Raw genomic sequence first — 114,077 nt, 5'->3', positions numbered from 1 at the left:
GAGGGTCCCGCCGTCGGCGTCCACCTGGTGATGGTCGCGGATCGCGAGGACGCCGAGGCCTATGGCCCGTTGCTCGACCCGCTGTGGCGTTCGCTCATGCGACTCACCCCCGTGCCCGACGATCACCTCGCCGACCCCTGGGTCGGCCATGCCTGGACATACGAGCCCTCGCTGGTGCCGCCCGGCAGCAGCATCCTCCAGCAAGTGCTCGCCGAGGTGACGGCAGCCCGCACCAAGCGCAGGTAAAGCACTCCCGACCAGGGAGTTTGGAACTTTCTTTGCCTACCACTTTACCTTTCCTTGGTCTTTCGGTAACGTCTTCCGTACGGAGGGGAGTACTCCCTGACTGCGACGCACCCGTCAGTACGGATCGATGAGGATCCCGGGACGTCGGCCCATCCTGGGTGGAAGAGACCTCCGGCAGCGACAACGCTGATGTTTGCCGTTACGTAATGCCGGAGGTGCAGTGGAAGTCTCCATGACCCTGTGGGTCCTGACCATCGTGGGGCTGGCCGCCCTGATCGCGGTCGACTTCTTCATCGGTCGTAAGCCCCATGACGTGTCGATCAAGGAAGCCGGAATCTGGACGGTCGTCTGGATCGCCCTGGCCGGGCTCTTCGGCCTCGGCCTGCTCGTCTTCGGCGGCGGGCAGCCGGCCGGCGAGTTCTTCGCGGGCTTCATCACCGAGAAGTCCCTGAGCGTCGACAACCTTTTCGTCTTCGTCCTGATCATGGCGAAGTTCGCGGTGCCCTCGCAGTACCAGCAGCGGGTCCTGCTCGTCGGTGTCCTCATAGCCCTGGTCCTGCGGGCCGTCTTCATCGCGGCCGGAGCCGCGATCATCGCCAGCTTCTCCTGGGTGTTCTACCTCTTCGGTGCCTTCCTGATCTGGACCGCCTGGAAGCTCATCCAGGAGGCCCGCGCCGACGAGGAGGATGAGGAGTACGAGGAGAACAAGCTGCTGAAGGCCGCGGAGCGCAGGTTCGGCGTGGCCGACCGGTACCACGGCACCAAGCTGTGGATCCAGCAGAACGGCAAGCGGGTCATGACCCCGATGCTGGTCGTGATGCTCGCCATCGGCACCACGGACGTGCTGTTCGCGCTGGACTCCATCCCTGCGATCTTCGGCCTGACCCAGGACCCGTACATCGTCTTCACCGCCAACGCCTTCGCCCTGATGGGGCTGCGGCAGCTGTACTTCCTCATCGGCGGCCTGCTGAGGAAGCTGGTCCACCTGTCGTACGGCCTGTCGATCATCCTCGGCTTCATCGGCGTCAAGCTGGTGCTGCACGCGCTGCACGAGTCCGGGGTCCACGTCCCCGAGATCAGCATCCCGGTCTCGCTCGGCGTGATCTGCGCCGTCCTGGTGGCCACCACGATCACCAGCCTGATGGCCTCCAAGAAGCAGGCGGCCGCCGAGGCTGCGCCCAGCGGGAGTGGCGACGCCGCCGCGAAGGACAGCGTCGACGCCCGGCCGTAGGGGGCGCGGGCACGGTCACCCGACCCTGCGAGGTCCCGGTCGCACCTGTGCCGGGGCCTCGCACCGAAAGGATGAGAAGGGATCCGAAAAGGGTGTAATGCGAACTCCGTATGTGTCTGTAACCATCGCTGCATGATCACTCGGCTCAGGTCGCTCATCGCACAGTGGACGCTCCTCGTGCCGGTGCTCGCGGTCGTCCTGCTGATCTTCACCTGGAGCCGGGATCTGCCCGGCGCAGTGGTCGCGCTGGTGACCTTGGTTCTCGCCGGGGCCGTCCTGGCCGCGGTGCATCACGCCGAGGTGGTCGCCCACCGCGTCGGCGAGCCCTTCGGCTCGCTGGTGCTCGCCCTCGCCGTCACGATCATCGAGGTGGCCCTGATCGTCACCCTGATGGCCGACGGCGGTGACAAGAGTTCCACCCTGGCCCGCGACACGGTCTTCGCCGCCGTGATGATCACTTGCAACGGCATCGTCGGGCTCTGCCTCCTCGTCGCCTCCCTGCGCCACGGCACCGCCGTCTTCAACCCCGAGGGCACCGGCGCCGCCCTGGCGACGGTGGCGACCCTGGCCACGCTCAGCCTGGTGCTGCCGACCTTCACCACCAGTAAGCCCGGGCCTGAGTTCTCCACCGTGCAGCTGACGTTCGCGGCACTGTCCTCGCTCATCCTCTACGGCCTGTTCGTGGCCACCCAGACCGTGCGGCACCGCGACTACTTCCTGCCGATCACCCGGCAGGGCGAGGTCATCACCGCGGACGACCACGCCGAGCCTCCCTCCGCGCGTGCCGCCTGGACCAGCCTCGGTCTGCTCGGCCTCGCCCTGGTCGGCGTGGTCGGTCTGGCCAAGGGCGTGTCGCCCACCATCGAGTCCGCAGTGGAGGCGGCCGGGCTGCACCAGGCGGTCGTCGGTGTCGTCATCGCCCTGCTCGTGCTGCTGCCCGAGACGATCGCTGCGCTGCGCTCCGCCCGCCGCGACCGGGTGCAGACGAGCCTCAACCTCGCGCTCGGCTCGGCCATGGCCAGCATCGGCCTGACCATCCCCGCCGTCGCGCTCGCCTCCGTCTGGCTGTCCGGACCGCTCGTCCTCGGCCTCGGCGCGACCCACATGTTGCTGCTCGCGCTGACCGTGGTGGTCAGCTCCCTGACGGTGGTCCCGGGCCGGGCCACACCCCTGCAGGGCGGTGTGCACCTCGTGCTGTTCGCGGCCTACCTGGAGCTGGCGATCAACCCATAGCGTGGCCTGCCCGGTCAGCCCGTGGCCGGCTCCATCGCCGGTACGGGGACCGGCCGCGTCTCCGGCAGCAGCGCGAAACAGCCGAGACTCAGCAGCGCCATGCCGGTCAGATAGGCGCCCACCCCCCACGGAACACGCCCGCCGTGCTCCGCGAGGGCGGTGGCCACGATCGGCGTGAGCGCGCCCCCGAGGACCCCGCCGAGGTTGTAGCCGACCGCTGCACCCGTGCAGCGCACCCGGGCCTCGTACAGCTCCGGCAGATATGCGGCGATCACCGCGAACATGGTGATGAAGGCGATCAGCGCGCCCAGGATGCCGAGGAACATCAGCAGCGGCTCGCCCGTCGCCAGCAGCGCGACCATCGGCAGCATCCACAGGGCGCATGCCGTGCACCCCGCCAGGCACATCGGGCGGCGCCCGTAGCGGTCGCCGAGCAGCGCCATCAGGGGCGTGAGCGCGCCCTCCACCACCACGGCGGCCATGACGCAGGTCAGCATGACGGTGCGGCTCACTCCGAGCCGTTCGGTGGCATATGCCAGCGACCACGTCGTCACCGCGTAGAACACCGCGTATCCGACGGCCAGCGCCCCCGCCGTAAGCAGCACCAGCCGCCAGTCGTGCCGCACGACCTCGACGAGCGGCACGCGCGCGTGGTCGTCGATTTCCAGGAACCGGGGGCTCTCGGCGAGCGACGAGCGCAGCCACAGCCCGGCCAGCGCCAGCACACCGGCCGCCCAGAACGGCACCCGCCAGCCCCACTGCGCGAACTGTGCGTCGGACAGGGCAGCCGACAGCGCCAGCATCACCCCGTTGGCGAGCACGAACCCGAACACGGGCCCCACTTGAGGGAAGCTCGACCACAGGGCGCGCCGCCCCGGCGGGGCGTGCTCGGCGGTCAGCAGCACTGCTCCGCCCCACTCCCCGCCGAGCCCCAGCCCCTGCAGGAAGCGCAGGACGAGCAGCAGCACAGGGGCCGCCGTGCCGATGGACCCGTACGTCGGTACGCACCCGACCGCGACCGTCGAGGCGCCGGTCAGCAGCAGCGAGATGACCAGCACCGGCCGTCGCCCGCGCCGGTCGCCGAGGTGCCCGAACAGCACCGAACCCAGAGGCCGGGCCACGAACCCGATCCCGAACGTCCCGAACGCCGCCAGCGTCCCCGCCACCGGTGAGAACGTCGGGAAGAACAGCGGACCCAGGACCAGGGCCGCGGCAGTCCCGTAGACGAAGAAGTCGTAGAACTCGATCGCGGTCCCGGCGAGCGAGGCGGCGGCAAGCCGAGGCATGGAGGGAGCCCTTACGGCGCGTACATCGTGCATGTCGCGTCAACTACCCACAGTGATCAGGGGTTACGGGGGCGCGCGGAGGTGATCACCGAGACCGCGGCGCGCGCCGCGGCGGCCGGCGCGCACGGCCGGTCGCCCGCTCCGGGCACCGTGATAGACCGGGTCCGAGCGGCGGTCACCGACGCACCGCCCCGAACGGACCGGAGGAACCGTGCCCCGCACCCTGGCCAACGCCCCGATCATGATCCTCAACGGGCCCAACCTGAACCTCCTCGGCCAGCGCCAGCCCGAGATCTACGGCAAGGACACGCTGGCCGACGTCGAGGCGATGTGCGCGAAGGCGGCGGCCGCGCACGGCGGCACGGTGGACTTCCGGCAGTCCAACCACGAGGGCGAGCTGGTCGACTGGATCCACGAGGCGCGGCTCCACCACTGCGGGATCGTCATCAACCCCGGCGCCTACTCCCACACGTCGGTTGCGATTCTGGACGCACTCAACACCTGCGACGGCATGCCCGTGCTGGAGGTGCACATCTCCAACATCCACCAGCGCGAGTCGTTCCGGCACCACTCGTACGTCTCGCTGCGCGCCGACGGTGTGATCGCGGGCTGCGGGGTGCAGGGCTACGTGTTCGGCGTGGAGCGGGTCGCTGCCCTGGTGGGGGCGGCACCGGCCGACGCGTAGCCCCCGCGGGACTACAGGCGGCCGGCCTCCACGATCCGCCGCAGGAAGCGCCGCGTGCGCTCCTGCTGCGGGTCGCCGAACACCTGGTCCGCGGTGCCGCGCTCCAGCACGACCCCTCCGTCCAGAAAACAAACCTGGTCGGCGACGTCCCGGGCGAAGCCCATCTCGTGCGTCGCCAGCACCATGGTCATGCCCTCGTCCTTCAGGCCGCGGACCACTTCCAGTACCTCGCCCACGAGTTCAGGGTCGAGCGCGGCGGTGATCTCGTCGAGCAGCAGCAGCCGGGGCCGTACGGCGAGGGCCCGCACGATCGCCACACGCTGCTGCTGGCCGCCGCTCAGCCGGTCCGGGTAGGCATCGGCCTTGCCACTCAGTCCGAGGCGCTCCAGCAGCTCCCTGGCCCGTTCCTCGGCCTGCGCACGGGAGGCGCCGTGCACCCGGCGCGGGGCGAGCGTGATGTTGTCCAGCACGGTCATGTGCGGGAAGAGGTTGTACGCCTGGAAGACCACACCGATGCGACGCCGTACCGCGTCCTGGTCGGCGCGCGGGTCGGTGATCTCCTCACCGTCCAGCCAGATCGCGCCGTCGTCGATCTCCTCCAGGAGGTTCGCACAGCGCAGCAGCGTGGACTTGCCCGAGCCGGAAGCACCGATCAGCGCGGTCACGGTGTGTGGGGCGACCTCCAGGTCGACGTCCCGCAGCACGACCGAGCCTCCGAAGGTCTTGCGGACGGACTCCATCCGCAGCACGGGGGAGCCGTCCTGGGGTGCCGTACTCATATCGATCCTCCCTGGGCCCGCTGCCGGTCCATCCTGGCCGTCACCCAGTCCGTGAAGCGGGTCATCGGGATGGTCAGCGCGACGAACACCAGCCCCGCGACGATGTACGGCGTGTAGTTGAGACTGCGGCCGACGATGATGTCGGCCGCCCGTACGGCGTCCACCGCGCCGCCGATCGATACCAGGCCGGTGTCCTTCTGCAGCGACACCAGGTCGTTGAGCAGCGGCGGCACCTGACGGCGCACCGCCTGGGGCAGTACGACGTAGCGCAGGGCCTGCCGATTGGTGAGGCCCAGCGAGCGGGCCGCGGCGCGCTGCGAGGGGTGGATGGACTCGATGCCCGCCCGGAACACCTCGGCCACGTACGCCGAGTACGTCAGCGTCAGTGCCGTACCACCCAGCAGCACCGGATCCACCGTCACGCCCTGCAGCCGCAGTGCCGGCACGCCCAGCACCACGATCATCAGGTTGATGATGAGCGGAAGGCCGCGGAAGAAGTCGGTGTACGCCGCCGCCAGCACGCGCAGCGGGAAGAACACCGGGCCGCGCAGGGTGCGGGCGACGGCGATCAGAATGCCGAGGACCAGCACGGCGACACCGCAGATGAGCAGGAGGCGGACGTTCAGCCACAGCCCTTCGAGGACTTTCGGGAACGCCTCGCGCGCGTACTGCGCGCTGAAGAACGTCTCCTCGGTGCGCGGCCAGCCCGGCGCGTTGACGACGACCAGGTAGAGCACGACGGCCGTGACCAGGGTCGAGAGCGCCGCGACGGCCGTGGCGCGGCGTGCGCGTGCCCTCTTGTAGCGCTCGCGTTCCAGCCGCCGCTCGGAGGGCGCGTACCCGTCACCGGCGCCGGGCACCGCGTGCCCGGCGCCGCCGGTCATGTCACCCTTGTCGTCCGCCCCCTCCCGAGCGGACTCGCCCTTGGTGACGGTCACTTGAGCACCGGAGCATCGACGGCGTCGGAGAGCCACTGCTTCTCGATCTTCGCGAGCGTGCCGTCCTTGCGCAGGGCGTCGACGGCACCGGTCACGCACGAGGTCAGGGCGCTGCCCTTGTCGAGCACAAGCCCGAACTGCTCGGGCGTGCCGCCCTGGTTCTCGAACTGGCCGACGATCTTCGCGTCCGTCACCTCGGCCGCGGTGATGTAGAACGCGGTCGGCAGGTCGGTGACGATGGCGTCGACCTGACCGTTCTTCAGCGCCGACTTGGCCTGGTCGTTCTTGGCGTACACGGCGGCCTGCTGCTTCGGCTTCACCACATCGGTGATGTAGTCGAGGCTCGTGGTGCCCACCTGGGCGCCCAGTTTGAGGTCCTTCAAGTCCGCGATGCTCGTCGCCTTGGCGGCCTTGCTGCCCTTCAGCGCGATGACGGCTTGGCGCACGTCGTAGTAACCGGAGGAGAAGTCCACGGCCTTCTTGCGCTCGGTGCTGATCGACACCTGGTTGATGTCGAAGTCGAACGTCTTCACGCCGGGCGCGAACGCCTTGTTGAACGGCACGCTCTGCCAGACGACCGCGCTCTTGTCGTAGCCCAGTTGCTTCGCCACCGCGTAGGCGACCGCGGACTCGAAGCCCTTGCCGTTCGCGGGCTTGTCGTCCTTGAACCACGGCTCGTACGCGGGCTCGTCCGTCGCGATCGTCAGCTTCCCGGACGTCCGGGTGGCCAACTTGCCCTTGGCGCAGCTCTTCGCGGCGGACCCGGACGGGGCGGCCGACGCCTTGTCCTCGGGCTGCGGAGCACAGCCGACGGCGGTGGCGAGCAGGGCTATCGTGGCGGCGGCTACCGCGCGGCGCAGTGCGCGAGGGGCAAGGTACATGGCGGGAGATTGGCAGTGAACCCCCTGTTTGTCCAGGTCACGACGTTCATTGTCCGCATAGTGGGAACCGGTGTTGCAGTCGTGTGAACACTGCCCCCGAGGTGGCCCTGGCCTGGGCCGCCGGCCGAGGGCGGGGTTGGAAGACCGGCGGCCCATACCGCGCAGGAGCCGTCATCCTGTGCGGGGCTGCTACCAGTTGACTGCGTGACACGGCGCCAGGGGAGCGCGCATGCACCCCCGGCGCGTGCGAACAGTTCACACGGGGCGCGCGTGGCGAGATGTGCGCCGGGTGCACATGCGGGGCGTGCGCCCAGCGCAGAAACGCCAACTTCTCGAGCCGCCTGCGCTGCAAAAGGGGCGCGGGGAACTGCGCGACAAGCCCCCACGCACCCGCAGCCGCACACGGACCACGAGCCATGAGGCGCTCGCCACTCACCACCCGCGCGCGTGCCACTCCGGCAGTTGCGGCCGCTCCGCACCCAGCGTGGTGTCGTTGCCGTGCCCGGGGTACACCCAGGTCTCGTCCGGCAGTACTTCGAAGATCTTCGTCTCGACGTCGTGGATCAGGCTGGCGAAGGCCTTCGGGTCCTTGCGTGTGTTTCCGACACCGCCCGGGAAGAGACAGTCCCCGGTGAAGACGTGCGGGTGGCCGTGCGGGTCGTCGTAGACCAGCGCGATGGAGCCCGGGGTGTGCCCGACGAGGTGGCGCGCGGTGAGTTCCACGCGCCCCACCCTGATGACGTCACCGTCGTCGACCAGGACGTCGGTGGGCACCGGGATGCCCGGAGCGTCGTCCCGTCCGGCATACGTACGGGCACCGGTGGCGGAGACGACCTCGGCCAGCGCCTGCCAGTGGTCGCCGTGCTGATGCGTGGTGACGACGGACGCGATGCCGTCGTCACCGATCATGGCGATCAGCGTGTGTGCCTCGTTGGCGGCATCGATGAGGAGCTGCTCGTCGGTGGCCCGGCAGCGCAGCAGATAGGCGTTGTTGTCCATCGGGCCGACCGCGATCTTGGTGATCATCAGGTCTTTCAGCTCGTGCACGTCTGCCGGTCCGCCGACCTTGACATCTCCGGTGTACGTCATGGTGATCAGCCTATAGCGGGGGAGTGCTCGAAGGGCTGTCGTCGGCCTACAACGGAGGCAGCTGCGGCAGTGCGCCGCCCGCCGCCTTCAGCGCGGCCCCCTCACGGCGTCCGGCGAGCCAGCCCAGCAGGTCCGCCGGAGCGCCGCTGACCGTGACCTCGGGCTCGGACGCCTCGCGTCCCGTGGTCCACGCGTGCCTGCCGTCCGTGACGCGGGTCGCCGCGACGTCGGGGTGCCCGGAGAACCGCCGCGTCAGGAAGTCGATCTCCCGCTCCGTGAACTCGGCCGGAAGATCCTCCAGCTCGTACCCGATCCCGAGGTCGACATGGTGCAGCTCCACCTCGCCCCAGCGCCGGAACGGCACCCGGGACGCGGAGTCGGTGACCCCGTTGCGCAGCTCGACCGTGCGCGTCCAGTCCGCCGGCGCGGCCCCCGCCTCCCGGAAGCGGCCGGCGCTCTCGCGCACGTCGGCGAGCTGGACGTCCAGGGGGCGCGGGGCGTCCCGCTCGATGTCGGCGTCGCGCACCTCGGCGCTCGCGTACATGGGACGGCCCTCCAGGACGTTCACGAGCGCGTCCGCGTTGCGGGCGAGGTGAGCGAGGACGTGCCCGCGGGTCCATCCCGGAAGCCGTGACGGCTCGGCGAGCGAAGCGTTGTCCAGTGCGGCGGCAGCGGTGAGGAGCCGCTCGGTCGCGTCCCGTACACAGACCAGGTCATGAGCGTGATCAGTCATGGGCCTGACCCTAGCCCCGCCACACCTTTGGGTGAAGGTGGTGAACCCCGACCGCAAATCGAAAGCACGTGCTATATCGTCGAAGGCGACGTCGGGCATGCTGGATGTCCGGGGGTTGTTATGCAACCGGGAAATCCGACCGGCGTTGTCAGTGGCTCCCCCTAGTCTCGAAGAAGCACGGGGGCCCCGCCCCTGTCACTTCTCTCAAGAAAGGTGCGGACCGGCGTGGCCGACCGTCTCATCGTCCGTGGCGCGCGCGAGCACAACCTGAAGAATGTCTCGCTCGACCTGCCTCGTGACTCGCTCATCGTCTTCACGGGCCTGTCCGGGTCGGGCAAGTCCTCCCTGGCCTTCGACACGATCTTCGCCGAGGGCCAGCGCCGGTACGTGGAGTCGCTCTCCTCGTACGCCCGGCAGTTCCTCGGCCAGATGGACAAGCCGGACGTCGACTTCATCGAGGGCCTGTCCCCGGCGGTCTCCATCGACCAGAAGTCGACCTCGCGCAACCCGCGCTCGACGGTCGGCACCATCACCGAGGTCTACGACTACCTGCGTCTGCTCTTCGCGCGCATCGGCAAGCCGCACTGTCCCGAGTGCGGCCGCCCCATCTCGCGCCAGTCGCCGCAGGCCATCGTCGACAAGGTCCTGGAGCTGCCGGAGGGGAGCCGCTTCCAGGTGCTGTCGCCGCTCGTGCGCGAGCGCAAGGGCGAGTTCGTCGACCTCTTCGCCGACCTCCAGACCAAGGGCTACTCCCGCGCGCGCGTGGACGGCGAGACGATCCAGCTCTCCGACCCGCCGACGCTGAAGAAGCAGGAGAAGCACACCATCGAGGTGGTCGTGGACCGCCTCACGGTGAAGGACTCCGCCAAGCGCCGGCTCACCGACTCCGTGGAGACCGCCCTCGGCCTGTCCGGCGGCATGGTCGTGCTCGACTTCGTGGACCTCCCCGAGGACGACCCCGAGCGCGAGCGCATGTACTCGGAGCACCTGTACTGCCCGTACGACGACCTGTCCTTCGAAGAGCTGGAGCCCCGCTCCTTCTCCTTCAACTCGCCCTTCGGCGCCTGCCCCGAGTGCACCGGCATCGGCACGCGCATGGAGGTCGACCCGGAGCTGATCGTCCCGGACCCGGACAAGTCCCTGGACGAGGGCGCCATCCACCCCTGGTCGCACGGGCACACCAAGGACTACTTCGGCCGCCTGATCGGCGCCCTCGCGGACGCCCTGGGATTCCGGACGGACATCCCCTTCGCCGGTCTGCCGCAGCGAGCCAAGAAAGCCCTGCTCCACGGCCACAAGACCCAGATCGAGGTCCGGTACCGCAACCGGTACGGCCGCGAGCGCGTGTACACCACGCCCTTCGAGGGTGCGGTGCCGTTCGTCAAGCGCCGGCACAGCGAGGCCGAGAGCGACGCCAGCCGCGAGCGCTTCGAGGGGTACATGCGCGAGGTGCCCTGCCCCTCCTGCGAGGGCACGCGCCTGAAGCCGATCGTCCTCGCCGTCACGATCATGGAGAAGTCGATCGCCGAGGTCTCCGGGATGTCGATCAGTGACTGTGCGGACTTCCTGGGCGAGCTCAAGCTCAACGCCCGCGACAAGAAGATCGCCGAGCGGGTCCTGAAGGAGGTCAACGAGCGGCTGCGGTTCCTGGTCGACGTCGGCCTCGACTACCTCTCCCTCAACCGCGCGGCCGGCACCCTCTCCGGCGGCGAGGCCCAGCGCATCCGCCTGGCCACCCAGATCGGCTCGGGCCTGGTCGGCGTCCTGTACGTCCTGGACGAGCCCTCCATCGGTCTGCACCAGCGGGACAACCACCGGCTGATCGAGACCCTGGTCCGGCTTCGCGACATGGGCAACACACTCATCGTCGTGGAGCACGACGAGGACACCATCAAAGTCGCCGACTGGATCGTCGACATCGGCCCCGGCGCCGGTGAGCACGGCGGCAAGGTCGTGCACAGCGGTTCCCTGAAGGAGTTGCTCGGCAACGACGAGTCGCAGACGGGTCAGTACCTGTCCGGCAAGAAGTCCATCCCGTTGCCGGACATCCGCCGCCCGCAGGACCCGTCCCGCCGGCTCACGGTGCACGGCGCCCGTGAGAACAACCTCCAGGACATCGACGTGTCCTTCCCGCTGGGCGTGTTCACGGCCGTCACGGGCGTGTCCGGCTCCGGCAAGTCGACGCTGGTCAACGACATCCTCTACACGCACCTGGCCCGCGAGCTGAACGGCGCGCGCAGCGTCCCCGGACGGCACACGCGCGTGGACGGCGACGACCTCGTCGACAAGGTCGTCCACGTCGACCAGTCGCCCATCGGCCGCACCCCGCGGTCCAACCCGGCGACCTACACCGGCGTCTTCGACCACATCCGCAAGCTGTTCGCCGAGACCACCGAGGCGAAGGTCCGCGGCTACCTGCCCGGCCGCTTCTCCTTCAACGTCAAGGGCGGTCGCTGCGAGAACTGCGCGGGCGACGGCACGATCAAGATCGAGATGAACTTCCTCCCGGACGTCTACGTTCCGTGCGAGGTCTGCCACGGCGCCCGGTACAACCGGGAGACCCTGGAGGTCCACTACAAGGGCAAGTCCGTCTCCGACGTGCTGAACATGCCGATCGAGGAGGCGACCGACTTCTTCGAGGCCGTTCCGGCCATCTCCCGGCACCTGAGGACCCTGAAGGACGTCGGCCTCGGTTACGTTCGGCTCGGCCAGTCCGCCACCACCCTGTCCGGCGGTGAGGCGCAGCGCGTCAAGCTCGCCAGCGAACTGCAGAAGCGCTCCACCGGGCGTACGGTCTACGTCCTGGACGAGCCGACCACCGGTCTGCACTTCGAGGACATCAGCAAGCTGCTCAAGGTCCTGTCCGGCCTGGTCGACAAGGGCAACACGGTCATCGTCATCGAACACAACCTCGACGTGATCAAGACCGCCGACTGGATCGTCGACATGGGTCCGGAGGGCGGCGCCGGCGGTGGCCTCGTGGTCGCCGAGGGCACGCCCGAGGAGGTCGCTGGGGTCCCCACCAGTCACACGGGCAAGTTCCTGCGCGAGATCCTCGGCGCCGACCGCATCAGCGACGCGGAACCGGTGAAGGCGCCGCGCGGCACGGCGGTCAGGAAGACCGCGGCGGCCAAGTCGACGGCGAAGAAGACGGTGACGGCCAAGGCCAACAACACGGCGACCAAGAAGGCCGCCGCGGCCACGAAGAAGGCGGCACCCGCGAAGAAGACGACGCGGGCCCGCAAGGCCTGAATCCGATACCGGCGCGACACGGGCCTTGCGCTGACGCATCATCAAAAAAGCGGCGCCCCGCGGGAACTCCCCGCGGGGCGCCGCTCGTTCAACCATCAGCCACCCTGACTCTGCGGTTCGGCAGACTCGACCGGTTCCGCGAACTGCATGTCCGGCCGCACCTTGACAACTACACCGAGATCACAGTTGGCCCAGCTCGGCCGCATACGGCGGCTCCGCCCCCGCTCGTGAGCAGGTGATCGCCGCCGCACGTGCCGCGAACCGCAGCAGCCGCCGCCAGCCGTCCGCGCCCAGGGCGGCGAGCGCTTCCGACGACAGCGCCTCCTGGGCGGACAGACCGTGCAACAGGGCCGCGTTCACCGTGTCACCGGCGCCGATGGTGTCCACGACCTCGACCTTCTCGCCCGGTACGGAGTACTCCGCGCCCTCCCGGGTGTGGACGGTGAGGCCGTCGCCGCCCCGGGTGATCACGACGGCCGACGGTCCCGCGGCCAGCCACTCGCGCGGGGTGCCGCCCAGCCACTCGGCGTCCTCCGCGGACAGCTTCAGCAGCGTCACCGAGGGCAGCCAGCTCTTGAAACGCGCCCGGTAGGCGTCCGCGTCCGGGATCAGGCCGGCCCGGATATTGGGGTCGAGCGCGGTGAACAGGCCCTGCCCGGCGGCGGTCCGCATCAGCTCCTCATAGGCGCTCGCCCCCGGCTCCAGGACGAGCGAGCAGGTGCCGAAGGACACCGCGCGCGTGCCGATGGGCAGGCCGGCCGCTGCGGTGAACAGGCGGTCGGCGGTGCCGTCGACGTAGAAGGAGTACGCGGCCGAGCCGCCGGCGTCGATGGCGGCGACCGCGAGGGTGGTCGGCTCGGGGCCGCGCTGTACGCCCGACACGTCCACCCCCGCCTGCCGCAGCCCGTCGAGCAGGGCCTCGCCGAAGGCGTCGTACGACGTGCGGGAGCAGAAGGCGGTCGGGGAGCCCAGGCGGCCGAGGGCCACGGCGGTGTTGTACGGGCCGCCGCCGAGCGCCGGCTTCAGGTCCGCCAGGGCACCCGGGCCGTGCGGAACCAGGTCGATCAGTGCCTCACCGGCGACGACGATCACGAAGCGGTTCCCTTCTCGGACAGCGCGGATGGTTCGGTTCTCCCGCCGGGACCGTCCGGCCGGGGGCCTTGGGCCTCGTCCCGGTCCTCCGGGCACCCGCAGGAGGTGCGGTGGACGAAGGTACAGGGCAGTCGTACGGTCCGGGCGGGCCGGTCCGGTGCGGCCAGCCGGTCCAGGAGCACCCGGACGGCCTGGGCGCCGATTTCCCTGCTGGGCTGGGCGATGGCGGTGAGCCGGGGCGAGAACAGGTCGGCCCAGACGAAGTCGTCGAAGCAGCACAGGGCCATGTCGTCCGGCACGGCCAGGCCCAGCCTGCGCAGGGCGCGCAGGGCGCCGATGGTCATGGCGTTGTTGGCGGTGACCAGGGCCGTCGGCGGAGCGGGGAGGGAGAGCAGGGCGGCCGTGGCCCGCTCGGCGGCGGCTGACTCGGAGTTGCCGGAGACGACGAGGGCCTCGTCGTGGCCGAGGCCGGCGGCGGCGAGTGCCTGCCGGTAGCCGGTGATCCGCTCGCTCGTGGTGCTGAGCCCCGCCAGCCCGGCGACCAGACCGATCCGGCGATGGCCGAGCCCGGCGAGGTGGGTGACGAGACGGGCCGTCGGTCCGGTGTTCTCGGCACAGACCTGATCGAAACAGGGTTGGTCGGGAGAGGGCTGATCGAGGTGCGGTGCGCTTGTGGGGCGGTCACCCGTCGGGAGCACCCGGTCCAGGAGCACCGTCGGCACGGCGTGGCGGCCGAGGTAGGCCACGAGGTCCTGCGGGTTCGCGGAGGGGGCGACGATCATGCCGTCCACTCGGCGCTCGTGGAGGAGCTGGACGACCTTGCGTTCGTGCGCGGGGTCGTCGTGTGGGTCGGCGATGAGCAGGCTGTAGCCCGCGTCCAGGGCGGTGGCCTCGACGCCCTGGAGGATCTCCGTGAAGTACGGGTTGCTGATCGCCGACACCGCGAGGCCGATCGAGCGGGTGCGGGAGGTCACCAGGGAGCGGGCGAGGGTGTTGGGCGTGTAGCCCAGGGCGTCGACGGCTTCCAGCACGGCCTGGCGGGTGTGGGGCAGCACCGGACGCGTGTCGTTGAGCACGTGGGAGACGGTCGCCACGGAAACTCCCGCGCTCCGGGCGACGTCCGCCATGGTGGGCATCGCGTTTCCTCCTGAGCCGCTGAGCCGCTGAGCCGCTGAGCCGCTGAGCCGCTGAGCCGCTGAGCCGCTGAGCCGCTGAGCCGCTGAGCCGCTGAGCTGGGACTGGCTGGACGCCGGGAAGGTACCCCATCCACCACCCTCGCGTAAACGCTTACGCAAACGTTTGCGTGCCGGGAACCACCCCGTCCCCGCTCATCGCCCCTGCTCAGGGCCCGGCCGTTGTGCCCAGGTATCGTCGGCCTGCACACCCCCTGACCAGTGGAGACGGAGTCCCTGATGCCCGCCCGACCGTCGCATCCGTCCACGAGTCGCCGTACCGTCCTGCGAGGAGCCGCCGTGGTCCCGGTCACCGGGCTCGGGCTGGCCGCCTGCTCGGCCCCCGGCGGTGCCTCGGCCGACGCGGCTCCGACCGCGCCGGTCGACCTCGGTGCCGAGAGCGAGGTCTCCAAGGGCGGCGCCAAGCTCTACCGGGACCACAACGTGGTGGTGAGCCGGGACGGGAGCGGGGCCCTCAAGGCGTACAGCACCATCTGCACGCACGCGGGGTGCCCCATCAACAAGCTCCAGGGGACGACCCTGATCTGCCCCTGCCACGGCAGCCAGTTCGACGCCGTGACCGGCAAGGTGGTCCAGGCGCCGGCCACCGAGCCGTTGAACGAGCTGCCGGTGAAGACCGCGAACGGCAGGATCGTCGCCGGCCCGGGTGCCTGACCGGCCCTTACGGCCGAGTCAAGGGCCGGGCGCTCACTCCCAGTCCCAGGAGATGCCGACCAGACCCGGCCGGATCCGGGGCTCGACCACGTGGACGCTGTGATGTGGTCCGCTGAGGGGCAGCTCGTGCCGACCGCTGCGCGGGGCCGCGGGCGAGTGCTGGGTGAAGCGGTGGCACCGCGCCGGCAGAGCGGCCCCGTCGAAGCGCACCTGGAGCGCGTACTGGCCGCCCGGAAAGCCGAAACCGTGGACGTACTCGCGTGAGACCCCGGCCGTGCCGTCCTCGATGCCGTACCGGAAGAGGAAGGTGTCGCCGGAGCGCAGCCGGGTGCCGAAGAGGAGTTCGGCCACCAGCACACCGGTGTCCTGGTCCAGGCGGACGCGTCCGGTGCGGCAGTTCTCCAGGGCGTGCACCGTCATCGCGCGCGGGCTGCAGCCGGGGTCGCCGTGGTGGACGGCGACGAAGCGGTCGACGCCGTCGCGGTGGGCCCGCACGATGTGGTGGGACTCGCGGCCCGCCAGTTGGCGGTGGGCGCCGATCCGGACCCGTTCGTGGTGGCCCAGGGTGTGCAGTCCGCCGTCGAGGGACCAGCCCAGGTCGGCCTGGAGCCGGTTGAGGACGTCGGAGGCCTCGACCAGGGAGCGGTACGAGCGGCCTGAGGCACGGCCGGTGGCGGTGCGTTCGCCGGACTCCGTGAGCAGCCGGATCAGGGACTCGTCCGGCAGCTGGAGGATCTCCTCCAGGGCCCGTACGGCGCGCAGCGACTCCGGGCGCTGCGGGCGGCGGGCACCCTGCTGCCAGTAACTCAGGCTGGTCACCCCGACCTTGACCCCGTGGCGCGACAGGTGGTGCTGCACACGCTGGAGCGGCAGGCCGCGGGCGGCGATCGCGGCGCGCAGCGCCACGTGGAAGGGGCCGCCCCGCAGGGCCGTGTGCAGTTCCGCGGTGGGGATGTCCGCGTGTTCTGTGGCGTGCCGCATGCACAGGGCCTTTCTATGAGATGTCACGACGGCTGGTCGGACCGCTGGAGCAGGTGTGCGGGGCCACCCCCGTGGGCGCCGGAGCGCCCGTACATGCGTCGCCGTGTGCGTACGCCGGCGTGCATGGCCCCGAGTTCCCCCGCATTGAAGCGTGTTGACCAGACCCCGACAACACCCCGGACCCGGTCACGGCCTACTCCTGGCCGAGCCGCGACCCCCACGCGCGGGCCGGGGCCGCCCCTGTCCGCAGGAGCGCCCGCCGGGGTGCGCCGCCGGACCGGTCCGGAGAGGTCCGGCATGGCCGGAAGGCTGCCCCAGGGGTTGCGAGGCGAGGGGACCACGCCGACGGGCGCCGGACGGGCAGCCGCGCTGGTGGGCGTTGTCCACAGGCCCGACGCGGTGTCGGTGCTCGCCAGTAGGGTGTGAGACATGGCCGACCCCTCCAGCTACCGCCCCAGGCCGGGTGAGATCCCGGACACCCCGGGGGTGTACAGGTTCCGTGACGAGCACCGCCGGGTGATCTACGTCGGAAAGGCGAAAAGCCTGCGCCAGCGCCTGGCGAACTACTTCCAGGACCTGGCGAACCTGCACCCGCGCACCCGGACGATGGTGACCACCGCCGCATCCGTGGAGTGGACCGTGGTGTCCACGGAGGTCGAGGCACTTCAGCTGGAGTACTCCTGGATCAAGGAGTACGACCCCCGGTTCAACGTCAAGTACCGCGACGACAAGAGCTACCCGTACCTCGCGGTGACGATGAACGAGGAGTTCCCGCGCGTGCAGGTGATGCGCGGTCACAAGAAGAAGGGCGTCAGGTACTTCGGGCCGTACGGCCACGCATGGGCCATCCGGGACACCGTCGACCTGCTGCTGCGGGTCTTCCCGGTGCGCACCTGCTCGGCCGGTGTCTTCAAGAACGCCGCCCGCACCGGCCGCCCCTGCCTGCTCGGCTACATCGGCAAGTGCTCCGCCCCCTGCGTCGGCCGGATCACCCCCGAGGACCACCGTGAGCTGGCCGAGGAGTTCTGCGAGTTCATGGCGGGCCGCACCGGCACCTACCTCCGCCGTCTGGAGAAGCAGATGATGGAGGCGGCCGAGGAGATGGAGTACGAGCGGGCAGCCCGCCTGCGCGACGACATCGAGGCCCTGAAGAAGGCCATGGAGAAGAACGCGGTCGTGCTCGCCGACGCGACCGACGCCGACCTCATCGCCGTCGCGGAGGACGAGCTGGAGGCGGCCGTGCAGATCTTCCATGTGCGCGGCGGCCGGGTGCGCGGCCAGCGCGGCTGGGTGACCGACAAGGTCGAGGAGGTCACCACCGGCGCCCTCGTCGAGCACGCCCTGCAACAGCTGTACGGCGAGGAGACCGGGGACGCCGTCCCCAAGGAGGTCCTGGTCCCGGCGCTGCCCGAGCCGGTCGAGCCGGTCCAGGAGTGGCTGACCGTCCGCCGCGGGGCGAACGTGTCGCTGCGCATCCCGCAGCGCGGCGACAAGAAGGCGCTCATGGAGACCGTGGAGCGCAACGCCCAGCAGGCCCTCGCCCTGCACAAGACCAAGCGTGCCTCCGACCTGACCACGCGTTCGCGGGCCCTGGAGGAGGTCGCCGAGGCCCTCGACCTGGACAGCGCCCCCCTCAGGATCGAGTGCTACGACATCTCGCACCTCCAGGGCGACGACGTGGTGGCCTCCATGGTCGTCTTCGAGGACGGGCTGCAGCGCAAGAGCGAGTACCGCCGCTTCCAGATCAAGGGCTTCGCCGGCCAGGACGACGTGCGCTCCATGCACGAGGTGATCACCCGCCGCTTCAGGCGCTACCTCGCCGAGAAGGAGAGGACGGGGGAGTGGGCCGACGGCGAGAACACTCTCACCGACCCGGACGCCCCTCTCACGGGCACCGAGGTGATCAACGGCTCCCTCAAGGACGACGACGGCCGCCCCAGGAAGTTCGCCTATCCGCCCCAGCTCGTCGTGGTCGACGGCGGTCAGCCGCAGGTCGCGGCGGCCCGGCGGGCACTGGACGAGCTGGGCATCGACGACATCGCCGTCTGCGGTCTCGCCAAGCGCCTGGAGGAGGTCTGGGTGCCCGGCGAGGACGACCCGGTGGTCCTGCCCCGCACCAGCGAGGGCCTCTACCTGCTCCAGCGCGTCCGCGACGAGGCCCACCGCTTCGCGATCACCTACCAGCGCACCAAACGCGCCAAGCGTTTCCGTTCTGGCCCCCTGGACGACGTGCCCGGTCTCGGCGAGACCCGCAAACAGGCGCTCATCAAGCATTTCGGCTCGGTGAAGAAGCTGCGGTCCGCCACAATCGAGCAGATCCAGGAGGTGCCGGGCATAGGCCGGAAGACGGCTGAGACGATCGCCGCGGCCCTCGCCCAGGCGGCCCCGGCCGCACCCGCCGTGAACACGGCGACCGGAGAGATCATTGAGGACGAGGAACCCGATACGACGGGGGGTTCCTCGGGGGAGCCCGTAACCGCGGGCCTCCCGGACGAACGACGGGGGCAGGAGACATGACCGAGCACGACGCACAACCCACACCGGACCGAGAACAGGCGGCCGCGGGGGAACCGCAGCAGGCGGTCCAGGACAACGGAGCACAGGTGAGTACGGACGTCACACCGGCCGCGGCCGCCGAAGCGGCCATCCCCGAGCTGGTGATCATCTCCGGCATGTCCGGAGCGGGCCGGTCCACGGCCGCGAAGTGTCTGGAGGACCTCGGCTGGTTCGTCGTGGACAACCTCCCGCCCGCCCTGATCCCCACCATGGTGGAGCTGGGCGCCCGCTCTCAGGGCAACGTGGCGCGGATCGCGGTGGTTGTCGACGTACGCGGCCGGCGCTTCTTCGACAACCTGCGTGAATCCCTCGCCGACCTCGACACCCGGAACGTGACCCGGCGGATCGTCTTCCTGGAGTCCTCCGACGAGGCCCTGGTGCGCCGCTTCGAGTCGGTGCGCCGTCCGCACCCCCTCCAGGGCGACGGCCGGATCGTGGACGGCATCGCCGCCGAGCGCGAGCTGCTGCGCGAGCTGCGCGGCGACGCCGACCTGGTGATCGACACCTCCAGCCTCAACGTGCACGAGCTGCGCGCCAAGATGGACGCCCAGTTCGCCGGCGAGGAGGAGCCCGAGCTGCGGGCCACCGTGATGTCGTTCGGCTTCAAGTACGGCCTCCCGGTCGACGCCGACCTGGTCGCGGACATGCGGTTCCTGCCCAACCCGCACTGGGTACCGGAGCTGCGCCCGTTCACCGGCCTGAACGAGGAGGTCGCCGCCTATGTCTTCAACCAGCCGGGCGCCAAGGAGTTCCTCGACCGGTACGCCGAACTGCTGCGGCTCATCGCGGCCGGCTACCGGCGCGAGGGCAAGCGGTATGTGACCATCGCCATCGGCTGTACCGGCGGCAAGCACCGCTCGGTCGCGATGTCGGAGAAGCTCGCCGCACGCCTCGCGGCCGAGGGCGTGGAGACGGTGGTCGTACACCGGGACATGGGACGGGAATGACGGAACGTACACCGCGGCTGGGCAGGCTGCGCCGCGTGGTGCCGGAGAGCCGCTCCGGCCGCACCGCGGCAGAGGCCCGGGCGGGCCGCATCGCCGAGGCGCGTGGCGGCCGGCCCCGCCGGCGCGGCGCCCAGCCCAAGGTCGTCGCCCTCGGCGGCGGCATGGGCCTGTCCGCCTCCCTCGCTGCGCTGCGCCGGATCACCGGCGACCTCACCGCCGTCGTCACCGTGGCCGACGACGGCGGCTCCAGCGGGCGCCTGCGCGACGAGCTGGGCGTGCTGCCGCCCGGCGACCTGCGCAAGGCGCTGGCCGCGCTGTGCGGCGACGACGACTGGGGCCAGACCTGGGCCCGGGTCATCCAGCACCGCTTCACCTCCCAGGGCGACCTGCACGACCACGCGGTCGGCAACCTGCTCATCGTCGCCCTGTGGGAGCAACTCGGCGACCATGTCCAGGCCCTGGACCTGGTCGGCAAGCTGCTCGGCGCGCACGGGCGCGTGCTACCCATGTCCGCCGTACCGCTGGAGCTGCAGGCCCTGGTCAAGGGGCACGACCCACAGCGCCCCGACGACGTGGACACCGTGCGCGGGCAGGCGACCGTCGCCCTCACGCCCGGCGAAGTGCAGTCCGTGCATCTCGTGCCGCACGACCCGCCCGCCGTCCCGGAGGCCGTCGCGGCGGTCCTGGACGCGGACTGGGTGGTGCTCGGCCCCGGCTCCTGGTTCTCCTCGGTCATCCCGCACCTGCTCGTGCCCGAGCTGCTGGACGCCCTCACCGAGACCAAGGCGCGCCGCGTGCTCTCCTTGAACCTCGCCCCGCAGCCCGGAGAAACCGAGGGCTTCTCCCCGCAGCGTCATTTGGAGGTTTTGGGCCGACACGCCCCTAAACTCGCCCTGGACGTGGTGCTGGCCGACGAGGCCGCGGTGCCCGACCGCGACTCGCTCACCGAGGCCGCCAAGCGGCTGGGAGCCGCGGTCGAGCTGGCGCAGGTGGCCCGGACCGACGGAAGCCCCCGGCACGACCCGGAGCTGCTGGCCGCCGCGTACGACCGTATTTTTCGGATGCATGGAAGGATCGGCCCATGGCGATGACGGCAGCGGTGAAGGACGAGATCTCCCGGCTCCCCGTCACCCGGACCTGCTGCAGGAAGGCGGAGGTCTCCGCCATTCTGCGGTTCGCCGGCGGCCTTCACCTGGTGAGCGGGCGCATCGTGATCGAGGCGGAGCTGGACACCGCGATGGCGGCCCGCCGGCTCAAGCGGGACATCCTGGAGATCTTCGGCCACAGTTCGGAGCTGATCGTGATGGCGCCCGGCGGGCTGCGCCGTGGCTCGCGGTACGTGGTGCGGGTGGTCGCGGGCGGTGACCAGCTGGCTCGCCAGACGGGTCTGGTCGACGGCCGGGGCCGTCCGATCCGCGGTCTGCCCCCGCAGGTGGTCTCGGGGGCCACCTGTGATGCGGAGGCTGCCTGGCGCGGGGCCTTCCTGGCGCACGGCTCGCTGACCGAGCCCGGCCGCTCCTCCTCCCTGGAGGTGACCTGCCCGGGTCCGGAGGCCGCGCTCGCGCTGGTCGGTGCCGCCCGCAGGCTCTCCATCGCCGCGAAGGCCCGCGAGGTGCGCGGGGTGGACCGGGTGGTCGTCCGCGACGGTGACGCGATCGGCGCCCTGCTCACCCGCCTCGGTGCGCACGAGTCCGTGCTGGCCTGGGAGGAGCGCCGGATGCGCCGCGAGGTGCGGGCCACCGCCAACCGCCTCGCCAACTTCGACGACGCCAACCTGCGCCGCTCGGCCCGCGCCGCCGTGGCCGCCGGTGCCCGGGTCCAGCGGGCCCTGGAGATCCTCGCCGACGAGGTGCCCGAGCACCTCGCGGCCGCCGGGCGGCTGCGCATGGAGCACAAGCAGGCCTCCCTGGAGGAGCTGGGCGCGCTGGCCGACCCGCCGCTCACCAAGGACGCCGTCGCGGGCCGGATCCGCCGTCTGCTGGCGATGGCCGACAAGCGCGCCTCCGACCTCGGCATTCCGGGCACGGAGGCCAACCTCACGGAGGAGCTGGCGGACAACCTGGCAGGCTGACCCAGGCTCACTGATTGCGCCGGTGCCGACGGCCCATTCGGGTGGCCGGCACCGGCGTTTGCGTGTCCATGTGGCGCCCTTGACTCGATCATGAAGTGACATGAGCCTGGCAACCTGTTCGCCGCTGTGGCGGACCACCGCTAGGGGGGTTCATGAGACACAGAGCGAGATCGATCCTCGCTGTCGGCGCGCTCCTGCTCGGGGGAGCGAGCCTTGCACCCATCGCCCAGGCGCAGAGCGGAAGTTCACCCCACACCGACCCGGACGAGGTCAAGGTCTTCCGCGCCGAAGTCACCCAGAAGCAGATTCCCCTGCTCCTCAAGGCCGGACAGGACGGCCACGAACTCGGCGAGCACGTGGCTGGGAAGGGGAAGACCGCCGTCGAGGTCTACCTCACCGAGAAGCAGGCCAGGAAGCTGGAGAAGCAGGGCGTCGACCTCACCGAGCACACCCTCTCGGCCAAGGCCGAGGCGCGCGTCGAGGACGCCTCCCAGGGCGTGTTCCGGCCCTACGGCACAAGCGGCGGCCTCAAGGAGGAGATCCTCCGGACCGCGCAGACCAACCCCGGCCTCACCAAGGTCGAATCCATCGGGAAAACCATCAACGGCCAGGACATCCTCGCGCTCAAACTGACCAGGAACGCGAAGAGGTCGAAGGACGGCGCCAAGCCCGCCGTGCTGTACGTGTCCAACCAGCACGCGCGCGAGTGGATCACGCCGGAGATGACCCGGCGTCTGATGCACTACTACCTGGACAACTACAAGACGGACCGGCGCATCAAGAAGATCGTCGACTCCACCGAGCTGTGGTTCGTCCTGTCGGCCAACCCCGACGGCTACGACTACACCTTCAAGGACTCCACCACTCGCCTGTGGCGCAAGAACCTCCGTGACGTCAACGGCGACGGCGTCATCAGCACGGGTGACGGCGTCGACCTCAACCGCAACTTCGCCTACAAGTGGGGCTACGACGACGAGGGTTCGTCCCCCAACCCGACCAGCCAGACCTACCGCGGCGCGAGCCCCGAGTCCGAGCCCGAGACCAAGGCCCTGGACACCTTCGAGAAGCGCATCGGGTTCACGTACGGCATCAACTACCACTCCGCCGCCGAACTCCTCCTCTACGGCGTCGGCTGGCAGGTCGCCACCCCCACCCCGGACGACGTCCTCTACAAGGCGCTCGCCGGTACCCCCGACAAGCCGGCCATCCCCGGCTACCGGTCGCAGGTCTCCTCGGAGCTGTACACCACCAACGGCGAGGCCGACGGGCACGCCTCGAACGTCAACGGCATGGCGATGTTCACCCCCGAGATGTCGACCTGCGAGACCGCGTCGAACATCGACCCGAACGACGCCTGGAACCCCGCCGACTGCCAGTCGGTCTTCAACTTCCCCGACGACGAGAAGCTGATCCAGCAGGAGTTCGAGAAGAACATCCCGTTCGCGCTCTCCGTCGCCGAGACCGCCGCCCACCCCGACCGGCCGGTCTCCTCGGTCGGCATGAGCGCCGCCGACTTCACCCCGGCTGCGTTCTCCACCTCGTACTCCCGCGGCGCCGACCAGGAAGTGTCCGTGGTCGTCCGCAAGGCGGTGCGCGACAAGGAACTCAAGTACCGCGTCAACGGCGGCCCTACGCTCGACCAGGCCCTGCGGCCCTGGAAGGGCGGCGAGACCTACGGCGGTACGGACAACCTCTACTTCGACGAGTACCGGGCCAAGGTGCAGGACGGCGGACCGGGCGACAAGGTCGAGGTGTGGTTCACCGGCGAGACCAAGAGCGGCAAGAAGGTCTCCAGCTCCCCCTTCACCTACACCGTCGCCGAGCGGCCGAAGGCGGACACCCTTGTCGTCGCCGAGGAGGGCACCGCCGCCACGCAGGCGCAGACGTACGTGGACGCGCTGAAGGCGGCCGGGCACAGGGCGATCGTGTGGGACGTCGCCACCCAGGGCGCCCCGGACGCGCTCGGCGTGCTCGGGCACTTCAGGACCGTCGTGCACTACTCGGGCACGAGCGGCCCGGGCAACGCCACCCAGCTCCAGCTGCGCGCCTACCTCAACGAGGGCGGCCGGCTGATCGAGGCCGGCGAGCTGGCCGGCGGCAGTGTCGACCTCGGCGACGGCACCCTGTCGGACGACTTCAGCCAGTACTACCTGGGCGCCTACTCGCGTACGTCGACCAAGGGAGCCACCGGCTTCACCGGCTCCGGCGCGCTCGGCGGCTACACCGGAGCCCTCGGTGACGCGCCCGGCAACCCGCTCGACAAGGCCGGCACCTACGGCGTCACCTCGGACGAACTGCCCGCGGCCACCCACCCGCAGTTCAAGAGCGCGGGCGCGGGAGGGTTCGCCGGGACCGTCAGCCCCTACGGCCCGTACGCCGGCACCTCCATGGCCGCCGCCGTGCACACCGACGACGCCTACAAGCGCCTCACCCGCACCATCGACCTCACCGGTGTCAGCGCCGCCGACAAGCCCGCCCTGCGCACCAGGCTGCTGTGGGACACCGAGCCCGGCTACGACCACGCGGTCGTCGAGATACACACCGTGGGCGCCGATGACTGGACGACCCTCCCGGAGGCCGGCGGGGCCACCAGGACCGCCGTACCGTCCGACTGCGGAGCCGGGTTCCTGATCGGCGAGCACCCCTGGCTCAAGCACTACCTCACGCTCTCCGGCAACGCCTGCACCGCGACCGGCACCACCGGCTCGTGGAACAGCCTCACCGGCAGCTCGAGCGGCTGGCAGCAGCTGAGCTTCGATCTGAGCGCGTACGCGGGGAAGTCCGTCGAGGTCTCGATCAGCTACATCACCGACCCCGGCACCGGCGGACACGGCGTCCTCGCCGACGACGCCTCGCTCGTCGTCGGCGGCACGGTCAAGGAGGCCGAGGGCTTCGAGACGTCCCTGGGCGCCTGGCGTGTCCCCGGCCCGCCCGCGGGCAGCCCCGCGGTCCTGAAGGACTGGACGCGCACCGGAACGCTCTTCCAGACGTACGCAGCGGTCACCACCGAGGACACCGTGCTGCTCGGCTTCGGCCTGGAGCAGGTGCCGGCGGCGGCCGACCGGGCGGCCCTGCTGAAGAAGGCGTTCGCCTCGTTCGACAGGTGAGACGGTCCTATTCGACATGTGAGCGGGACCCTCTCTCATCGGTGCGCGAAAGAGTCCCTCATCAGGTGAGCCGACCCGCTCACGAACGAGTGAAAAGAGCGTCAACGGCCATCGGCATTACATAGCAAAGAGTGGCAAAACGACTCCCGATCCGAGGTGGTCCGTACCCTACTGGCCGGTACGGACCGCCTGCCCGTGTATGCGGCATCTCGATGCCACTCCGGGGGCCTCAGAGAGGTAGGGTCGGGGGTGGTCGGGGACATCCCAAATACAGCTCGCCGGCACCGCATGGCCGGCGTACCAACGAGGAGATCGGTTCGTGACGATCCGCGTAGGCATCAACGGCTTCGGCCGTATCGGGCGTAACTACTTCCGCGCACTGCTGGAGCAGGGTGCCGACATCGAGATCGTGGCTGTCAACGACCTGGGTGACACCGCGACCACCGCTCACCTGCTGAAGTACGACACCATCCTGGGCCGCCTCAAGCAGGAGGTCTCCCACACCGCCGACACGATCACCGTCGACGGCCACACCATCAAGGTGCTCTCCGAGCGCAACCCGGCCGACATCCCCTGGGGCGAGCTGGGCGTCGACATCGTCATCGAGTCGACCGGCATCTTCACCAAGCGCGAGGATGCCGCCAAGCACCTCGCCGGCGGCGCCAAGAAGGTCCTCATCTCGGCTCCGGCCAAGGACGAGGACATCACCATCGTGATGGGCGTCAACCAGGACAAGTACGACGCGGCCAACCACCACGTCATCTCCAACGCCTCCTGCACCACCAACTGTGTGGCGCCGATGGCGAAGGTCCTGGACGAGAACTTCGGCATCGTCAAGGGTCTGATGACCACGGTGCACGCGTACACGAACGACCAGCGCATCCTGGACTTCCCGCACAAGGACCTGCGCCGCGCCCGTGCCGCCGCCGAGAACATCATCCCGACCACCACGGGTGCCGCCAAGGCCACCGCGCTGGTCCTGCCGCAGCTCAAGGGCAAGCTGGACGGCATCGCCATGCGCGTCCCGGTCCCGACCGGCTCGGTCACCGACCTGGTTGTCGAGCTCGGCCGCGAGGTCACCAAGGAAGAGGTCAACGCCGCCTTCCAGAAGGCCGCCGAGGGCGAGCTGAAGGGCCTGCTCGAGTACACCGAGGACGCGATTGTCTCCTCCGACATCGTCAACGAGCCGGCCTCCTGCACCTTCGACTCCTCCCTGACCATGGTCCAGGAGGGTAAGAACGTGAAGGTCATCGGCTGGTACGACAACGAGTGGGGCTACTCCAACCGCCTCGTGGACCTGACGGTCTTCGTCGGCAACCAGCTCTGATCGGCCGTAGCAGGCAGCTGATGCGTCACGCAGGGCTCGGACAGCGCACCGTCGCGCTGCCCGGGCCCTGATGCGCGTGCAGGTCGACCTGGCCGACCTGCGAAGATCAGGCCTCGTAGAAGCAAGAGCCCTCAGGAGTCCCCTCTCATGAAGACCATCGACGAACTTCTCTCCGCGGGCGTGGACGGCAAGCGGGTCTTCGTCCGTGCCGACCTCAACGTCCCGCTCGCCGACGGCGTCATCACCGACGACGGCCGCATCCGCGCCGTCCTGCCCACCGTCAAGGCCCTCGCCGGCGCGGGCGCCAAGGTGGTCGTCGCCTCGCACCTGGGCCGTCCCAAGGGCGTCCCGGACCCCGCCTTCTCGCTGCTGCCCGCCGCCGAGCGGCTCGGTGAACTCCTCGGCGCGCCGGTCGCGTTCGCCCAGGACACCGTCGGCCCCGCCGCCCACGACGCCGTGAACGGCCTCCAGCCCGGCCAGGTCGCGGTCATCGAGAACCTGCGCTTCAACGCCGGCGAGACCTCGAAGGACGACGCCGAGCGCGGCGCGTTCGCCGACCGGCTGGCCGCCCTGGCCGACGTCTACGTCAGTGACGGCTTCGGCGCGGTGCACCGGGGGCACGCCTCCGTGTACGACCTGCCGGCCCGCCTGCCGCACTACGCCGGCTACCTCATCGCCACCGAGGTCGGCGTCCTGAAGAAGCTCACCGAGGACGTCAAGCGCCCCTACGTGGTCGCGCTCGGCGGCGCCAAGGTCTCCGACAAGCTCGCCGTCATCGACCAGCTGCTCGGCAAGGCCGACCGGCTGCTCATCGGCGGCGGCATGGCCTACACCTTCCTCAAGGCCAAGGGCTACGAGGTCGGCATCTCCCTCCTCCAGGAGGACCAGATCCCGGCCGTCACCGAGTACATGGAGCGCGCCGAGAAGAACGGCGTGGAGCTGGTGCTCCCCGTCGACGTCCTGGTCTCCCGGGAGTTCCCGGACCTGAAGACCAAGGCGCCGGCCGACTACACCGTGGTCGACGCGGACAAGATCCCCGCCGACCAGGAGGGCCTGGACATCGGCCCGAAGACCCGAGAGCTGTACGCCTCGAAGCTCGCCGACGCCGAGACCGTCTTCTGGAACGGTCCGATGGGCGTCTTCGAGCACCCCGACTACGCGGGCGGCACCAAGGCGGTCGCCCAGGCCCTCGTGCAGTCGGACGGCTTCACCGTCGTCGGCGGTGGTGACTCCGCCGCGGCCGTGCGCACGCTCGGCTTCGACGAGAACGCATTCGGCCACATCTCGACCGGTGGCGGCGCCTCCCTCGAATACCTCGAGGGCAAGACGCTCCCCGGCCTCGCCGCACTGGAGGACTGACCTAGATGAGCACGCGCACGCCGCTGATGGCGGGCAACTGGAAGATGAACCTCAACCACCTCGAGGCCATCGCGCACGTCCAGAAGCTCGCCTTCGCCCTGGCCGACAAGGACTACGAGGCCGTCGAGGTCGCCGTCCTGCCGCCCTTCACCGACCTGCGCTCCGTGCAGACCCTGGTCGACGGCGACAAGCTCAAGATCAAGTACGGCGCCCAGGACATCTCGCAGCACGACTCCGGTGCCTACACCGGCGAGATCTCCGGCCCGATGCTGGCCAAGCTGAAGTGCACGTACGCGGTGATCGGCCACTCCGAGCGCCGCCAGTACCACAACGAGACCGACGAGCTGGTCAACGCCAAGGTCAAGGCCGCCTACAAGCACGGCCTGACCCCGATCCTGTGCGTCGGCGAGGAGCTGGACGTCCGTGAGGCGGGCAACCACGTCACCCACACCCTCACCCAGGTCGAGGGTGGTCTGAAGGACCTGCCGGCCGAGCAGGCCGAGACCGTCGTGATCGCCTACGAGCCCGTGTGGGCCATCGGCACCGGCAAGGTCTGCGGCGCCGAGGACGCCCAGGAGGTCTGCGCCGCCATCCGCGGCAAGATCGCCGAGCTGTACACCCAGGAGCTGGCCGACCAGGTCCGCATCCAGTACGGCGGCTCCGTGAAGTCCGGCAACGTCGCCGAGATCATGGCCCAGGCCGACATCGACGGCGCCCTGGTCGGCGGTGCCTCGCTGGACGCCGACGAGTTCGTCAAGATCGTGCGATTCCGCGATCAGTAGGACGAGCTGTGAGTAGGCGGTAGCGACGATCCGTCGTACTCTTGCGGGGGCATGGCCACAGGCCGTGCCCCCGCAGTCCATCCGAATCCGAGGAAGTTGGTCCAGCCGTGGTTTTGGGGTTCTCGATCGCCCTGATCGTCTTCAGCCTGCTGATGATGCTGCTGGTGCTGATGCACAAGGGGAAGGGCGGCGGCCTCTCCGACATGTTCGGCGGCGGCATGCAGTCGTCCGTCGGCGGCTCCTCGGTCGCCGAGCGCAACCTCGACCGCATCACCATCGTGATCGGTCTGCTCTGGTTCGCGTGCATCATCGTCCTCGGCCTTCTGATGAAGTCGAACGGCTGACACCGGGCAACCGGTTGACAGCGCACGAACCGCCGATCAGCGTCTCACAAGCACATACATTCCGTACGTAAGGCCCCATGTTCGGTACGCGCTTCTGAGCGCGGCCTATCATGGGGCTTGCGTCTGGATATGGGGGTTGTAACTCCAATCACTGGACGCGCGTTGGGCCTTACGTAGACTGAGGCGCTCGCAGCGGAGCGAAACGCCGACTCGCTTCGCGGCACCATCACGCAGGGAGTTACGACCGTGGCAAGTGGCAACGCGATCCGAGGAAGCCGGGTCGGGGCGGGGCCGATGGGCGAGGCCGAGCGCGGCGAGTCCGCGCCGCGTCTGCGCATCTCCTTCTGGTGCTCCAACGGGCATGAGACCCAGCCGAGCTTCGCCAGCGACGCACAGGTGCCCGAGACCTGGGACTGCCCGCGTTGCGGCTTCCCGGCCGGTCAGGACCGGGACAACCCGCCGGACCCGCCGCGCACCGAGCCGTACAAGACGCACCTCGCGTACGTACGGGAGCGGCGCAGCGACGCGGACGGCGAGGCGATCCTCGCCGAGGCGCTCGCCAAACTGCGCGGCGAGATCTAGGAGTTACGGTCCGGCCGGGCACCCGAGGGTGGCCGACCGGGGCCGTCCTGCTCCGCTCGCGTCCGGTCGATTGTCAGTGGCACCCTCTACGGTTTTCGTGAAGGCGAGAACTGCGAGGGGGAGTTGTGACGGGGGTCGAGACAGCGGTCGGGGCAGAGGAGACGGGCAGGGTGCCTGCGCCCGCCTGGCGTGGCGGATTCGGGCGGCTGTGGAGCGCCGCCGTGCTCTCCTCGTCCGGTGACGCGCTGCGTACGGCCGCGCTGCCCCTGCTCGCCGCCTCGCTGACCGACCGTCCTGTCCTCATCGCCTCGGTCACCGCCTGCGGCTATCTGCCCTGGATCGTTTTCGGGCTGCTCGGCGGGGCTGTCGCCGACCGCGTGGACCAGCGGCGCGCGATGTGGGCCGTGGACGCGGTACGGGGGCTGCTGGTCGCCGGTTTCGCGGTGGCCGTCGGGCTGGGACACGCCTCGATCGCCCTGCTCGTCGCGCTGGCCTTCGCGCTGACCACTCTGCAGACCCTCTTCGACAACGCGGCCACGGCTCTGCTGCCCTCCCTGGTGGACCAGCAGACCCTGGGGAGCGCGAACGCCCGCCTGATGACCGGCCAGCGCATCGCGGGCGGCCTGCTCGGGGCGCCCCTCGTGCCGCTGCTGCTCACCGCCGGGTTCGGCGCCCCCTTCGCGGCCGACGCCGTCACCTTCCTGCTGGCGGCCGCCCTGGTCGCCTCCCTGCGCAGCGGAGCGCCCGAGCGGGAGCCGAGAGCCGCGGGCAGCACCCTGCGGCGCGAGATCGCCGGCGGCCTGCGCGTCCTGTGGCGCGACGGCGCCCTGCGCGGCCTGTGCACCGCCACCGCCCTGTGCAACATCGGCATGGGCGCGCTCATCGCCACCCTGGTGGTCCTGGTCACCGGCTGGCTGGACGCCGGCACCACGGGATACGCGGCGGCGACCACCGCGTACACCGTCGGCAACCTCGCCGCAGGTGTGGCAGGCGGCCGCCTCGTCGCCCGCCTCGGGCGGATACGGGCGGTGCTGTGCGCCGGCGTGGTGCAGACGGGGGCGCTCGTCGTCATGGGCACGGTGCGCAGCCTGGTCGCCCTGGTGTCCGCCATGGCCGTCTTCGGGTTCATGGGCATGGTGTGGAACGTCAACACGACGACGCTGATGCAGCAGCGTGCACCCGCCGGCATGCTGGGCCGGGTCGCGTCCGCCTTCCGCACCCTCGCGGTCGCCGGGGCACCCCTGGGCGCGCTGCTGGGCGGGGCCGTCGCCACCGCGTGGGGCCGCAACGCCCCTGCCCTGCTCGCCGCCGGTTTCTTCGTCCTTTCGGTCACCGCGCTGATACCTGTGCGCAAGCCGGACGTACCCGTTGTTGCGCCGGACGACGACGCCACGACAGCTCACGTCACACGCTGATCAATTAGGTTGGGACCGGCAGCGGGGCAAGGGACGCAGCAGGACAGATGCAGGAAGAAGGCTGAAGCCGGAAATGAACGCAGACGGCCGTACCAGGCTCAACCAGACGCCCGAGTGGACCGCTCTGGCCAAGCACCGGGAGGAGCTGGCCGACACCCATCTGCGGGACCTGTTCGCCGCCGATCCGCAGCGCGGCACCGGGTACACCCTCCAGGTCGGTGACCTGTACATCGACTACTCGAAGCACCTGGTCACCGACGAGACGCTGCGGCTGCTGCGCGAGCTGGCCGACGCGACGGACGTCTTCGGCCTGCGGGACGCCATGTTCCGCGGCGAGAAGATCAACGTCACCGAGGACCGGGCGGTGCTGCACACCGCGCTGCGCGCCCCCCGGGACGCGGTGATCGAGGTCGACGGGGAGAACGTCGTCCCGGCCGTGCACACCGTGCTGGACAAGAAGGGCGCCTTCGCCGAGCGGGTCCGCTCCGGCGCCTGGACAGGCCACACCGGCAAGCGCATCAAGAACGTGATCAACGTCGGCATCGGCGGCTCCGACCTGGGCCCCGCGATGGCCTACGAGGTGCTGCGCAGCTTCACCGACCGCGACCTCACGGTCCGCTTCGTCTCCAACGTGGACGGCGCCGACCTGCACGAGGCCACCCGCGACCTGGACCCGGCCGAGACGCTGTTCATCATCGCCTCCAAGACCTTCACCACCATCGAGACGATCACCAACGCGACCTCCGCCCGGAAGTGGCTGCTGGACGCGCTCGGTGACGAGTCCGCGGTGGCGAAGCACTTCGTGGCCCTGTCGACCAACGCCGAGAAGGTCGCCGGGTTCGGTATCGACCCGGACAACATGTTCGAGTTCTGGGACTGGGTCGGCGGCCGGTACTCCTACGAGTCCGCGATCGGCCTGTCCCTGATGATCGCCATCGGCCCGGACCGCTTCCGGGAGATGCTGGACGGCTTCCGCCTGGTCGACGAGCACTTCCGCACCGCGCCCGCCGAGTCCAACGTCCCGCTGCTGCTGGGCCTGTTGGGCATCTGGTACGACAACTTCCACGACGCCCAGTCGCATGCGGTGCTGCCGTACAGCCACTACCTCTCCAAGTTCACCGCCTACCTCCAGCAGCTGGACATGGAGTCCAACGGCAAGTACGTGGCGCGGGACGGCCGGCAGGTCGAGTGGCAGACCGGACCGGTCGTGTGGGGCACGCCCGGCACCAACGGACAGCACGCCTACTACCAGTTGATCCACCAGGGCACCAAGCTCATCCCGGCGGACTTCATCGGCTTCGCCGAGCCGGTCGCCGAGCTGAGCGGTGAACTCAGGGCGCAGCACGATCTGTTGATGGCCAACTTCTTCGCCCAGACCCAGGCCCTCGCCTTCGGCAAGACCGCCGAGGAGGTCCGGGCGGAGGGCGTCCAGGAGGAGCTGGTCCCGCACAAGACCTTCCAGGGCAACCGGCCGACGACGACGATCCTCGCGCGTGAGCTGACCCCGTCCGTGCTCGGCCAGCTCGTCGCCCTCTACGAGCACAAGGTGTTCGTCCAGGGCGCCGTCTGGAACATCGACTCCTTCGACCAGTGGGGCGTGGAGCTGGGCAAGGTCCTCGCCAAGCGCGTGGAACCGGCCCTGACCGAGGGCGCCGAGGTCCCCGGCCTGGACGCGTCGACCAAGGCGCTCGTCGCCAAGTACCGGGAGCTGCGCGGCCGGCACTGACCCACGCGGTCGCGGTGGCCGTACAGCGGACGGCGGACGTACCGGAGCGGCTGGAGGCGAAGCCCGGTCAGGCCACCGCGCTCAGCGTGTCCGCCAGCCGTCGGCGGGCCGCCCGGGCCGCGGGCAGGGCGGCGAGGGTGGCGGCCCCCAGCACGGCGCTCGCGCCCAGCAGGAGCAGCAGACCGGGCGAGGGCGACCGGGCGATGCCGGCGCCGATGCCGTTGGAGCTGCCCTGGGCGTCGATCAGCCGGTGGGCCAGCGGCAGCCCCATCGCCGTACCGGCAACCGCCGCCGCCAGGGCCGTACAGCTCGTCGACGTGACGGTGATCATGGTGATCTGCCGGGGGGACATGCCGATCGCCCTGAGTGCCAGCACGTCCCGCTCGCCCTCCCGGACGCTCCCGCCGATCGTGGTGAGCAGCTCGACGAGCCCGATGAGGGCGAGCACGGCGATCAGCCCGGTGACCACCGCGCGCAGCGGGGACAGCCCGTCGGCCGGGTTCGGCACGGCGTGCACGTCCAGGTGCCCGTGGCCGGCCGTGGTGAGAGCGGCCGCGACCCGCTGGGGGTCGGCGCCCGGGCGGAGGCGGAGCTGGTAGAAGGCCGGGGACACCCGGGGGTCGTTCTCGCGGAGGGTGTCGAGGGAGGTCGTCACCACCCGGCCCGCGTTCTGCGGTTCGATGCTGCGGCCGACGATGTGCAGGATCTGCGGCTGCTCGCCCACCGTCATCCGCACCCAGTCGCCGACCCGCACATGCAGCAGGTCCAGCAGGCCCTGACCGGCCACCGCCTCGTCCGGGCCGCGTGCGGCCCGGCCCTCGGCGAGGGTGTAGGGGTAGGGCCGGGTGCGGGTGCCGAGGCCGCGCAGGGCGATCGTCCCGGTCTGGCCGGGGACGAGTGCGGCCACCTCGACGCCCGGATAGGCGTCGGCGACCCGGGAGTCCGCCGCCAGCAGGGCCCGTACGTCCGGATCGCTCATGCCGCCGTCCGAGCGGACCGTGAGCGCCGCGGGCAGGCCCACCTGTTCCGGGCTGCTGTGGAACCGGTCGATGGTGGTCCACGCGCTGAGCGCCACCACGATCAGCAGCAGCGGGAGCGCCAGCCGGGCCACCCCGGCCAGCGACCGGCCGCGGCCCGCGAACGCCTTGTGGCAGCCGAGTACCAGCGCGGCCGGCAGGCGCAGTCCCAGAGCCCCCCGGGCCAGGCCGGTCAGCCGCCCGCCCGCCGCGGCCGAGGGGCGCGGCACCGGAACCGGCGGCACCCGGCCGGCCCGCCAGGCGGCGAGTCCCGTCGTCAGGCCGATGAACAGCACCGCGCCCACGGACACGGCGACCAGCGTCACACTGTGCCCGGGCAGCCCCTGCCACACGTCCACCGCGTCGCCGATCCGCCCCGGGACCCGGCCGCCCAGAGCCTCGGTGAGCGCGGCCGCGGCCACCGCACCGAGCGCCGCGTAGGCGAGGTGCTGGAGCAGGAAGATGCGTACGACCTGGCCGGGGGTGAAGCCGATCGCCTTCAGTACCGAGATGTCCCGCAGATGGCCCCGGATACGGGTGCCGATCGCCCCGTGCACGGCGAAGCCCGCGGCGGCCAGGGCACCGAGGCCGAACAGGCCGAGCACCTGCCCGAGCAGCCGGTTCTCGCCCTGCGCCTCGGCCCGCGCCTGCTGCCAGGTGGAGACCTCGCCGACCGCGCCCGCGCCCAGCACGGTGACGGCACGCTGCACCGCGTAGTCCGTGTCGGCCGGATCGGCGAGGCGCAGCCCCGTCACCTGGCCGCCGGGGGCGCGCACGGCGGACGGCAGCGCCCAGACGAGCCCCGGCTGCTCACCGGGGCTGTAACGCGGCTCGGCGCTGTCGGCGATGCCCTCGACCGTGAGGCTGCGGGCCGTGCCGGGCAGTGTCAGGGTGTCCCCGGGCTCGGCCAGCAGGGCCCGGGCCAGGCTGCTCTCCAGGACCACACCGTCCGGCTCGGCCGGGTCCAGCCAGTGGCCCGCGGTGAGCAGCGGGCGGTCGACGGAGGGCAGCCGGGGCGTGCCGCGCAGCTCCACCGAGGCGCGGGTACCGTGGGCGGACACGGTGGCCGACTCGGTGCGGTAGGGGCCGGCCACGGAGTCGACGCCGTCCAGCCGGGCGAGCCGGCCGGCGTCGGCGGAGGCGGCCGTGTGGATCCACACGTGGGCCCCGTGGGCCTGCGTGAAGACCCGCTGCCAGGGGTTGGTGGCGTAGCCGAAGAGGGCGGCGGCCAGCAGCAGCGAGGCGACGATGCCCGCGGTGGCGAGCGTGATGAACAGCGCCTCGCCGCGGTGCGTGCGCAGATCGGAATGGGCCCAGCGCAGGGTGGCTCGCACGGCTCAGTCCCCGCCCCCGGCCGCGGGCGGTCGGTGCGCCATCAGTCCCTCAGCTCCAGCACACCCGAGGTCCCGGGCTTGCGGGACGGCGTGCCGTCCAGTGCGGCGTCGTCGGCTATGCGGCCGTCGAAGAAGCTGATCACCCGGTCGGCGGCGCTCGCCAGCCGGGCGTCATGGGTGACCAGCACGATGGTCTGGCCGCGCCCGTGGAAGCGGGACAGCAGCCGCATCACCTCGCGGGTGCCCTTGCTGTCGAGGCTGCCGGCGGGCTCGTCCGCCAGCAGCAGCGGCGGATGGTTGACCAGGGCCCGGGCGAGCGCGACCCGCTGCTGTTCGCCACCGGACAGCTCACCCGGCATGCTGCGCTCCTTGCCCGTGAGACCCAGTTCGGCCAGGAGCGCCTCGCGCTCGGCACGGGCCCGCTTGGGCGGGACGCCGGCGAGCAGGGCGGGCAGCTCGACGTTGTCGGCGACCGACAGGTTCGACACCAGGTTGAAGAACTGGAAGACGATCCCGATCGCCTTCCTGCGCTCCACCGCCCAGCGTGCCTCGCTGTAGGAGTCGGTGCGCTCGCCGTCCAGCCAGATGCTGCCCTCGTCCGGTCGCTGCAGCCCGCCGAGCAGGTGCAGCAGCGTCGACTTCCCGGCGCCGGACGGGCCGGTGATCGCCACGAACTCGCCCCGCGCGACGCTCAGGTCGACGCCGCGCACGGCATGCGCGGGCGCCCCCTCGCCGTAGTGGGTCTTCACCAGACCCTCGGCCCGCAGCACAGGAGGGTGGTCCTGCGCACGAGGGTGGTCCTGCACAGGAGGGTGGCCGTCACTCACTCCAACTCCTCCAGTTCCTCCTGGCACCGCTCCAGCCAGTCGAGGTCGGCCTGCAGGTGCAGCATCGCGCCCTCTATGAGCAGATGGGCGATTCGGTTGTCCCGGTTCTCGGCCGCGGCCAGTTTCGACAGGTTGCGCATGGTGTTGAGGTACTGGCGCCGCTGCTTGTTGATGAGGGCGATCTGCTCGGCGAGACCGGTCTGCGGGGCGAGCGCGAGCTTCATGAAGAACTCGTCCCGTACCCGCGGCTCGTCCTCGGTCTCCTCGAACCAGGCGTGCAGCGCCTCTCGCCCGGCGTCGGTGAGGTGGTAGACCTTCTTGTTGGGTCGGCTGGACTGCTCGACGTCCTCGCCCTCGATCAGTCCCGACTTCTCGAGGCGGCCGAGGGTCACGTAGATCTGGCCGACGTTCGGCTGAGGGTACGCGGAGCCCAGCAGGAGCTCAAGGTCCTGCTTCAGCTCGTAGCCGTGGGCCGGGCCGCGCGCGAGGAGTGCCAGGAGGGGCAGGCGCACTCGTGCTGTCCTCCTAGTCTGCGTAATGTGCTCCAGGCCCTAGTATCCCGCATACCTAACAGGTATACATGGCCCCTGACGCCGGGCGAAGGTGCCAGTGTGCAAGGAGGAACCTATGCGGTGGATACGCGCCGCGGGTAGGGGTCTCCTGGTACTCGCCGTGGTCATGACCGGTTACGTCGCCTCGGGCGCCCAGGCCGGCGACCGCGCCGCCGGCGGTCGCGGTCCGCTCACCCTGGCCACCGCCGGCGACCTCACCGGCTATCTCGGTCCGCTTCTTCAGGGCTGGAACCGCACCCACCCCGGCGAGCGGGTCACCCTCGTCGAGCTGCCGGACTCCGCCGACGAGACCCACGCGCAGATGACCACCGACCTGCGCGGCGGCGACCGGGGCCGGTTCGACGTCCTGAACATCGACGTCAACTGGACCTCGGAGTTCGCGGCGGCCGGCTGGATCCGCCCGCTGCCCCGCGATTGCTTCCCGCTGAAGAGCTTCCTGCCGCCGGTCGTGGACACGGCCACGTACGACGGGCGGCTGTACGCCGTCCCGTACGTCACCAACGCCGGACTGCTGCTGTACCGCAAGGACGTCCTCGCCAAGGAGGGCGTGCCACCGCCGCGCACCTGGGCCGAGCTGGAGCACGACGCGAAGACGATCGCGCCCAGGTACGGCCTCGACGGCTATGCGGGCCAGTTCCTGCCCTACGAGGGGCTCACCGTCAACGCGGCCGAGGCCGTGTACTCGGCGGGCGGCACGATCCTCGGGGACGAGGGCGCCCGCGTCACCGTCGACTCGGACGCCGCCCGTGAGGGCATCGGCTTCCTCGCCCGCGGCCTCAGTGAGGGCTGGATCCCGCACAAGGCGCTGACGTACAAGGAAGAAGAGTCCAAGCAGGCCTTCCAGGACGGCCACCTGCTCTTCCTGCGCAACTGGCCCTACGCCTACGCCGTGGCCTCGGCCAGGGGCTCCAAGGTCGCCGGCCGGATCGGCGCCGTACCGCTGCCCGGGCCCCACGGACCGGGGACGAGTGTCCTCGGCGGTTCCGACCTGGCCGTCAACACGCACGCCCGGCACCCCGATTCCGCCGCGCGGCTGATCGCGTACCTGACGAGCGAGAGCGTGCAGCGGCAGGTGCTCACCCGGGGCGCGCTGCCGCCCGTACGCGCCGGCCTGTACAAAGACCCCGCGCTGGTACGGCAATTCCCCTACCTGCCGACGCTGCGCTCCGCCGTCCTCACGGCCGCGCCGCGCCCCAAGAGCCCGCACTACGACCAGGTCAGCCTGGTGGTGCAGGCGGTCGTACACGACGCGCTCACCGGGCACGAGACGCCCGCGGCTGCGGTCCGGCGACTGGCTCGGGAGCTGGCGGCCGTCTCCAGCCGCTAGTTACTTGTTAAGTAACGCGGACATCTCATCTGTCGTGCGAGTGCCCGGATAAGTCCGTATTTGTTACCCCAACTCGGCAGTAGCCTATGTTCTTTTCATTGACACCTTCGCGATACGCCTACCTAACATGCATGCATGTTGAGTAAGTACCACTGGTGGCGTGACGCGGTGATCTACCAGGTGTACGTCCGCAGCTTCCTGGACAGCACCGGTGACGGCATCGGAGATCTCGCCGGGGTCCGCGCCGGACTGCCGTACCTGAAGAAGCTCGGCGTCGACGGGATCTGGCTGAGCCCGTTCTATCCCTCGCCGCAGCACGACCACGGCTACGACGTGGCCGACTACTGCGACGTCGATCCGGTCTTCGGCGACCTCGCCGAGTTCGACCTGCTGGTGACGGCCGCCCGGCGCCTCGGGATCAAGGTCCTCCTGGACATCGTCCCCAACCACTGCTCCAGCGCGCACCCGTGGTTCCGCGAGGCACTGGCCGCCGGGCCGGGCAGCGCGGCCCGCGCCCGCTTCCACTTCGCCGACGGCCGCGGCCCGGACGGCAGCGAGCCGCCCAACAACTGGCACGCCATGTTCGGCGGCCCGGCCTGGACCAGAGTCGGCGACGGCCAGTGGTACCTGCACATGTTCACGCCCGAACAGCCCGACTGGAACTGGCGCACCCCCGAGGTCGGCGCCGAGTTCGACCGCATCCTGCGCTTCTGGCTCGACCGCGGCGTGGACGGCTTCCGCATCGACGTCGCCGCCGGCCTCTACAAGCACCCCGAACTGCCCGACTCGGACGACCCGGAGGCCGACGCCCGCACCCGCGACTCGGTCAACCCGCTCGCCTGGAACCAGCCCGAGGTGCACGAGGTGTGGCGCCGCTGGCGCTCCATGTGCGAGGAGTACACCGACCGCGACGGCCGCGAACGCCTCCTCGTCGGCGAGGTCTCCGTCCCCACCGCCCGTGAACACGCCCGGTACGTCCGCCCGGACGAACTCCACCAGGCCTTCTTCTTCGACCTGCTCGGTGCCCCCTGGGGCGCCGACGCCTTCCGCAAGGTCATCTCCGAGGCCATGCAGGACATCGCGGGCACGGGCTCCACGGTCACCTGGGTCCTCAACAACCACGACCAGGTCCGCACCGTCACCCGCTACGGCGAACCCGCCACCGAAGGCAGCGGCCTCGGCGCCGCCCGCGCCCGCGCCGCCGCGCTGCTGATGCTGGCGCTGCCCGGAGCCGCGTACATCTACCAGGGCGAGGAGCTGGGCCTGCCCGAGGTCGTCGACCTGCCCGACGACGTGCTCACCGACCCGATCTTCCGCCGCACCGGAAGCCGCGCCCGCATACGCGACGGCTGCCGGGTGCCCCTGCCGTGGTCCGGACAGGCCTCCCCGTTCGGCTTCACCTCCGGGGCCGAGAGCGCCAAGCCGTGGCTGCCGCAGCCCGCGTACTTCGCCGAGCACGCCACCGACCGAGCCCTCGCCGACACCCGCTCCTTCTGGCACCTGTACCGCGACGGCCTCCAACTGCGCTCCTCGCTGCCCCAGTTGGGCGAGGGCACGCTCCGCTGGCTGGACACCCCGCCCGGCGTCCTCGCCTTCGTCCGCGGCGACGGCCTCGTCTGCGCCGTCAACTTCGGTACGTCCCCCACGCCCGCGCCGGTCTCCGGCACCCCCCTGTTGTCCAGCGGTCCGTGTCCGGCCGGGGTGCTGCCCGGTTCGACGGCGGCCTGGTGGCTGAGCGACACCAACCTCTGATTCTCCGTCAACTCTCATTCCCTGAAGGGACATCAACGATGATGCGACGACGTACGACCCTGCTCACGAGCTGCACCGCCCTCGCCCTGGCCCTCGGCGCGACCGCCTGCGGAGGCGGCCCCGTCACGGCCGGCGGCGGCGACAAGGCGCTCAGCGGCCAGACGGTCACCGTGGCCGGTGTCTGGTCCGGCAGCGAACAGAAGAACTTCCAGAAGGTGCTGGACGCGTTCACCGCGAAGACCGGTGCCAAGACGCAGTTCGTGTCCACCGGCGACAACGTCTCCACCGTCGTCGGCAGCAAGATCGAGGGCGGCAACGCACCCGACGTCGTGATGGTCCCGCAGGTCGGCGTGCTCCAGCAGTTCGCGAAGAAGGGCTGGCTCAAGCCGCTGTCCCCGACCGCCGAGCAGACGGTCGACGCCGACTTCGCCCCCGTGTGGAAGAAGTACGGCAGCGTCGGCGGCACTCTCTACGGCCTCTACTTCAAGGCCGCCCACAAGTCGACCGTCTGGTACAGCCCCGGCGCCCTCGCCCAGGCCGGGGTCAAGCCGCCGAAGACGTACGACGAGATGCTCAAGGCCGGGCACACCGTCTCCGACTCCGGGCTCGCCGCCTTCGCCGTCGCCGGACAGGACGGCTGGACGCTCACCGACTGGTTCGAGAACATCTACCTCTCCCAGGCCGGACCCGAGAAGTACGACGCCCTCGCCGCCCACAAGCTGAAGTGGACGGACGCTTCAGTCGTCCGGGCGCTCACCACGCTCGGCAAGCTCTTCAAGGACAAGCAGCTGATCGCGGGCGGCCAGAAGGAAGCCCTCAACACCGACTTCCCGAGCTCCGTGGAGAAGGTCTTCGGGCCCAAGCCCGAGGCCGGCATGGTCTACGAGGGGGACTTCGTCGCCGGCGTCGCCCACGACCAGTTCCAGAAGACCATCGGCAAGGACGCGAACTTCTTCCCGTTCCCCGCGGTCGGCGGCGGCACCGCACCGGTGGTCAGCGGCGGTGACGCGGCCGTGGTCCTGAAGGACGGCAAGAACGCCAAGGCCGGCATGAAGCTCCTGGAGTACCTGACCACCCCCGAGGCCGCGGCCGTGTGGGCGAAGGCGGGCGGCTTCCTGTCCCCGAACAAGAAGCTCGACCTCGCGGCCTACGGCGACGACGTCACCCGGGCCACCGCCAAGTCCCTGGTCGGCGCGGGCGACTCGGTCCGCTTCGACATGTCCGACCAGGCACCGGCGGCCTTCGGCGGCACCAAGGGCGCGGGCGAGTGGAAGCTGCTCCAGGACTTCCTGCGCGACCCCTCCGACCCGAAGGGCACCGCGGCCGAGCTGGAAGCCGCGGCGGCCAAGGCCTACCAGGACTGAGCGGAAAAATGACCGCCACCACGCTCGTATCCGAGAAGGCGAGCCCGCGGGCCGCCGGCGCGGCCCGTGGGCGCCGCAGCCGGCGGCGCGCCCGGACCGTCGCCCTGCTCTTCGTCTTCCCCGCCCTGCTCCTGCTCGGCGCGCTGGTCGTCTACCCGGTGCTGTTCTCCGTCGGCCGCAGCTTCTTCGACGCCTCCGGCACCCGCTTCGTCGGCGGCGACAACTACACCGAGATGTTCCGCGACCCAGCGACCCTGAAGGCCATCCGGAACACCACGATCTGGGTGGTCGTGGCCCCGGCCCTGCTCACCGGCCTCGGCCTGATCCTGGCCGTCCTGGTGGAGAAGGTCCGCTGGGCCACCGCCTTCAAGCTGCTGCTGTTCATGCCGATGGCGGTGTCCTTCCTCGCCGCCGGCATCATCTTCCGCCTCGCCTACGACGAGGACCCGGACAAGGGCGTCCTCGACGCCGCCGTGGTCTCCGTCCACGACGCCTTCGCGGGGACCTCGTCGTATCCGACGGCCCGGGCGCGCGACGGGCAGGGGCTCACCCCCGGCCGGGACGGCTCGTACCTGACCGGGGCGGACCTGTCCCCGGGCCACACGGTGACCCTCGGACTGGTGGGCGTGCTGCCCAAGGACCTGCCCAAGGGCGCCTCGCCCGCCTACCCGGCCGCGGCACGGAAGGCCGGCGCCGACGAAGTACGCGGTGTCGTCTACCTGGACTTCACACCCGGCGGGGGAGGGAAGCAGGGCAGGGTCGACCCGAAGGAGAGCGGCCTGCCCGGCATGAAGGTCCAGGCGCTGCGCGACGGGAAGCCGGTCGCGAGCACCACGACCGGGTCCGACGGCTCCTTCCGCTTCTCCGGGCTCGACCGGGGCTCGTACACGGTGAAGCTGCCCGCGTCGAACTTCGCGCCGCCCTACCAGGGCATCTCCTGGCTCGGCCCGACCCTGGTCACCCCGGCGATCATCGGCGCGTACCTGTGGATCTGGACGGGCTTCGCGATGGTGCTGATCGGCGCGGGACTCGCGGCCCTGCCCCGGGACGCGCTGGAGGCCGCGCGGATGGACGGCGCGAACGAGTGGCAGATCTTCCGCCGCATCACCGTCCCGCTGCTCGCCCCCGTCCTCACCGTGGTCTTCGTGACCCTCGTGATCAATGTGATGAAGGTCTTCGACCTCGTCTACATCATCGCGCCGGGACCGGTGCAGGAGGACGCCACCGTGCTGGCGACCCAGATGTGGCTGGTGTCCTTCGGCGGCGGCAACAACCAGGGCCTGGGCAGCGCGCTCGGTGTGCTGCTCCTGCTCCTGGTGATCCCGGCGATGGTCCTCAACGTCCGCCGCTTCCGAAGGAGCCAGCGATGAACTCGGCCATGAACGCGGTCAGGCGCGGCCTGGGCAACGGTCTGGTGCAGGCCTTCCTCGTGGTGATCGGCCTGGTCTGGCTGACTCCGCTGGCGGGGCTGTTCGTGTCCTCGCTGCGGTCCGCCCAGGACACGGCCAAGGGCGGCTGGTGGACCGCGCTGGCCAGTCCCGGCCAGCTGTCCTTCGACAACTACTCGGCGCTGCTGAAGAACTCCGGCATGACGCAGGCGTTCTGGAACACGGTGCTGATCTCGGTACCGGCGACCACCCTGGTCGTCGTCATCGCGGCGCTCGCCGGATACGCCTTCGCCTGGCTGGACTTCCCCGGCCGCGAGCCGCTCTTCCTGCTGGTGGTGGCGCTGTTGGTGGTGCCGGTGCAGATCGGTCTGCTGCCGGTGGCCAAACTCTTCGGACAGCTCGGCCTGTTCGGCACGATCCCCGGCGTCGTCCTCTTCCACGTCGCCTACGGCCTCCCCTTCGCGGTGTTCCTGCTGCGGAACTACTTCGCGGAGATGCCCAAGGAGATGCTGGAGGCGGCACGGATGGACGGCGGCAGTGAGTGGCGTATCTTCACGCGGCTGGTGCTGCCGGTGGGCCGGCCCGCGATCGCTTCGCTCGCCATCTTCCAGTTCCTGTGGGTCTGGAACGACATGCTGGTCGCCCTGCTCTTCGCCGACAGCTCGTCCCAGCCCCTGACGGTGGAACTCCAGTCCCAGATAAGGCAGTTCGGCAGCAACATCGACGTGCTGGCGCCCGGGGCGTTCCTGTCGCTCATCGTGCCGGTGGTGGTGTTCTTCGCGTTCCAGCGGCACTTTGTGCAGGGGGTGATGGCTGGATCGGTCAAGTGAACCGCGACCGCCGCAACCGCCGAAACCGGCGGCGAGCCGGCCACGGCACCGGCTCCTTGTGCGCCGGAACTGCGAGAGGTGGAGTACGAGCGGGTGCCCGTCGACACCGGGACGGAACGCGCGTGGAGCGCCCCCTACCGGACCGGCTCCGTCCTGGTCAGCCCGCGCCACGAACTCCACACACCGGAGGCACGACCCGCGCTGCGCAAGGTGCTGACGCAGGTGCCACGCAAGGTCCTCCCCATCGCACCGGCCGAGCGGCACGTGGCCCTGTACGAGCTGGCCGTCGAATGTCCCGGGATGTCCGAGGACGAGCTGATCAAGCAGGCCTGTGAGTTCTTCGGGTGGCGCCGGATGGGCAAGGACATCCGTGATTGCCTCGCGGCGGATCTCGCGGAACTGCGGCGGCAACGCAGGCTGGAGCGGGATGTCGACCGTGTGGGCGTGGTGCGCTGAGAACGGGGCCTGATCACGGGCGGAAGGGGAAGGGGCGGCGGGGCCGAAGCCCCTGCCGCCCCTGAGCCCATGTGCTCACGGCGAAGCCGGCGGATACAGCGATCGGGGCAGCTGCGAGGCAGCCGCCGCGTCCAGCAGCCACAGCGTGCGCTGCCGGCCGTACGCACCCGCCGCCGGGGCCTGCACCTCACCCGCGCCCGACAGGGCGATGGCCACGGCCTGCGCCTTGTCCTCGCCGGCCGCGAGGAGCCACACCTCGCGGGCCGAGCGGATCGCCGGGAGGGTGAGGCTGACCCGGGTCGGCGGCGGCTTCGGGGCACCGTGGACGCCGACCACCGTGCGCTCCGTCTCGCGGACCGCGGGCAGCTCCGGGAAGAGCGAGGCCACGTGGGTGTCCGGGCCGACGCCCAGCATCAGGACGTCGAAGGAGGGAACCGTGCCGTGGTTCTCCGGCCCGGCCGTCTTGGCCAGTTCCGCCGCGTAGGCCTCCGCCGCCGCCTCCACGTCCGCACCGTACGGCCCGTCGGAGGCGGGCATGGCGTGCACGCGCTCCGGGTCCACCGGTACGGCGTCCAGCAGGGCCGCGCGAGCCTGCGTGACATTGCGCTCCGGGTCGCCCTCGGGCAGGTAGCGCTCGTCGCCCCACCACAGGTCGAGCCGGCTCCAGTCGATGGCGTCCCGGGCGGGCGCCGCCGCCAGCGCGGCCAGCAGGCCGTTGCCGTTGCGGCCGCCCGTGAGGACCACGGACGCGTGGCCCCGGGAGGCCTGCGCATCCACGATCTTCGTGATCAGACGGGCCGCGGCGGCCTGGGCCATCAGGTCCTTGTCGCGGTGCACGACCAGCTGCGGAGTGCTCACTTCGCCGCCGCCTTCTTCGCCGGGGCCTTCTTGACGGCCGCCTTCTTGGCAGGAGCCGGGACGGCCTCCTCCACCGGTTCCGGCGCGGCGGGCTCGGCGCCCGTGTTCAGCCGCTCCACGCCGTAGCGCAGCGCCGAGGCGTAGGTGTCGTCCGGGTCGAGCCGGCGCAACTCCTCCGCGATCAGCTCGGCGGTCTCCCGCCGCTTGAGCGCCACCGCGCGGGCCGGCTGGCCCTCGATGGCCAGGGTGGCCAACGAGCCGTCGGCACGGTCCAGGACGATCGGGCCGCAGCTGGTGTCCATGCGGACGGCGGTCAGGCCCGGGCCCGAGGACAGCGAGCGCTTGACGGGGACGTCCAGCCGGTTCGCGAGCCACATCGCCAGCAGCTCGCAGCTCGGGTTGAACTCCTCGCCCTCCACCTCGACGGCCTGCACCTCGCAGATCACCTGGTCCAGGGCCGCCGCCAGCATCGAGCGCCACGGCGTGATCCGGGTCCAGGACAGGTCCGTGTCGCCGGGCGTGTAGGCCTTGGCACGGGTGGACAGCTCCCGCACCGGCTGCTCGGCGGCATAGGTGTCGGTGACCCGGCGCTGGGCGAGCGCGCCCAGCGGGTCCTTCGCCGGGTCCAGCGGGGCGTTCACCGGCCACCACACGACGACGGGGGCGTCCGGCAGCAGCAGCGGCAGGACGACCGAGTCGGCGTGGTCGGACACCTCGCCGTACAGCCGCAGCACGACCGTCTCACCGGTGCCCGCGTCCGCGCCCACCCGCACCTCGGCGTCCAGACGGGACGACGTGCGGTCGCGCGGGGAGCGGGAGACCCGCTTGATGACCACCAGCGTGCGCGAGGGGTGCTCGCGCGAGGCGTCGTTGGCGGCCTTCAGGGCGTCGTAGGCGTTCTCCTCGTCGGTGACGATGACGAGGGTGAGGACCATGCCGACGGCGGGGGTGCCGATGGCGCGGCGGCCCTGCACCAGCGCCTTGTTGATCTCGCCGGCGGTGGTGCCGGTCAGGTCTATCTTCATGGCCGGCGCCAGCTCCGTCCGTCTCGTGCGAGCATCTCGTCCGCCTCGGCGGGGCCCCAGGTGCCCGACGGGTACTGCGCCGGCTTGCCGTGCTTGTCCCAGTACTCCTCGATCGGGTCGAGGATCTTCCAGGACAGCTCGACCTCCTCCGTGCGCGGGAAGAGGTTGGCGTCGCCCAGCAGCACGTCAAGGATCAGGCGTTCGTAGGCCTCCGGGCTGGATTCCGTGAAGGACTCGCCGTAGGCGAAGTCCATCGACACGTCCCGGATCTCCATCGAGGTGCCCGGCACCTTCGAGCCGAAGCGGACCGTGATGCCCTCGTCCGGCTGGACCCGGATGACGACCGCGTTCGAGCCCAGTTCCTCCGTCGCCGTGTGGTCGAAGGGGGAGTGGGGCGCCCGCTGGAAGACGACGGCGATCTCGGTGACGCGGCGGCCGAGGCGCTTGCCGGTGCGCAGATAGAAGGGGACGCCCGCCCAGCGGCGGTTGTCGATCTCCAGCTTCACGGCCGCGTAGGTGTCGGTCTTCGACTTCGGGTCGATGCCGTCCTCTTCGAGGTAGCCGATGACCTTCTCGCCGCCCTGCCAGCCGCCCGCGTACTGCCCGCGGACGGTGCTGCGGCCCAGGTCCTTCGGCAGCCGGACGGCGCCGAGCACCTTGGTCTTCTCCGCGGCCAGCGCGTCCGCGTCGAAGGAGGCGGGCTCCTCCATCGCGGTGAGCGCGAGCAGCTGGAGCAGGTGGTTCTGGATGACGTCACGGGCGGCGCCGATGCCGTCGTAGTAGCCGGCGCGGCCGCCGATGCCGATGTCCTCGGCCATGGTGATCTGGATGTGGTCCACGAAGGACCGGTTCCAGATCGGCTCGAACATCGTGTTGGCGAAGCGCAGCGCCAGGATGTTCTGGACGGTCTCCTTGCCGAGGTAGTGGTCGATCCGGAAGACCTGGTCCGGCTCGAACACCTCGTGCACGACCTTGTTCAGCTCTTCGGCCGACTTCAGGTCGTGGCCGAACGGCTTCTCGATGACCGCGCGCCGCCAGGAACCGCCGGTCTGGTCGGCCAGCCCGTGCTTCTTCAGCTGCTGGATGACCACCGGGAAGGAGCGCGGCGGCACGGACAGGTAGAAGGCGAAGTTGCCGCCCGTGCCCTGTGCCTTGTCCAGCTCCTCGATGGTGGCGCGCAGCCGCTCGAACGCATCGTCGTCGTCGAAGGTGCCCTGGACGAAGCGCATCCCCTGGATGAGCTGCTGCCAGACCTCCTCACGGAACGGCGTACGGGCGTGCGCCTTGACGGCGTCGTGGACCTCGGCGGCGAAGTCCTCGTGCTCCCACTCACGGCGGGCGAAGCCCACCAGGGAGAAGCCCGGCGGCAGCAGACCACGGTTCGCGAGGTCGTACACCGCGGGCATCAGCTTCTTGCGGGACAGGTCGCCCGTGACGCCGAAGATCACCAGGCCCGACGGCCCCGCGATACGCGGGAGCCGTCGGTCGGCGGGGTCACGAAGCGGGTTCGCTCCGGAACCAGCAAGGGGTGACAACTCAGCCCTCCGAGGGGGCGAGGCGCTGCAGCTCCGCCTCGGTCGACTTCAGCAGGTCGTTCCAGGACGCCTCGAACTTCTCGACGCCCTCGTCCTCCAGCACCTGTACGACGTCGTCGTAGGAGATGCCGAGCTTCTCCAGCGCGTCGAGGTCGGCGCGGGCCTGTTCGTAGGTGCCGGTGACGGTGTCGCCGGTGATCTCGCCGTGGTCCTCGGTGGCCTCCAGGGTGGCCTCCGGCATGGTGTTGACCGTGTTCGGCGCGACCAGCTCGGTGACGTACAGCGTGTCCGGGTAGGCCGGGTCCTTCACACCCGTCGACGCCCACAGCGGACGCTGCTTGTTGGCGCCCGCGTTCTCCAGCGCGTTCCAGCGGTCGGAGGAGAAGACCTCCTCGTACGCCTGGTAGGCGAGCCGCGCGTTGGCGACGGCGGCCTTGCCGCGCAGCGCCTTGGCCTCGTCGGTGCCGAGACCTTCCAGCCGCTTGTCGATCTCGCTGTCCACGCGGGACACGAAGAAGGACGCCACGGAGTGGACCAGCGAGAGGTCAAGGCCCTTCTCGCGCGCCTTCTCCAGGCCCGTGAGGTAGGCGTCCATGACCGCCCGGTAGCGCTCCAGGGAGAAGATCAGCGTGACGTTGACGCTGATCCCGTGGCCGATCGTCTCGGCGATCGCCGGGAGGCCCGCCTTGGTGGCCGGGATCTTGATCAGCGTGTTGGGGCGGTCGACCAGCCAGGCCAGCTGCTTGGCCTCGGCGACGGTCGCCCGGGTGTTGTGCGCGAGACGCGGGTCCACCTCGATGGAGACCCGGCCGTCCTTGCCGTCGGTGGCGTCGAAGACCGGGCGCAGGATGTCGGCGGCGTCGCGGACGTCCGCCGTGGTGATCATCCGGATGGCCTCTTCGACGGTGACCTTGCGGGCGGCGAGGTCCGCGAGCTGCTGCTCGTAGCCGTCACCGCTGCTGATCGCCTTCTGGAAGATCGTCGGGTTGGTGGTGACGCCCACGACGTGCTGCTGGTCGATCAGCTCGGCGAGGTTGCCGGACGTGATCCGCTTGCGCGACAGGTCGTCCAGCCAGATCGCGACGCCTTCCTCGGAGAGGCGCTTGAGTGCGTCTGTCATGGAATTACATCTCCTACGTGTCGTATATGAGCGTCAGCGCTGGGCGGCGGCGAGGGATTCCCGGGCCTCGGCAGCCACGTTCTCGGCAGTGAAGCCGAACTCGCGGAAGAGCACCTTGCCGTCGGCGGAAGCACCGAAGTGCTCCAGGGAAACGATGCGGCCGGCGTCCCCGACGTACTTGTGCCAGGTGAGGCCGATACCCGCCTCCACCGCGACCCGCGCCTTCACGTTCGGCGGCAGGACGCTGTCCCGGTACCCCTGGTCCTGCTCCTCGAACCATTCCACGGACGGCATCGACACGACCCGCGTCGGCACCCCGTCGGCCTGCAGCTGCTCGCGCGCCTCGACGGCCACGTGCACCTCGGAACCGGTGGCGATCAGGATGACCTGGGCGTCGCCGCCTTCGGCCTCGAACAGCACGTAGCCGCCCTTGGCCGCGTCGTCGTTGGGCTCGTAGACCGGCACGCCCTGGCGGGTCAGCGCGAGGCCGTGCGGGGCGCCCTTGCCGAACTCCTTCGTGTAGCGCGACAGGATCTCGCGCCAGGCGATCGCGGTCTCGTTGGCGTCCGCCGGACGGACGATGTTCAGACCCGGGATGGCACGCAGCGAGGCCAGGTGCTCGACCGGCTGGTGGGTCGGGCCGTCCTCGCCGAGACCGATGGAGTCGTGCGTCCACACGTACGTCACCGGCAGGTGCATCAGGGCCGACAGCCGCACCGCGTTGCGCATGTAGTCGGAGAACACCAGGAAGGTGCCGCCGTAGATGCGGGTGTTGCCGTGCAGCGCGATGCCGTTCATCTCCGCGGCCATGGAGTGCTCACGGATGCCGAAGTGGATCGTGCGGCCGTACGGGTCCGCCTCCGGCAGCGGGTTGTCCGCCGGCAGGAACGAGCTGTCCTTGTCGATGGTCGTGTTGTTCGAACCGGCGAGGTCGGCGGAGCCGCCCCACAGCTCGGGGATGACCGCGCCGAGCGCCTGCAGCACCTTGCCGGAGGCGGCACGCGTCGCGATGCCCTTGCCCGCCTCGAAGACCGGGAGCTTCTCCTCCCAGCCGGTGGGCAGCTCGCCCTTGCTGACGCGGTCGAACTCGGTGGCCCGCTCGACGTTGTTGTCGCGCCACTCCTGGAACGACTTCTCCCACTCCGCCTTGGCCTGGCGGCCGCGGTCGAGGGCCTCGCGGGTGTGGTTCAGCACCGCGTCGGAGACCTCGAAGGCCTGCTCCGGGTCGAAGCCGAGGACGCGCTTGGTGGCCGCGACCTCCTCGTCACCGAGGGCCGAGCCGTGCGCGGCCTCGGTGTTCTGGGCGTTCGGGGCCGGCCAGGCGATGATCGAGCGCATCGCGATGAAGGACGGCTTGTCCGTGACCTTCTTCGCGGCCTCGATGGCGTTGTAGAGGGCGTGCGGGTCGAGATCGCCGTCCGGCTTCGGGGCGATCCGCTGCACGTGCCAGCCGTAGGCCTCGTACCGCTTGACGGTGTCCTCGGAGACGGCCGTCTCGGTGTCGCCCTCGATCGAGATGTGGTTGTCGTCCCAGAGCAGGACCAGGTTGCCGAGTTCCTGGTGACCGGCGAGCGAGGACGCCTCGGCGGAGATGCCCTCCTGGAGGCAGCCGTCACCGGCGATGACGTAGACGAAGTGGTCGAAGGGGGACTCGCCCTGCGCAGCGTCCGGGTCGAACAGACCGCGCTCGTAGCGGGCGGCCATCGCCATGCCCACCGCGTTGGCGACACCCTGGCCGAGCGGGCCGGTCGTCGTCTCGACGCCCTTGGTGTGCCCGTACTCCGGGTGGCCAGGGGTCTTCGAACCCCACGTCCTGAAGGCCTTCAGGTCGTCCAGCTCCAGGCCGAATCCGGCCAGGTAGAGCTGCGTGTAGAGGGTCAGGGACGAGTGGCCGGCGGACAGCACGAAGCGGTCGCGCCCGACCCACTCCGGGTCGGCCGGGTCGTGCCTCATCACCTTCTGGAAGAGGGTGTAGGCGGCCGGTGCCAGGCTCATCGCCGTACCGGGATGGCCGTTGCCGACCTTCTGTACGGCGTCGGCGGCCAGGACACGGGCGGTGTCCACGGCCCGCTGGTCCAGCTCGGTCCACTCAAGGTCTGTGGTGGTCGGCTTGGTGCTCACCCTGGGTCAGGGCTCCTCTCCACATGTCGGTCGCCGGTCTTCGGGGCATGCGCCCACCCGGCCCGCCGGTGCACGTCGTGCCCACCGGCCGGTGCCGAGCCTACCCCCGTAAAGACGTGCGTTTTTTCGAGTCATTCCAGACTGCCGGGAGTCCGCACGATCCGCCTCCCGACTGGCCGAGGACGCATTCGGCACATGAATACGGAGCCGCTCATCTGACTGCTCAATCGAGCCCTACGGCACCTCGAATGGGACGCCCGCCAACACGACCCCACCCCCGCGAAGGCCGAGGTATGGGCAACGTCTAAAGTGGCGTGGTACGCGCGAGCCTTTACCGGTACTTCACACGGGGAGGCTTGCTGGGATGTCTCTGTCAGGGGTGTGCGTGACGGCCGTCGAATCCCGTCCAGCGGGTGCGCTCGGGACGAGCCAAAGCCCGGTTCACCGGCCGTTCGGGGCCCGTGTCAAGGCGTTCGTGGCGCTGACCAAGCCGCGGATCATCGAGCTGCTGCTCATCACCACCGTGCCGGTGATGTTCCTGGCACAGCAGGGTGTGCCCGACCTGAAGCTGGTCCTGCTCACCTGCGTCGGCGGCTACCTCTCCGCGGGCGGCGCCAACGCGCTGAACATGTACATCGACCGGGACATCGACGCCCTGATGGACCGCACCTCGCAGCGGCCGCTGGTGACCGGCATGGTCAGCCCGCGCGAGTGCATGGCCTTCGGCATCACCCTGGCGGTCGTCTCGACGCTGCTGTTCGGACTGACCGTCAACTGGCTGTCGGCCTGGCTGTCCCTCGGAGCGCTCCTTTTCTACGTCGTCGTCTACACGATGATCCTCAAGCGGCGCACGTCCCAGAACATCGTGTGGGGCGGCATCGCCGGCTGCCTCCCGGTGCTGATCGGCTGGTCCTCCGTCACGAACTCCATGTCGTGGGCGCCGGTCATCCTCTTCCTCGTGATGTTCTTCTGGACGCCGCCGCACTACTGGCCGCTGTCCATGAAGGTCAAGGAGGACTACGCGCGCGTGGGCGTGCCGATGCTCCCGGTCGTCGCCTCCAACAAGGTGGTCGCCAAGCAGATCGTGATCTACAGCTGGGTGATGGTCGCCGTCTCCCTGCTGCTGACCCCGCTCGGCTACACCGGCTGGTTCTACACGGTGGTGGCGCTCGCGGCCGGCGGCTTCTGGCTGTGGGAGGCGCACGGCCTGCAGAACCGGGCGAAGGCCGAGGTGACGGGCGCCAAGCTCAAGGAGATGCGCCTCTTCCACTGGTCGATCACGTACGTGTCGATCCTCTTCGTCGCGGTCGCGGTGGACCCCTTCCTGCGCTGACACACGTCACACGGACCTGCTCTCGCCAGCTGATCTACTCGTGAGTAGCATCCGGGGTATGGCAGACACGCAGCAGGTTGACCCGAAGGCCGAGCGCAAGGTGACCCGGCTCGCCCACCAGATCAGCGCCTTCGCGAAGGCGCACGGCGGCGCCGAGGGCCAGGTGGCCCACATCGGCGAACGCGGCGCCCGCATCGTGCTCGTCGGCGAGGACGGCGGCTGGGGCGACCTGGTGGCCCCCAGCACCGAGATCGCCCGGCAGGCCGTGGAGAAGGCCGGCATCACGGTCCACGAGTCCTTCGACGGCGAGTTCGCGGCAAAGGTCCAGACGGGCCCGTACGAGTGGAAGCGCATGGCCGGCATTCAGATCGGCGGCTGAGCAGCGCGCCCCGCAGGGGCGCGGGGCTGTACCGATATACGGCTCCGCCGCGTGGGCGCGATCAGCCACCTGAGGCGTGTATCCGCCGAACAGCCCGTACCCCCGAGCTGAACCGCGACCTCACACCCGGTTCACCCGTTAGGACCTGTAAGGCACAGCGTCCCACGGGAGCCGGAATGATCGAAACGCCGTCCCTCGTGGACCAGTACTGCCACGGAGTGCTCCGCACGGAACTGGGCCTCGGCACCTTCGAGGCCCAGCTGGCCCGCACCGAGGGCCCACCCGCAGCGGGCACCACCCTCTTCGACACGCAGACGGGCTTCGCCGTGAGGCGCTGGTGCCCACCCCTCCTCGGCCTGGAACCGCACTGCCCGCCCGCCCGCTATCTCGCTCGCCGCCGCGAACTCGGCGTCCTGGAGGCGGGCCGCCGGCTCTTGCGGGGCAGCGGCATCACCACGTACCTGGTCGACACGGGCCTGCCCGGCGACCTCACCGGCCCCACCGAGATGGCCTCTGCGGGAGGCGCCGAGGCACGCGAGATCGTCCGGCTGGAGCTGCTCGCCGAGCAGGTCGCCGACACCTCCGGCACCGTCGAGTCCTTCCTCGCCAACCTCGCCGAATCGGTGCACGGAGCCGCCGCGGAGGCCGTCGCCTTCACCTCCGTCGCGGGTCTGCGACACGGCCTGGCCCTCGCGCCCGAACCGCCCGGGCCGGGGGAGGTACGGGGTGCGGCGGCCCGCTGGCTGGCCGGGCGGCGGGTCGGCGGCGAGCTGACCGACCCGGTCCTGCTGCGCCACCTGCTGTGGAACGCGGTCGCCTCGGGGCTGCCGCTCCAGCTGCACGCGGGCCTCGGGGAACCGGGCTCGCGCATCGACCGTACGGACCCGGTCCTGCTCACCGACTTCGTCCGGGCCACCGCGGGCCTCGGCACCGACCTGATCCTGCTGCACGGCTACCCGTACCACCGCCACGCCGCCCACCTGGCCGGTGTCTTCCCGCACGTGTACGCCGACTCGGGCGCCGCCCTCGTCCGTACCGGCGCCCGGGCGGCCACGGTCCTCGCCGAGATCCTGGAGCTGGCCCCCTTCGGCAAGATCCTCTTCTCCAGCGGCGCCCACGGCCTGCCCGAGCTGCACGTCGTCGGCGCCAGCCTGTTCCGCGAGGCCCTGGCCCAGGTGCTGGGCACCTGGGTCGCCGAGGGCGCGTGGAGCCTGGGAGACGCGCAGCGGGTGGCCCGGATGGTCGCGGCGGACACCGCGCGGCGGGTGTACGGGCTGGGCTGAGGACTGTACGGCGGTGTGCGCGCTGTACAGACTGGTGCGATGCCGACCGACGCGCTGCTCGACCGTTTCCTGCACGGACTGTCGCACCTGAGCCCCCTCGCCGTCTGGGCGCACGGCTCACTGGCCGGCGGGGACTACCAGGAGGGCCGCAGCGACCTGGATCTGATCGCGGTCCTGCCCGGTCCGCCACGCCTGAGCACCGTACGGCGGGTGGTGACGCTGCACCGCAGGCTGCGCGCCGAACCGCTCGCCGCCCAGCTGCACTGCAGCTACCTCACCCCGGCCACGCTGGACGACCCGGACCGCTCGCACCTGACCTGGGCGCACGGACATGTCATGCGCCGCCCGGTCACCCCCGTCACACGGCGTGAGCTGCACGACTTCGGCCGGGTGCTGTACGGCACGCCACCGCGCGGACTGCTCCCTGCGGTACCGGACCGGCAGCTGGACGACTTCGTCGTCGAGGACCAGCGCCGCTTCTGGCGGCCCGCGGTCGACAAGGCCCGGCTGTGGCGGCAGGACATCTGGGTCGACCTGGGGCTGCTGACCTTCGCCCGGGCCACCGTGACCCTGCGCGACGGGCGGCTGATCTCCAAGCGGGAGGCGCTCACCGAACTGCCCGCTCTCGGCGCTCCCGCGGAGGTCGTCGAGGACATCGCGCGCCGGCGCTACGCGGAGCCGGCCCCGGCGGATGCCGGCCGGCTCGACCGCCGTGCCGAGCTGACCCGCGCCTACCTCGGGCCGGCGATCGACGCGCTGGTGACCACGTACGGGTGACTCACGCGCGCGTGCCCACCGTCACCTCGGCCGAGGGACCGGGCAGGTCCAGGGCGGCCTGCGGGCGCTCCCGCAGCGACAGCAGGACGCGCAGCACACCGATCCACACCAGGCACGAGCCGAACATGTGGAGGCCGACGAGGGCCTCGGGCAGGTGCGTGAAGTACTGGACGTAGCCGATGACACCCTGCCCGAGCAGGATCAGGAACAGGTCGCGGGTGCGGTCCAGGGGCCCCTTGGGGGCGTCGACGGCCTTGAGGACGAACCACAGGGCGAAGGTGAGGGTCACCACGATCCAGGCGAGCACGGCGTGCAGCTTGCTGACCGTCTCCCAGTCGATGTGGATCCGGTCGACCTCGCTGGAGTCACCCGCGTGCGGCCCGGCCCCGGTCACCACCGTGCCGACCGCGATCAGCAGCACGGACGCGGCCACCAGGAACCAGACCAGCTGCTGCACGGCCTTGCCGACCAGCGGCCGCGGCGCCCCGTCGCCCTCGCGGGTGCGCTGCCACATCACCGTGGCGATGGCGATGAGCCCCGTGGAGAGCAGGAAGTGGGCGGCGACCGTGTACGGGTTCAGGCCCACCAGGACCACGATGCCGCCGAGCACCGCGTTGCCCATGACCACCCAGAACTGCGTCCAGCCGAGCCGGGTGAGGCTCGGCCGGTACGGCTTCTCGGAGCGCACTGCGATGATCGCCCAGCCGATGGCGGCGCACAGCACGTACGTCAGCATGCGGTTGCCGAACTCGATGGCACCGTGGAAGCCCATCGCGCTGGTGGTGGTCAGCGAGTCGTCCGTGCAGGTGGGCCAGGTCGGGCAGCCCAGGCCCGAGCCGGTCAGGCGGACGGCACCGCCGGTGACCACGATCACCACCGACATGACGAGCGCGGCGAGCGCCGCCCGGCGGACCGTCCGGGGGTCCGGGGTCCAGCGTTCGGCGATGAAGGCGAGCGGGTTGCGCAGGGCCGCCTGGGCGTCGGCGCGGTTCAGCTTTGGCACGCGCACCATCGTAGGCCGCCGCTTGTGCACGCTTTCACGAGGGGGCACCTGAACGGGTCACTCCCACCGGAAGAACCTCCCGGCCGCGGCCAGCCCCACGACCGCCCACCCGGCGAGGATGCCCAGGTCGCCCCAGGGCATCCCGGCCCCGTGCTGGAGCACGTCCCGCAGGCCGTCCGAGAGGGCGGAGATGGGGAGCAGGCCGAGGATGTGCGCTCCGGCCGAGCCGAACTTGTCGAGCGGCACGATCACGCCGCCGCCGACGAGCAGCAGCAGGAAGACCAGGTTGGCGGCGGCCAGCGTCGCCTCCGCCTTCAGCGTGCCCGCCATCAGCAGGCCGAGCCCGGAGAAGGCGGCCGTGCCGAGGATCAGCAGCAGCAGGACGGCGAGGGGGTTGCCGTGCGGGGACCAGCCCAGCGCGAAGGCGATCACCGTCAGCAGGATCACCTGGAGGATCTCCGTGACCAGGACGGACGCCGTCTTCGCGGCCATCAGGCCCCAGCGCGGCAGCGGGGAGGAGGCGAGCCGCTTGAGCACGCCGTAGCGGCGCTCGAAGCCGGTCGCGATGGCCTGCCCGGTGAACGCCGTCGACATCACGGCGAGAGCCAGGATGCCCGGGGCGAGGAAGTCGACCGCCCTGCCCTTGCCGGTGTCCACGATGTCCACGGAGCTGAAGAGCACCAGCAGCAGGGTCGGGATCACGACCGTCAGCAGCAGCTGCTCGCCGTTGCGCAGCAGCATCCTGGTCTCCAGCGCCGCCTGGGCTCCGATCATGCGGGGGAGCGGGGCGGCACCGGGCTTCGGTGTGTACGTACCCACAGTCACGAGCGCAGCTCCTTGCCGGTCAGCTCCAGGAAGACGTCTTCCAGGGTGTGCCGCTCCACCGAGATCCGGTCCGGCATCACCCCGTGCTGGGCGCACCACGAGGTCACCGTGGCCAGCAGCTGCGGGTCGACGTTGCCGACGACCCGGTAGCTGCCCGGGGTCAGCTCGGCGGCCGTGCAGTCGGCCGGGAGCGCCTTGAGCAGCGAGGCCACGTCGAGGCCGGGGCGGCCGGTGAAGCGCAGGGTGTTCTCGGCACCGCCCTTGCACAGCTCCTCGGGGGAGCCCTGGGCGATGACCCGGCCGCCGTCGATGATCGCCACGTCGTCGGCGAGCTGCTCGGCCTCTTCCATGTGGTGCGTGGTGAGGATCACCGAGACGCCGTCGGCGCGCAGGTCCCCGACCAGGTCCCAGGTGGCCCGGCGGGCCTGGGGGTCCAGGCCGGCGGTCGGCTCGTCCAGGAACACCAGCTCGGGACGGCCCACCACGGCCATGGCGAGCGCGAGCCGCTGCTGCTGGCCGCCGGAGAGCCGCCGGTAGCCGGTGCGTCCGCAGGAGCCGAGCCCGAGGCGTTCGATCAGCGCGTCCACGTCCAGCGGATGCGCGTGCAGCCTGGCCACGTGCCGCAGCATCTCGTCCGCCCGGGCGCCGGAGTACACACCCCCGGACTGGAGCATCACGCCGATACGGGGACGCAGCTCGGCGGACTGCCGTACCGGGTCGAGGCCCAGGACGCGCACCGTGCCGGAATCCGGCTTCCGGTACCCCTCGCAGGTCTCGACCGTGGTCGTCTTCCCCGCCCCGTTGGGACCGAGTACGGCGGTCACACCCGCCTGGGCCGCCAGGTCGAGGCCGTCCACCGCGGTCTTCGTGCCGTACCGCTTCACCAGGGCCTGGACCTGGACCACGGGCTCACTTCGCATGGCTCAAGAGTCTAGGGAGATGTCGGACCGCTCAGGCGGCCGGGTGCGGGAACTCCTCCGCACGGGGCCGGTGCACCGCCAGCCACCGCTCGGCGTAGGCCACCGCGTCCGCCACCGGGAACAGCCGTACGTCGGCCGAGCCGACCTTTCCCCGTACGACCGGCCGGTCCCGTTCGAAGTCGTGGCCCAGCTCGTCGAAGCGGTCCGAGGTGATCGACACCTCGGTGACCGACTCCCAGCCGCCGCCCGGTGCCGGCCGGCCCACCCGTACCAGCGGGGACGGTATGCGGTACTCGGCGAGGTGGAAGCTGGTACAGGCGTCGTAGCCCGCGCCCAGCAGCAGGACCCGGGCGGCCAGCTTCTCCAGCCGGGCGAGCGGGCTGCGCTCGCCCAGCCGGCAGTCGGGGGCGTGGCCCTCGGTGATCTCCGCGGCGCGCGGCCCGAGCGCCGCGAACGAGGTCTGCGGGTGCGCGCTGCGCCGGGCGCCCGGCCAGGTGCGCACGGTCTCCGGGAGCACGCCGACCCCGCGCGAGGGGGTGATCAGCGGGTCGTAGTCGGGCATCGTGGCGCGGATCCTGTCCCACCACTCCTCGGGCACGGGGGGATTGCCCCACACGGCCGGGTCGGACAGGTCCGCGGACTGGGTCGGGACGACGAGCGTGCCGGACGGGCCGAGGGCGTCGAGGAGCCCCTGCACGACGGCGACGGCCCCTCCGTTGACCCAGCCGAGGGAGCTGAGCGAGGTGTGCACGAGGAGAATCTCGCCGGTCTCGACACCCAGCAGGCGCAGCTGTGCGGCGACGGTGTCGCGAGTGACAAGAGGGCCGGTCGGAGGGGGTATGGGCATGGTTCGGGAGTCTTCCCGACGGGCCTGTCCGGCGCCACCGAAATCGCCGGAAGGCCATCACCGAATGATCGGCGAATGATCGATCAGAAGATCATTTCCGCAGGTCAGATTAGGTATGCCTAAGTGATGCAGGGCACCGTTCGGTGATCCGGACACGGCTTGTCAGGCCCTGAGGAATTACGCAACAATGGCGTTGTGAAAAACGTCGGCGAGACTCGGGAGGCCTTGGTGGCCCCCCATGAGGAGCTCGCGACCGGGGAGCGATCGACGCGCAACCGGGTCGCGCGGTCCATCCTGGACCACGGCCCGTCGACCGTCACCGAACTCGCCGGACGCCTGGGACTGACCCCGGCGGCCGTACGGCGGCACCTGGACGCCCTGGTCGCCGACGACGTCGTGGAGGCGCGCGAGCAGCGGGTGTACGGCGCCCGGACCCGTGGCCGCCCCGCCAAGGTCTTCGCGCTGACGGACTGCGGCCGCGACGCCTTCGACCAGTCGTACGACAAGCTCGCCGTGGACGCCCTGCGCTGGATCGCCGAGCAGGAGGGCGGCGCCGAGGCGGTCGCCGCCTTCGCCCGCGCCCGGATCGCCGCCCAGGCGGGCGCGTACCGCAAGGCGGTCGAGGGCGTCGGCCCCGACAAACGCGCCGAAGCGCTGGCCAAGGCCCTGAGTGTCGACGGGTACGCTGCTACGGCGCGCAGCGCACCGGTCGGCGAGCAGCTGTGCCAGCACCACTGCCCGGTCGCCCACGTGGCGGAACAGTTCCCGCAGCTGTGCGAGGCGGAGACGGAGATCTTCGCCGAGCTGCTGGGAACCCACGTCCAGCGACTGGCGACCATCGCCCACGGCGACGGCGTCTGCACGACGTTCATCCCCAAGATTTCCACTGACGCATCTGCTAGCACGGCCGGGAGGAACCCCGCATGACTCTCCCCACGGAGACTGCCCACCCCGAACTCGAGGGTCTGGGCAAGTACGAATACGGCTGGGCCGACTCCGACGAGGCCGGTGCCTCCGCGAAGCGTGGCCTGAACGAGGACGTGGTCCGGGACATCTCGGCGAAGAAGAGCGAGCCGGAGTGGATGACCAAGCTCCGCCTCAAGGGCCTGCGCCTGTTCGAGAAGAAGCCCATGCCGAACTGGGGCTCGGACCTCTCGGGCATCGACTTCGACAACATCAAGTACTTCGTGCGCTCCACGGAGAAGCAGGCGGAGTCCTGGGAGGACCTGCCCGAGGACATCAAGAACACCTACGACAAGCTGGGCATCCCGGAGGCCGAGAAGCAGCGCCTCGTCGCCGGTGTCGCCGCCCAGTACGAGTCGGAGGTCGTCTACCACCAGATCCGCGAGGACCTGGAGGAGCAGGGCGTCATCTTCCTGGACACCGACACCGCGCTGAAGGAGCACCCCGAGCTCTTCAAGGAGTACTTCGGGACCGTCATCCCGGTCGGCGACAACAAGTTCGCGTCGCTGAACAGCGCCGTGTGGTCCGGCGGCTCGTTCATCTACGTGCCGAAGGGTGTGCAGGTCGAGATCCCGCTCCAGGCCTACTTCCGTATCAACACGGAGAACATGGGCCAGTTCGAGCGGACCCTGATCATCGTGGACGAGGGTGCCTACGTGCACTACGTCGAGGGCTGTACGGCCCCGATCTACAAGAGCGACTCCCTCCACTCCGCCGTGGTCGAGATCATCGTCAAGAAGAACGCCCGCTGCCGCTACACGACCATCCAGAACTGGTCGAACAACGTCTACAACCTGGTCACCAAGCGCGCCGTCGCCTACGAGGGCGCGACCATGGAGTGGATCGACGGCAACATCGGCTCCAAGGTGACGATGAAGTACCCGGCCGTCTACCTGATGGGCGAGCACGCCAAGGGCGAGACCCTCTCCATCGCCTTCGCCGGCGAGGGCCAGCACCAGGACGCCGGCTCCAAGATGGTCCACATGGCGCCGAACACCTCGTCCAACATCGTCTCGAAGTCCGTGGCGCGCGGTGGCGGCCGTACGTCCTACCGCGGTCTGGTCGAGATCGGCGAGGGCGCCCACGGCTCGAAGTCGAACGTGCTGTGCGACGCGCTGCTGGTCGACACCATCTCCCGCTCCGACACGTACCCGTACGTCGACGTCCGCGAGGACGACGTGTCCATGGGCCACGAGGCGACCGTCTCCAAGGTCAGCGACGACCAGCTCTTCTACCTGATGAGCCGGGGCATGACCGAGTTCGAGGCGATGGCGATGATCGTGCGCGGCTTCGTCGAGCCGATCGCCAAGGAGCTGCCGATGGAGTACGCCCTTGAGCTCAACCGGCTGATCGAGCTCCAGATGGAAGGCGCGGTGGGCTAGCCCCCGACCGCTGTCCCATCAAGCCAATCACGCAAGAAAGCGAGCACTACGACAGCCATGGCTGAGGCCCAGAACATCCCGGTGGGTTCCACCACCGCCGGCTCGATCGCGGTCGCCGCCGAGTCGACCGTCGCCACGCGCATGAGCGCGCCCCCGTCCTTCGACGTGGCGGACTTCCCGGTCCCGCACGGCCGCGAGGAGGAGTGGCGGTTCACCCCGCTGGAGCGACTGCGCGGTCTGCACGACGGCACCGCCGTCGCGAGCGGCGAGGGCGTGAAGGTCGCCGTCGAGGCCCCCGAGGGCGTCACCGTCGAGACCGTCGGCCGCGACGACGCGCGGCTCGGCAGGGCGGGCACCCCGGTGGACCGCGTCGCCGCCCAGGCGTACTCCGCCTTCGAGCAGGCCGGCGTGGTCACCGTCCCCAAGGAGACGGTGCTCACCGAGCCGATCCGCATCGCCGTGCACGGTGAGGGCGGGGTCGCCTACGGCCACCAGGTGATCGAGCTGGGCGCCTTCGCCGAAGCCGTCGTCGTCATCGACCACACCGGCGACGCGGTGCTCGCCGCCAACGTCGACTACATCCTGGGCGACGGCGCCAAGCTGACCGTCGTCTGCGTCCAGGACTGGGACGACAAGGCCGTGCACGTGGGCCAGCACAACGCGCTGATCGGCCGGGACGCCTCCTTCAAGTCGTTCGTGGTCACCTTCGGCGGCGACCTCGTCCGGCTGCACCCGCGCGTCGCCTACGCCGGCACCGGCGGCGAGGCCGAGCTCTTCGGCCTGTACTTCACCGACGCGGGCCAGCACCAGGAGCACCGCCTCCTGGTCACCCACAACACCCCGCACTGCAAGTCGAACGTCGTCTACAAGGGCGCGCTCCAGGGCGACGACGCGCACGCCGTGTGGATCGGTGACGTGCTGATCGAGGCCAGCGCCGAGGGCACCGACACCTACGAGATGAACCGCAACCTGGTGCTGACCGACGGCGCGCGGGTCGACTCGGTGCCGAACCTGGAGATCGAGACCGGCGAGATCGTCGGCGCCGGTCACGCCTCCGCCACCGGCCGCTTCGACGACGAGCAGCTCTTCTACCTGATGGCGCGGGGCATCCCGGAGCACGAGGCCCGCCGCCTCGTCGTCCGCGGCTTCTTCGCCGGGCTGGTCCAGCAGATCGGCGTCGCGGACATCGAGGAGCGCCTCATCGCCAAGATCGAAGAGGAGCTGGAGGCGTCGGTCGCATGACTGCCTCGTCGACGTTCCTACGCGCCTGTGGGCTGAGCGAGCTGGAGGAGGACACCCCGAAGCGGGTGGAACTCGACGGCACGCCGGTCTCGGTCGTGAAGACCGAGGGGGAGGTGTTCGCGATCCACGACATCTGCTCGCACGCGAACGTCTCGCTCTCCGAGGGCGAGGTGGAGGACTGCCAGATCGAGTGCTGGCTGCACGGCTCCGCCTTCGACCTGCGCACCGGCAAGCCGTCCGGCCTCCCCGCGACGCGCCCCGTCCCCGTATACCCCGTAAAGATCGAAGGGGACGACGTTCTCGTCTCCCTCACCCAGGAGTCCTGAGGCACCCATGGCAACGCTTGAAATCCGAGACCTGCACGTCACCGTCGAGGCCGACAACGCCACGAAGGAGATCCTCAAGGGCGTCGACCTCACCGTGAAGCAGGGCGAGACGCACGCCATCATGGGCCCCAACGGCTCCGGCAAGTCCACCCTCGCCTACTCGCTCGCGGGTCACCCGAAGTACACGATCACCAGCGGCACCGTGCTGCTCGACGGCGAGGACGTCCTGGAGATGTCCGTCGACGAGCGCGCCCGCGCGGGCCTGTTCCTGGCGATGCAGTACCCGGTCGAGGTCCCCGGCGTCTCGGTCTCCAACTTCCTGCGCACCTCCGCCACCGCCATCCGCGGCGAGGCCCCCAAGCTGCGCACCTGGGTGAAGGAGGTCAAGGAGGCCATGGAGCGCCTCAACATGGACCCGTCCTTCGCCGAGCGCAACGTCAACGAGGGCTTCTCCGGCGGTGAGAAGAAGCGCCACGAGATCCTCCAGCTCGAACTGCTCAAGCCGAAGGTCGCGATCCTCGACGAGACCGACTCCGGCCTGGACGTCGACGCCCTGCGCATCGTCTCCGAGGGCGTCAACCGCGTCCGCGAGACCGGCGAGGTCGGCACCCTGCTGATCACGCACTACACGCGCATCCTGCGCTACATCAAGCCCGACTACGTCCACGTCTTCTCCGGCGGCCGCATCGTCGAGTCCGGCGGCGCCGAGCTCGCCGACAAGCTGGAGGACGAGGGCTACGAGGCATACACGAAGGGTGGCGCATCCGCGTGACACAGCTGCCGGGCCTCCTCGACACCGAGGCGATCCGCAAGGACTTCCCCGTGCTGGACCGGCTGGTCCACGACGGCAAGAAGCTCGTGTACCTGGACAACGCGGCGACCTCGCAGAAGCCGCGCCAGGTGCTGGACGCCCTGAGCGAGTACTACGAGCGCTACAACGCCAACGTCCACCGCGGTGTGCATGTGCTCGCCGAGGAGGCCACGGCGCTGTACGAGGGCGCGCGCGACAAGGTCGCCGAGTTCGTCAACGCGCCGAGCCGCGACGAGGTGATCTTCACCAAGAACGCCTCCGAGTCGCTGAACCTCGTGGCCAACATGCTGGGCTGGGCCGACGAGCCCTACCGGGTGGACCACGAGACCGAGATCGTCATCACGGAGATGGAGCACCACTCCAACATCGTGCCGTGGCAGCTGCTCGCGCAGCGCACCGGCGCCAAGCTGAAGTGGTTCGGCCTCACCGACGACGGCCGCCTGGACCTGTCCAACATCGACGAGATCATCACGGAGAAGACGAAGATCGTCTCCTTCGTGCTGGTGTCGAACATCCTGGGCACGGTCAACCCGGTCGAGGCGATAGTCCGCCGCGCCCAGGAGGTCGGTGCCCTCGTCTGCATCGACGCCTCCCAGGCGGCCCCCCACATGCCGCTGGACGTCCAGGCCCTCCAGGCCGACTTCGTGGCCTTCACCGGCCACAAGATGTGCGGCCCGACCGGCATCGGCGTCCTGTGGGGCCGCCAGGAGCTGCTGGAGGACCTGCCTCCGTTCCTCGGCGGCGGCGAGATGATCGAGACGGTGTCGATGCACTCCTCGACCTACGCCCCGGCGCCGCACAAGTTCGAGGCGGGCACCCCGCCGATCGCCCAGGCGGTCGGTCTCGGTGCCGCGATCGACTACCTGAACTCGATCGGCATGGACAAGATCCTCGCCCACGAGCACGCGCTGACCGAGTACGCGGTGAAGCGCCTCGCAGAGGTCCCCGACCTCAGGATCATCGGCCCGACCACGGCCGAGGACCGGGGCGCGGCGATCTCCTTCACGCTGGGCGACATCCACCCGCACGACGTGGGCCAGGTCCTCGACGAGCAGGGCATCGCGGTCCGCGTCGGCCACCACTGCGCCCGTCCCGTCTGCCTGCGCTACGGAATTCCTGCGACCACGCGAGCGTCGTTCTATCTGTACTCCACGCCGGCCGAGATCGACGCTCTGGTCGACGGACTGGAGCACGTACGGAACTTCTTCGGCTGAGGGGCGTGCTGAAACCGTGAAGCTGGACTCCATGTACCAGGAAGTCATCCTGGACCACTACAAGAACCCGCACGGGCGTGGTCTGAGGGATGGCGACGCCGAGGTGCACCATGTGAACCCGACGTGCGGCGACGAGATCACCCTCCGCGTGAAGTACGCCGGCACGACGATCGAGGACGTCTCGTACGAGGGCCAGGGCTGCTCCATCAGCCAGGCCTCGGCGTCCGTCCTGAACGAACTCCTCGTCGGCAAGGAACTGGCCGACGCGCAGAAGATCCAGGAGACCTTCCTGGAGCTGATGCAGTCCAAGGGCCGGATCGAGCCGGACGACGCGATGGAGGAGGTGCTGGAGGACGCGGTCGCGTTCGCCGGTGTCTCCAAGTACCCCGCCCGGGTCAAGTGCGCCCTCCTGAGCTGGATGGCGTGGAAGGACGCGACGGCCCAGGCGCTGGGTGGCGCCGACGCCGAAAGGAAGACGGCATGACCGACACCGCTGAGATGAAGCCGGCCTCGGAAGACGAACTCCGTGAGGCCCTGTACGACGTCGTCGACCCCGAGCTGGGCATCGACGTCGTCAACCTCGGCCTGATCTACGGCATCCACATCGACGACGCGAACATCGCGACGATCGACATGACGCTGACCTCGGCGGCCTGCCCGCTGACGGACGTCATCGAGGACCAGGCCAAGTCCGCCACCGACGGCCTGGTCAACGAGCTGCGCATCAACTGGGTCTGGATGCCGCCGTGGGGCCCCGACAAGATCACGGACGACGGCCGCGAGCAGCTGAGGGCGCTCGGGTTCAACGTCTGAGACATCCGCGCGTGAAGCGGCGGCACCTGACGGGTGCCGCCGCTTTCGTGTGTTCAGGCGAGCCCGTCCACCAGCGAGAACGCCGAGTCCGCCCGGTACAGGCCGGTGTTCTGGTACGGGTCCAGCTTCAGCTGGAAGTTCTGGTGGCGCAGGAAGCGGCCGGGGTAGTTGACGGACTCCAGCATGGTCGCGCCGCTGAAGGAGGACGTGCGGGGGCAGAACGTGGCGTCCCGGCCGAAGAGCGGCGAGCCGTCGTCGTGCTCGGCGCGCAGGAGGAAGTTGCGGTGACGCAGGTAGGCGCCGTCGGCGGTGGCGAAGGAGTAACAGCGGGCGTCGGACAGGCCCTTGACGAGCTTGAAGGTGGCGGCGAGGCGGTCCGAGGGTGAGGCGACCGGCTCCAGCTTCACGTAGTCGCCGGTGATGTGCCAGTAACGGTCCGGGTAGTTGAGGGAGCGGACGGAGCGCCACTCGGCCGAGGGCTTCGAGGAACTCCTGTGCGGTGCCGGGGACTTGGCGGGCCCGGACTGCTGCGCGTGGGCCGTGGCCGTGGTCGTGGGCGTGGGGGAGGCGGGGGCGGAGGGCGTCCCCGAGGTCATGGCGCTCTCGCCCTTGGGGTGAGGTGCCGTACTCGCCGGCGGGGAGGCGAAGGAGAGCAGGCCGGGGCCGTTGTCCGTGGCCGCTGCGGTCGTGGCCGGGGAGGCCTTCTCCTGCGGGGTCCGGCTGCTGACGGCTATCGCGGTCACGCCGGTGGCGACGGTGGCCAGCGCCAGTGCGCCGGCCAGCCACAGTCTTCGGGTGCCGGGAGCCCGCGAGGTGTCCGGGGCCCAGCCGTTCTCCCAGGGCCGGTGCTGCGGGGGGTGGGGGGTGTTTTCAGGCATGCGTGGGTCTCCACCGCCGCCCAGGGCGACGGCCGGGGTGTGTGGGTGAGGTGGGTGAACTGTGAAGCAGTGGTGGTGCCGAGGGCTGCACAGTAGTGGAGCCGAGGGGCCGGTGTGGGGCGTTTCAGCGAGCGGTTTCTATGAAAATGAAACTTGTTATGTGTACGGGCGTACGCAAACGTTGTGTACGCTTGTACACATGGGATACCTGTTGCTCGCCGGCGCCATCGCCGCCGAGGTCGCCGCGACGACGGCGATGAAGTACAGCGAGGGGTTCAGCCGGCTCTGGCCCTCCCTCGTGACGGCCCTGGGCTACCTTGTCGCCTTCGCACTGCTCGCCCGGACCCTGAAGACCGTGCAGATCGGCACGGCGTACGCGATCTGGTCCGGGGTGGGCACCGCGGCCATCGCGCTGCTCGGCCTGCTGCTGTTCGGGGAGGGGCTGAGCGCGACCAAGGTCGCGGGGATCCTGCTGATCGTCGGGGGAGTGGTGGTGCTGAACATGGGAGGCGCTCACTGATGCCCCGCCGACACGACCCCGAGCGGCGGCAGCGGATCATCGACGCGGCGATCCGGGTGGTCGGGAGCAAGGGCATCGCGGGGCTGAGTCACCGCACGGTCGCCGCCGAGGCGGATGTGCCGCTGGGCTCCACGACGTACCACTTCGCCACCCTGGAGGAGCTGATGGTGGCCGCCCTGCGGCAGGCGAACGAGGGGTACGCCAAGGTGCTGGCCGAGCGGCTGCCCGAGGACAAGGACGGCCGGGGCGACCTCGCGACGGACCTCGCCCGGGTGCTGGGGGAGTGGCTGAGCGGCGACCGTACGGGCGTGGAGCTGGAGTACGAGCTGTATCTGGCCGCACTGCGGCGGCCCGCGCTGCGCCCGGTCGCGGCCGAGTGGACCGAGGAGGCGGCGGTGAGGATCGCCCGGCGCACGGACGCGGTCACGGCGCGTGCCCTGCTCGCGCTGATGGACGGCATCTGTCTTCAGGTACTGCTGACGGGCGGTTCGTACGACGAGGGGTACGCGCGCGCCGTGCTGGCTCGGGTGATCCCCTGAACCCGCGCCCGGCACCTGAGACGCCGCCCGTACGGGTTCGCCCCCACGACCTTCCCCACGTTAGGTTTCCTGCATGACCGACACTGCTTCTCGTACCACCGGCGCCGTCGCCGCCGGCCTTGCCACCCTCGCCTCCGACGGCACCGTTCTCGACACCTGGTTCCCGGCCCCCGAACTCGTCGCGGAGCCCGGCCCCGCCGGCACCGAGCGCCTGTCCGCCGAGCGGGCCGCCGAGCTGCTCGGCACCGGCGCGACCGCGGCGATCGGCCCGGACGCCCGCCGGGGCGTCGAGGTGGTCGCGGTCCGTACGGTCATCGCCTCGCTCGACGAGAAGCCGATCGACGCGCACGACGCCTACCTGCGGCTGCACCTGCTCTCGCACCGCCTGGTCAAGCCGCACGGCCAGAGCCTGGACGGCATCTTCGGGCACCTCGCCAACGTCGCCTGGACCTCGCTCGGCCCGGTCGCCGTGGACGACGTCGAGAAGGTGCGGCTGAACGCCCGCGCCGAGGGCCTGCACCTCCAGGTCACCTCGATCGACAAGTTCCCGCGCATGACCGACTACGTCGCCCCGAAGGGCGTGCGGATCGCCGACGCCGACCGGGTCCGCCTGGGCGCGCACCTCGCCGAGGGCACCACGGTCATGCACGAGGGCTTCGTCAACTTCAACGCCGGCACGCTCGGCACCTCCATGGTCGAGGGCCGGATCTCCGCGGGTGTCGTGGTCGGCGACGGCTCGGACATCGGCGGCGGCGCCTCCACCATGGGCACGCTGTCCGGCGGCGGCAACGTGATCATCTCCATCGGCGAGCGCTGCCTGATCGGCGCCGAGGCGGGCGTCGGCATCGCGCTCGGCGACGAGTGCGTGGTCGAGGCCGGCCTGTACGTCACCGCGGGCACCCGGGTCACGATGCCCGACGGCCAGATCGTCAAGGCCCGTGAGCTCAACGGCGCCTCCAACATCCTCTTCCGCCGCAACTCGGTCACCGGCGCCGTCGAGGCCCGTCCGAACAACGCGGTGTGGGGCGGCCTGAACGACATCCTGCACAGCCACAACTGACGCGGACGGCACAGACGACCGACGGCGGCCGCCCCGAGCGCGGCCGCCGTCGGTCGTCCGGCTCCGGGTCACAGGCCCAGGGCGATGGCCAGCCGGGTCAGTTCGGCCGTGCTGTTGATGTTGAGCTTGGCCCGGATGCGGCGGAGGTAGGCGTCGACCGTGTGCTGGGAGAGCCCCATGTGGCGGGCCGTCTGGAGGTAGGTGCGCCCGGCGGCGATGTGGTGGAGGGTCTCCCGCTCGCGCGGAGCCAGTGCGGAGGCTTCGGTCTGGGCGGTGGTGACGGTGACGCTCATGGGATTTCCTTCGGCGGGTCGGCGGTGTCGCTGCTCGCATCGTCGGAAGCAGGGGCTAAATGTCCGAATATCGGCTTTTCGCCCTGTTTCTTAGAGTTTGCTTAGGTGACGTCATGGCGGCGTCCGCCGACTGTCACAGCCGTGTCACGAGCCCGGACGCGGCCTTCGCCAGCGCCGTGAAGTCCTCCGCCCGCAGGCCGGTCCTCGGATCGACGTGGTACAGCAGCGCGGGCCCGCAGTGATGCGCCGCCACGTAGGCGCTGTCCGCCGGGCTCTGCTCGTCGTCCACCCACGCGAACGGGCGGCCCCCGGCGTACCGCACGATCGCCACCGTCTTCCAGTGGACCCCGTCCGGCCGCTCGGCGAACAACTGGCCGCCGAAGTCGACGTACGGCAGCTCGGGCAGCCCCAGCACCGGGGCGATCCAGCGGTTGGCCTCGGCCATCCACGTCGTCGCCCAGCACAGGTCGTAGCCGAGCGACAGCAGCGCCGGGCCGTGGGACGGGTTCAGCCACAGCCGCAGGGGCCGGCCGGGACGTAGGGACGCCCTGATCGTCGTACAGCCCTCGGGGCGGCGCTCCGGCTGGGCCGCGTACGGGTTGAGCGGACCGTCGACGTCCAGGAACAACAGAGGGCGGCTCACGCGATCACCGTACGGCGCCGCGGCGGGCGGGGCGCGGGATTTTCTTCCGCCGGGCAGGCATAGTGGCGCCCTCGCCCCCGCGTCACCAGGGATGCAGGGCCCCGACAGCAGGTCGGCCCGGGGGACGGAGAAGGTGACGATGGATGCCGAGGCACACGAGAGTTTCCGGGAGTTCGTGGCCGGCCGGTCGTCGGCGCTGCTGAGGACGGCCGTCCTGCTGACCGGCGGGGACCGGCACGCCGCCGAGGACATGCTGCAGAACGCGCTGGTCAAGGCGGCCGGGCGCTGGCAGCGGATCGACGAGCCGAAGGCCTATGTCCGGCGGATCCTCTACCGGCAGCAGATCAGCCGCTGGCGGCTGAAGTGGCCGCGGCGCGAGGTCACGGTCGCCGACCGCCGGAGACCCCCGCGGCCCCGGACGCATCCGGCGCCGCCGAGCTGCGGCTCGTGCTGCGCGCGGCCCTGTCCCGGCTCACCGCCCGCCAGCGCACCGTGCTGGTCCTCCTCCCCCACTCTCGGCTTCGCTCGAGCGGGGGGACCTCCACCTTCGAGGACCTGCCCGAGGCCGAAGTGGCCCGGCTGCTGGGCTGCTCGGTGGGCACCGTACGGTCCACCACCCACCGCTCCCTGGCCAGACTCCGTGAACTGGCCCCCGAGTTGGCGGCACGGGAACCCCGGCGGCACCAGCCGTCCCGTGGCTTCTCGCCCGTGGAGGTGCGTCCGTGAACGTCGAGGACCTCGTGCGCGACGCGCTGCGGGAGCAGGCCGCGCAGCAGCCGCCGGTGCCGCCGGGATTCGCCGACCGGGTGCTGGGCGCCCGTCGGCGCCGCCGTACCCGCCGGCTGGCGTCCGTCGCCGCTGCCGCCGCCGCGGTGATCGCCATCGGTGCCGGGGTGCCGCTGCTGGACTCCGGCGGCACCAAGGACGTACGGCCGTCCGGCGTGCCGGACTCCCGTGCCGTCCACGCCCACCCCGACCAGTCGCCGCCGCGCGAGCTGATCGCGGCCGGGCGGTCGGCACTGGCCGCGTACTACACGACCCGTACCGTGCCGCACAGCGCCGGCCTCGCGCTCGGTGAGCGCACGTACTGGCTGCTGAACCCCAGGACCGGCCGGTACCGGAAGGACGCCCGCTGGTCGTTCGTGGCCGTCGCCCCGGGCCTGCGGACCGCCGCCGTGCTGGAGCGGAAGCTGCCCGCCGCCCGCATCGGCCTGCTCGACCTCGCGACGGGGGAGGTCGAGCGGTGGATCCCGGTGGCCCACGGCGTCGGAGGGCTCGCCTTCTCGCCGGACGGCCACAGGCTGGTCGCCACGACGTACAGCGAGAATCCCGACGGGTTCGGCAAGGTCACCGACGCGCAGACCGGCCGCAGCACTTGGGGGCCGCGGTTCGGATCCATGCCCCGGACCGGCTTCGAGATCCTGGACGTGGCCTCCGGCAGGGGAACCTGGGCCCGCGTCGCGCCGAACCGTGCCGCCCAGGGCCGCGAGGACTTCGCCTTCAGCCGCACCGGTGACCTGCTGTACGCGCGGATCGTGGGGTCCCGGGACGGCATGCAGCAGTTCTACGACCTCACGGGCCGGGAGGCCGCCGCGCCCGCGAACGAGCGCCGGCTGAGGTCGGACGTGAGCGCCCGGCTGTCCCCGGACGGACGGCTCGCCGCCTGGGGGCCGGTGGCGGAGCCGCACGGCACGTCGTACTCCTCGATCCGTGATCCGCGAAGCGGCAAGGAGATCACCCGGGTGCGCGGCGCGCAGCTGCTCGCCTGGGTGGACGACAAGCGGCTCATCGCCTGGGAGCGGGACCCCGGCATGGAGCTGTACCGGCTCCGGCTGGTGCTGGTCACGATCGGCAGGACGGACATCGTCCCGCTGAGCGGCTACGAGACTCCGGACCCCGAGTCGACCCCCACGTACTGGCAACCGGTGTTCGCCGACCGCTGATCAGGGCGCGGCCAGCGTCTCGTACCGCGCCAGCAGCCCGTCGGCCGCCTCCCGGCCGGCGGGAAGCAGCGGTGCGCGCACCGGGCCCGCGGGCAGGCCCAGGCGGGCCAGCAGGGCCTTGGCGGTGACCGTGCCCGGCAGCCCCGCGCCCATCATCGCCTCGATCAACGGCGTTGCCCGCAACTGGAGTTCGGTCGCCCGGGCGGTGTCGCCGGCGTCGAAGGCGTCGAGGATCGCGGCGATCGGGCCGGGGGCGGCGTTCGCGACCGTGCTCACACAGCCCGCCGCGCCGACCGCGTACAGCGCCAGCACATGCTCGTCACAGCCCGCGTAGTACGCCAGGTCCGTGTGCGCCAGCACCTTCTGGGTGCCGAGGAAATCGTAGGAGCAGTCCTTGACCGCCACGATCCGCGGGTGTTCGGCGAGGCGGATCATCGTCTCGGGCTCGATCCGGGTGCCGGTGCGGCCCGGGATGTCGTAGAGCATCACCGGCAGGCCGCTCGCGTCGGCGACCTGCCGGAAGTGCGCCTCCACGGCTTCCTGCGGCGGCCTGCTGTAGTACGGCGTCACCACCAGCACGGCGTCGGCGCCCGCCTTCTCGGCCGCGAGGGCCCCCTCGATCGTGTGCCGCGTGGCGGCGCTGCCGACGCCTGCCACCAGCGTGACGTCCTCGCCGACCGCCTCCCGGACGGCCGCGACCAGTTCCGCCTTCTCCGTGTCCGTGGTGGTCGGCGACTCGCCCGTGGTGCCGTTCAGCACCAGACCGTCGCAGCCCTGTGCCACCAGGCGGCCGGCCAGCTGCCGGGCACCTTCCAGGTCGAGCGTGCCCGCCTCGGTGAACGGGGTGATCATCGCGCACAGGGTCCGGCCGAAGGGCTGGCGTCGATTCGTCATGGGAGTAGTCTCGGCGGGACGATGCTGAAGCTCTACTTAATTCTTCTGCGAGATATTGGTAAGTGTTGCTAAGTTGTTGAGCAAGGGTGGCCGACGGCCCGGTGTCCAACTCGGCCCTTCATGGGTCACCATGGGGCCCGGACGGTCATCGACGTCGGTCATGGGAGGCACCATGAAGCTCGGCAAGGCACTGGCCACCGGAGTCGCCGAGGAGCGGCCGCTCGTCCACGAGGAGGAGCCGCAGCTCCCCGAGGGGATCACCCTCGGTGCACCGGCCGAACCGGCCCGCGAAGAGGTACCGGCGGCCCGATGAGGCTGCGGCTCCCGGCGGAACGCCCGACGGAGCCGCCGACCGGTTACAAGATCGCCCACCCGGTGCTGTCCCAGGACGGCACCCGGGCCGGGTTCACCGGTGTGTCACTGGGCGGCGCGCTGCCGTACGGCGTGCTCGACGACGCCTCCTGCGTCTACGGGCGCAGGCACCGCCCGCCCGCGCGCCGGTGCGACTGCGGCTTCCACTGCGTGCACGACCGTACGGCCGCCGAGGCCCTGCTGTGCACCGCGGAACACCGGGCCGCCATGCTGCTCGAAGTCCTGGTGCTCGGCGCCTACATCCGCTTCGAGCGCGGTTTCCGCTACGCACGGCAGCGCGTGCGCACGGCGACCGCCGGCCCGTGCGCCTGCGGCGCCACCGCGGCCGCGCTCGCCGACGCCGGCTGGGGCAGACCCGGCTGGCGGGCCCTCGCGCCCGCATGCGCGGGCTGTGTGCGCGCTCGTCCGTCCGTCTCGCTCGCCGGATTCGCCCGGCTGGCCGGTCAGGGGCTGCGGGTGGTCGCGGGCAGCGGCGCTGCGGCGGTTCCGTCCGCCAGCTTGCCGGCCGACGGGGAGCCGGGCGTGCCCGAACTCGTTGCCGAAGCGGCCCTGTTGCAGGCGCGCCTCGACTGGTTCCAGACCCAACTCGCCCGCCTCGGCGAACGCGGCGCCGGGGGAGCGGAGAAGGGCTGACGGCCGCCGGCGGGGGTACCCGGATATTCCGTAGGGAGGGGGCAGCGCACCGCGATCGGACGCGTCCGGCCGTCCGGCCGGACGTGATCAGGGAAAGGGCACACCGATGACGCACAGGACTCCGCACGGCTCGGGCGCCAAGGGCCCCGACGAACTGCGGCACCAGATCGAGCAGGCCAGGAACCGGCTCGCCAGGGCCGATGTGAAGGGCCGGGCGCTGACCCGGGCCGCCGACCTCAGGGACAAGGCCGGCGCCATGACCGTGCAGCTGCGCTCGAGCGCCACCCAGACCGCACTCCGCCATCCGCGCCCCCTGATCGTCGCGGGCGCGGCGGGCGCCGCCCTCGCCACGGTGGGCGTGCTGCGCCGCCGGCACCACTGACCTCACCCGGTCCTCCGGGCGGCCAGGGGGCGCGTGCACCCTCTCACCGACAACTTGGTCCGTCTGGACAAAAAAAGTTTTCGGTGAGAGGGTGGACGCATGCTGGACGTGACCGTGATCGAGGACCCCGAGGCCGCAGCCGTATCGCTCGACCCGATACGGGCCCGGCTGCTCGCCGAGCTGGCCGCCGGGCCGGCCTCCGCCGCGATGCTGGCCGGCCAGGTCGGGCTGCCCCGGCAGAAGGTGAACTACCACCTCAAGGCGCTGGAGCGGCACGGCCTGGTCGAGCTGGCCGGGGAGCGCCGCAAGGGCAATGTCACCGAGCGGCTGATGCGCGCGACCGCCGCGTCGTACGTCATCTCGCCGGCCGCCCTCGCCGCCGTGCAGCCGGACCCGGACCGCTTCCGTGACCAGCTCTCCGCACGCTGGCTGCTCGCGCTCGGCGCCCGCCTGGTGCGGGACGTCGGCGCGCTGATCACCGGCGCCGCCAAGGCCCGCAGACAACTGGCGACCTACGCCCTGGACGGCGAGGTCCGCTTCGCCTCCGCCGCCGACCGCGCGGCCTTCGTGCAGGAGCTGACGGCGGGCGTGAGCGCCCTGATCCGCAAGTACGAGGCCCCCGACGCCGAGGGCGGCCGCGACCACCGGATCGTCGTGGCCCTCCACCCCACGGTCAAGGACCAGCCCACCCTCGAAAGCTGAGCAGGAGCCCCACCATGTCCAAGGAATTCGAGATCGTCCGCGAGTTCGAGGTCGACGTCCCGCCCGAGAAGGTGTGGGAGGCCATCACCACCGGTACCGGTGGCTATCTGTGGCCGATGGACCCGCCCGAGCCCCGGGTGGGCGGCACGGGACCCTTCGGGTCCACCGTCACCGCCTGGGACCCGCCCCATCGCTACACCAACCGCAGCGAGGACGTCGGCTTCCCGGTCCAGTCCCTCAACCAGCTCGACTACACCATCGAGCCGCGCGACGAGGGCCGCCGGGCCTGGGTGCGCTACGTCCACAGCGGCATCTTCACCGACGACTGGAACAACCAGTACGACGGCGCGAGCAAGCACACCAACTTCTACCTGCACACCCTGTGCGAGTACCTCACGCACTTCGCGCCCCGCCCGGTCACCTTCGCCCAGCTGGAGGGGCCCGCGGCCTCGCAGACCCCGCGGGCGCTCGCCGCCGTCGCCCGGGCGCTCGACCTGGCGGACGACACGGCCGCGGGCACGAAGGTCAGCGCCCGAGGGCCCGGCGGGCGGACCCTGGACGCCGTACTCGACTACCGCAACCCGTACTTCATCGGGCTGCGCACCGACAGCGCCCTCGTCCGCTTCTTCGGACGCGGCCACTGGGGCGCGCCGCTCGGCATCAGCGTGCACGACTTCGCACCGGACGCCGACGCCAAGGCGGACGAGAGAGCCTGGCAGGACTGGCTGAACGGCGTGTTCAGCCAGTCCTGACCGGGAGTTACGGACGGAACCGCAGCACCTGCGGGTCGTGGTCGCTGATCTGGTCGTTGAACTCCGAGTTGACGTGCACGCTGTCATACGCGAAGTCGCAGCCGCGCCGGATCGCCGGGCTGATCAGGATCTGGTCCAGGACCTGCTGGTTGCCTTGGTAGTCGTAGGTGTAACGCTCGCTCTTCGGCAGCGACTTGATCGCCGACCACAGCTCGCCGTCGCCCTCGAGGATCTTCGCGGTCCCGGAGAACTCGAAGTCGTTCATGTCGCCGAGCGCGATGACGTTCGCGTTCTTCTGCACGGACAGGATGTCCTTGACGAACGCGTTCACCTCGGTCGCCTGGGCGTGGCGCTGGATCTCCGAGCTGCGCACCGGCGGCTGGTACTGCGAGGTCAGACCCTGGTCGCCGCCCTTGGAGTTGAGGTGGTTGGCGATCACGAAGACGGTCTTGCCACGGAAGACGAACTCGCCCGCCAGCGGCTTGCGGCTGCTCTTCCAGGCCGCGTTCGCCGGGTCGATCCGGCCCGGCGAGACCGTCAGCTGCGCCTTGCCGTTCACCTTGGTGACGCCGACCGCGGTGGTGGAGTCACCGCCCGCGCGGTCCACGAAGGACACCCGCTCCGGGTTGAACAGGAGCACCTGGCGGATGTTGCCGCCCGGCTCGCCGCCGTCCTGGTCGTTGACCGGGTTGATCGAGCGCCAGTCGTACTTCGGGCCGCCCGCCGCGACGATCGCGTCGATCAGCTTGGTGACGGTCCGGCTCGCGTCGACCGTGCCGTCGTCGGTGGCACCGTTGTTGTCCTGGATCTCCTCCAGGGACACGATGTCCGGCGACTGCAGGTTGTTCACGATCGCGGCCGCGTGCTTGTCGAAGGTGGCGTCCGACGGGTCGAGGTTCTCGACGTTGTAGGTCGCCACCGCCAGCTCGCCGCGCGCCTGCTTGCGCGTGGTCTCCCGCTGCAGACCGCCGCTCTTCAGCGTGCCGAGCTTACTCGCGGCCAGGGTGTAGCCGCCGAACTGGTTGAAGTCCAGCGGGCCCGTGGTGGTGCCCTCCAGAGTGTCGCCGACGTTCGCCTTCGGGAAGTCGGCGGTGGCACCCAGCGACTGGATCTGCAGACGGCCGGTGTTCTGGGAGTCGTAGGAGCCGTAGATGGTGCCGCCGCGGTGCGTGCGGTGCTCGTGCGGCTTCACCGTCACCCACAGCTCGCTGTACGGGTCGGTGGCGGTGACCACGCGGGTGTCCTCGACCTGGACGTTCATGCCCTCCAGGGACTCGTAGTAGTCCAGGGCGTACTTCGAGGGGTCCAGGGCCAGGCCGTTGACGGAGCCGCTCGCGGCGGTGTCGCCGGCGGGGGCGTACGCGTCCGGCACCGTGTCCTCGTCGATGACGACCGGGGCCGGGACCGCGTTGCCGGTGGAGACGGCGGTGACGGTCGGCTTGGTGATCTCGGTGACCGACTGGTTGCCGGAGGACGTGCCGCCCGGGACGTACTCGGAGACCGTGCCGGTCACCGTGACCGAGTCGCCGACCGCGGCCTTCGGCGCGGAGCCGGTGAAGACGAACACGCCCTCGCTGGTGGCCGGATTGTCGTCCGGGGTCGGATCCTGGAGCCAGAAGCCCTTGGAGGAGCCGTACGTGCGCGTGGCCGTGACGATGCCCGGCACGTCCGTGACCTTCTGGCCCGCGTACGGCGATATTCGGGTCGTGCCCTGGATGTCGTGGATGCGCACCGAGTCGGCGTGCGCGGGGGAGGTCAGGGCGACGGCAGAGGCCGCGCTGCAGACGGCGGCGACGGTGAGCGCGGCGAGGCGCGCGGAAGACCTGCTCGGCAAGGGATCCCTCCGGGGACGTGCGTGAGCGCCGGGACGAGGGTGGAACGGGAGTGTGCAGGGCCCGTAGCCCTGCGTGACACGCGTAGAACAGAGTGAACAGTTGTCCCCCCAACTTCTACGCGCGTCAATCTCCTGCCTGTTCCCGGGAGTTGTCAAGGTTTCGGCCATGTACGGCCGTCGGCGAAGAGATGAACCGGGCGGCATGGGTGGAAATCCGTCTAGGCTGAGCGGCTGAGTCCGTTCACGGTCCGAGGAGAACCAGCCGATGTCAGACAGCTCCCCCCTGCCGCCCGTACGGCTGCGCCCCGAAGCGGAGCTGGCGCGCGCCGCGCTGTCCACGCCGTTGCTCTCCCGCGCCGCCCGCCTCGCCCGCTGGGCCGGGCCCGACACCCGCGTGGACGCCGGCGGCGGCCTGGTCGAGGAACAGCTTCCGGCCGCCGCCGAACTGCTCGGCCTCGACGGGGACGACGCCGCCGCCTACGCCAGTGAGGCCTGGCGGGTGGCCGTGGACGCCGGACTGGTCGAGATCGTGGACGAAGAGGCCGGGACCGTCGCCGCCGCGGACGAACTGGCGCTGCTCACCGGCGGCTCCCCGCACGATGTGCTGACGGTGTGGCTGGCCGCCCTGGAGACCGTCGTCGCGGACGCCGGCGTGCCCGATCTGGACGGTCTGGTCGACGCGATGGACGAGGGCGGCGAGGTCGATTTCTCGTCACTCGACTGGGACCCGGAGGCCGAGGCGGACTTCCTCGACGGCGTCCTCGGCAACCTCTACCTGCTGACCGTCAGTGAGGACGGCCCCGGCGAGAGTCCGGTGCCGCTGCCCGCCCTCGCCGCCTCGATGATCGTCCCCAGCGACATGGGCGAGCCCACCAACGACGTCCTGGAACAGGTCTCCGACGCGATGATGCGCCTCGACGACCAGTTCCGGATGCTGGAGCCGGTCGGTCTGGTGGAGTACCAGCCGGTGGACGAGGCGCTGATGGCCGATGCGGAGGAAGAGCCCTCGGCCCCGGTGGACGACACCGACGTCTCCCGCTACGGCATGGTCCGGCTCACCCCGCTGGGCGCGTACGGGCTGCGGGCGCGGCTGCTGGAGGCCGGGTTCGAGGCGCCCGCGGTCGGTGAACTCGCCGACAAGGGCGCGGACGTGCTCCTCGACGGCACCGCGCACTTCGGGCAGTCCGCCGCACGCGCCGAGACCGAGCAGTGGCTGACCTGCCGCGAACCGCTCGACGCGGCCCGGGAGTTGCTGGCGGCGGCGCGAGGTGCCGACGCCGGGGCGCCGCTGCGCAGGCTGCGCTGCCAGCAGGCGCTGTCCCTGGTCGGCGCCGAGGCCGAGCCCGCGCTGCGGGACGTTCTCGGCGATCCCGAGCTGGGCGGGCTCGCCCGGGTGTGGCTCAGTGAGCGGGGCGCCTCCGGTGTACCCGCGCCCTCGCAGGAGCTGGTGTTCTGGCTGACCATCGACACGGTGGCCGCACAGCTGGCCGCCGAGGGCAACTCGGAGGAGCTGCAGGCACTGGTGGAGGGGCTGGCCGAGCAGCACAGCGGGTTCTTCGCGGCTGCCTGGCGGGTGGAGCATCCCGCCACCGCGGATGTGCTGGAGGCGATGGGGCGGCTGCATCCGGACAAGAAGGTGGCGAAGGAGGCGCGGAAGGCTGCCTTCAAGGCCCGTTCCCAGCAAGGGGGCTGAGCAGCGGCCCGGACATGGAGCGGACATGGCCGGTGTTTTGGCCGGCCATGGGGCGGTGCATACGGATTCATGGAACAGGGGTCTTCGACGTAGCCCGGTGTTCAACTCCCGTTCAAAAGGTGGCGGGAGCGTGTGCGCCGAACCGAAGCCCCGCCACCCTCCACGGCACGCCCACCGTCACAGGAGACACCATGTCGCTCACCCGCAGGGACTTCGCCAGAAAATCCGCGATCACCGGTGCCGGGGTCGCGCTGGCGGGCAGCGTCGACGCCCTCGCCACCGCCCCGGGAGCCCTCGCCGCCACGGACGACATCGAGAGCGCGGACGGCGAGTCGGCGCACGGCCACCACGGCGTCGGCTACGGCCCGCTGATCCCCGACCCGGACGGCATCCTCGCGCTGCCCGCCGGTTTCAAGTACCGGATCATCACCTACAGCGGGAAGACCACGCTGGAGTCCGGTGAGTTCACCCCGTCCAACCACGACGGCACCTCCACCTTCGACGGTCCTCGCGGCGCCACCCTCCTCGTCAACAACCACGAGCTCAAGGGCCCGCGCGCCAACTGGACGTACCCGGTGCCGCTCACCGAGGGCCTCGTCTACGACCCCGCCGCCTCCGGTGGCTGCACGGTGGTCGAGGTGCGCCGCGACCAGGTCGCCGAGTGGGTGGGCATCGCCGGCACCTCCACCAACTGCGCGGGCGGTAACACCCCGTGGGGCACCTGGCTGACCTGCGAGGAGACCGAGGACAAGGCCGGCCAGAACGGCATGACCAAGGACCACGGCTACGTCTTCGAGGTCGACCCCGCCGACCGCCGGGCCAACCGCGACCCCCAGCCCGTCAAGGCGCTCGGCCGCTACGCCCACGAGGCCGTCGTGGTGGACCCCAAGCGCGGCCACCTGTACCTCACCGAGGACGCGGCAGGACCCAACGGCCTGTTCTACCGCTGGACCCCGCCGGAGGGCTTCCGCCACGGCCGCGGCAGGCTGCGCACCCTCGCCGACGACGCGGGCGTCCTCCAGGCCTTCAAGTGCTTCGACTCCGGCGGCAGGTTCGTGGACGACCTGTCCCGGGCCACGAAGACCGGCACCGTGTACGGCGTCGACTGGGTGGACGTCCCCGACCGTGACGCCAGGACGGTCTCGGTCCGCAAGCAGTTCACCGACGGCCAGGTCACCCGCGCCCGCAAGCTGGAGGGCATGTGGTGGGGCGACGGCGGCGCCTACATCGTCTCCTCCTTCGCCCGCGCGGAGAGCCCCGTCCAGCACGACGGCCAGGTCTGGTTCTACGACCCCAGGCGCCGCACCCTGACCCTCAAGGTCCTCCTCGGCGTCAACCCGGACCCGTCCGCCGACGGCGACTTCGACGGCCCGGACAACATCACCGTCTCCCCCTACGGCGGCCTGGTCATCGCCGAGGACGGCGAGGGCGTCCAGCACCTGTTCGGTGCCACCGACAGCGGCCGCACCTACCCGATCGCCCGCAACGAACTCAACATCGGCACCGCGGACAAGCCCGAGTACAGCGAGTTCACCGGCGTCACCTTCTCACCCGACGGCCGCACCCTGTTCGCCAACATCCAGGAGCCGGGCATCATGCTGGCCGTCACGGGGCCCTGGAAGCGGCAGAAGTGCGACTGACTTCGGCGTCGTAATTAATTCGCTCGCTCGTCCCGCGGTTCCCCTCCTAGAGTGATCCACGTCCAGGTGCGACAGGCAGGACCTACTTCCACTCTTCATGGGGAGGCCGCGGGTTCGAGTCCCGCCACCGGCTCGACGGGCCGGTGTAGCTCAGGGGTTAGAGCACCAACCGTCGGTTCCGCCGACCTCGATCTCTGGACACCGAAAACTTCATGCACCTCCCGGTGCGCAGGCTGCGGTTACTTCTTTTCCAAAGAGAACCCATGACCGCCGCCGAATTGATCTCGGGAGGCGCAGCACATGGTGGGTGTCCGGTGCGCAGGCAGCGGTTACTTCAATGGGATCAGAAGGTTGCGGGTTCGACTCCCGTCATCGACTTCGGGTCGGTGTAGCTCAATGGATAGAGCATCTGACTAAGTCCGCCGCCGACTCCCGATCTCGGACACCCTCCATTTGCTGTGCCTCCCTCCGAAACGCAAACGAATTCGGGGGAATTCACCATGGCGCGATTCAACACGCGTACCGCCAAGGCGCAGCTGAAGTCGGCGGTGACGTCGACGGGCCGCATCCTGCGGACCTACGAGGGCGGCCGGGGCCAGGAGCGCGATCCCCGCTCCGAACTTTTCCTCCTCGCGGTCTCCAACTTCGTCTCGCAGAACACCTTCTACGAGAGCGGCGACGACCGCGACGACCGCTTCACCCGCCTCGTCCGCGACCTCGCCGTCAGCGACCCGGACTGGACGGCCGGCCTGCTCGGCTGGCTGCGCGGCGAGGGCAACATGCGGACGGCCTCGATCGTGGGCGCCGCCGAGTACGTGCACGCTCGGCTGATGGCGGGCGCCACCGACGGCCCGTCCAACCGGCAGGTCGTGGACTCCGTACTCCAGCGCCCGGACGAGCCCGGCGAGCTGCTCGCCTACTGGACGGCGACGTACGGCCGCGCGATCCCCAAGCCGGTCAAGCGCGGAGTCGCCGACGCCGTACGACGCCTGTACCACGCCAAGTCGCTGCTCAAGTACGACACCGCGTCCAAGGGCTACCGCTTCGGCGACATCCTCAACCTGGTGCACGCGGCGCCGGATGCGGACAAGCCGTGGCAGGGCGAGCTGTTCCGGTACGCCCTCGACCGGCGGCACAACCCGGACACCGCCGTGCCGCCCGCGTCCCTCCCGGTGCTCACCGCGCAGCGCGAGCTGATGTCGCTGCCCATCGACCAGCGGCGGGCGGTCGTCACCGCGCCCGGCGGTGCCGAGCGGCTCGCGGCGGCCGGCATCACCTGGGAGGCGCTGGCCGGGTGGCTCCAGGGCCCGATGGACAAGGCGGCCTGGGAGGCCGTGATCCCGTCCATGGGGGCGATGGCGCTGGTCCGTAACCTGCGGAACTTCGACGAGGCGGGTGTCTCGGACGAGGTCGCAGCCCGGGTCGCGGCGAGGATCGGCGACCCGGAGCAGGTGGCGCGCTCGCGGCAGTTCCCGTTCCGCTACCTGGCCGCGTACCGGCACGCACCCTCGCTGCGCTGGGCGTACCCGCTGGAGCAGGCGCTCGGCCACTCGCTGGCCAACGTGCCCGCGCTGACGGGCCGCACGCTGGTGCTGGTCGACCGGTCGGGCTCGATGTTCTGGTCGCAGGTGTCCGAGCGCGCGCAGCTCACCCGGGCCGACGCGGCGGCGATCTTCGGCTCCGCGCTCGCGCTGCGGGCGGCGGACGCCGACCTGGTCGAGTTCGGCTCGACCAGCGCGAAGGTGGACTTCCGCAAGGGCGAGTCGGTGCTGAAGCTCCTGGAGCGCTTCGGCAACCTGGGCGGCACCGACACCACCGAGGCGGTGCGCCGACACTACAAGAAGCACGACCGGGTGCTGATCGTCACCGACGAGCAGTACACCCCGCACCAGCACGGCGACCCGACCGCCCAGATCCCGGCCCATGTCCCGGTCTACACCTGGAACCTGGAGGGTTACCGGGCGGGCCACGGACCGTCGGGCACGGGGAACCGGCACACGTTCGGCGGTCTTTCGGACTCGGCTTTCCGGATGGTGCCGCTGCTCGAATCCGCTCGTGACGCCGACTGGCCGTGGGCGGCCTGACCCGCGTCCGGCCCTGATCGTGGCCCGCACTTCTACGGGGGGTGCGGGCCACACCCTTGCCTGCCCTCGATCTGATATCTAACATTTCAGTTCGTGGAGACTCTACGCCCCGTCCCCCGCACCCTGCTCCGGGACCGTGCCTACGCGGCGATCCGGGACGCCATCGTGGCCGGGGAGATCGAGCCCGGCGCGGTGGTGCGCGACGCCGACCTCGCCGAGCGGCTGGGGCTGTCCCGTGCCCCCGTGCGCGAGGCCTTCGCGCGGCTCGTGGACGAGGGGCTGCTGGAGAGCAAGCCGCAGAGCTACACCCGGGTCACCCCGCTCGTTGCCGCCGACGTACGGGACGCGGCGGCCGTGGTCGGCGCCATGCACGAGCTGGTCACCCGGGGCGCCGTCCCCCGGCTGCGAGACGCGGACCTGGCCGGGATGCGCGCCGCCAATGACCGCTTCGCCGCCGCCGTACGGGCGGGTGACGTGGACGAGGCCCTGCGTGCCGACGACGAACTGCACGACGTCCTGGTCCGGGCGAGCGGCAACCGCGCCGCCGCCGCGACCGTCGCCCGCTACACCCCGCTCATCCGACGCCTGGAACGGCAGCGCTTCGGGGAGGGCGGCTCGTGCCGCTCGGCGGGGCTGCACGAGCGGCTGATCGAGGCCTGTGCCGACGGTGACGTGGACGGTGCCGTCCGGGTCACGGCCGACATCTGGCGCACGCTCGCGGACCTGGCCGACCCCGACTGACTCCGCCCGACCCAGGAGGTCCCGTGTCCCTGTCTTCCTCGTCTTTCTTGTCCTCCTTGTCCTCCTTGTCCTCCTTCGAGCGTTACCCGCTGCTCTTCGGTCCCTCCCCGGTCCACCCCCTGGAGCGCCTGACCGCCCATCTCGGCGGTGCCGCCCTGTGGGCCAAGCGGGAGGACTGCAACTCCGGGATCGCCTACGGCGGGAACAAGACCCGCAAGCTGGAGTACCTGGTCGCCGACGCGCTCGCGCAGGGTTGCGACACGCTGGTGTCGATCGGCGGGGTGCAGTCCAACCACACCCGCCAGGTCGCCGCCGTCGCGGCTCGTGCCGGGCTCAAGTGCGTGCTGGTGCAGGAGAGCTGGGTGGAGTGGCGGGACTCCGTGTACGACAAGGTCGGCAACATCCTGATCAGCCGGCTCGCCGGGGCCGAGGTACGGCTGGTGCGGGCCGGGTTCGGAATCGGGTTCAAGGAGAGCTGGGAGCAGGCGCTGCGGGATGTCGAGGACGCGGGCGGGAAGCCGTACCCCATCCCGGCCGGCGCCTCCGACCACCCGCTCGGCGGCCTCGGCTTCGCCCGCTGGGCCTGTGAAGTCGCCGAGCAGGAGCAGGAGTTGGGCGTCTTCTTCGACACGGTGATCGTGTGCTCGGTGACCGGTTCCACCCAGGCGGGCATGGTCGCCGGGTTCCGCTCTCTGGAGGAGGCGGGCGGGCGGCCGCGCCGGGTGCTCGGCATCGACGCCTCGGCCGAGCCCGCCCGCACCCGCGAGCAGATCGCCCGGATCGCCCACGCCACCGGTCAACTCATCGGAGTGAAGGGAGAGATGACCGTCGAGCTGGACGAGCGGTACCACGCGGGGACCTACGGCATCCCCGATGCGGCCACCCTGGAGGCCATGCGGCTCGCCGCGCGGACGGAGGGCATGGTCACCGACCCCGTCTACGAGGGGAAGTCCATGGCCGGGCTGGTCGACCTCGTCCGGCGCGGCGAGATCGGCGCGGACGCGACGGTGCTCTACGCCCACCTCGGCGGACAGCCCGCACTCAATGCCTACAGCGCACTGTTCTAGACGTTCCGGGCGCCGCAGCGGGCCGAACAGTCGATAAAATGCGGAGAGAGGCCCCGGTCTGCAAGGAGTAACTGGATGACGCAGGTCAGGCCCATGCGCGCGGACGCTCGGCGCAACTACGAGCGATTGCTGAAGGTCGCGGCGGAGGCCTTCGCCGAGCATGGGGAGAACGCGTCACTCGACGACATCGCCAAGCGGGCGGGCGTCGGCTCGGGCACGCTCTACCGGCACTTCCCCACGCGGCAGGCGCTGCTGGAGGCGGCATACGTGGACCGGCTCGAGGCGCTCGGGACGCGGGCCGACGAGCTGGCGGCGGAGCTGCCGCCGGGCGAGGCGCTGATGGAGTGGCTGAACGAGGTGTGCGTCGCCACGATCCAGGTGCGGGGGATGAAGTCCCTGCTGGGCTCGGCGGTCACGGACGGCAGCTCGGCCGCGAGCACGGCGTGCGGCACGTCGGTGCAGGGCGCGGCGACGCGGCTGGTGGAGGCGGCCCAGGCGGAGGGGGCCCTGCGGGCCGACGTGGAGCCGATCGAGGTGCTGCGGCTGGCGCACGGGGTGGCCACGGCTTCGGAGCTGGCGCATGGGCAGGGGCGGGAGATCCGGCGGTTCCTGTCGCTGCTGACGGAGGGGCTGCGACCCTAGCAGCCGCGTAGCTGCGGGCAGTCGTGCCGTCCGGGGGTCCCCCCAGGCCCTTAAGGCACTGGGAGAGGCACGACTGCCCGCAGCTCAGTGGGTTACAGCGCCCGTGCCCCCGGATCCACCATGTTCCGAACCGTCCGCGCCTTCACGAACTCGCCCATCGCCGTCATGTCCCACTCGCCGGAGAACTGCCGGACGAGCTTGGCCATCATCACGCCCGTCTGCGGCTCGGCGGTGGTGAGGTCGAAGCGGACCAGTTCCTCTCCCGTGGCCGCGTCCACCAGGCGGCAGTAGGCCTTGGCGACCTCCGTGAACTTCTGGCCGGAGAAGGAGTTGACCGTGAAGACCAGGCCGGTGACCTCCTGGGGGAGGCGGCCGAGGTCGACCGTGATCACCTCGTCGTCGCCCCCGCCCTCACCGGTGAGGTTGTCACCCGAGTGCTTGATCGCGCCGTTCAGGATCGTCAGCTTGCCGAAGTAGCAGCTGTCGATGACGTTGCGCTGCGGGCCGTAGGCGATGACCGAGGCGTCCAGGTCGATGTCCTTGCCGCGGAACGCGGGCTCCCAGCCCAGGCCCATCTGCACCACGGAGAGCAGCGGGCGGCCGCCCTTGACCAGGGACACGGTCTGGTTCTTCTTGAGGCTGACCCGGCCCTTGTCCAGGTTGATCTTCCCGGCGCCGGGCGCCGGGGCGGGCGGAGCAGCCGGGGCGGGCGGTGTGACCGGTGCCTGTGCGGCGGGCGCCGGCGGGGCCGCCGGTGCGGCGGCCGGCTCCTCCACCGTCACGCCGAAGTCCGTCGCGATGCCGGCCAGTCCGTCGGCGTACCCCTGGCCGACGGCGCGGGCCTTCCATGCGCCGCCTCGCCGGTAGATCTCCACGATCACCAGTGCCGTCTCCGTGCCGAGCTGCGGCGGTGTGAACGTGGACAGGACCGAGCCGCCGTCCGCGTCCCGGATCGTGGCCGTCGGCTCGATGCCCTGGAAGGTCTGGCCGGCCGCGTCCGGGCTGGCCGTGACCACGATCTTCTCGATGTCCGGCGGCACCGCGGCGGTGTCGACCGTGATCGCGTCGGGCGCCGCACCGCCGCCGGACGTGTACGTCACGCCCGGTCCGGCGGGCTGGTTGTAGAAGATGAAGTCGTCGTCGGAGCGCACCTTGCCGTCGGCGGTGAGCAACAGGCCCGACACGTCGAGCCGCACCGGCGCGGAGACGTCCACCGTCACACGGGCGGTCGCCAGAGGGATGTTCGAGCCTGGGGTCATAGCGGTCATGGCGGGTGAACGAACGACACCGCTTTACCGTTCCCTTACCGACGAGGCGACCCCCGATCGGCTCAGGGCACCACCACGATCTTCCGCCCCACCCCCGACGCGAACTGCTCCAGCGCCTCGGGGTACCGCTCCAGCGGGATCCGGTCGCTGATGAACACCTCCGGGTCCAGCACCCCGTTCGCGAACAGCTCGGCCGCCCGCTCGAAGCTGTGCAGCACCGCCATCGAACCGGTGATGGTGATCTCCTGGTTGTAGATGCGGTACGGGTCGATCGTCACGCGGGTCGCGTAGTCGGCCACCCCGAACTGGAGGAACGTGCCCGCCTTCGCCACCCGGTCCAGGCCGTCCTGGATCGCCGCCGCGTTGCCCGTCGCGTCCACGACCACGTCCCAGCCCTGCGGGCGGTCCAGTTCGTCCGCGCCGGCCGCCGCGCGTGAGACGCCGAGGCGGCGGGTCGTCTGCAGGCGCGCGGGGTTGACGTCGACCACGTCCACGCTCGCGGCGCCCGTGCGCTTGGCCAGCTCCAGCATCATCAGGCCCATGGTCCCGGAGCCGTAGATCAGGACGTGGGAGCCGAGCCGGGAGCGCAGGACGTCGTAGCCGCGTACCGCGCAGGACAGCGGCTCCACCAGGGCCGCGTCCTGGGTGCGCACGTGCTCGGGCAGCTTCACGCAGTTCGCCACGGGGGCCACCGCGTACCGGGCCGCCCCGCCCGCCGTCGTCACGCCGATCGCGGCCCACCGCTCGCACAGGTTGTTGTGGCCGGTACGGCAGTGACGGCACTCGTAGCAGTACAGGGAGGGGTCCACGGCCACCCGGTCGCCGACCGCGAGCTCCGTGACCTGGGTGCCGACCCCGACCACCTCGCCCGCGAACTCGTGCCCGGGGACGATCGGCAGCTTGGGTGCGAACTCGCCCTGCAGGATGTGCAGATCGGTGCCGCACAGGCCGCAGGCGGCCACCTCCACGACGACCTCGCGGGGCCCCGGTGTCGGGTCCGGGACCTCGGTGACGACGGCGCGGCCCACGGACTCGATGACGGCGGCCTTCATTTCACAGCTCCCAACGACAGGCCCTGGACCAGCTTGTCCTGGGCGGCGAACCCCGCGGCGAGCACCGGCAGGGAGATGACGAGCGACGCGGCGCACACCTTGGCCAGGAACAGGCCCTGGCTGGTGATGAAGCCGGTCAGGAACACGGGGGCGGTCTCGGCGACCACGCCCGTCAGCACTCGGGCGAACAGCAGTTCGTTCCAGCTGAAGATGAAACAGATCAGGGCCGTGGCGGCGATGCCGGGCAGGGCGATCGGGGCCACCACGCGCGCGAGGATCGTCGGCAGCCGGGCTCCGTCCACCCGCGCCGCCTCGATGACGGCGATCGGCACCTCGGCGAGGAAGGACTGCATCATCCACACCGCGATCGGCAGGTTCATGGAGGTGTAGAGGATGACGAGCAGCCAGATGTTGTCGAGCATTCCGGCGTTCTTGGCGAACAGGTAGATCGGCAGCAGGCCCGCCACGACCGGCAGCATCTTCGTGGACAGGAAGAAGAACAGGACGTCCGTCCATTTCTTCACCGGGCGGATGGACAGCGCGTACGCCGCCGGGAGGGCGAGGAGCAGCACGCAGACCGTCGAGACCACCGAGGCCACCGTGGAGTTGATCAGCGCGGGCCACGGGCTCGCCCCGCCGCCCGTGCCGAAGAACTCGCGGTAGCCGTCCAGGGTGAGGGAGGCGGTGAAGGAGGGCGGGTTGGTCCCCGCGTCCGTCTCGGAGTGGAAGGAGGTCAGGGCCATCCATGCGAGGGGCAGGAAGAAGACGATCCCGGCCAGCCAGGCCACCAGGCCCAGGCCGGTGCCTCTGCGTATCCGCAGGATTGTTGTGCTCATGCGCGGGACACCTCCTCGCGGAACAGGGACGACACCACGCGCAGGGCGAAGGTCGCGATGACGATGGAACCGATGACCACCAGGACGCCGGCGGCCGAGGCGAGGCCGTTCTCGTGGGCCTGGTAGAAGCTCTGGTAGACGGTGTAGGGCAGGTTGGCGGTGCCGAGGCCGCCGGAGGTGATCGTGAACACCGCGTCGAAGTTCTGCACGATGTAGATCGAGCCCAGCAGGGCGCCGAGTTCGAGGTAGCGGCGCAGGTGGGGCAGGGTGAGGTAGCGGAAGATCTGCCAGCCGCTCGCGCCGTCGACCCGCGCGGCCTCCATCTGCTGCTGGTCGCGGCTCTGCAGCCCGGCCAGCAGGATCAGCATCATGAACGGCGTCCACTGCCACACCAGGGAGGCCTCGACCGCGAGCAGCGGGGTGTGCGAGATCCAGTCCGGCTGTGGGCCGCCCACATAGTGCAACAACCCATTGAACAGGCCGTATTCGGGGTTGTAGAGCACATGCTTCCAGAGCAGGGCCGCGGCCACGGGCACCACCAGGAACGGGGCGATGAGCAGGGTGCGCACGACACCCCGGCCGCGGAACCTGCGGTCCAGCAGCAGGGCCAGCGCCAGGCCGAGGACCAGGCTGGCCAGCACCACCGCCACCGTGAGCAGCACGGTCGTCCACACCGAGTGGCGCAGGTCCGCGTCGGTCAGCACCTGGCGGTAGTTGTCGAGGCCGGTGAAGCGGCGGGCCTTGGGGTAGAGGGCGTTCCAGTCGAAGAAGGAGATCACCAGCGTGGCCACGAACGGCAGCTGGGTCACCACGATCATGAAGACGAGGGCCGGGAGGAGCGGGCCCCGGGTGGCCCAGGCGCGCAGCCGGGCCGAGGGTTGTTTCATGGTTCTTACGGGGGTGGCCGTGAGGGGAGCCGTTGTCGTCGCTGTCATCGTCCCTCGTACTCCTTGGAGATCTTCTCGGCGAGCTGCTGGGACTTCTTGAGGGCCGAGCCGGCGGACTGGCGTCCGGCGATGGCCGCGCTGATCTCCTGGGAGACCTTGGTGCCGAGGTCGGTGAACTCGGGGATGCCGACGAACTGGATGCCGGGCGCGGGGCGCGGCTGCACGCCGGGGTCGTCCGGGCGGGCGCTCTCGATGGCCTCCTTGGTCATCTCCTGGAAGGCGGCGGCCGACTTGCGGTAGTCGGCGTTCGTGTACGTCGAGGCCCGCTTGCCCGCCGGGACGTCGGGCCAGCCGCTGGTCTCGCCGACCAGTTGCTCATAGCCCTTGCCGGACGCCCAGGAGACGAACTTCCAGGCCTTGTCGGGGTTGCGGGAGGCCTTCTGGATGCCCCAGGCCCAGGTGTAGAGCCAGCCGGAGGAGTTCGTCTTCTCGACGGGGGCGGGCGCGTAGCCGAGCTTGCCCTTGACCGGGGAGCCGGCCGCCTCCAGCAGACCGGCCGCGGAGGTGGCGTCGTACCACATGGCGACCTTGCTCTGCGTCATGTCGTTGAGGCACTCGGCGAAGCCGGACTGGGCCGCGCCCGACTCGCCGTGGCCGCGGACGAGATCGACATAGAACTTTGTCGCCTTCTCGAACTCGGGGGAGTCCAGGCGGGCCTTCCAGTCCTTGTCGAACCAGGTGCCGCCGAAGGTGTTCACGACGGTGGTGAGCGGTGCCATCAGCTCGCCCCAGCCGGGCAGTCCGCGCAGGCAGATGCCCTTCATGCCAGGCTGTGCGCCGTCCGCCTTCGCGGCGAGGCCGGCGACCTGCTGCCAGGTGGGGTGCGCCGGCATCGTCAGGCCCTTCGCGGCGAACACGTCCTTGCGGTACATCAGGAAGGACGACTCGCCGTAGAAGGGCTGCCCGTAGAGCTTGCCGTCGTCGCCGGTGAGGGACTGGCGCATGGGCCTGAGGACGTCCTGCTCGTCGTAGGCCGGGTCCCTGGCGGTGTACGAGTTCATCTCGTGCAGCCAGCCGTTGCGGGCGTAGATCGGTATCTCGTAGTTGGACAGCGTGGCGACGTCGTACTGGCCCGCCTGGTTGGCGAAGTCCTGGCTGATCTTGTCGCGGACGTCGTTCTCGGGCAGGACGGTGAAGTTGACGTTGATGCCGGTCTCCTTCGTGAAGTGCGCGGCGGTCAGCTTCTGCAACTCGGCCATCTGGGGGTTGTTGACCATCAGCACATTGATGGAGTCGCCGCCGGAACCGGTCCCGCCCGCACCGACCCAGCAGCCGGAGAGCAGCGGGGCGAGCAGCGTCCCTGCGGCGGCCATGGCGAGCGTGGCTCGCGGCCTCCGTCGGCTCGGGATGCGCATGGATCGCTCCTGGATGTATCGGGATACTGGATGTATCGGGAGATATGGGGCACTGCACGGTGTGAAGAGCTACTAGGGGAGTGAGTTTGGTTTTCAGACCCGGATGACCTGTGGGCCCAGCAGGGAGTAGCGATGGGCCTCGGCCGCCGGAAGCTGTGCGCTCGTGACGATCGCCTCCAGCGCGCCGACCTCCGCGAACCGGCAGAAGCTGACCGCTCCGAACTTGGTGTGCACACCCGCGAACACGGTGCGCCGTGCGGCACGGATGGCCTGGGCCTTCACCTCGCTGACCGCGGGGTCGGGGGTGGTGAGGCCGTGTTCGCGGGAGATGCCGTTGGCCCCGATGTAGGCGAGGTCGACGACGAATCCGGCCAGCATCTTCGTCGTCCAGTGGTCGACGGTGGCCAGCGTGCCGGCCCGGACCCGCCCGCCGAGGAGCAGGACCGTGATGTTCTCGGCCTCGGCGAGCGCGCCCGCGACCGGGAGCGACGCCGTGACCACGGTCAGCGGCCGGTCCGTCGGCAGGGCCTCGGCGATGAGCTGCGGGGTGAAGCCCTCGTCCACGAAGACCGACTCCGCGTCGCCGAGCAGCTCGGCCGCGGCGGCCGCGATCCGGCGCTTCTCCGGGACGTGGCTGGTGGCGCGGAAGGCGAGCGTCGTTTCAAAACCGGCGCTCTCGACCGGACAGGCGCCGCCGTGCGTACGGCGGACCAGTCCGTGGTCCTCCAGGGCGCGCAGATCGCGCCGGATGGTCTCCTTGGCCACGCCCAGCTCGACGGCGAGCGCGGTGACGTCGACCGAGCCGGTGGCCCGTGCGGCCCGCACGATCTCGCGCTGGCGTTCTTCCGCCGTCCTGCTCATCTCGTCACCCACTTCCCTGTGGAGCTGCCCGTTCGGGCCCATGGGGGAAGTTCTACAGCGGGTGCGCGGCGCTGACCAGGTCTGTTGGGCGCCCGATACTGCCCGTGTGGGCCCGTTTGCCGAGCGGTGTGCCCGCCTCGGACCTGCACGGCTGCCGGGTGAGGGGGTGGGAGCGGGCGGCCCGGATGCCCGAATGCGGCGCGGGCGGGCCCGTTCGGTGCCCGCCCGCCGCCGTGAGCGATCGTTTTCCGCCGCCGAGCGGATGGTCAGTACGGCCAGATCGGCGGGTCGCTGACGAAGTGCCCGCCCAGGTGGCTGTGGGCCGGGTTCTCCGGGTCCAGCTCGCCCTGCTCGGCGATCAGCTTCTCGGCGTACGGCTCGGAGTCGTCCTGCGGCTCGTAGCCGAGCGCCCGCGCGCTCGTGAGGTCCCACCACAGGCGGGTGTTGGCCGAGGAGCCGTGGACGACCGTGTGACCGACCTCCTCGGCGGTCAGGGCCGCGTGGAAGAGGCGGGCGCCGTCGGCCGGGCTCATCCACACCGAGAGCATGCGCACGCCGGTCGGCTCCGGGAAGCAGGAGCCGATGCGTACGGAGACGGTCTCCAGGCCGTGCTTGTCCCAGTAGAGCTGGGCGAGGTCCTCGCCGAAGCACTTGGACAGGCCGTAGAAGGTGTCCGGGCGGTGCGGGGTGTCGATCGGGATCAGCGCGCTCGGATCAAGGGGTGTGCCCGCGCGCGGGGCCGGGGTGAAGCCGACGGCGTGGTTGGAGGAGGCGAAGACGATCCGGGGCACGCCTTCGAGGCGGGCGGCCTCGTAGAGGTTGTAGGTGCCTTCGATGTTCGACCTCAGGATCTTCTCGAAGGGCGCCTCCAGGGAGATGCCCGCGAGGTGGAGGACCGCGTCCACGCCCCGCACCGCTTCGCGCAGCGCCTCCTTGTCGGTGAGGTCCGCGGTGATCGCCTCCGGCGCGTCCTCGATGGGCCGCACGTCGAACAGGCGCAGCGTGTAGCCGTACTCCGGCAGCAGGGACCGCATCAGGGTGCCGAGCCCGCCGGCGGCGCCGGTGAGCAGAACGGTGCGGGGAGCGGGCATCCTCGATCTCCTTGGCAAGCAGCGGCCGCATGCATGGACGGGATTCACATTCATGGACACGCTAGGGAGCGGCGGCAGATCTAGTCAAGTGTGCCGTGGAGTGGGGAAATCCGTTGCTGTGTTGTGGGTTTGCCCGCTTGACCCGCCCCGAGGCGGGCCCGTAGCGTGAAGTCGTTCAGAAATATAGACGCCGATCAGAAACATGTACCGACAGGGAGCGCTCGTGACGCCAGCCCCTCTCGCCGCCCGGCTCCGCGACCCGAGCGGGCCCCTCTTCTTCCCCGTCACGGCCTACGGCCCCGACGGCTCCCTCGACCTGGACGTCTACCGCACCCACGTGCGCCGCGGCGTCGCAGCCGGCGCCGCCGCCGTGTTCGCCTGCTGCGGCACCGGGGAGTTCCACGCGCTGCTGCCGGAGGAGTTCGAGGCCTGCGTCCGGGCGGCCGTCGAGGCGGCCGAGGGACGCGTCCCGGTGATCGCGGGCGCCGGCTACGGCACCGCGCTCGCCGTCCGCTACGCGCGGCTGGCCGAGGACGCGGGCGCCGACGGGCTCCTCGCCATGCCGCCGTACCTCGTCCTCGCCGGCCAGGAGGGCCTGCTGCGGCACTACCGGGAGGTCGCCGCGGCCACCGCCCTGCCGGTCATCGTCTACCAGCGCGACAACGCCGTCTTCACCCCGCAGACGGTGGCCGCACTCGCCCGCACCGACGGCGTCATCGGTCTCAAGGACGGCCTCGGCGACCTCGACCTGATGCAGCGGATCGTCAGCGCCGTGCGCACCGAAGTCCCCGGCGACTTCCTGTACTTCAACGGCCTGCCCACCGCCGAGCAGACCCAGCTCGCCTACCGCGCCCTCGGCATCACCCTCTACTCCTCGGCCGTCTTCTGCTTCGCCCCCGAGATCGCCCTCGCCTTCCACCGGGCCCTTCAGGCGGGCGACCAGGACACCGTGCGCCGCCTCCTGGACGGCTTCTACGGCCCCTTCGTGGAACTGCGCGCCCAGGGCCGCGGCTACGCCGTCTCGCTCGTCAAGGCGGGCGTACGGCTGCGCGGCCTGGACGTGGGCGAGGTCCGGCCCCCGCTGCACGAGCCGGGCGAGGACCACGTCAAACAGCTCGCCCAGCTGATCGAGCGGGGACACGCGCTGCTGGAGGAGGGCGCGTGAAGGCGTCGGCGTTCGTCTACCCCTGGGACGTCAACGGGGACCCCGAGGCCCCCGCCCGCATCGCCGCACTCGGCGTCCGGCAGGCGACCCTCGCCTCCGCCTACCACTCCACCCGCGCCCTGACCCCCCGGCACCCCCGCCACCGCATCGTCACCGCCGAGTACGCGGCCGCGCTGTACCCCGTCGGCAACCGCTGGGCGGGCCGCGGCCTGCGACCGTACCCCGCCGGCCGCTGGGCCCCGGGAAACGCCTACGGCGAGGCCGCCGAGGCGCTCGCGGCGGCCGGCCTGGAGGTGCACACCTGGGTCGTCCTCGCGCACAACTCCCGCCTGGGCGCCGAACATCCGGACACCTCGGTCGTCAACGCCTACGGCGACCGCTACCCGTGGGCGCCCTGCATCGCCCAGCCCGCCACGCGCGCGTACCTGACCGACCTGGCCGCCGAGGCCGCCGTACGCCCCGGCGCGCACGGCACCGAACTGGAGTCCCTCGGCTGGTACGGGCTCCAGCACCTGCACGCCCACGACAAGACCTCCGGGGTCGGCCTCGGGGACGCAGGGCAGTACCTGATGTCGCTCTGCTTCTGCCCTGCCTGCCGCACCGGCTACGGCGAAGGGGGCCTCGACGCGGACGAGCTGGCGGCCGCCGTACGGACCGCGCTGGAGCCGCTGTGGCGGGGCGCGGCGGACGACGGCGGCTGGCCGACGGCCGAAAAACTCCTCGGGGAGGACACGGCGGCCGCCACGCGCGCGTGGCGCGACACCACCGCCCGCACCCTCCAGGAGGAGGCCGTCACCGCCGTACGCACCGCCGCACCCGACGGCTTCCAGGTCCTGCTGCACGCGGACCCGGTGCCGTACCACTGCGGCGCCAACGCCGGCGTGGACCCCGCCCACGTCCTCTCCGTCGCGGACGGCGTGGTGGTGCCGTGCACGGGCGGTACGGCCCTGCTGGCGCCCTTCGCCGAGCAGGCACGCGAGCAGACGGTCCTGGCTGCCCACTTCACCGTGGTCTCCGGGATGGGCGGCAGCCCCGGCACGCTCGCGGCGGACGCGGCACGCGCGCGTGCCGAGGGAGCGACGGAACTGCGGCTCTATCACGCCGGGTTGGCATCGGACGGGGACCTCGCGGCGGTGCGCGAGGCGCTCACCGCGCGCTGAGCCACGAGCGCGGCGGCCGTCAAGAGCAGCGCCAGGCCGTACAGGGGCAGCAGCAGCCCGGGGCCGGCCAGTTCGACTGTTGAGGCTCTCTGAAATTCCAAGAAGCGCCAACAGCGCCGACCCCCTCGGACCTGGACAGCCTCGGCGACGACCTGGACGACAGTCGGAAGAGCCTGGACGACCTGCAGAAGTCCCTCGACGTCACGCCCACCCCGTGATCGCGGCCCCGCCTCTCCTCCGGGGACGGGGCCGCTTGCGTGGCGTCTGGGTCAGTTCTTCTCACGCATGACTGCGCGCAGCCAGGCGAGGGGCTCTTGGGCCAGCAGCTCATCAGCCAGCCGCTGTCCGGACTCCGTGACGATTCGGGCCCGGCTGTTGTCGATCCATCGCTGAGCCGAGCTGTACCCCTGCGCCTTGTACTCAAGACCCTGCAACATGCACTCCAGCTTGTCCGCGTCGCGCGCACAGATGGCCTCGGATGTCTCCTTCGCCTCGTACTCGGCTACGACGGCGCGCACAGCGGTGCGTAGTACCTCCGGCATCCCGGCCGTCTGGTCCTCGGTCACAGCCTCGGGGTCGCCAGGGGCGGCGTACTTCTTCCCCAGGTGGTTCACGTCGCCCGTGCGCGTCTCCTGCGAGTCGTGCCATACCGCCAAGTGCGCGGCGCGCGCGGCATCAGCGCCCTCAAGGGTTGCGATGACCGAGGCGATGACCGACGTACGCCACGCGTGCTCGGCGACGCTCTCGGGGTCCCGCACGCCTGCCATCCACCAGCCCGTCCTGCGTGCCGACTTCAGCGTGCCTGCCTCCCACAGGAAGTGGGCCACGTCCGCCAAATCCTGGTCACCCACTGGTGTCCCCTTTCACGCCTCAGCGAGGCGGATTGCGTACTGGATGCCCTCGAGCTCCCGCCGAGCCTGCGGCGACTGGGCATCATCCAACATCACCGGCAGCCGTTCGCGTAGAGCCCGGCCAGCCGCGGAGGATGCACGCAGCAGATTCGGACGCGCATAAGGTGTGCACGTTGAGGTCAAAAAAGCCATGCCGGGGCGTGAGGCCTTTGACGAGATGGCCCAGCAAACGGTCACCGGGCCAGGGCCCGGGGCTGGGTTCGGCAATGAAGTCGTCGGACAGTTGGATGTGCGGAGATTCCCCGATCCAGTAGGCCCAGTAGTTGAGGTTGGCGGCCTCGGCCTTGTCGTCGTCTCCAAGGGTCCGGGTGATGAAGTGCGTCATACGGTCTCGGTCGCCCTGGCGGGCGGCGACAGCGGCCACCGACCGGGAGTTCAGCCATCGCGTCAGCCAGTCGTCGGGCCGCTCGGTCCTCTGCTGGTGCGCCAGCCATGCGAACGTGTCCGCATCTGAGTCGAAACCGGCTAGGTACAGGGCCTGACGCCGCAGCAGGAAGTCACGGTCACCACGCGCCTGCTCGGCGGTCTGCCGCATCCGGGCGAAGAAGCGGGCGCGGTCGCCCGCCGGCAGCTCGGGTGCGGTGGGCACGGGCCCGCGGCGCGGCCGAGGCGGCGCGGGCAAGTCGCGCAGCGGTCCAGGTGTCACGCCGTTCAGTGGCCACGTCAGGACCTCGACGAGGTCGCGCTGCATGACCCATGCGCCGAGGGGGCTGTCATCGGTGGGGCCTTCATCTTCGAGGGCACGCGCCAGCAGCATGTCGGCTTCCACTGCCCGCTCAAGCACTGCGAGCAGAGCCGGCGCTGTGGCCATCTGCATGAGGCGGTGGCGGTGTACGAGCATCTGCCCGACCGGTACGGCGGTCAGTGGTCGGCGCCCCGACTCCCAGCCAGCCACGGTGTCCGTCGATACGTGGAACGCCTCGGCGAGGCTGTCCTGCGTATGGCCCAGCTGTTCGCGTATGACCCGGAAGACGTACCCGGAGATGACGCCCGCGCGGCCCCGCCCGCGTGATCCCTGACCCCCGGTCAGGGCTCCTTTCAGCTGTTGGTTCATGGCGCCCCCCCTTGCCCGCGCCTGACGGGCTCCTACCCGTACTCACAGTCACTACAAGCGGCGGGCACCTCTACATACCGTCAGGGTGACGACCGGGCAACTCAGCGTAGTGGGAGTGATGCCGCCATGACCGCCCCTGTGAAGAAGGAACCGATTTCGGGCTTGGAGGCCGCCTCCGTGAGCCGCAACATTGGCCAGCAGGACCTGCGCCCCGTGACACCGGAGATGGGCGTAGTCGTCCACACGAGCGCTGAACGCCGGTTGGCGGCCGAACACTGGCTCCTCTCCACCCTCCCCAGCTTCGGGCGAGAGCGCGCCAGGATGGAGTGGCAGGAGCACAGCGTGACTTTGCTGCCGCTCGGCACGCTGTTCGCCGCCGTCCGGCTCCCCGGCCCCCTCATCCGTGCCATGGCCGCGAGCACGAAGCCGGCGGACGTCGATGCCGTGCTGAAGGAAGCCCTGCAGGGCGGTCCCGTGATCTGCGACCGACACCGGTCGCGGTACTACCTCCTCGTCCCTGCGAGCGTGCCCAGGACATGGCACGAGGCCGCTACGGACTGGCAGGCGGCAGACGTGGCAGTTATCGGGCGGGGTACCTATCTGGGCGTGCCGCGGCTGGACGCCGACCGCTCCCGCTCTGGCATCGGGTCGTACTGGGCGGTCTCCATGGAGTCGCCCGCAGTGCTCTGCGAGCCCCTGCACGTCGCCCGGCTGATCGCCGCCGGGCACGAGTTGCTCGCGCAGGCACATCAGTTGGACGCCGTCGACCCCACTGCTTCCGTCACCGGCCTGCGCCACGACGCACGCAAGTGACGGGAACGCCCGGGCCGACATCCCGCAAAGACGACAGGCCCGGACGCGTATCCCATCCGCTACCAGCGAAGGAGATCATCGTGAGCGTACCCCTGCCCGGCCCCGGGCCTGTGCCGCCGGAACCGGGTCCCGGACCGAAGCCTCCACTCGCCCGCATGCTCATCACCGATGAGCGGTTCGCCAGCTGCCGCAAGACCGTCATGGACGCCAACCCGAAGATGTCCGAAGAGATGGCCGGCCGAATCGTCGAGGAAGGCCTCAAGTTCGTCGCCGCCTGTTCAGCGAGCCCGGGCGTCGGCCTCGCACCATCGAGGATCGTTGACGGGGGCTGGCACGCCCTGATCCTGCACACCGCCATGTACGCCGACCTGTGCCAGCAGCTCGGCGGCCGGTTCGTGCACCACTCCCCGGGGTACGACCCGACGAACTACGACCCGCTGATCCTGGACCGGGCCCGCGAGAAGATCGCCGAACTCGGTTGGGAGGCGGACCCGGAGCTGTGGGGCCCGCCGACCGACGAGACCCTCGTTTCGGTGGCGGCGAACTGCCAGCACGCCCCGGAGTGCACCATTGTCATCACGCCGAAGCCGAAGCCCGACGGCGGCATCGTCTAGCCTCCCTGGTGAAGGGAGGGCCGCATGTCCGAGTGGATCGACCCGCGGTACGCGGACCTGGTAGCGGCGTGGAAGCGCACGCAGCAGCCGAAGTCGCGTGACCCGGAGCCGAAGCCGGTGCGGGGATTCATCATCCTGCCCAGACCCTGACAGCCCGCTCGTCCTCAGTACTCCCGCCCCCCAGGGCGAGAGGGCGGACGGGTGCAGCACGATGGCCTCGCGGTGTTCGCCTCCGCGAGGCCATCCATGCTTGAGCGGCCATCTGCCGCGTGGCGGCGCGAACGTGGCCTCTACCGATCCACGGGTCCGGACCGTCTTGCGCAACTCGCCCACAAGGAAATCGGTGTACTGGCTGCTGTCGGCTGCACGGATCTCCAGGACGACCACTTGCTCCTGTCGCGCGGGGGCACTCGGGGTCGCCGCGGCAGCAGTCCGGCGGGGCGCGGTGAGTATCGACGCCCACGGCGCCTGCGCGGGCGCCGCCTGTCTCAGCGGCGGCGGCCTCGGCGGCTGGGAGTTCGCCTTCACCGCGGTGGCCACTTTCGTCGCCTACAAGGGCCTGGACTCCTGGGCCTGGATCGGCGTCGGCTGGCTGCTGCACACGGCCTGGGATGTCGTGCACCACCTCAATGGCCACCCGATCGTCCCGTTCGCCCACGATTCCTCGTTCGGCTGCGCGCTGTGCGATCCGGTGATCGCGGTGTGGTGCGTCGGGGGCGGCCGGTCACCATGGGAGTCGCTGCGCGGCCGCAGGGCACCGATGAGTTTCGGCGAGCCGTCCAGTCACCCCTCCGTACGGGTAGCGCAACCCCCAAGGAGCAAGGCATGACCGACACGATCCTCGACCTCGGCCCCCAGACCCGGATTCTGGCGCGGCTCGCGGAGGCCGTGACCGACGACCAGCTGCCGGGCCCCACACCGTGCCCGGACCTGGCGGTACGCAATCTGCTGGGCCACCTGCTGGGACTGTCCGTCGCCCTCCGCGACGCCGCCCGCAAGGACCTGGGTACGACGACCGACACTCCCCCGAACGTGGTCGTCCCGGACATCGGCCCCGGCTGGCGCGAGGAACTGCCCAAGGTGCTGGACGAACTCGCCGACGCCTGGCGCGACCCGGCCGCCTGGACCGGTATGACCCGCGCGGGCGGGGTGGACCTGCCCGGCGCGGTCGCGGGTGCGGTCACCGCCGACGAGCTGGTGATCCACGGCTGGGACCTGGCCCGCGCCACCGGCCTCCCCTACACCCCCGACCCCGCGGCCCTCACCTCGGCCCACGCCTTCCTCCTCGCGGCGACCGACGACCCGGACCAGGGCAACGGCCCCTTCGGCCCGGTCGTGGCGGTCCCCGCCGAGGCGCCGCTGCTGGACCGGGCGCTGGGGCTGAGCGGGCGGGATCCGGGGTGGCGGCCGTAGCCCTGGCTGGAGACCTTCTGTGAGCCCGTCCGGGCCGGGGGCGACGGGGGCGCCGACTTCTGGATCGCGGACGCCCGCCCGCTCGGGCTGCGGCAGGCGGACCTCGACGGGACCGGGTGCTTCACCCTGGGCGTGGACGACCAGATCCCCGGCGCCGACGACGACTACTCGGGCTTCCCGCGTCCGCCGGCGCACGGGATCGTGCTGCTCGCCGGTTCCTCGGGTCCGCCGAACCACCGGGCCCTGGGGCATCTCGCCCTCACCCTGGCCCGGCGCCTGGGCGCGCTGATCGACTTCGACGGGATGCTCTTCGAGGGGCCCTCGCCCTTCCCGGGCACCTTGCGCGAGGTGTCCTACGACACGGGGGACGGTGAGCGCTCCGTCCGGCAGGTCGGGGACGCCGAGTTCCTTGCCGCCTGGCTGGGACACCCGGGGTTCCGCTTGGTCAAATGAGCCGGGAGCCGGGCGCAGGGCGTCGTACCCTCCCTCCTATGCCGCTCACCCTCACCATCCTCGGTACCGCCTCGCCGCACCCGGGTCCCGACCGGCCCTGCTCCGGCTATCTGGTGTCCGGTGGCGGGGCCGAGGTGTGGGTGGACGCGGGGCCCGGGACCTTCGCCGCGTTGCAGCGGCACACGGATCCCGCCCGGCTCACCGCGATCTGGATCTCCCATCTGCACGCCGACCACAGTGCGGATCTGCTCGCCGCCGCCTACGCCTTCGCCTTCGGCGGGATGACCCCGCACGCGCCGATCCCCGTGTACGCCCCCCAGGACTGCGCGCGGCGGCTGGCCGGCTTCTTCGGCCGCCCCGACGTCGAGTTCCTGAAGGGCGTCTTCGACTTCCGGGACCTCCACGACGGCCACGACGTCCGGCACTGGAACCTCCGCCTGACCGCCCGCGCCGTCGCCCACGACACCGAGGCGTACGGGCTGCGCGCCGAGGCCCAGGGCAGTGTGCTGGCGTACTCGGGAGACAGCGGACCCTGCCCGGCGCTCACCGAACTCGCCGCCCGCGCCGACCTGTTCCTGTGCGAGGCGGACCTCGGTGAGCATCGCGATGGCGAACACTCGCAGCAGGTGCATCTGACGCCGGAGGATGCGGGCCGCACCGCCCGCGAGGCGCGGGTGCGCGAGCTGCTCGTCACCCACGTCGGCCCCACGCTCACCCGTGAGGCGGCCACCGAGCGAGCCGCCGCCGTCTTCGGCCGGACCACGTTCACCGCCGTCGAGGGCGACATCCACAGCGTCTGAGGCCCCCGCCCCGGCAGCCCCGACTTCCTTTGTCAGAAGCATTGACGAACTCCGTGCCCCCTCCTACCTTCAACGCGTCGTACTTCGTACGTCATATATGAGACGCGATATGTGAGATCCGAGAGGGCCGTATGACCTCTGTGCCCACCCCGATCCCGTCCCGCACGCAATATGTGCTGGACGCGATCAAACACCGCATACTGACAGGGCAGTTGATGCCCGGTCAGGCCCTGGTCGAGACGGAGCTGGCCGCGCAGTTCGGGGTGTCCAAGACCCCGGTGCGGGAGGCGCTGAAGACCCTCGCCGGGACCGGTCTCGTCGTGATGAGCCAGTACAAGGGCGTCACGGTGCGCATGGTGGACGCGGACATGGCGCGCGAGGTCTACGACGTGCGGCTGCTGCTGGAGCCCGAGGCCCTGCGGCGGGCGGTGCGGCGCGGCGCCTCCCTCGACGCCGCCCGCGACGCGCTCACCCGGGCCGACGCGGCCGGCGACACCGCCGAACGCTCCCTGGCCAACCGGGAGTTCCACCGCGCCCTCTACCTGCCGTGCGGCAACCCGCTGCTCGGCCGGATGCTGGACGAGGTCCGCGACCAGGCCGCCCTCGTCTCCGCCGTGGCCTGGGCGACCGACCCCTCCTGGGAGCGGGAGGCCGCCGAGCACCGGCAGATCCTGCGGCTCGCGCTGGACGGCGACGCGGACGGCGCCGCGAGCGCCCTGCACTCCCACATCGCGTCGTTCGTACGGCGAGCTTTCCCCTCGGACACCGAGCCCCACCCGGAGGAAGGTCATCAATGAGCAGCGTGACGTTCGAGACCCAACGGGCGGCCCTGGCCGACGTGGTGGCCATCCCGGTGACCCCCTTCGCCGCGGACGGCTCCGTCGCGCAGGACACCCACCGGGCCCTGCTGCGTCGCCTGCTCGACGGCGGGATCCGGACGCTCACCCCGAACGGCAACACCGGCGAGTTCTACGCCCTCACCCCCGAAGAGCGCCGCCTGGTCACCGAGTTGACCGTGGACGAGGCCGGCGACCGCTCCGTGATCCTGGTCGGCGTCGGCCACGACCTGCCCACCGCGACCGCCTCCGCCCGGCACGCCCGCACGCTCGGCGCCCGGATGGTGATGGTCCACCAGCCCGTCCACCCGTACGTCTCGGCCGCCGGCTGGGTCGACTACCACCGCGCCATCGCCGAGTCCGTGCCCGAACTGGGCGTGGTCCCCTACATCCGCAACGCCCAGCTGTCCGGTGCCCGCCTCGCCGAACTCGCCGACCACTGCCCGAACGTCATCGGCGTGAAGTACGCCGTCCCGGACACCGCACGGTTCGCCGCCTTCGCACGCGACGCGGGCCTGGACCGTTTCGTCTGGGTGGCGGGCCTCGCCGAACCGTACGCCCCCTCCTACTTCTCCGCGGGCGCCACCGGCTTCACCTCAGGGCTCGTGAACGTCGCCCCGGCCGTTTCGCTGAACATGATCGAAGCGCTTCGATCCGGTGACTTTCCGGCCGCCATGAAGGTCTGGGAGCAGATCCGCCGCTTCGAGGAACTACGCGCCGCCCACGGCTCCGCCGACAACGTCACCGTCGTCAAGGAGGCCCTGGCCGCGCTCGGCCTGTGCCGCCGGGACGTCCGCCCGCCGAGCAGGCAGCTGCCCGAGGACGAGCGCGCCGAGGTCGCCGCCATCGCCGCCGGGTGGTCCCTATGAAGCAGCCGCACGAGCTGAGAAGCCACCAGTGGTACGGCACCGACGGCCTGCGCTCCTTCAGCCACCGCGCCCGCACCCGCCAGCTCGGCTACCTGCCCGAGGAGCACCTGGGCAAGCCGGTCATCGCGATCCTCAACACCTGGTCCGACATCAACCCCTGCCATGTGCATCTGCGGGACCGGGCGCAGGCCGTCAAGCGCGGGGTCTGGCAGGCCGGGGGCTTCCCGCTCGAGTTCCCGGTCTCCACCCTCAGCGAGACCTTCCAGAAGCCGACCCCGATGCTCTACCGCAACCTGCTCGCGATGGAGACCGAGGAGCTGCTGCGGTCGTACCCCGTCGACGGCGCGGTGCTCATGGGCGGCTGCGACAAGTCCACGCCCGCCCTGCTGATGGGCGCGGCCTCGGTGGACCTGCCCGCCGTCTTCGTACCGGCCGGGCCCATGCTCCCGGGCCACTGGCGGGGCGAGGTCCTCGGCTCCGGCACCGACATGTGGAAGTACTGGGACGACAAGCGGGCCGGCCTCATCGGCGACTGCGAGCTCACCGGGCTGGAGAGCGGCCTGGCCCGCTCGCCCGGCCACTGCATGACCATGGGCACGGCATCCACGCTGACCGCGGCCGCCGAGGCGCTCGGCGTCACCGTGCCGGGCGCGTCCAGCATCCCGGCGGTGGACTCGGGACACGACCGGATGGCAGCCAAGGCGGGCCTGACGATCGTCGAACTGGTCCACAAGGACCGTAGGCTGAGCGAGATCCTCACCCGGGACGCCTTCGCGGACGCGGTCACCACCGTGCTCGGCCTCGGCGGCTCCACCAACGCCGTGATCCATCTGATCGCCATGGCGGGCCGGGCCGGGGTGACACTCACCCTGGACGACTTCGACCGCATCGCCCGCACGGTCCCGGTCCTCGCCAACGTCCGCCCCGGCGGACAGCGCTACCTCATGGAGGACTTCCACTTCGCGGGCGGCCTGCCCGGCTTCCTCTCCCGGATCCCGGACCTGCTCCACCTGGACCGGCCGACGGTCGCGCACGACACCCTGCGCGAGCAGATCTCCGCAGCCCAGGTGCACAACGACGACGTCATCCGCCCCCGCGACAACCCGGTCGCGAGCGAGGGCGGGGTCGCGGTGCTGCGCGGCAACCTCTGCCCCGACGGCGCCGTCATCAAGCACATCGCCGCCGAACCCCACCTGCTCGAGCACACCGGCCCCGCGGTCGTCTTCGACGACTACAGGACCATGCAGCGCACCATCAACGACCCGGAGTCGAACATCACCGCCGACAGCGTGCTCGTGCTGCGCGGCGCCGGCCCCAAGGGCGGCCCGGGCATGCCCGAGTACGGCATGCTCCCGATCCCGGACCATCTGCTCAAGCAGGGCGTGCGGGACATGGTGCGGATCTCCGACGCCCGCATGAGCGGCACGAGTTACGGCGCCTGCGTGCTGCACGTGGCACCGGAGTCGTACATCGGCGGCCCGCTGGCGCTGGTGCGCACCGGGGACCCCATCACCCTGGACGTCCGGGCGCGCACCCTCCATCTCCACGTGGACGACGAGGAGCTGGAGCGCAGGCGGGCCGGGTGGACACCGCCGCCCGCCCGTTACGAGCGCGGCTACGGCGCCCTCTACAACGAGCAGATCACCCAGGCCGACACCGGCTGCGACTTCGAGTTCCTGGCCCGCCCGGGCCAGGTGCCGGACCCGTACGCCGGCTGAACCCCCGCATCGCCCATGGTGAAGCGCTTCACCCACGTGTACCTAGCAAGCGCTTCCTGCACCCGCCGTACCGCCCCCCTGCGAACGGAGAACAGTCATGGCCCAAGCCGCAGCCGTGGCGAAACCGCCCGCGCCACCCCGGCGGCGCCGTGCCTCCGCGACCCCGCGCAGGCTGCCGTACCTGCTGATCGCCCCGGCGGCCCTGCTCATGCTGGGCTTCATCGCCTACCCGGTCCTCAGCGTCTTCTCCTACAGCCTGCAGAACTACAACCCCACCAAGCCCTGGCGGAACGGCTTCGCTGGCTTCGACAACTTCACCCAGGCCTTCGCCCACGACCCGCAGTTCTGGGACACGCTGACCTTCAGCGCCAAGTGGGTCGTGGTCGAGGTCGGGCTGCAACTGCTGTTCGGACTGGCGCTGGCGCTCATCGTCAACCAGACCTTCGTGGGCCGGGCGATCGGCCGCGCCCTCGTCTTCTCCCCGTGGGCCGTCTCCGGTGTGCTGACCTCAGCGATCTGGGTGCTGCTCTACAACTCCCAGACGGGCATAACCCGTTACCTCGCCGACGCGGGGCTCGGCTCCTACGGCACCAGCTGGCTGTCGGACACCTCGACCGTGTTCCCGGCGGCGGTCGTCGCCGACCTCTGGCGCGGCGTCCCCTTCTTCGCGATCCTCATCCTCGCCGACCTCCAGTCCGTCTCCCGGGACCTGTACGAGGCCGCCGAGGTCGACGGGGCGAGCCGCCTCAAGCAGTTCCGGCACATCACCCTGCCCCACCTGAAGGACGCGATCGTCCTGTCCACGCTGCTGCGCGCGGTGTGGGAGTTCAACAACGTCGACCTGCTCTACACCCTCACGGGCGGCGGACCCGCGGGCGAGACCACGACCCTCCCGCTCTACATCGCCAACACCAGCGTCGACGCCCACAACTTCGGCTACGCCTCCGCCCTGACCACGGTGGCGTTCGTGATCCTGCTCTTCTGCTCGCTCGTCTATCTGCGGCTGAGCAAGTTCGGAGGTGAGACCAAGTGATCACCGAGATCGCTCCCGCACCCGAGCGCGTGGCGCCCGAGCCCGCCCGCGCGCGGGGGAGGCGCCGCGCCTGGGACGAGGTCCCGCGCTGGCAGATCTACGTCCCCCTGGGGATCTACCTCCTCTTCACCCTGATCCCCTTCTACTGGATCCTGCTCTTCGCGCTCCGCCCGGCCGGCTCCACCTCCCTGGTCCCCTGGCCGATGACCTTCGACCACTTCCAGAAGGTGTGGACCGAGCGCAGCTTCGGCACCTACTTCGCCAACAGCGTCTACGTCGGCATCGCCACGCTGCTCCTGACCACCGTGGTCGCCCTGGCCGGCGGCTACGCGCTGGCCCGCTTCGACTTCAAGGTCAAGCGCGGCTTCATGCTGGCTCTGCTCTGCTCCCAGTTCGTGCCGGGCGCGCTGCTGCTGGTCCCGCTGTTCCAGATCTTCGCCAAGCTCCAGATGATCAACTCGCTGGGCAGCGTCGTCCTCGCCGAGACCGTCTTCCAGCTGCCGCTGTCGATGATCCTGATCAGCGGGTTCATCCGGAACGTGCCGTACTCCCTGGAGGAGGCCGCCTGGGTGGACGGCTGCAACCGCCTGACCGCCTTCCGGATCGTCGTCCTGCCGCTGCTGCGACCCGGGTTGATCGCCGTCGGCTCCTTCGCCTTCGTGCACGCCTGGAACCACTTCCTGTTCGCCCTGATGTTCCTCTCCGACCAGAGCAAGCAGACCATCCCGGTCGGCCTCAACACCCTGATGAGCGCCGACAGCGTCGACCTGGGGGCCCTGGCGGCGGGCGGCATCATCGCGGCCGTACCGGTCGTGATCGTGTTCGCCTTCATCCAGAAGTGGCTGATCACCGGCTTCAGCGCGGGGGCGGTGAAGGGATGAGGATGCGTCATATCCCCGTAGCCGTCGCGTTGTCGGGCGTGCTGTGCGTGCCCGCGCACGCGGACGGTGTCCGTGACATCGGCCGGGACGTGCTCGCCCCGGACGACGGCTGGGCCGCAGCCGGGGGCGGCACCACCGGCGGCGCGGCGGCCGACGACGCCCACGTGTACACGGTGACCGACCGCGCCGGACTCGTCCGCGCCCTCGAGCACGGCAGCGACACCCCGAAGATCATCAAGATCGCCGGCACCGACGACTCCGGCCACCACCTGGACTGCGCCGACTACGCCACCGACGGCTACCGCCTGAAGAAGTACCTGGCCGCCTACGACCCCCGCACCCGGGGCTCCGCCAAGCCCAGCGGCCCGCAGGAGGAGGCCCGCCAGGCGTCGGCGGCGAAGCAGGCCGAGCGAGTCGTGCTCCCGGTCGGCTCCCACACCACCCTCATCGGCCTCGGGGACGCGGTCCTCAAGGGCGCCGACCTCCAGGTCGGGAACGCGAACAACGTCATCATCCGCAACCTCGACCTGCGCGACGCCTACGACTGCTTCCCCGTCCGGCAGCCCGACACCGGCGGCCTCGGCGACTGGAAGACGGCCTACGACACCCTCACCCTGACCGGCGCCACCCACGTCCGGGCCGACCACATCACGGCGAGCGACAAGGGCCACCCGGACTCCGCCGAGCCCACCTGCTTCGCCCGCAACTACCTGCGCCACGACGGCCTGCTGGACATCACGGGCGGCTCCGACCTGGTCACCGTCTCCTGGAGCCGGTTCGCCGACCACGACAAGGCGATACTCATCGGCAACAGCGACTCGGCCACGGGGGACCGCGGCAAGCTCCGCGTCACCCTGCACCACAACCAGTTCGAGTCCGTCGTCCAGCGCGCACCGCGCGTCCGCTTCGGGCAGGTGCACGTGTACGACAACCGGTACGTGGTTCCGGAGGGCAGCGAGTACCGCTACTCGCTCGGCGTCTCCACGGAGTCCGCCCTCTACGCCGAGAACAACGCCTTCCACACCCCGAGCCACGTGGAGGCCGCCGACCTGGTCAAGAGCTGGAACGGCACCGCCCTGCACCAGAGCGGCACCCTCTTCAACGGCTACCCGGTCGACCTGCTCGCCCTCTACGACGCCTACAACTCGGGCAGCGAGCGCGACCTCACGGCGGACGTCGGCCGGACGCCTACCCTGCACGGAAAGATCGACAGCGCCGCGGTGGCCGACCGAGAGGTGGCGCGCGGTGCGGGCGCAGGGAGGATCCCATGACCGTACCCATCGTCCTGGCGGGCGCGCGCGGCCACGGCCGCTGGCACCTGGACAACCTTCGCCGGCTCCAGGCGAAGGGCCGCGTCCGGCTGGCCGGGATCTGCGAACTGACCCCGCTGGGCCCGGACGAGATCCCGGACGGCCTGGGCACGCCCGAGCAGTCCGCCGACTTCGGCGGGCTCCTCGACGCCACCGGGGCAAAGATCGCCGTGATCTGCACGCCGATCCCCACCCACACCGACCTGGCGTTGCAGGCCGCCGAGCGGGGTGTCCACATCCTGCTGGAGAAGCCGCCCGCGCCCTCCTACGCCGAGTACCGGCGGATGGCCGACGGGGTCGCCGAGGCGGGAGTGGTCTGCCAGATCGGCTTCCAGTCCCTGGGCTCGCACGCCGTGCCCGCGATCCGGCGAATGATCGCCGAGGGCGCGATCGGGAACATCGTCGGGGTCGGCGGGGCCGGGGCCTGGGCCCGCGACGAGGCCTACTACCGGCGGGCGCCCTGGGCGGGCAGGCGGCGCCTGAACGGCGTCGACGTGGTCGACGGGGTCCTTACCAACCCCCTCGCGCACGCCGTCGCCACCGGTCTCGCCCTGCTCGGCGCCACCCGCGCCGAGGACGTCACCGGCATCGAGACCGAGCTGCTGCGCGCCAACGACATCGAGTCCGACGACACCTCCTGCGTCCGCGTGAGCACCGCACGCGGCCCGGTCACGGTCGCTGCGACCCTGTGCGCCGAGGAACCGGGGGAGCCGTACGTCCTGGTGCACGGCGACAGCGGCCGGATCACCTTCTGGTACAAGCAGGACCGGGTGCTGCTCCAGCGGGCCGGACACGGCCCCGAGGAGTCCGAGTACGGCCGCACGGACCTGCTGGAGAACCTGGTCGAGCATCTGGAGAGCGGCGCGGCCCTGCTGGTGGCCCCGGACGAGACCGGCGCCTTCATGAAGGTGGTCGAGGCCATCAGGACCGCCCCCGACCCGGCCCCGCTGCCCGGGGGCGCCTGGCGCCTGCTGCCCGCCGGGCAGCGCCGGGTCGTGCCCGGCATCGACGGCCTGGTGGCGGCCTCGGCCGACACCCTCGCCCTCTACTCCGAGCTGGGCGCCTCCTGGGCCCTACCGAAAGAGGTGAGCACCTGATGACGCAACACGACACCGCGGTCCTGCGGGTGGCCGGCCGCCCGGTCGGCCGGTACGTCACCCGGCCCGAAGCGCCGGCCCGTCTCGCCCCGCGCCCCTATCTGCATCCCGTCACCACCCTGGCCGGCACGGCGGTCACCGAGCTGAGCCCCGCCGACCACGCACACCACCTCGGCGTCGGTGTCGCCGTTCCCGACGTCGAGGGGCACAACTTCTGGGGCGGGCGCACCTTCGTCGCAGGTCAGGGCCCGACCGAGCTGGACAACCACGGCGCCCAGCGGCACACCGCCTTCCAGCTGCGCGACCCGGACGGCTTCGTGGAGGAACTGCGCTGGGTCGCCGCCGGAGCCGAGCTGCTGCGCGAGCGCCGTACCGTCGCCGCCACCGAACTCACCGACACCGCCTGGGCGCTGGACTTCACCTTCTCCCTCACCAACGTCACCCCGGGCCTGCTGTCCCTCGGCAGCCCCGCCACCAACGGGCGCCCCGGCGCGGCCTACGGCGGCTTCTTCTGGCGGGCCCGCAAGGAGGCCTCGGCACCGGACGTCTTCACCGCCGACCGCACGGGCGAAGCCGAGGTGCACGGCACCCGCGCCGACTGGCTCGCGCTGGCCGGTGCCGGCTGGACGCTGGTCTTCGCCGGGGCCACCGAGGACACCCGGCGCGACCCGTGGTTCGTGCGCGCGGCCGAGTACCCGGGCGTGGGCTCCTCGCTGGCATCTGCGGAACGGCTGCCGGTGCCGCCCGGCGGGACCGTCGTGCGCCGGGTCGTCACCGTCGTCGCCGACGGACGGCTGGAGCGCAGCGAGGCGGCCGCGCTGGTCCGGAAGGCGGTGAGCCGGTGACGAGCGGGACGTACCGGAACCCGATCCTGAACGCGGACTGGTCCGACCCGGACGTCGTCCGCGTCGGAGACGACTTCTACCTCACCGCCTCCAGCTTCGGCCGCGTGCCCGGCCTGCCCCTGCTGCACTCGCGCGACCTCGTCAACTGGACGCTCGTCGGCCACGCCCTCGAACGCCTCGAACCGGAGGAGGAGTTCGTGGCGCCCCGGCACGACTGCGGGGTCTGGGCACCGTCGATCCGGCACCACGACGAACGCTTCTGGATCTTCTGGGGCGACCCCGACCAGGGCATCTACCAGGTCAACGCCCGCGAGATCCGCGGCCCCTGGACCCGCCCGCACCTCCTGAAGGCGGGCAAGGGACTGATCGACCCGTGCCCGCTGTGGGACGACGAGACGGGCGAGGCCTACCTCGTGCACGCCTGGGCCAAGTCCCGCTCCGGCATCAAGAACCGGCTCACCGGCCACCGTATGCACCCCGACGGCACCTCGCTGCTCGACGAGGGCAAGGTGATCGTCGACGGCGACCGCATCCCGGGCTGGTTCACGCTGGAGGGCCCGAAGCTCCACCGGCACGACGGCTGGTTCTGGATCCTCGCGCCCGCCGGGGGAGTGGAGACCGGCTGGCAGGGCGCCTTCCGCTCGCGCGGCTTCTTCGGGCCGTACGGGGAGCGGATCGTCCTGGAGCAGCAGGACACCGAGGTCAACGGGCCGCACCAGGGCGGCTGGGTGCGCACGGCGGCCGGCGAGGACTGGTTCGTGCACTTCCAGCAGCGGGGTGCCTACGGCCGGGTCGTGCACCTCCAGCCGATGCGCTGGGCCGAGGACGGCTGGCCCGTGCTCGGCGACGGCGGCGCCCCCGTCGCCGTACACCGCCGGCCCGACCTCCCGCCGCAGTCGCCCGCCGCGCCCGCCACCGACGACGACTTTCCCGGCGGACGGTACGGCCGCCAGTGGCAGTGGACGGCCAACCCGGGCGACGGCTGGGCCACCCGGCACTCCGGGGACGGGCTGCGGCTGACCTGCGTCCGCTCGGCCGACGCCCACGACCCGCGGAAACTGCCGCACGTGCTCACCCAGCGGCTGCCCGGGATGCCGAGCGCGATCGAGGTCGAGCTCCGCCTGGACGGCACCGAGCCGGGGGCGCGGGCGGGGCTCGCGGTGCTCGGGGACGCCTTCGGCTGGATCGGGCTGGAGCGGGGGGCCGACGGGACGGTCCGGCTCGTGCACCGGTTCGCCGAGGCGGTCGCCGACAGGGAGCGGGACGCCGGTCTGCCGTGTGTCGCGCCCCAGGGGCGGGCCCGGCTGCGGATCGAGGCGGGGGCCGGGGCGCGCTGCCGGTTCTCGTACGACGTCGGAGACGGCCTGCGCCCGTCCGGGCCGGTCTTCGCGGCGACCCCCTGGCGCTGGGTCGGCGCCCTGCTCGGCCTGTTCGCCGTCGCGCCCGAGGGATCGGGGCATGCGGGAGCGGCGACCTTCACGGAGTTCCGGATCAGCCCCTTGTAGTCCCCTGCTCTGTCTGTCGTCCGTCTGTTGTCTGCCTGTTGGGAGCCGCAATGACGCACTTCCCTAGCAAGCGCTTGCCCCTGCCGGGTGCCGGTCTCGTCCTGGCCGCCGTCACCGGTCTGATCGCCGCGCTCGGGCTGGGCGCGGTGGGCCAGGCCAAGGCTGCCACCGACTCCGTCGCCTCGCCGTGGAGCGACCGCCCGCACGGCTTCGCCTCGCTCACCGGCGGGACCACCGGCGGCGCGGGCGGCAAGGTCGTCACCGTCACCGACCAGGCTGCCCTGGCCATGTACGCGGCGGCGAAAGAGCCGTACGTCATCCGTGTCGCCGGATCGATCGCGGTGGCGCCCTTCGGCTCGGACATCGTCGTCGGCTCCGACAAGACCATCATCGGCGTCGGCGACACCGGCGAGATCGTGCACGGGGAACTCCGCCTCAACCCCGGCACCCACAACGTGATCATCCGCGTCCAGCACCCCTACCAGGCCGACGGCACGGCCGAGTTGGTGCAGCGCGGATCCGTCCTGAGGAACACGGCCGGCCGGACGGACGAGCACGGTACGGCCTTCGACCCGCGTGCCTTCTACGCCTACCGCCTCGATCCGGCCGCCGCCGTCCCCGCGCTGGTCGAGCGCTTCTCGGGTCCGCAGGCGCGGATCGGCCGCTGACCCCCACAGCTCCACCCTTTTCCGTTGGATCCAGAAGAAGAGAGCCGACCGATGAAGAGCAGCATCCGCAGAAGAAGGCGCGCCGCCACGGCCGTCGCCCTGGGCTCCGTGCTCGCGCTGACCGCCACCGCCTGCGGCGACGACGGCAGCGGCGGCGCGGGGGGCAAGGGGACCGAGGGCTCCGGCAAGGGCACGATCACCTTCTGGGACAACAACGGCGGTGTGCGCACCGACATCTGGAAGCAGATCATCGCGGACTTCGAGAAGAAGTACCCGGACATCAAGGTCAAGTACGTCGGGGTGCCCGCCGCCAGTGTCCAGTCCAAGTACGACACCGCGATCCAGGGCGGCGGCCTGCCCGACGTCGGCGGCGTCGGCACGGCGATGCTCGCCGAGATCGCGGCACAGGGTGCGCTGGAACCGCTGGACGGCCGGATCTCGAAGAGCTCCCTGAACGGCAAGCTCAACGAGAAGTTCCTGGAGAGCGTGAAGTCCGCCAGCGGTGACGAGAAGACGTACACCGTGCCGACCTCCGCCAACAACGGCACGCTGTGGTACCGGACGGACCTGTTCGGCGCCGCCGAGCTGGACGCGCCGACCACGTGGACGAAGTTCTATGCGGCCGCCGGCAAGCTCACCGACCAGGGCAAGAACAGGTTCGGGTACACGATCCGGGGCGGCGAGGGGTCCATCGCGCAGGCGCTCGACGCGACGTATGGACAAAGTGGGATCACCTCCTTCTGGAACGGTGAGAAGACCACCGTCAACGACCCGAAGAACGTCGCCGCGCTGGAGAAGTACGTCGGCCTGTACAAGAAGGACACCCCGTCCGCCGACGTCAACAACGACTTCACCAAGATGGTCGCGCAGTGGGACTCCGGCACGATCGGGATGCTGAGCCACAACCTCGGTTCCTACGCGAACCACGAGAAGGCGCTGAGCGGCAAGTTCAAGGGCATTCCGAACCCGACGCTGGACGACGGGACCCGGGTGCAGGTGTCCAACCCGGTGGACGGGCTGGGGTTGTTCAAGTCCGGCAAGAACAAGGCCGCGGCCTGGAAGTTCGTCGAGTTCGCCGCATCCCATGAGGCCAACAGCAAGTGGAACCGGACGGCGGGCCAGGTGCCGGCGAACACGGAGGCGGCGCAGGATGCCTGGGTTCAGGCCTCCGAGCCGACGAAGCTGGCGGCTGAGGCTCTCAACGGGGCCAGCACGAAGATCGTGCAGCTGCCTTACTACCTGCCCGACTGGAACACCATTTCCAAGGCGGACAACGAGCCGAACTTCCAGAAGGTCCTGCTCGGAAAGCTGAGCGCGAAGGAGTTTCTGGACACGCTTGCCGATCAGATCAACAAGGCTCAGGCCGACTGGAAGAAGAACCACTGAGGCGCCCCTGATTTCCGTATCCCCTGTTGGAAAGGCGGACCTTGTGGCCCTTACCCGCAGACAGGTGACTGCCGCCGCTCTTGCGGCTGTTCCAGTCGCCGTGCGAGCCCCGCGCGGGCACCGCACCGTCTATGTCGCCGGTGATTCCACCGCCGCCCAGAAGTACGCCGACGCGGCTCCCGAGACCGGGTGGGGAATGGCGTTCCCCTTCTTTCTCCGGAAGGAGTTGGAGGTCGCCAACCATGCAGTGAACGGGCGGAGTTCGAAGAGCTTCGTGGATGAAGGGCGGCTCGAAGTCATCCTCTCCGTCATCCGCCCCGGCGATGTCCTGATCGTCCAGTTCGCGCACAACGACGAGAAGGCCACCGATCCCGCCCGGTACACCGAGCCCTGGACCACGTACCAGGACTACCTGCGGCGGTACATCGAAGGCGCTCGCGCACAGGGCGCCCGGCCCGTCCTCGCCACCCCCGTCGAGCGCCGCAGGTTCGACGCCGGGGGCAACGCCGTGCCGACCCACGGCGACTACCCGGCGGCCATGCGCGCGCTCGCCGAAGCGGAGCGTGTCGTGCTGCTCGACATCGAGGCGCTGTCGCTCGCGCTGTGGCAGGAGCTGGGTGTCGAGAAGACGAAGACGTACTTCAACTGGACGGACACCGAGCAGGACAACACGCACTTCAATCCGCCGGGCGCCATCGCCGTGGCCCGGCTCGTGGCGCAGGAGCTGCTGCGCACCCGGGTGCTGGCCCGGCACGACGTGGTCCGGTTGCACGAGGACATCCCCACGTCCTGGATCACCTGGCCGCCCGCATCGTCATCGTCACCTTCGTGAAGAGGAGACCCGCACAGTGCGTACACAGAAATGTCATGGACGTGTCATAGCTGCCGTCGTGGGCTGCACGGCTCTCGCCCTCACCGTCACCGGCACAGGCTCCGCGCAGGCCGCCCACCGGGCCGGACCCGACCGGCAGACGCTGCCCGCCCACGACGGCTGGGCCGCCTACGGCACCGGGACGACCGGCGGTGCCGCCGCCGACTTTGCGCACGTCTACACCGTCACCACCTGGGAGCAGTTCAAGGCCGCCCTCGCGGACGGCGGCAGCGCGCCGAAGATCATCAGGGTGCAGGGCACGATCGACGCGGACGGGCCCAGCTGCGCCACGTTCGCCGTGCCCGGCTACGACTTCGACGCCTACCTGAAGACCTACGACCCAGCGGTGTGGGGGCGCACCAAGAACCTCGACAACGAGCCCGACGACAGCCCCGAGGGCCTGCGCCGCGCCTCCGCCGCCCGGCAGGACACCTCCATCAAGGCGAACATCCCCGCCGACACCACCATCGTCGGCATCGGCAAGGACGCCGGTTTCAAGGGCGCCAGCCTCCAGATCAAGGGCGTCGACAACGTCATCGTCCGCAACCTGAGCTTCGAGAGCCCCCTCGACTGCTTCCCGCAGTGGGACCCGACCGACACCGCCGACGGCAACTGGAACTCCGAGTACGACAGCGCGGTGATCTACGGGTCCACGCATGTGTGGATGGACCACGACACGTTCACCGATGGTGATCACCCGGACAGCACGCTGCCGTACTACTACGGGCGGATCTACGAGCAGCACGACGGCGAGCTGGACATCGTCAAGGGCGCCGACTACGTCACCGCCTCCTGGAACGTCTTCGAGGACCACGACAAGACGATCCTCATCGGTAACAGCGACAGCGCCTCCACGGCCGCGGTCGACCGGGGGCACTTGAAGGTCACCTTCCACCACAACCTGTTCTCGAACCTGGTCGAGCGCGCACCGCGCGTCCGCTTCGGACAGGTGGACTCCTACAACAACCACTTCGTGGCCGAGGACGGCTACTCCTACAGCTACGGCATCGGCATGGAGTCCCAACTCGTCGCCGAACACAACGCGTTCACCCTGCCGACGGGGGTGAAGGCCGGTTCGGTCCTGAAGAAGTGGAAGGAGTCGCCGCTCACCGCCGACGACAACTACGTCAACGGCGAGCCGGCCGACCTGATCGCCGTCCACAACGCCGAGATCCCCGGCGAGATCCTCCAGTCCGGGGCCGGCTGGACGCCGACCCTGCGCACCAGGGTCGACCCCGCCGAGGCCGTGCCGGGCCTGGTCGACCACTGCGCGGGCGCGGGCCGCCTGGGCTGACCCGTCGGGGCCGGACCTCCGGCCCCGATCCCCTTCTCCTCTCACGAGCCGCACCGCGAAGGAGCACTCCCATGCCCTCGCCCCAACACCCCCTCTCCAGACGGCGTTTCCTGGTCGCAGGCGCCGGTACCGCCGCCACGCTCGGCCTCGCCTGCGTCCCCGCGCGGGCCGCCGAGCGACCGCGCCCGTTCGGCCGGTACGGGTCACCGGCCCGCCGCCTCACCCCTTCGACCCTGTACGTCGACCCGCACGGCAGCGGTGACTTCACCTCCGTGCAGGCCGCGGTCACCGCCGCCACCGGCACCGGCCGGACCCTGGTCCTCGCCCCCGGCACCTATCGGGAGACGGTCGCCGTCGACGTCAGCCGTACGGAGATGACCTGGATCGGCGCCTGCGAGAACCCCCGGGACGTCGTCATCGTCTACGACAACGCGGCCGGCACCCCCAAGCCCGGCGGCGGCACCTACGGCACCACCGGATCGGCCACCACGACCGTGCAGGCCGACGGCTTCACCGCCCACGGGATC

General features: G+C 70.7%; 107 protein-coding genes and 3 pseudogenes (2 of these 110 only partly in view). 75 read left to right on the top strand and 35 right to left on the bottom strand.

Annotated elements, in window-relative coordinates; all coding sequences use genetic code 11:
* The 3 genes from AQI88_RS04645 to AQI88_RS04635 all read left to right on the top strand — a co-directional run.
* Positions 1-246, top strand: partial view of a TerD family protein gene (locus AQI88_RS04645; RefSeq protein WP_066992300.1) — the 3' portion only. It extends 1,638 nt beyond the left edge of the window; the window shows 246 of its 1,884 coding nt (coding positions 1,639-1,884); its start codon lies off the left edge, out of view; its stop codon occupies positions 244-246.
* Between the two features lie 220 nt (positions 247-466).
* The gene (locus AQI88_RS04640; RefSeq protein WP_107118459.1) at positions 467-1,477 is read left to right on the top strand and encodes a TerC/Alx family metal homeostasis membrane protein; all 1,011 of its coding nucleotides are present in this window, start codon (positions 467-469) and stop codon (positions 1,475-1,477) included.
* Positions 1,478-1,609: 132 nt separating this feature from the next.
* Entirely contained in the window at positions 1,610-2,710 is a 1,101-nt protein-coding gene (locus AQI88_RS04635) for a calcium:cation antiporter (protein WP_066992295.1), read from the top strand.
* Between the two features lie 14 nt (positions 2,711-2,724).
* On the opposite strand, the gene AQI88_RS04630 is transcribed toward AQI88_RS04635, so the two are convergent.
* Positions 2,725-3,996, bottom strand: a complete 1,272-nt coding sequence (locus tag AQI88_RS04630; protein WP_066992292.1) for an MFS transporter — start codon at positions 3,994-3,996, stop codon at positions 2,725-2,727.
* A gap of 211 nt (positions 3,997-4,207) precedes the next feature.
* Here AQI88_RS04630 and aroQ point away from each other — a divergent pair, with 211 nt between their 5' ends.
* Entirely contained in the window at positions 4,208-4,681 is a 474-nt protein-coding gene (aroQ, locus tag AQI88_RS04625) for a type II 3-dehydroquinate dehydratase (RefSeq protein ID WP_066992290.1), read from the top strand.
* Between the two features lie 11 nt (positions 4,682-4,692).
* On the opposite strand, the gene AQI88_RS04620 is transcribed toward aroQ, so the two are convergent.
* From AQI88_RS04620 to AQI88_RS04600, 5 genes are all read right to left on the bottom strand, one after another.
* A complete protein-coding gene (locus AQI88_RS04620; RefSeq protein ID WP_066992287.1) occupies positions 4,693-5,460 on the bottom strand; it encodes an amino acid ABC transporter ATP-binding protein in 768 nt (255 codons plus the stop codon).
* Positions 5,457-6,398, bottom strand: coding sequence for an amino acid ABC transporter permease (locus tag AQI88_RS04615; RefSeq protein WP_066992284.1), 942 nt, complete (start codon positions 6,396-6,398; stop codon positions 5,457-5,459). The genes AQI88_RS04620 and AQI88_RS04615 overlap by 4 nt, the downstream gene beginning before the upstream one ends.
* Positions 6,395-7,279, bottom strand: a complete 885-nt coding sequence (locus AQI88_RS04610) for an ABC transporter substrate-binding protein (protein ID WP_066992281.1) — start codon at positions 7,277-7,279, stop codon at positions 6,395-6,397. Before AQI88_RS04610 ends, AQI88_RS04615 begins: the two co-directional genes overlap by 4 nt.
* 432 nt (positions 7,280-7,711) lie before the next feature.
* On the bottom strand, positions 7,712-8,368 hold the full coding sequence (locus AQI88_RS04605) for an MBL fold metallo-hydrolase (protein WP_066992277.1): 657 nt from the start codon (positions 8,366-8,368) through the stop codon (positions 7,712-7,714).
* Between the two features lie 46 nt (positions 8,369-8,414).
* Positions 8,415-9,101, bottom strand: coding sequence for a maleylpyruvate isomerase family mycothiol-dependent enzyme (locus AQI88_RS04600; RefSeq protein ID WP_066992274.1), 687 nt, complete (start codon positions 9,099-9,101; stop codon positions 8,415-8,417).
* A 225-nt stretch (positions 9,102-9,326) separates the two neighbouring features.
* On the opposite strand from AQI88_RS04600, the gene uvrA reads away from it, so the two are divergent.
* Entirely contained in the window at positions 9,327-12,353 is a 3,027-nt protein-coding gene (gene uvrA / locus AQI88_RS04595) for an excinuclease ABC subunit UvrA (RefSeq protein WP_066992271.1), read from the top strand.
* 180 nt (positions 12,354-12,533) lie between these two features.
* On the opposite strand, the gene AQI88_RS04590 is transcribed toward uvrA, so the two are convergent.
* Positions 12,534-13,445: a carbohydrate kinase family protein gene (locus AQI88_RS04590; protein WP_066992268.1), complete on the bottom strand. Its 912-nt coding sequence runs from the start codon at positions 13,443-13,445 to the stop codon at positions 12,534-12,536.
* Complete coding sequence (locus AQI88_RS04585) at positions 13,442-14,581, bottom strand: LacI family DNA-binding transcriptional regulator (RefSeq protein WP_066992265.1); 1,140 nt, start codon at positions 14,579-14,581, stop codon at positions 13,442-13,444. The genes AQI88_RS04590 and AQI88_RS04585 overlap by 4 nt, the downstream gene beginning before the upstream one ends.
* A gap of 276 nt (positions 14,582-14,857) precedes the next feature.
* Here AQI88_RS04585 and AQI88_RS04580 point away from each other — a divergent pair, with 276 nt between their 5' ends.
* Positions 14,858-15,292, top strand: coding sequence for a QcrA and Rieske domain-containing protein (locus AQI88_RS04580; protein WP_066993636.1), 435 nt, complete (start codon positions 14,858-14,860; stop codon positions 15,290-15,292).
* A gap of 33 nt (positions 15,293-15,325) precedes the next feature.
* On the opposite strand, the gene AQI88_RS04575 is transcribed toward AQI88_RS04580, so the two are convergent.
* Entirely contained in the window at positions 15,326-16,273 is a 948-nt protein-coding gene (locus AQI88_RS04575) for a hypothetical protein (protein ID WP_066992262.1), read from the bottom strand.
* Between the two features lie 429 nt (positions 16,274-16,702).
* On the opposite strand from AQI88_RS04575, the gene uvrC reads away from it, so the two are divergent.
* The 12 genes from uvrC (at position 16,703) to pgi (ending at position 32,489) form a co-directional block, all read left to right on the top strand.
* Entirely contained in the window at positions 16,703-18,790 is a 2,088-nt protein-coding gene (gene uvrC, locus AQI88_RS04570; protein ID WP_066992259.1) for an excinuclease ABC subunit UvrC, read from the top strand.
* Entirely contained in the window at positions 18,787-19,776 is a 990-nt protein-coding gene (gene rapZ / locus AQI88_RS04565) for an RNase adapter RapZ (RefSeq protein WP_066992256.1), read from the top strand. The genes uvrC and rapZ overlap by 4 nt, the downstream gene beginning before the upstream one ends.
* Positions 19,773-20,867 (top strand): gluconeogenesis factor YvcK family protein, encoded by a 1,095-nt coding sequence (locus AQI88_RS04560; protein WP_066992253.1) that lies wholly within the window; start codon positions 19,773-19,775, stop codon positions 20,865-20,867. Before rapZ ends, AQI88_RS04560 begins: the two co-directional genes overlap by 4 nt.
* Entirely contained in the window at positions 20,858-21,847 is a 990-nt protein-coding gene (whiA, locus tag AQI88_RS04555) for a DNA-binding protein WhiA (RefSeq protein WP_066992251.1), read from the top strand. Before AQI88_RS04560 ends, whiA begins: the two co-directional genes overlap by 10 nt.
* Positions 21,848-21,999: 152 nt before the next feature.
* The gene (locus AQI88_RS04550) at positions 22,000-24,954 is read left to right on the top strand and encodes a M14 family metallopeptidase (RefSeq protein WP_079057390.1); all 2,955 of its coding nucleotides are present in this window, start codon (positions 22,000-22,002) and stop codon (positions 24,952-24,954) included.
* A 319-nt stretch (positions 24,955-25,273) separates the two neighbouring features.
* Complete coding sequence (gene gap / locus AQI88_RS04545) at positions 25,274-26,281, top strand: type I glyceraldehyde-3-phosphate dehydrogenase (RefSeq protein ID WP_066992248.1); 1,008 nt, start codon at positions 25,274-25,276, stop codon at positions 26,279-26,281.
* Between the two features lie 147 nt (positions 26,282-26,428).
* Positions 26,429-27,640 (top strand): phosphoglycerate kinase, encoded by a 1,212-nt coding sequence (locus AQI88_RS04540; RefSeq protein ID WP_066992245.1) that lies wholly within the window; start codon positions 26,429-26,431, stop codon positions 27,638-27,640.
* A 5-nt stretch (positions 27,641-27,645) separates the two neighbouring features.
* Positions 27,646-28,422 (top strand): triose-phosphate isomerase, encoded by a 777-nt coding sequence (tpiA, locus tag AQI88_RS04535; protein ID WP_066992241.1) that lies wholly within the window; start codon positions 27,646-27,648, stop codon positions 28,420-28,422.
* A 107-nt stretch (positions 28,423-28,529) separates the two neighbouring features.
* On the top strand, positions 28,530-28,766 hold the full coding sequence (gene secG / locus AQI88_RS04530; protein WP_107118458.1) for a preprotein translocase subunit SecG: 237 nt from the start codon (positions 28,530-28,532) through the stop codon (positions 28,764-28,766).
* Between the two features lie 246 nt (positions 28,767-29,012).
* Entirely contained in the window at positions 29,013-29,348 is a 336-nt protein-coding gene (locus tag AQI88_RS04525) for an RNA polymerase-binding protein RbpA (protein WP_003976875.1), read from the top strand.
* Between the two features lie 170 nt (positions 29,349-29,518).
* Positions 29,519-30,763 carry an MFS transporter gene (locus AQI88_RS04520; protein ID WP_066992234.1) on the top strand — a complete coding sequence of 415 codons (1,245 nt, stop codon included), beginning with the start codon at positions 29,519-29,521 and terminating at the stop codon, positions 30,761-30,763.
* Positions 30,764-30,836: 73 nt separating this feature from the next.
* Positions 30,837-32,489 (top strand): glucose-6-phosphate isomerase, encoded by a 1,653-nt coding sequence (gene pgi / locus AQI88_RS04515; RefSeq protein WP_066992231.1) that lies wholly within the window; start codon positions 30,837-30,839, stop codon positions 32,487-32,489.
* Between the two features lie 67 nt (positions 32,490-32,556).
* On the opposite strand, the gene AQI88_RS04510 is transcribed toward pgi, so the two are convergent.
* Genes AQI88_RS04510 through AQI88_RS04500 form a run of 3 tightly spaced genes read right to left on the bottom strand, consistent with a single transcriptional unit; the run spans position 32,557 to position 36,178 of the window.
* Complete coding sequence (locus AQI88_RS04510; RefSeq protein WP_066992228.1) at positions 32,557-34,839, bottom strand: FtsX-like permease family protein; 2,283 nt, start codon at positions 34,837-34,839, stop codon at positions 32,557-32,559.
* A 41-nt stretch (positions 34,840-34,880) separates the two neighbouring features.
* Positions 34,881-35,666, bottom strand: a complete 786-nt coding sequence (locus tag AQI88_RS04505; RefSeq protein WP_244184036.1) for an ABC transporter ATP-binding protein — start codon at positions 35,664-35,666, stop codon at positions 34,881-34,883.
* Positions 35,663-36,178 carry a PadR family transcriptional regulator gene (locus tag AQI88_RS04500; RefSeq protein ID WP_066992223.1) on the bottom strand — a complete coding sequence of 172 codons (516 nt, stop codon included), beginning with the start codon at positions 36,176-36,178 and terminating at the stop codon, positions 35,663-35,665. Before AQI88_RS04500 ends, AQI88_RS04505 begins: the two co-directional genes overlap by 4 nt.
* Positions 36,179-36,293: 115 nt before the next feature.
* On the opposite strand from AQI88_RS04500, the gene AQI88_RS04495 reads away from it, so the two are divergent.
* The 6 genes from AQI88_RS04495 to AQI88_RS04470 all read left to right on the top strand — a co-directional run bounded on the left by AQI88_RS04495 (position 36,294) and on the right by AQI88_RS04470 (position 43,355).
* Positions 36,294-37,565, top strand: a complete 1,272-nt coding sequence (locus AQI88_RS04495) for an ABC transporter substrate-binding protein (RefSeq protein WP_066992220.1) — start codon at positions 36,294-36,296, stop codon at positions 37,563-37,565.
* 135 nt (positions 37,566-37,700) lie between these two features.
* A complete protein-coding gene (locus AQI88_RS04490; RefSeq protein ID WP_208615712.1) occupies positions 37,701-39,317 on the top strand; it encodes a glycoside hydrolase family 13 protein in 1,617 nt (538 codons plus the stop codon).
* A 38-nt stretch (positions 39,318-39,355) separates the two neighbouring features.
* Positions 39,356-40,681, top strand: coding sequence for an ABC transporter substrate-binding protein (locus AQI88_RS04485; protein ID WP_066992213.1), 1,326 nt, complete (start codon positions 39,356-39,358; stop codon positions 40,679-40,681).
* Between the two features lie 8 nt (positions 40,682-40,689).
* Positions 40,690-42,051, top strand: a complete 1,362-nt coding sequence (locus AQI88_RS04480; protein ID WP_066992210.1) for an ABC transporter permease — start codon at positions 40,690-40,692, stop codon at positions 42,049-42,051.
* 8 nt (positions 42,052-42,059) lie between these two features.
* The gene (locus AQI88_RS04475; protein ID WP_066993630.1) at positions 42,060-42,899 is read left to right on the top strand and encodes a carbohydrate ABC transporter permease; all 840 of its coding nucleotides are present in this window, start codon (positions 42,060-42,062) and stop codon (positions 42,897-42,899) included.
* A gap of 93 nt (positions 42,900-42,992) precedes the next feature.
* Positions 42,993-43,355, top strand: coding sequence for a hypothetical protein (locus tag AQI88_RS04470; protein ID WP_159050294.1), 363 nt, complete (start codon positions 42,993-42,995; stop codon positions 43,353-43,355).
* Positions 43,356-43,430: 75 nt separating this feature from the next.
* On the opposite strand, the gene pgl is transcribed toward AQI88_RS04470, so the two are convergent.
* Genes pgl through tkt form a run of 5 tightly spaced genes read right to left on the bottom strand, consistent with a single transcriptional unit; the run spans position 43,431 to position 50,014 of the window.
* Positions 43,431-44,213, bottom strand: coding sequence for a 6-phosphogluconolactonase (gene pgl / locus AQI88_RS04465; RefSeq protein WP_066992203.1), 783 nt, complete (start codon positions 44,211-44,213; stop codon positions 43,431-43,433).
* Entirely contained in the window at positions 44,210-45,238 is a 1,029-nt protein-coding gene (opcA, locus tag AQI88_RS04460) for a glucose-6-phosphate dehydrogenase assembly protein OpcA (protein WP_066992200.1), read from the bottom strand. The genes pgl and opcA overlap by 4 nt, the downstream gene beginning before the upstream one ends.
* Positions 45,235-46,773: a glucose-6-phosphate dehydrogenase gene (gene zwf / locus AQI88_RS04455; protein ID WP_066992196.1), complete on the bottom strand. Its 1,539-nt coding sequence runs from the start codon at positions 46,771-46,773 to the stop codon at positions 45,235-45,237. The genes opcA and zwf overlap by 4 nt, the downstream gene beginning before the upstream one ends.
* A 1-nt stretch (position 46,774) precedes the next feature.
* The gene (gene tal, locus AQI88_RS04450) at positions 46,775-47,893 is read right to left on the bottom strand and encodes a transaldolase (RefSeq protein WP_066992193.1); all 1,119 of its coding nucleotides are present in this window, start codon (positions 47,891-47,893) and stop codon (positions 46,775-46,777) included.
* Positions 47,894-47,926: 33 nt separating this feature from the next.
* The gene (gene tkt, locus AQI88_RS04445; protein ID WP_066992190.1) at positions 47,927-50,014 is read right to left on the bottom strand and encodes a transketolase; all 2,088 of its coding nucleotides are present in this window, start codon (positions 50,012-50,014) and stop codon (positions 47,927-47,929) included.
* Between the two features lie 364 nt (positions 50,015-50,378).
* Between tkt and AQI88_RS04440 the strand changes: the two genes are divergently transcribed.
* From AQI88_RS04440 to AQI88_RS04425, 4 genes are all read left to right on the top strand, one after another.
* Positions 50,379-51,347, top strand: coding sequence for a heme o synthase (locus AQI88_RS04440; RefSeq protein ID WP_398698691.1), 969 nt, complete (start codon positions 50,379-50,381; stop codon positions 51,345-51,347).
* A 58-nt stretch (positions 51,348-51,405) separates the two neighbouring features.
* Positions 51,406-51,726: a hypothetical protein gene (locus AQI88_RS04435; RefSeq protein WP_066992183.1), complete on the top strand. Its 321-nt coding sequence runs from the start codon at positions 51,406-51,408 to the stop codon at positions 51,724-51,726.
* 176 nt (positions 51,727-51,902) lie between these two features.
* Positions 51,903-53,009, top strand: coding sequence for an amidohydrolase family protein (locus tag AQI88_RS04430; protein ID WP_066992179.1), 1,107 nt, complete (start codon positions 51,903-51,905; stop codon positions 53,007-53,009).
* 39 nt (positions 53,010-53,048) lie between these two features.
* On the top strand, positions 53,049-53,786 hold the full coding sequence (locus AQI88_RS04425) for a nucleotidyltransferase domain-containing protein (protein ID WP_066992176.1): 738 nt from the start codon (positions 53,049-53,051) through the stop codon (positions 53,784-53,786).
* 1 nt (position 53,787) lies between these two features.
* Here AQI88_RS04425 and AQI88_RS04420 read toward each other — a convergent pair whose 3' ends face one another.
* Genes AQI88_RS04420 through AQI88_RS04405 form a run of 4 tightly spaced genes read right to left on the bottom strand, consistent with a single transcriptional unit; the run spans position 53,788 to position 57,381 of the window.
* On the bottom strand, positions 53,788-54,798 hold the full coding sequence (locus tag AQI88_RS04420) for a COX15/CtaA family protein (protein ID WP_066992173.1): 1,011 nt from the start codon (positions 54,796-54,798) through the stop codon (positions 53,788-53,790).
* A 48-nt stretch (positions 54,799-54,846) separates the two neighbouring features.
* Entirely contained in the window at positions 54,847-55,563 is a 717-nt protein-coding gene (locus AQI88_RS04415; protein WP_244184059.1) for an ABC transporter permease, read from the bottom strand.
* A gap of 47 nt (positions 55,564-55,610) precedes the next feature.
* Positions 55,611-56,534 carry an ABC transporter ATP-binding protein gene (locus tag AQI88_RS04410; protein WP_066992167.1) on the bottom strand — a complete coding sequence of 308 codons (924 nt, stop codon included), beginning with the start codon at positions 56,532-56,534 and terminating at the stop codon, positions 55,611-55,613.
* A gap of 31 nt (positions 56,535-56,565) precedes the next feature.
* Positions 56,566-57,381 (bottom strand): AAC(3) family N-acetyltransferase, encoded by an 816-nt coding sequence (locus AQI88_RS04405; protein ID WP_066992164.1) that lies wholly within the window; start codon positions 57,379-57,381, stop codon positions 56,566-56,568.
* 195 nt (positions 57,382-57,576) lie between these two features.
* On the opposite strand from AQI88_RS04405, the gene AQI88_RS04400 reads away from it, so the two are divergent.
* The 8 genes from AQI88_RS04400 to AQI88_RS04365 are packed head-to-tail and all read left to right on the top strand — an operon-like array spanning position 57,577 to position 64,132.
* On the top strand, positions 57,577-58,308 hold the full coding sequence (locus tag AQI88_RS04400) for a helix-turn-helix transcriptional regulator (protein WP_066992161.1): 732 nt from the start codon (positions 57,577-57,579) through the stop codon (positions 58,306-58,308).
* Entirely contained in the window at positions 58,305-59,726 is a 1,422-nt protein-coding gene (sufB, locus tag AQI88_RS04395; RefSeq protein WP_066992158.1) for a Fe-S cluster assembly protein SufB, read from the top strand. Before AQI88_RS04400 ends, sufB begins: the two co-directional genes overlap by 4 nt.
* Before the next feature lie 57 nt (positions 59,727-59,783).
* Positions 59,784-60,968 (top strand): Fe-S cluster assembly protein SufD, encoded by a 1,185-nt coding sequence (gene sufD / locus AQI88_RS04390; protein WP_066992155.1) that lies wholly within the window; start codon positions 59,784-59,786, stop codon positions 60,966-60,968.
* Positions 60,965-61,294 carry a non-heme iron oxygenase ferredoxin subunit gene (locus tag AQI88_RS04385; RefSeq protein WP_066992152.1) on the top strand — a complete coding sequence of 110 codons (330 nt, stop codon included), beginning with the start codon at positions 60,965-60,967 and terminating at the stop codon, positions 61,292-61,294. The genes sufD and AQI88_RS04385 overlap by 4 nt, the downstream gene beginning before the upstream one ends.
* A gap of 7 nt (positions 61,295-61,301) precedes the next feature.
* Positions 61,302-62,066 carry a Fe-S cluster assembly ATPase SufC gene (gene sufC / locus AQI88_RS04380; protein WP_066992149.1) on the top strand — a complete coding sequence of 255 codons (765 nt, stop codon included), beginning with the start codon at positions 61,302-61,304 and terminating at the stop codon, positions 62,064-62,066.
* Complete coding sequence (locus AQI88_RS04375; protein ID WP_066992146.1) at positions 62,063-63,319, top strand: cysteine desulfurase; 1,257 nt, start codon at positions 62,063-62,065, stop codon at positions 63,317-63,319. Before sufC ends, AQI88_RS04375 begins: the two co-directional genes overlap by 4 nt.
* 16 nt (positions 63,320-63,335) lie before the next feature.
* A complete protein-coding gene (gene sufU / locus AQI88_RS04370; protein ID WP_066992144.1) occupies positions 63,336-63,803 on the top strand; it encodes a Fe-S cluster assembly sulfur transfer protein SufU in 468 nt (155 codons plus the stop codon).
* A complete protein-coding gene (locus AQI88_RS04365; RefSeq protein ID WP_066992141.1) occupies positions 63,800-64,132 on the top strand; it encodes a metal-sulfur cluster assembly factor in 333 nt (110 codons plus the stop codon). The genes sufU and AQI88_RS04365 overlap by 4 nt, the downstream gene beginning before the upstream one ends.
* A 53-nt stretch (positions 64,133-64,185) precedes the next feature.
* Here AQI88_RS04365 and AQI88_RS04360 read toward each other — a convergent pair whose 3' ends face one another.
* On the bottom strand, positions 64,186-65,010 hold the full coding sequence (locus tag AQI88_RS04360; RefSeq protein WP_066992136.1) for an AbfB domain-containing protein: 825 nt from the start codon (positions 65,008-65,010) through the stop codon (positions 64,186-64,188).
* Positions 65,011-65,209: 199 nt separating this feature from the next.
* Between AQI88_RS04360 and AQI88_RS04355 the strand changes: the two genes are divergently transcribed.
* The 3 genes from AQI88_RS04355 to dapD all read left to right on the top strand — a co-directional run bounded on the left by AQI88_RS04355 (position 65,210) and on the right by dapD (position 67,129).
* Complete coding sequence (locus AQI88_RS04355) at positions 65,210-65,530, top strand: DMT family transporter (protein WP_066992134.1); 321 nt, start codon at positions 65,210-65,212, stop codon at positions 65,528-65,530.
* Positions 65,530-66,069 (top strand): TetR/AcrR family transcriptional regulator, encoded by a 540-nt coding sequence (locus AQI88_RS04350; RefSeq protein ID WP_066992132.1) that lies wholly within the window; start codon positions 65,530-65,532, stop codon positions 66,067-66,069. The genes AQI88_RS04355 and AQI88_RS04350 overlap by 1 nt, the downstream gene beginning before the upstream one ends.
* Positions 66,070-66,142: 73 nt before the next feature.
* Positions 66,143-67,129 (top strand): 2,3,4,5-tetrahydropyridine-2,6-dicarboxylate N-succinyltransferase, encoded by a 987-nt coding sequence (gene dapD, locus AQI88_RS04345; RefSeq protein ID WP_066992131.1) that lies wholly within the window; start codon positions 66,143-66,145, stop codon positions 67,127-67,129.
* Between the two features lie 68 nt (positions 67,130-67,197).
* On the opposite strand, the gene AQI88_RS04340 is transcribed toward dapD, so the two are convergent.
* On the bottom strand, positions 67,198-67,422 hold the full coding sequence (locus tag AQI88_RS04340) for a response regulator transcription factor (protein WP_066992128.1): 225 nt from the start codon (positions 67,420-67,422) through the stop codon (positions 67,198-67,200).
* Positions 67,423-67,555: 133 nt separating this feature from the next.
* A complete protein-coding gene (locus tag AQI88_RS04335) occupies positions 67,556-68,065 on the bottom strand; it encodes an HAD domain-containing protein (protein WP_066992126.1) in 510 nt (169 codons plus the stop codon).
* A gap of 139 nt (positions 68,066-68,204) precedes the next feature.
* On the opposite strand from AQI88_RS04335, the pseudogene AQI88_RS04330 reads away from it, so the two are divergent.
* Together AQI88_RS04330 and AQI88_RS04325 are read left to right on the top strand one after the other, a co-directional pair.
* Positions 68,205-68,791 (top strand): annotated as a pseudogene (locus AQI88_RS04330) (SigE family RNA polymerase sigma factor).
* Complete coding sequence (locus AQI88_RS04325) at positions 68,788-70,008, top strand: WD40 repeat domain-containing protein (protein WP_066992123.1); 1,221 nt, start codon at positions 68,788-68,790, stop codon at positions 70,006-70,008. Before AQI88_RS04330 ends, AQI88_RS04325 begins: the two are co-directional and overlap by 4 nt.
* Here AQI88_RS04325 and dapA read toward each other — a convergent pair whose 3' ends face one another.
* Positions 70,009-70,902 (bottom strand): 4-hydroxy-tetrahydrodipicolinate synthase, encoded by an 894-nt coding sequence (gene dapA / locus AQI88_RS04320; RefSeq protein WP_079057387.1) that lies wholly within the window; start codon positions 70,900-70,902, stop codon positions 70,009-70,011. It lies immediately after the preceding gene.
* Between the two features lie 172 nt (positions 70,903-71,074).
* On the opposite strand from dapA, the gene AQI88_RS46510 reads away from it, so the two are divergent.
* From AQI88_RS46510 to AQI88_RS04300, 5 genes are all read left to right on the top strand, one after another.
* The gene (locus tag AQI88_RS46510) at positions 71,075-71,215 is read left to right on the top strand and encodes a hypothetical protein (RefSeq protein WP_167357440.1); all 141 of its coding nucleotides are present in this window, start codon (positions 71,075-71,077) and stop codon (positions 71,213-71,215) included.
* The gene (locus AQI88_RS04315; RefSeq protein ID WP_066992117.1) at positions 71,212-71,907 is read left to right on the top strand and encodes a hypothetical protein; all 696 of its coding nucleotides are present in this window, start codon (positions 71,212-71,214) and stop codon (positions 71,905-71,907) included. The genes AQI88_RS46510 and AQI88_RS04315 overlap by 4 nt, the downstream gene beginning before the upstream one ends.
* Before the next feature lie 106 nt (positions 71,908-72,013).
* Positions 72,014-72,289: a hypothetical protein gene (locus AQI88_RS04310; protein WP_066992114.1), complete on the top strand. Its 276-nt coding sequence runs from the start codon at positions 72,014-72,016 to the stop codon at positions 72,287-72,289.
* Positions 72,290-72,388: 99 nt separating this feature from the next.
* Positions 72,389-72,991 (top strand): ArsR/SmtB family transcription factor, encoded by a 603-nt coding sequence (locus AQI88_RS04305; RefSeq protein WP_066992111.1) that lies wholly within the window; start codon positions 72,389-72,391, stop codon positions 72,989-72,991.
* A 14-nt stretch (positions 72,992-73,005) separates the two neighbouring features.
* Positions 73,006-73,743, top strand: a complete 738-nt coding sequence (locus tag AQI88_RS04300) for an SRPBCC family protein (protein ID WP_066992108.1) — start codon at positions 73,006-73,008, stop codon at positions 73,741-73,743.
* 7 nt (positions 73,744-73,750) lie between these two features.
* Here the strand turns inward: AQI88_RS04300 and AQI88_RS04295 are convergent, their stop codons facing one another.
* On the bottom strand, positions 73,751-75,577 hold the full coding sequence (locus tag AQI88_RS04295) for an endonuclease/exonuclease/phosphatase family protein (protein WP_066992105.1): 1,827 nt from the start codon (positions 75,575-75,577) through the stop codon (positions 73,751-73,753).
* Positions 75,578-75,842: 265 nt separating this feature from the next.
* Between AQI88_RS04295 and AQI88_RS04290 the strand changes: the two genes are divergently transcribed.
* The 6 genes from AQI88_RS04290 to AQI88_RS04265 all read left to right on the top strand — a co-directional run bounded on the left by AQI88_RS04290 (position 75,843) and on the right by AQI88_RS04265 (position 83,444).
* Positions 75,843-77,270, top strand: a complete 1,428-nt coding sequence (locus AQI88_RS04290) for a hypothetical protein (RefSeq protein ID WP_066992102.1) — start codon at positions 75,843-75,845, stop codon at positions 77,268-77,270.
* Between the two features lie 191 nt (positions 77,271-77,461).
* Positions 77,462-78,910: an alkaline phosphatase PhoX gene (locus AQI88_RS04285; RefSeq protein ID WP_066992098.1), complete on the top strand. Its 1,449-nt coding sequence runs from the start codon at positions 77,462-77,464 to the stop codon at positions 78,908-78,910.
* Positions 78,911-79,410: 500 nt separating this feature from the next.
* Positions 79,411-80,994 (top strand): TROVE domain-containing protein, encoded by a 1,584-nt coding sequence (locus tag AQI88_RS04280; RefSeq protein WP_066992095.1) that lies wholly within the window; start codon positions 79,411-79,413, stop codon positions 80,992-80,994.
* A 93-nt stretch (positions 80,995-81,087) separates the two neighbouring features.
* Positions 81,088-81,735 (top strand): GntR family transcriptional regulator, encoded by a 648-nt coding sequence (locus AQI88_RS04275; protein WP_066992092.1) that lies wholly within the window; start codon positions 81,088-81,090, stop codon positions 81,733-81,735.
* 56 nt (positions 81,736-81,791) lie between these two features.
* Positions 81,792-82,802, top strand: coding sequence for a 1-aminocyclopropane-1-carboxylate deaminase (locus AQI88_RS04270; protein WP_066993626.1), 1,011 nt, complete (start codon positions 81,792-81,794; stop codon positions 82,800-82,802).
* 75 nt (positions 82,803-82,877) lie between these two features.
* Positions 82,878-83,444, top strand: coding sequence for a TetR/AcrR family transcriptional regulator (locus AQI88_RS04265; RefSeq protein WP_066992089.1), 567 nt, complete (start codon positions 82,878-82,880; stop codon positions 83,442-83,444).
* Between the two features lie 92 nt (positions 83,445-83,536).
* Here AQI88_RS04265 and AQI88_RS04260 read toward each other — a convergent pair whose 3' ends face one another.
* The 7 genes from AQI88_RS04260 to AQI88_RS04230 all read right to left on the bottom strand — a co-directional run bounded on the left by AQI88_RS04260 (position 83,537) and on the right by AQI88_RS04230 (position 90,854).
* Positions 83,537-84,703 (bottom strand): TerD family protein, encoded by a 1,167-nt coding sequence (locus AQI88_RS04260; protein ID WP_066992085.1) that lies wholly within the window; start codon positions 84,701-84,703, stop codon positions 83,537-83,539.
* Between the two features lie 71 nt (positions 84,704-84,774).
* A complete protein-coding gene (locus AQI88_RS04255; RefSeq protein WP_066992082.1) occupies positions 84,775-85,764 on the bottom strand; it encodes a zinc-dependent alcohol dehydrogenase family protein in 990 nt (329 codons plus the stop codon).
* Positions 85,761-86,600, bottom strand: a complete 840-nt coding sequence (locus tag AQI88_RS04250; protein WP_066992080.1) for a carbohydrate ABC transporter permease — start codon at positions 86,598-86,600, stop codon at positions 85,761-85,763. Before AQI88_RS04250 ends, AQI88_RS04255 begins: the two co-directional genes overlap by 4 nt.
* Positions 86,597-87,535 (bottom strand): carbohydrate ABC transporter permease, encoded by a 939-nt coding sequence (locus AQI88_RS04245; RefSeq protein WP_066992076.1) that lies wholly within the window; start codon positions 87,533-87,535, stop codon positions 86,597-86,599. Before AQI88_RS04245 ends, AQI88_RS04250 begins: the two co-directional genes overlap by 4 nt.
* Positions 87,532-88,902 carry an ABC transporter substrate-binding protein gene (locus AQI88_RS04240; RefSeq protein ID WP_066992073.1) on the bottom strand — a complete coding sequence of 457 codons (1,371 nt, stop codon included), beginning with the start codon at positions 88,900-88,902 and terminating at the stop codon, positions 87,532-87,534. Before AQI88_RS04240 ends, AQI88_RS04245 begins: the two co-directional genes overlap by 4 nt.
* 93 nt (positions 88,903-88,995) lie before the next feature.
* Complete coding sequence (locus AQI88_RS04235; protein ID WP_066992070.1) at positions 88,996-89,763, bottom strand: DeoR/GlpR family DNA-binding transcription regulator; 768 nt, start codon at positions 89,761-89,763, stop codon at positions 88,996-88,998.
* Positions 89,764-90,029: 266 nt separating this feature from the next.
* A complete protein-coding gene (locus AQI88_RS04230) occupies positions 90,030-90,854 on the bottom strand; it encodes an NAD-dependent epimerase/dehydratase family protein (protein ID WP_066992067.1) in 825 nt (274 codons plus the stop codon).
* Between the two features lie 223 nt (positions 90,855-91,077).
* On the opposite strand from AQI88_RS04230, the gene AQI88_RS04225 reads away from it, so the two are divergent.
* Both AQI88_RS04225 and AQI88_RS04220 read left to right on the top strand, forming a co-directional pair.
* On the top strand, positions 91,078-92,019 hold the full coding sequence (locus AQI88_RS04225; protein ID WP_066992064.1) for a 5-dehydro-4-deoxyglucarate dehydratase: 942 nt from the start codon (positions 91,078-91,080) through the stop codon (positions 92,017-92,019).
* Complete coding sequence (locus AQI88_RS04220; protein WP_066992061.1) at positions 92,016-93,179, top strand: hypothetical protein; 1,164 nt, start codon at positions 92,016-92,018, stop codon at positions 93,177-93,179. Before AQI88_RS04225 ends, AQI88_RS04220 begins: the two co-directional genes overlap by 4 nt.
* 269 nt (positions 93,180-93,448) lie before the next feature.
* Here AQI88_RS04220 and AQI88_RS04215 read toward each other — a convergent pair whose 3' ends face one another.
* Both AQI88_RS04215 and AQI88_RS04210 read right to left on the bottom strand, forming a co-directional pair.
* The gene (locus tag AQI88_RS04215; protein WP_066992058.1) at positions 93,449-94,030 is read right to left on the bottom strand and encodes an HD domain-containing protein; all 582 of its coding nucleotides are present in this window, start codon (positions 94,028-94,030) and stop codon (positions 93,449-93,451) included.
* A gap of 12 nt (positions 94,031-94,042) precedes the next feature.
* Positions 94,043-95,144, bottom strand: a pseudogene (locus AQI88_RS04210) (helix-turn-helix domain-containing protein).
* 177 nt (positions 95,145-95,321) lie between these two features.
* Between AQI88_RS04210 and AQI88_RS04205 the strand changes: the two are divergent.
* The 21 genes and pseudogenes from AQI88_RS04205 to AQI88_RS04110 all read left to right on the top strand — a co-directional run.
* Positions 95,322-95,957 carry a hypothetical protein gene (locus AQI88_RS04205; protein ID WP_208615711.1) on the top strand — a complete coding sequence of 212 codons (636 nt, stop codon included), beginning with the start codon at positions 95,322-95,324 and terminating at the stop codon, positions 95,955-95,957.
* A 155-nt stretch (positions 95,958-96,112) separates the two neighbouring features.
* On the top strand, positions 96,113-96,571 hold the full coding sequence (locus tag AQI88_RS04200; RefSeq protein WP_066992052.1) for a glycine-rich domain-containing protein: 459 nt from the start codon (positions 96,113-96,115) through the stop codon (positions 96,569-96,571).
* Positions 96,572-96,595: 24 nt separating this feature from the next.
* Positions 96,596-96,721 (top strand): hypothetical protein, encoded by a 126-nt coding sequence (locus tag AQI88_RS48440; protein WP_279616523.1) that lies wholly within the window; start codon positions 96,596-96,598, stop codon positions 96,719-96,721.
* A 295-nt stretch (positions 96,722-97,016) separates the two neighbouring features.
* A complete protein-coding gene (locus AQI88_RS44770) occupies positions 97,017-97,400 on the top strand; it encodes a DUF6010 family protein (protein ID WP_244184035.1) in 384 nt (127 codons plus the stop codon).
* Positions 97,397-97,984 (top strand): TIGR03086 family metal-binding protein, encoded by a 588-nt coding sequence (locus AQI88_RS04190; protein ID WP_066993623.1) that lies wholly within the window; start codon positions 97,397-97,399, stop codon positions 97,982-97,984. The genes AQI88_RS44770 and AQI88_RS04190 overlap by 4 nt, the downstream gene beginning before the upstream one ends.
* A 6-nt stretch (positions 97,985-97,990) precedes the next feature.
* Positions 97,991-98,437 (top strand): DUF6368 family protein, encoded by a 447-nt coding sequence (locus tag AQI88_RS04185; protein WP_279616529.1) that lies wholly within the window; start codon positions 97,991-97,993, stop codon positions 98,435-98,437.
* 38 nt (positions 98,438-98,475) lie between these two features.
* On the top strand, positions 98,476-99,237 hold the full coding sequence (locus AQI88_RS04180) for an MBL fold metallo-hydrolase (RefSeq protein ID WP_066992045.1): 762 nt from the start codon (positions 98,476-98,478) through the stop codon (positions 99,235-99,237).
* Between the two features lie 131 nt (positions 99,238-99,368).
* On the top strand, positions 99,369-100,034 hold the full coding sequence (locus AQI88_RS04175; protein WP_066992043.1) for a GntR family transcriptional regulator: 666 nt from the start codon (positions 99,369-99,371) through the stop codon (positions 100,032-100,034).
* Complete coding sequence (locus tag AQI88_RS04170) at positions 100,031-100,942, top strand: dihydrodipicolinate synthase family protein (protein WP_066992040.1); 912 nt, start codon at positions 100,031-100,033, stop codon at positions 100,940-100,942. Before AQI88_RS04175 ends, AQI88_RS04170 begins: the two co-directional genes overlap by 4 nt.
* Positions 100,939-102,660, top strand: a complete 1,722-nt coding sequence (gene araD / locus AQI88_RS04165; RefSeq protein ID WP_066992038.1) for an L-arabinonate dehydratase — start codon at positions 100,939-100,941, stop codon at positions 102,658-102,660. The genes AQI88_RS04170 and araD overlap by 4 nt, the downstream gene beginning before the upstream one ends.
* 97 nt (positions 102,661-102,757) lie before the next feature.
* The gene (locus AQI88_RS04160) at positions 102,758-103,693 is read left to right on the top strand and encodes a carbohydrate ABC transporter permease (RefSeq protein WP_066992035.1); all 936 of its coding nucleotides are present in this window, start codon (positions 102,758-102,760) and stop codon (positions 103,691-103,693) included.
* Positions 103,690-104,574 carry a carbohydrate ABC transporter permease gene (locus AQI88_RS04155; protein WP_066992032.1) on the top strand — a complete coding sequence of 295 codons (885 nt, stop codon included), beginning with the start codon at positions 103,690-103,692 and terminating at the stop codon, positions 104,572-104,574. Before AQI88_RS04160 ends, AQI88_RS04155 begins: the two co-directional genes overlap by 4 nt.
* Entirely contained in the window at positions 104,571-105,845 is a 1,275-nt protein-coding gene (locus tag AQI88_RS04150; RefSeq protein ID WP_066992029.1) for a pectate lyase family protein, read from the top strand. Before AQI88_RS04155 ends, AQI88_RS04150 begins: the two co-directional genes overlap by 4 nt.
* Positions 105,842-106,981 carry a Gfo/Idh/MocA family protein gene (locus AQI88_RS04145; RefSeq protein ID WP_066992026.1) on the top strand — a complete coding sequence of 380 codons (1,140 nt, stop codon included), beginning with the start codon at positions 105,842-105,844 and terminating at the stop codon, positions 106,979-106,981. Before AQI88_RS04150 ends, AQI88_RS04145 begins: the two co-directional genes overlap by 4 nt.
* Complete coding sequence (locus AQI88_RS04140; protein ID WP_066992022.1) at positions 106,981-107,826, top strand: DUF6807 domain-containing protein; 846 nt, start codon at positions 106,981-106,983, stop codon at positions 107,824-107,826. Before AQI88_RS04145 ends, AQI88_RS04140 begins: the two co-directional genes overlap by 1 nt.
* The gene (locus AQI88_RS04135) at positions 107,823-109,331 is read left to right on the top strand and encodes a glycoside hydrolase family 43 protein (protein WP_066992018.1); all 1,509 of its coding nucleotides are present in this window, start codon (positions 107,823-107,825) and stop codon (positions 109,329-109,331) included. Before AQI88_RS04140 ends, AQI88_RS04135 begins: the two co-directional genes overlap by 4 nt.
* A gap of 50 nt (positions 109,332-109,381) precedes the next feature.
* Positions 109,382-109,993, top strand: a pseudogene (locus tag AQI88_RS04130) (pectate lyase family protein); the annotation flags it as partial.
* 57 nt (positions 109,994-110,050) lie between these two features.
* Positions 110,051-111,385: an ABC transporter substrate-binding protein gene (locus AQI88_RS04125; RefSeq protein ID WP_066992016.1), complete on the top strand. Its 1,335-nt coding sequence runs from the start codon at positions 110,051-110,053 to the stop codon at positions 111,383-111,385.
* 43 nt (positions 111,386-111,428) lie between these two features.
* Positions 111,429-112,217, top strand: coding sequence for a rhamnogalacturonan acetylesterase (locus AQI88_RS04120; protein WP_066992013.1), 789 nt, complete (start codon positions 111,429-111,431; stop codon positions 112,215-112,217).
* 16 nt (positions 112,218-112,233) lie between these two features.
* A complete protein-coding gene (locus AQI88_RS04115; RefSeq protein WP_066992009.1) occupies positions 112,234-113,550 on the top strand; it encodes a pectate lyase family protein in 1,317 nt (438 codons plus the stop codon).
* Between the two features lie 71 nt (positions 113,551-113,621).
* Positions 113,622-114,077 carry the 5' end (the start) of a pectinesterase family protein gene (locus AQI88_RS04110; RefSeq protein WP_066992006.1) on the top strand. Its footprint extends 672 nt past the window's final position, so only the first 456 of its 1,128 coding nucleotides appear in the window; the start codon lies at positions 113,622-113,624; the stop codon falls past the right edge of the window.

The organism is Streptomyces cellostaticus (assembly GCF_001513965.1).
Classification (GTDB): Bacteria; Actinomycetota; Actinomycetes; order Streptomycetales; family Streptomycetaceae; genus Streptomyces; species Streptomyces cellostaticus.
Note: the sequence above shows the minus strand (reverse complement) of the source record. Positions and strands in the feature narration are given on the sequence as shown.

Bases quoted from the DNA above. Each gene is read 5' to 3' on its own strand.
- AQI88_RS04635 (WP_066992295.1), top strand. From the start codon at position 1,610: ATGATCACTCGGCTCAGGTCGCTCATCGCACAGTGGACGCTCCTCGTG.
- AQI88_RS04630 (WP_066992292.1), bottom strand. From the start codon at position 3,996: ATGCCTCGGCTTGCCGCCGCCTCGCTCGCCGGGACCGCGATCGAGTTC.
- AQI88_RS04620 (WP_066992287.1), bottom strand. From the start codon at position 5,460: ATGAGTACGGCACCCCAGGACGGCTCCCCCGTGCTGCGGATGGAGTCC.
- AQI88_RS04610 (WP_066992281.1), bottom strand. From the start codon at position 7,279: ATGTACCTTGCCCCTCGCGCACTGCGCCGCGCGGTAGCCGCCGCCACG.
- AQI88_RS04605 (WP_066992277.1), bottom strand. From the start codon at position 8,368: ATGACGTACACCGGAGATGTCAAGGTCGGCGGACCGGCAGACGTGCAC.
- AQI88_RS04600 (WP_066992274.1), bottom strand. From the start codon at position 9,101: ATGACTGATCACGCTCATGACCTGGTCTGTGTACGGGACGCGACCGAG.
- AQI88_RS04585 (WP_066992265.1), bottom strand. From the start codon at position 14,581: ATGCCCACCATGGCGGACGTCGCCCGGAGCGCGGGAGTTTCCGTGGCG.
- AQI88_RS04580 (WP_066993636.1), top strand. From the start codon at position 14,858: ATGCCCGCCCGACCGTCGCATCCGTCCACGAGTCGCCGTACCGTCCTG.
- AQI88_RS04575 (WP_066992262.1), bottom strand. From the start codon at position 16,273: ATGCGGCACGCCACAGAACACGCGGACATCCCCACCGCGGAACTGCAC.
- uvrC (WP_066992259.1), top strand. From the start codon at position 16,703: ATGGCCGACCCCTCCAGCTACCGCCCCAGGCCGGGTGAGATCCCGGAC.
- rapZ (WP_066992256.1), top strand. From the start codon at position 18,787: ATGACCGAGCACGACGCACAACCCACACCGGACCGAGAACAGGCGGCC.
- AQI88_RS04560 (WP_066992253.1), top strand. From the start codon at position 19,773: ATGACGGAACGTACACCGCGGCTGGGCAGGCTGCGCCGCGTGGTGCCG.
- whiA (WP_066992251.1), top strand. From the start codon at position 20,858: ATGGCGATGACGGCAGCGGTGAAGGACGAGATCTCCCGGCTCCCCGTC.
- AQI88_RS04550 (WP_079057390.1), top strand. From the start codon at position 22,000: ATGAGACACAGAGCGAGATCGATCCTCGCTGTCGGCGCGCTCCTGCTC.
- AQI88_RS04540 (WP_066992245.1), top strand. From the start codon at position 26,429: ATGAAGACCATCGACGAACTTCTCTCCGCGGGCGTGGACGGCAAGCGG.
- tpiA (WP_066992241.1), top strand. From the start codon at position 27,646: ATGAGCACGCGCACGCCGCTGATGGCGGGCAACTGGAAGATGAACCTC.
- pgi (WP_066992231.1), top strand. From the start codon at position 30,837: ATGAACGCAGACGGCCGTACCAGGCTCAACCAGACGCCCGAGTGGACC.
- AQI88_RS04495 (WP_066992220.1), top strand. From the start codon at position 36,294: ATGCGGTGGATACGCGCCGCGGGTAGGGGTCTCCTGGTACTCGCCGTG.
- AQI88_RS04490 (WP_208615712.1), top strand. From the start codon at position 37,701: ATGTTGAGTAAGTACCACTGGTGGCGTGACGCGGTGATCTACCAGGTG.
- AQI88_RS04485 (WP_066992213.1), top strand. From the start codon at position 39,356: ATGATGCGACGACGTACGACCCTGCTCACGAGCTGCACCGCCCTCGCC.
- AQI88_RS04480 (WP_066992210.1), top strand. From the start codon at position 40,690: ATGACCGCCACCACGCTCGTATCCGAGAAGGCGAGCCCGCGGGCCGCC.
- AQI88_RS04475 (WP_066993630.1), top strand. From the start codon at position 42,060: ATGAACGCGGTCAGGCGCGGCCTGGGCAACGGTCTGGTGCAGGCCTTC.
- opcA (WP_066992200.1), bottom strand. From the start codon at position 45,238: ATGAAGATAGACCTGACCGGCACCACCGCCGGCGAGATCAACAAGGCG.
- tal (WP_066992193.1), bottom strand. From the start codon at position 47,893: ATGACAGACGCACTCAAGCGCCTCTCCGAGGAAGGCGTCGCGATCTGG.
- AQI88_RS04440 (WP_398698691.1), top strand. From the start codon at position 50,379: ATGTCTCTGTCAGGGGTGTGCGTGACGGCCGTCGAATCCCGTCCAGCG.
- AQI88_RS04435 (WP_066992183.1), top strand. From the start codon at position 51,406: ATGGCAGACACGCAGCAGGTTGACCCGAAGGCCGAGCGCAAGGTGACC.
- AQI88_RS04430 (WP_066992179.1), top strand. From the start codon at position 51,903: ATGATCGAAACGCCGTCCCTCGTGGACCAGTACTGCCACGGAGTGCTC.
- AQI88_RS04425 (WP_066992176.1), top strand. From the start codon at position 53,049: ATGCCGACCGACGCGCTGCTCGACCGTTTCCTGCACGGACTGTCGCAC.
- AQI88_RS04420 (WP_066992173.1), bottom strand. From the start codon at position 54,798: ATGGTGCGCGTGCCAAAGCTGAACCGCGCCGACGCCCAGGCGGCCCTG.
- AQI88_RS04415 (WP_244184059.1), bottom strand. From the start codon at position 55,563: ATGATCGGAGCCCAGGCGGCGCTGGAGACCAGGATGCTGCTGCGCAAC.
- AQI88_RS04410 (WP_066992167.1), bottom strand. From the start codon at position 56,534: ATGCGAAGTGAGCCCGTGGTCCAGGTCCAGGCCCTGGTGAAGCGGTAC.
- AQI88_RS04405 (WP_066992164.1), bottom strand. From the start codon at position 57,381: ATGCCCATACCCCCTCCGACCGGCCCTCTTGTCACTCGCGACACCGTC.
- sufB (WP_066992158.1), top strand. From the start codon at position 58,305: ATGACTCTCCCCACGGAGACTGCCCACCCCGAACTCGAGGGTCTGGGC.
- sufD (WP_066992155.1), top strand. From the start codon at position 59,784: ATGGCTGAGGCCCAGAACATCCCGGTGGGTTCCACCACCGCCGGCTCG.
- AQI88_RS04385 (WP_066992152.1), top strand. From the start codon at position 60,965: ATGACTGCCTCGTCGACGTTCCTACGCGCCTGTGGGCTGAGCGAGCTG.
- sufC (WP_066992149.1), top strand. From the start codon at position 61,302: ATGGCAACGCTTGAAATCCGAGACCTGCACGTCACCGTCGAGGCCGAC.
- AQI88_RS04365 (WP_066992141.1), top strand. From the start codon at position 63,800: ATGACCGACACCGCTGAGATGAAGCCGGCCTCGGAAGACGAACTCCGT.
- AQI88_RS04360 (WP_066992136.1), bottom strand. From the start codon at position 65,010: ATGCCTGAAAACACCCCCCACCCCCCGCAGCACCGGCCCTGGGAGAAC.
- AQI88_RS04355 (WP_066992134.1), top strand. From the start codon at position 65,210: ATGGGATACCTGTTGCTCGCCGGCGCCATCGCCGCCGAGGTCGCCGCG.
- AQI88_RS04350 (WP_066992132.1), top strand. From the start codon at position 65,530: ATGCCCCGCCGACACGACCCCGAGCGGCGGCAGCGGATCATCGACGCG.
- dapD (WP_066992131.1), top strand. From the start codon at position 66,143: ATGACCGACACTGCTTCTCGTACCACCGGCGCCGTCGCCGCCGGCCTT.
- AQI88_RS04340 (WP_066992128.1), bottom strand. From the start codon at position 67,422: ATGAGCGTCACCGTCACCACCGCCCAGACCGAAGCCTCCGCACTGGCT.
- dapA (WP_079057387.1), bottom strand. From the start codon at position 70,902: ATGACGAATCGACGCCAGCCCTTCGGCCGGACCCTGTGCGCGATGATC.
- AQI88_RS46510 (WP_167357440.1), top strand. From the start codon at position 71,075: ATGAAGCTCGGCAAGGCACTGGCCACCGGAGTCGCCGAGGAGCGGCCG.
- AQI88_RS04315 (WP_066992117.1), top strand. From the start codon at position 71,212: ATGAGGCTGCGGCTCCCGGCGGAACGCCCGACGGAGCCGCCGACCGGT.
- AQI88_RS04310 (WP_066992114.1), top strand. From the start codon at position 72,014: ATGACGCACAGGACTCCGCACGGCTCGGGCGCCAAGGGCCCCGACGAA.
- AQI88_RS04305 (WP_066992111.1), top strand. From the start codon at position 72,389: ATGCTGGACGTGACCGTGATCGAGGACCCCGAGGCCGCAGCCGTATCG.
- AQI88_RS04300 (WP_066992108.1), top strand. From the start codon at position 73,006: ATGTCCAAGGAATTCGAGATCGTCCGCGAGTTCGAGGTCGACGTCCCG.
- AQI88_RS04290 (WP_066992102.1), top strand. From the start codon at position 75,843: ATGTCAGACAGCTCCCCCCTGCCGCCCGTACGGCTGCGCCCCGAAGCG.
- AQI88_RS04285 (WP_066992098.1), top strand. From the start codon at position 77,462: ATGTCGCTCACCCGCAGGGACTTCGCCAGAAAATCCGCGATCACCGGT.
- AQI88_RS04280 (WP_066992095.1), top strand. From the start codon at position 79,411: ATGGCGCGATTCAACACGCGTACCGCCAAGGCGCAGCTGAAGTCGGCG.
- AQI88_RS04265 (WP_066992089.1), top strand. From the start codon at position 82,878: ATGACGCAGGTCAGGCCCATGCGCGCGGACGCTCGGCGCAACTACGAG.
- AQI88_RS04260 (WP_066992085.1), bottom strand. From the start codon at position 84,703: ATGACCCCAGGCTCGAACATCCCTCTGGCGACCGCCCGTGTGACGGTG.
- AQI88_RS04255 (WP_066992082.1), bottom strand. From the start codon at position 85,764: ATGAAGGCCGCCGTCATCGAGTCCGTGGGCCGCGCCGTCGTCACCGAG.
- AQI88_RS04250 (WP_066992080.1), bottom strand. From the start codon at position 86,600: ATGAGCACAACAATCCTGCGGATACGCAGAGGCACCGGCCTGGGCCTG.
- AQI88_RS04245 (WP_066992076.1), bottom strand. From the start codon at position 87,535: ATGACAGCGACGACAACGGCTCCCCTCACGGCCACCCCCGTAAGAACC.
- AQI88_RS04240 (WP_066992073.1), bottom strand. From the start codon at position 88,902: ATGCGCATCCCGAGCCGACGGAGGCCGCGAGCCACGCTCGCCATGGCC.
- AQI88_RS04235 (WP_066992070.1), bottom strand. From the start codon at position 89,763: ATGAGCAGGACGGCGGAAGAACGCCAGCGCGAGATCGTGCGGGCCGCA.
- AQI88_RS04230 (WP_066992067.1), bottom strand. From the start codon at position 90,854: ATGCCCGCTCCCCGCACCGTTCTGCTCACCGGCGCCGCCGGCGGGCTC.
- AQI88_RS04200 (WP_066992052.1), top strand. From the start codon at position 96,113: ATGCTCATCACCGATGAGCGGTTCGCCAGCTGCCGCAAGACCGTCATG.
- AQI88_RS48440 (WP_279616523.1), top strand. From the start codon at position 96,596: ATGTCCGAGTGGATCGACCCGCGGTACGCGGACCTGGTAGCGGCGTGG.
- AQI88_RS04190 (WP_066993623.1), top strand. From the start codon at position 97,397: ATGACCGACACGATCCTCGACCTCGGCCCCCAGACCCGGATTCTGGCG.
- AQI88_RS04180 (WP_066992045.1), top strand. From the start codon at position 98,476: ATGCCGCTCACCCTCACCATCCTCGGTACCGCCTCGCCGCACCCGGGT.
- AQI88_RS04175 (WP_066992043.1), top strand. From the start codon at position 99,369: ATGACCTCTGTGCCCACCCCGATCCCGTCCCGCACGCAATATGTGCTG.
- AQI88_RS04170 (WP_066992040.1), top strand. From the start codon at position 100,031: ATGAGCAGCGTGACGTTCGAGACCCAACGGGCGGCCCTGGCCGACGTG.
- araD (WP_066992038.1), top strand. From the start codon at position 100,939: ATGAAGCAGCCGCACGAGCTGAGAAGCCACCAGTGGTACGGCACCGAC.
- AQI88_RS04160 (WP_066992035.1), top strand. From the start codon at position 102,758: ATGGCCCAAGCCGCAGCCGTGGCGAAACCGCCCGCGCCACCCCGGCGG.
- AQI88_RS04150 (WP_066992029.1), top strand. From the start codon at position 104,571: ATGAGGATGCGTCATATCCCCGTAGCCGTCGCGTTGTCGGGCGTGCTG.
- AQI88_RS04145 (WP_066992026.1), top strand. From the start codon at position 105,842: ATGACCGTACCCATCGTCCTGGCGGGCGCGCGCGGCCACGGCCGCTGG.
- AQI88_RS04140 (WP_066992022.1), top strand. From the start codon at position 106,981: ATGACGCAACACGACACCGCGGTCCTGCGGGTGGCCGGCCGCCCGGTC.
- AQI88_RS04125 (WP_066992016.1), top strand. From the start codon at position 110,051: ATGAAGAGCAGCATCCGCAGAAGAAGGCGCGCCGCCACGGCCGTCGCC.